The sequence below is a fragment of the Actinoplanes sp. URMC 104 genome (assembly GCF_051386375.1).
GTDB lineage: Bacteria > Actinomycetota > Actinomycetes > Mycobacteriales > Micromonosporaceae > Actinoplanes.
Genome location: NZ_JBPQTO010000002.1, coordinates 1,739,672 through 1,851,887 on the forward strand (window position 1 = coordinate 1,739,672; position 112,216 = coordinate 1,851,887).

Annotated in this window: 108 protein-coding genes, 2 tRNA genes and 1 pseudogene (2 of these 111 cut by a window edge); 37 read left to right on the forward strand and 74 right to left on the reverse strand. The window is 71.9% G+C overall.

The features are described 5' to 3' along the window. On the forward strand, nucleotides 1-736 hold the 3' portion of the coding sequence (locus tag ACSNN8_RS09115) for a glycosyltransferase (RefSeq protein WP_436648205.1). It extends 266 nt beyond the left edge of the window; 736 of the gene's 1,002 nt are visible here — the last part of the coding sequence; the start codon falls outside the window, past its left edge; the stop codon is at nucleotides 734-736. Here ACSNN8_RS09115 and ACSNN8_RS09120 read toward each other — a convergent pair. Both ACSNN8_RS09120 and ACSNN8_RS09125 read right to left on the reverse strand, forming a co-directional pair. Next, on the reverse strand, nucleotides 724-1,368 hold the full coding sequence (locus tag ACSNN8_RS09120) for a 4a-hydroxytetrahydrobiopterin dehydratase (protein ID WP_436648206.1): 645 nt from the start codon (nucleotides 1,366-1,368) through the stop codon (nucleotides 724-726). The genes ACSNN8_RS09115 and ACSNN8_RS09120 overlap by 13 nt on opposite strands. Before the next feature lie 14 nt (nucleotides 1,369-1,382). Continuing rightward, nucleotides 1,383-1,841, reverse strand: a complete 459-nt coding sequence (locus ACSNN8_RS09125; protein WP_436648207.1) for an Lrp/AsnC family transcriptional regulator — start codon at nucleotides 1,839-1,841, stop codon at nucleotides 1,383-1,385. A gap of 106 nt (nucleotides 1,842-1,947) precedes the next feature. Between ACSNN8_RS09125 and ACSNN8_RS09130 the strand changes: the two genes are divergently transcribed. Next, nucleotides 1,948-2,406 (forward strand): DUF2000 domain-containing protein, encoded by a 459-nt coding sequence (locus ACSNN8_RS09130; RefSeq protein WP_436648208.1) that lies wholly within the window; start codon nucleotides 1,948-1,950, stop codon nucleotides 2,404-2,406. On the opposite strand, the gene ACSNN8_RS09135 is transcribed toward ACSNN8_RS09130, so the two are convergent. Further along, entirely contained in the window at nucleotides 2,334-3,368 is a 1,035-nt protein-coding gene (locus tag ACSNN8_RS09135; RefSeq protein WP_436648209.1) for a phosphotransferase family protein, read from the reverse strand. The genes ACSNN8_RS09130 and ACSNN8_RS09135 overlap by 73 nt on opposite strands. Nucleotides 3,369-3,430: 62 nt before the next feature. Here ACSNN8_RS09135 and ACSNN8_RS09140 point away from each other — a divergent pair, with 62 nt between their 5' ends. Continuing rightward, nucleotides 3,431-4,123 carry an HAD family hydrolase gene (locus ACSNN8_RS09140; RefSeq protein ID WP_436648210.1) on the forward strand — a complete coding sequence of 231 codons (693 nt, stop codon included), beginning with the start codon at nucleotides 3,431-3,433 and terminating at the stop codon, nucleotides 4,121-4,123. 78 nt (nucleotides 4,124-4,201) lie between these two features. Here ACSNN8_RS09140 and ACSNN8_RS09145 read toward each other — a convergent pair whose 3' ends face one another. From ACSNN8_RS09145 to ACSNN8_RS09165, 5 genes are all read right to left on the reverse strand, one after another. Continuing rightward, nucleotides 4,202-4,789 (reverse strand): GTP-binding protein, encoded by a 588-nt coding sequence (locus ACSNN8_RS09145; protein WP_436648211.1) that lies wholly within the window; start codon nucleotides 4,787-4,789, stop codon nucleotides 4,202-4,204. A gap of 1 nt (nucleotide 4,790) precedes the next feature. Beyond that, nucleotides 4,791-5,171 (reverse strand): DUF742 domain-containing protein, encoded by a 381-nt coding sequence (locus ACSNN8_RS09150; protein ID WP_436649481.1) that lies wholly within the window; start codon nucleotides 5,169-5,171, stop codon nucleotides 4,791-4,793. A gap of 90 nt (nucleotides 5,172-5,261) precedes the next feature. Then, the gene (locus ACSNN8_RS09155; RefSeq protein ID WP_014447580.1) at nucleotides 5,262-5,666 is read right to left on the reverse strand and encodes a roadblock/LC7 domain-containing protein; all 405 of its coding nucleotides are present in this window, start codon (nucleotides 5,664-5,666) and stop codon (nucleotides 5,262-5,264) included. After that, nucleotides 5,663-9,241 (reverse strand): sensor histidine kinase, encoded by a 3,579-nt coding sequence (locus tag ACSNN8_RS09160; protein WP_436648212.1) that lies wholly within the window; start codon nucleotides 9,239-9,241, stop codon nucleotides 5,663-5,665. Before ACSNN8_RS09160 ends, ACSNN8_RS09155 begins: the two co-directional genes overlap by 4 nt. Nucleotides 9,242-9,664: 423 nt before the next feature. Then, on the reverse strand, nucleotides 9,665-10,750 hold the full coding sequence (locus ACSNN8_RS09165) for an adenosine deaminase (protein WP_436648213.1): 1,086 nt from the start codon (nucleotides 10,748-10,750) through the stop codon (nucleotides 9,665-9,667). 26 nt (nucleotides 10,751-10,776) lie between these two features. On the opposite strand from ACSNN8_RS09165, the gene ACSNN8_RS09170 reads away from it, so the two are divergent. Next, nucleotides 10,777-11,619: a putative RNA methyltransferase gene (locus ACSNN8_RS09170; protein ID WP_436648214.1), complete on the forward strand. Its 843-nt coding sequence runs from the start codon at nucleotides 10,777-10,779 to the stop codon at nucleotides 11,617-11,619. A gap of 58 nt (nucleotides 11,620-11,677) precedes the next feature. Here the strand turns inward: ACSNN8_RS09170 and ACSNN8_RS09175 are convergent, their stop codons facing one another. From ACSNN8_RS09175 to ACSNN8_RS09215, 9 genes are all read right to left on the reverse strand, one after another. Continuing rightward, on the reverse strand, nucleotides 11,678-12,358 hold the full coding sequence (locus ACSNN8_RS09175; protein ID WP_436648215.1) for a DUF4272 domain-containing protein: 681 nt from the start codon (nucleotides 12,356-12,358) through the stop codon (nucleotides 11,678-11,680). 6 nt (nucleotides 12,359-12,364) lie between these two features. Then, nucleotides 12,365-13,642: a thymidine phosphorylase gene (locus ACSNN8_RS09180; protein WP_436648216.1), complete on the reverse strand. Its 1,278-nt coding sequence runs from the start codon at nucleotides 13,640-13,642 to the stop codon at nucleotides 12,365-12,367. Beyond that, complete coding sequence (locus tag ACSNN8_RS09185; RefSeq protein WP_436648217.1) at nucleotides 13,635-14,357, reverse strand: cytidine deaminase; 723 nt, start codon at nucleotides 14,355-14,357, stop codon at nucleotides 13,635-13,637. Before ACSNN8_RS09185 ends, ACSNN8_RS09180 begins: the two co-directional genes overlap by 8 nt. Nucleotides 14,358-14,362: 5 nt before the next feature. Beyond that, nucleotides 14,363-15,631, reverse strand: a complete 1,269-nt coding sequence (locus ACSNN8_RS09190; RefSeq protein ID WP_436648218.1) for an ABC transporter permease — start codon at nucleotides 15,629-15,631, stop codon at nucleotides 14,363-14,365. Between the two features lie 4 nt (nucleotides 15,632-15,635). After that, entirely contained in the window at nucleotides 15,636-16,895 is a 1,260-nt protein-coding gene (locus tag ACSNN8_RS09195) for an ABC transporter permease (RefSeq protein ID WP_436648219.1), read from the reverse strand. Then, on the reverse strand, nucleotides 16,892-18,451 hold the full coding sequence (locus ACSNN8_RS09200; RefSeq protein WP_436648220.1) for an ABC transporter ATP-binding protein: 1,560 nt from the start codon (nucleotides 18,449-18,451) through the stop codon (nucleotides 16,892-16,894). The genes ACSNN8_RS09195 and ACSNN8_RS09200 overlap by 4 nt, the downstream gene beginning before the upstream one ends. 57 nt (nucleotides 18,452-18,508) lie before the next feature. Continuing rightward, nucleotides 18,509-19,609 carry a BMP family lipoprotein gene (locus ACSNN8_RS09205; RefSeq protein ID WP_436648221.1) on the reverse strand — a complete coding sequence of 367 codons (1,101 nt, stop codon included), beginning with the start codon at nucleotides 19,607-19,609 and terminating at the stop codon, nucleotides 18,509-18,511. 201 nt (nucleotides 19,610-19,810) lie between these two features. Next, the gene (locus tag ACSNN8_RS09210; RefSeq protein WP_436648222.1) at nucleotides 19,811-20,035 is read right to left on the reverse strand and encodes an SCO4848 family membrane protein; all 225 of its coding nucleotides are present in this window, start codon (nucleotides 20,033-20,035) and stop codon (nucleotides 19,811-19,813) included. A 23-nt stretch (nucleotides 20,036-20,058) separates the two neighbouring features. Beyond that, entirely contained in the window at nucleotides 20,059-21,039 is a 981-nt protein-coding gene (locus ACSNN8_RS09215) for a hypothetical protein (protein WP_436648223.1), read from the reverse strand. Between the two features lie 103 nt (nucleotides 21,040-21,142). On the opposite strand from ACSNN8_RS09215, the gene ACSNN8_RS09220 reads away from it, so the two are divergent. Next, a complete protein-coding gene (locus tag ACSNN8_RS09220; protein ID WP_436648224.1) occupies nucleotides 21,143-21,727 on the forward strand; it encodes a TetR/AcrR family transcriptional regulator in 585 nt (194 codons plus the stop codon). A gap of 571 nt (nucleotides 21,728-22,298) precedes the next feature. Here ACSNN8_RS09220 and ACSNN8_RS09225 read toward each other — a convergent pair. Genes ACSNN8_RS09225 through trpS form a run of 4 tightly spaced genes read right to left on the reverse strand, consistent with a single transcriptional unit; the run spans nucleotide 22,299 to nucleotide 25,211 of the window. Next, nucleotides 22,299-22,688 carry a hypothetical protein gene (locus tag ACSNN8_RS09225; RefSeq protein WP_436648225.1) on the reverse strand — a complete coding sequence of 130 codons (390 nt, stop codon included), beginning with the start codon at nucleotides 22,686-22,688 and terminating at the stop codon, nucleotides 22,299-22,301. Between the two features lie 7 nt (nucleotides 22,689-22,695). Beyond that, the gene (locus ACSNN8_RS09230; protein WP_436648226.1) at nucleotides 22,696-23,607 is read right to left on the reverse strand and encodes a YihY/virulence factor BrkB family protein; all 912 of its coding nucleotides are present in this window, start codon (nucleotides 23,605-23,607) and stop codon (nucleotides 22,696-22,698) included. 35 nt (nucleotides 23,608-23,642) lie between these two features. Next, nucleotides 23,643-24,182, reverse strand: coding sequence for a 2'-5' RNA ligase family protein (locus ACSNN8_RS09235; protein WP_436648227.1), 540 nt, complete (start codon nucleotides 24,180-24,182; stop codon nucleotides 23,643-23,645). A gap of 6 nt (nucleotides 24,183-24,188) precedes the next feature. Beyond that, on the reverse strand, nucleotides 24,189-25,211 hold the full coding sequence (gene trpS / locus ACSNN8_RS09240) for a tryptophan--tRNA ligase (RefSeq protein ID WP_436648228.1): 1,023 nt from the start codon (nucleotides 25,209-25,211) through the stop codon (nucleotides 24,189-24,191). A gap of 142 nt (nucleotides 25,212-25,353) precedes the next feature. Here trpS and galE point away from each other — a divergent pair, with 142 nt between their 5' ends. Genes galE through ACSNN8_RS09255 form a run of 3 tightly spaced genes read left to right on the forward strand, consistent with a single transcriptional unit; the run spans nucleotide 25,354 to nucleotide 27,687 of the window. Then, entirely contained in the window at nucleotides 25,354-26,328 is a 975-nt protein-coding gene (gene galE, locus ACSNN8_RS09245; protein WP_436648229.1) for a UDP-glucose 4-epimerase GalE, read from the forward strand. Continuing rightward, entirely contained in the window at nucleotides 26,325-27,464 is a 1,140-nt protein-coding gene (gene galK, locus ACSNN8_RS09250; protein WP_436648230.1) for a galactokinase, read from the forward strand. Before galE ends, galK begins: the two co-directional genes overlap by 4 nt. 28 nt (nucleotides 27,465-27,492) lie before the next feature. Beyond that, entirely contained in the window at nucleotides 27,493-27,687 is a 195-nt protein-coding gene (locus ACSNN8_RS09255) for a hypothetical protein (protein WP_436648231.1), read from the forward strand. On the opposite strand, the gene ACSNN8_RS09260 is transcribed toward ACSNN8_RS09255, so the two are convergent. From ACSNN8_RS09260 to ACSNN8_RS09290, 7 genes are all read right to left on the reverse strand, one after another. Beyond that, nucleotides 27,684-28,691 carry a glycoside hydrolase family 43 protein gene (locus ACSNN8_RS09260; protein ID WP_436648232.1) on the reverse strand — a complete coding sequence of 336 codons (1,008 nt, stop codon included), beginning with the start codon at nucleotides 28,689-28,691 and terminating at the stop codon, nucleotides 27,684-27,686. The genes ACSNN8_RS09255 and ACSNN8_RS09260 overlap by 4 nt on opposite strands. Next, entirely contained in the window at nucleotides 28,685-30,376 is a 1,692-nt protein-coding gene (locus ACSNN8_RS09265) for a family 43 glycosylhydrolase (RefSeq protein ID WP_436648233.1), read from the reverse strand. The genes ACSNN8_RS09260 and ACSNN8_RS09265 overlap by 7 nt, the downstream gene beginning before the upstream one ends. Before the next feature lie 3 nt (nucleotides 30,377-30,379). Further along, on the reverse strand, nucleotides 30,380-31,249 hold the full coding sequence (locus ACSNN8_RS09270) for a carbohydrate ABC transporter permease (RefSeq protein WP_436648234.1): 870 nt from the start codon (nucleotides 31,247-31,249) through the stop codon (nucleotides 30,380-30,382). After that, the gene (locus ACSNN8_RS09275) at nucleotides 31,246-32,199 is read right to left on the reverse strand and encodes a carbohydrate ABC transporter permease (RefSeq protein ID WP_436648235.1); all 954 of its coding nucleotides are present in this window, start codon (nucleotides 32,197-32,199) and stop codon (nucleotides 31,246-31,248) included. Before ACSNN8_RS09275 ends, ACSNN8_RS09270 begins: the two co-directional genes overlap by 4 nt. After that, entirely contained in the window at nucleotides 32,189-33,526 is a 1,338-nt protein-coding gene (locus ACSNN8_RS09280; RefSeq protein ID WP_436648236.1) for an ABC transporter substrate-binding protein, read from the reverse strand. Before ACSNN8_RS09280 ends, ACSNN8_RS09275 begins: the two co-directional genes overlap by 11 nt. Further along, nucleotides 33,523-34,989 carry an alpha-N-arabinofuranosidase gene (locus ACSNN8_RS09285; protein WP_436648237.1) on the reverse strand — a complete coding sequence of 489 codons (1,467 nt, stop codon included), beginning with the start codon at nucleotides 34,987-34,989 and terminating at the stop codon, nucleotides 33,523-33,525. The genes ACSNN8_RS09280 and ACSNN8_RS09285 overlap by 4 nt, the downstream gene beginning before the upstream one ends. Nucleotides 34,990-35,075: 86 nt before the next feature. Further along, entirely contained in the window at nucleotides 35,076-36,086 is a 1,011-nt protein-coding gene (locus tag ACSNN8_RS09290) for a LacI family DNA-binding transcriptional regulator (RefSeq protein ID WP_436648238.1), read from the reverse strand. A 141-nt stretch (nucleotides 36,087-36,227) separates the two neighbouring features. Here ACSNN8_RS09290 and ACSNN8_RS09295 point away from each other — a divergent pair, with 141 nt between their 5' ends. After that, nucleotides 36,228-37,049, forward strand: a complete 822-nt coding sequence (locus ACSNN8_RS09295) for an ATP-binding protein (RefSeq protein WP_436648239.1) — start codon at nucleotides 36,228-36,230, stop codon at nucleotides 37,047-37,049. 3 nt (nucleotides 37,050-37,052) lie between these two features. Here the strand turns inward: ACSNN8_RS09295 and cysN are convergent, their stop codons facing one another. From cysN to ACSNN8_RS09345, 10 genes are all read right to left on the reverse strand, one after another. Beyond that, on the reverse strand, nucleotides 37,053-38,351 hold the full coding sequence (cysN, locus tag ACSNN8_RS09300) for a sulfate adenylyltransferase subunit CysN (protein ID WP_436648240.1): 1,299 nt from the start codon (nucleotides 38,349-38,351) through the stop codon (nucleotides 37,053-37,055). Then, on the reverse strand, nucleotides 38,351-39,262 hold the full coding sequence (gene cysD, locus ACSNN8_RS09305) for a sulfate adenylyltransferase subunit CysD (protein ID WP_436648241.1): 912 nt from the start codon (nucleotides 39,260-39,262) through the stop codon (nucleotides 38,351-38,353). The genes cysN and cysD overlap by 1 nt, the downstream gene beginning before the upstream one ends. A gap of 57 nt (nucleotides 39,263-39,319) precedes the next feature. Beyond that, complete coding sequence (locus ACSNN8_RS09310) at nucleotides 39,320-40,207, reverse strand: 3'(2'),5'-bisphosphate nucleotidase CysQ (protein ID WP_436648242.1); 888 nt, start codon at nucleotides 40,205-40,207, stop codon at nucleotides 39,320-39,322. A 19-nt stretch (nucleotides 40,208-40,226) separates the two neighbouring features. Further along, the gene (locus ACSNN8_RS09315) at nucleotides 40,227-42,563 is read right to left on the reverse strand and encodes an exopolysaccharide biosynthesis polyprenyl glycosylphosphotransferase (RefSeq protein ID WP_436648243.1); all 2,337 of its coding nucleotides are present in this window, start codon (nucleotides 42,561-42,563) and stop codon (nucleotides 40,227-40,229) included. A 140-nt stretch (nucleotides 42,564-42,703) separates the two neighbouring features. Continuing rightward, a complete protein-coding gene (gene pth, locus ACSNN8_RS09320; RefSeq protein ID WP_436648244.1) occupies nucleotides 42,704-43,288 on the reverse strand; it encodes an aminoacyl-tRNA hydrolase in 585 nt (194 codons plus the stop codon). Nucleotides 43,289-43,370: 82 nt separating this feature from the next. Beyond that, nucleotides 43,371-44,003 carry a 50S ribosomal protein L25/general stress protein Ctc gene (locus tag ACSNN8_RS09325; RefSeq protein ID WP_436648245.1) on the reverse strand — a complete coding sequence of 211 codons (633 nt, stop codon included), beginning with the start codon at nucleotides 44,001-44,003 and terminating at the stop codon, nucleotides 43,371-43,373. A 333-nt stretch (nucleotides 44,004-44,336) separates the two neighbouring features. Beyond that, entirely contained in the window at nucleotides 44,337-45,317 is a 981-nt protein-coding gene (locus ACSNN8_RS09330; RefSeq protein ID WP_436648246.1) for a ribose-phosphate diphosphokinase, read from the reverse strand. Nucleotides 45,318-45,709: 392 nt separating this feature from the next. Continuing rightward, nucleotides 45,710-47,170 (reverse strand): bifunctional UDP-N-acetylglucosamine diphosphorylase/glucosamine-1-phosphate N-acetyltransferase GlmU, encoded by a 1,461-nt coding sequence (glmU, locus tag ACSNN8_RS09335; protein WP_436648247.1) that lies wholly within the window; start codon nucleotides 47,168-47,170, stop codon nucleotides 45,710-45,712. 91 nt (nucleotides 47,171-47,261) lie between these two features. Continuing rightward, nucleotides 47,262-47,332 (reverse strand) — tRNA-Gln (locus ACSNN8_RS09340). A 48-nt stretch (nucleotides 47,333-47,380) separates the two neighbouring features. After that, entirely contained in the window at nucleotides 47,381-48,214 is an 834-nt protein-coding gene (locus ACSNN8_RS09345; RefSeq protein ID WP_436648248.1) for a helix-turn-helix domain-containing protein, read from the reverse strand. 189 nt (nucleotides 48,215-48,403) lie between these two features. Between ACSNN8_RS09345 and ACSNN8_RS09350 the strand changes: the two genes are divergently transcribed. Further along, entirely contained in the window at nucleotides 48,404-49,006 is a 603-nt protein-coding gene (locus tag ACSNN8_RS09350; RefSeq protein ID WP_436649483.1) for a TetR family transcriptional regulator, read from the forward strand. Here the strand turns inward: ACSNN8_RS09350 and ACSNN8_RS09355 are convergent. From ACSNN8_RS09355 to rsmA, 6 genes are all read right to left on the reverse strand, one after another. Next, nucleotides 49,003-49,422 carry a DUF4383 domain-containing protein gene (locus ACSNN8_RS09355; protein WP_436648249.1) on the reverse strand — a complete coding sequence of 140 codons (420 nt, stop codon included), beginning with the start codon at nucleotides 49,420-49,422 and terminating at the stop codon, nucleotides 49,003-49,005. The genes ACSNN8_RS09350 and ACSNN8_RS09355 overlap by 4 nt on opposite strands. After that, on the reverse strand, nucleotides 49,422-49,898 hold the full coding sequence (locus tag ACSNN8_RS09360) for a DUF4383 domain-containing protein (protein WP_436648250.1): 477 nt from the start codon (nucleotides 49,896-49,898) through the stop codon (nucleotides 49,422-49,424). Before ACSNN8_RS09360 ends, ACSNN8_RS09355 begins: the two co-directional genes overlap by 1 nt. Before the next feature lie 65 nt (nucleotides 49,899-49,963). Further along, nucleotides 49,964-51,757: an ABC-F family ATP-binding cassette domain-containing protein gene (locus ACSNN8_RS09365; protein ID WP_436648251.1), complete on the reverse strand. Its 1,794-nt coding sequence runs from the start codon at nucleotides 51,755-51,757 to the stop codon at nucleotides 49,964-49,966. 7 nt (nucleotides 51,758-51,764) lie between these two features. Further along, a complete protein-coding gene (locus tag ACSNN8_RS09370) occupies nucleotides 51,765-52,712 on the reverse strand; it encodes a 4-(cytidine 5'-diphospho)-2-C-methyl-D-erythritol kinase (RefSeq protein ID WP_436648252.1) in 948 nt (315 codons plus the stop codon). After that, nucleotides 52,709-52,846 carry a hypothetical protein gene (locus ACSNN8_RS09375; RefSeq protein WP_436648253.1) on the reverse strand — a complete coding sequence of 46 codons (138 nt, stop codon included), beginning with the start codon at nucleotides 52,844-52,846 and terminating at the stop codon, nucleotides 52,709-52,711. The genes ACSNN8_RS09370 and ACSNN8_RS09375 overlap by 4 nt, the downstream gene beginning before the upstream one ends. Further along, a complete protein-coding gene (gene rsmA, locus ACSNN8_RS09380; RefSeq protein WP_436648254.1) occupies nucleotides 52,843-53,730 on the reverse strand; it encodes a 16S rRNA (adenine(1518)-N(6)/adenine(1519)-N(6))-dimethyltransferase RsmA in 888 nt (295 codons plus the stop codon). The genes ACSNN8_RS09375 and rsmA overlap by 4 nt, the downstream gene beginning before the upstream one ends. 34 nt (nucleotides 53,731-53,764) lie before the next feature. On the opposite strand from rsmA, the gene ACSNN8_RS09385 reads away from it, so the two are divergent. Beyond that, entirely contained in the window at nucleotides 53,765-54,187 is a 423-nt protein-coding gene (locus ACSNN8_RS09385; protein WP_436648255.1) for a hypothetical protein, read from the forward strand. A 409-nt stretch (nucleotides 54,188-54,596) separates the two neighbouring features. Here the strand turns inward: ACSNN8_RS09385 and ACSNN8_RS09390 are convergent, their stop codons facing one another. Beyond that, a complete protein-coding gene (locus tag ACSNN8_RS09390) occupies nucleotides 54,597-55,478 on the reverse strand; it encodes a TatD family hydrolase (protein WP_436648256.1) in 882 nt (293 codons plus the stop codon). Nucleotides 55,479-55,546: 68 nt separating this feature from the next. On the opposite strand from ACSNN8_RS09390, the gene ACSNN8_RS09395 reads away from it, so the two are divergent. Then, nucleotides 55,547-56,581 carry a hypothetical protein gene (locus tag ACSNN8_RS09395; RefSeq protein WP_436648257.1) on the forward strand — a complete coding sequence of 345 codons (1,035 nt, stop codon included), beginning with the start codon at nucleotides 55,547-55,549 and terminating at the stop codon, nucleotides 56,579-56,581. Nucleotides 56,582-56,584: 3 nt separating this feature from the next. Here ACSNN8_RS09395 and ACSNN8_RS09400 read toward each other — a convergent pair whose 3' ends face one another. Both ACSNN8_RS09400 and ACSNN8_RS09405 read right to left on the reverse strand, forming a co-directional pair. Then, nucleotides 56,585-57,160, reverse strand: coding sequence for a hypothetical protein (locus tag ACSNN8_RS09400; RefSeq protein WP_436648258.1), 576 nt, complete (start codon nucleotides 57,158-57,160; stop codon nucleotides 56,585-56,587). After that, entirely contained in the window at nucleotides 57,160-60,909 is a 3,750-nt protein-coding gene (locus tag ACSNN8_RS09405) for a hypothetical protein (protein WP_436648259.1), read from the reverse strand. Before ACSNN8_RS09405 ends, ACSNN8_RS09400 begins: the two co-directional genes overlap by 1 nt. A 291-nt stretch (nucleotides 60,910-61,200) precedes the next feature. Between ACSNN8_RS09405 and ACSNN8_RS09410 the strand changes: the two genes are divergently transcribed. The 3 genes from ACSNN8_RS09410 to ACSNN8_RS09420 all read left to right on the forward strand — a co-directional run bounded on the left by ACSNN8_RS09410 (nucleotide 61,201) and on the right by ACSNN8_RS09420 (nucleotide 66,994). Beyond that, nucleotides 61,201-62,271, forward strand: coding sequence for a hypothetical protein (locus ACSNN8_RS09410; protein WP_436648260.1), 1,071 nt, complete (start codon nucleotides 61,201-61,203; stop codon nucleotides 62,269-62,271). Between the two features lie 85 nt (nucleotides 62,272-62,356). Beyond that, nucleotides 62,357-64,654 (forward strand): AbfB domain-containing protein, encoded by a 2,298-nt coding sequence (locus ACSNN8_RS09415; RefSeq protein ID WP_436648261.1) that lies wholly within the window; start codon nucleotides 62,357-62,359, stop codon nucleotides 64,652-64,654. Between the two features lie 36 nt (nucleotides 64,655-64,690). After that, entirely contained in the window at nucleotides 64,691-66,994 is a 2,304-nt protein-coding gene (locus tag ACSNN8_RS09420; protein WP_436648262.1) for an AbfB domain-containing protein, read from the forward strand. A gap of 68 nt (nucleotides 66,995-67,062) precedes the next feature. Here ACSNN8_RS09420 and ACSNN8_RS09425 read toward each other — a convergent pair whose 3' ends face one another. Further along, nucleotides 67,063-68,328 (reverse strand): hypothetical protein, encoded by a 1,266-nt coding sequence (locus tag ACSNN8_RS09425; RefSeq protein ID WP_436648263.1) that lies wholly within the window; start codon nucleotides 68,326-68,328, stop codon nucleotides 67,063-67,065. Between the two features lie 205 nt (nucleotides 68,329-68,533). Then, nucleotides 68,534-70,330 (reverse strand): methionine--tRNA ligase, encoded by a 1,797-nt coding sequence (metG, locus tag ACSNN8_RS09430; protein WP_436648264.1) that lies wholly within the window; start codon nucleotides 70,328-70,330, stop codon nucleotides 68,534-68,536. A gap of 132 nt (nucleotides 70,331-70,462) precedes the next feature. Here metG and ACSNN8_RS09435 point away from each other — a divergent pair, with 132 nt between their 5' ends. Then, entirely contained in the window at nucleotides 70,463-71,794 is a 1,332-nt protein-coding gene (locus ACSNN8_RS09435) for a hypothetical protein (protein ID WP_436648265.1), read from the forward strand. A gap of 3 nt (nucleotides 71,795-71,797) precedes the next feature. On the opposite strand, the gene rsmI is transcribed toward ACSNN8_RS09435, so the two are convergent. Beyond that, a complete protein-coding gene (gene rsmI, locus ACSNN8_RS09440) occupies nucleotides 71,798-72,646 on the reverse strand; it encodes a 16S rRNA (cytidine(1402)-2'-O)-methyltransferase (protein WP_436648266.1) in 849 nt (282 codons plus the stop codon). Nucleotides 72,647-72,721: 75 nt separating this feature from the next. On the opposite strand from rsmI, the gene ACSNN8_RS09445 reads away from it, so the two are divergent. The 5 genes from ACSNN8_RS09445 (at nucleotide 72,722) to ACSNN8_RS09465 (ending at nucleotide 79,870) form a co-directional block, all read left to right on the forward strand. Further along, nucleotides 72,722-74,302, forward strand: coding sequence for a dolichyl-phosphate-mannose--protein mannosyltransferase (locus tag ACSNN8_RS09445; RefSeq protein WP_436648267.1), 1,581 nt, complete (start codon nucleotides 72,722-72,724; stop codon nucleotides 74,300-74,302). A 74-nt stretch (nucleotides 74,303-74,376) separates the two neighbouring features. Continuing rightward, on the forward strand, nucleotides 74,377-74,964 hold the full coding sequence (locus tag ACSNN8_RS09450; RefSeq protein WP_436648268.1) for a PadR family transcriptional regulator: 588 nt from the start codon (nucleotides 74,377-74,379) through the stop codon (nucleotides 74,962-74,964). 427 nt (nucleotides 74,965-75,391) lie between these two features. Then, a complete protein-coding gene (locus tag ACSNN8_RS09455) occupies nucleotides 75,392-75,910 on the forward strand; it encodes a hypothetical protein (RefSeq protein ID WP_436648269.1) in 519 nt (172 codons plus the stop codon). A 499-nt stretch (nucleotides 75,911-76,409) separates the two neighbouring features. Further along, a complete protein-coding gene (locus ACSNN8_RS09460) occupies nucleotides 76,410-77,396 on the forward strand; it encodes a hypothetical protein (RefSeq protein ID WP_436648270.1) in 987 nt (328 codons plus the stop codon). A gap of 50 nt (nucleotides 77,397-77,446) precedes the next feature. Further along, complete coding sequence (locus tag ACSNN8_RS09465; protein WP_436649485.1) at nucleotides 77,447-79,870, forward strand: bifunctional polysaccharide deacetylase/glycosyltransferase family 2 protein; 2,424 nt, start codon at nucleotides 77,447-77,449, stop codon at nucleotides 79,868-79,870. 59 nt (nucleotides 79,871-79,929) lie between these two features. Here ACSNN8_RS09465 and ACSNN8_RS09470 read toward each other — a convergent pair whose 3' ends face one another. The 7 genes from ACSNN8_RS09470 to ACSNN8_RS09500 form a co-directional block, all read right to left on the reverse strand. Beyond that, the gene (locus ACSNN8_RS09470) at nucleotides 79,930-81,177 is read right to left on the reverse strand and encodes a GAF domain-containing sensor histidine kinase (protein WP_436648271.1); all 1,248 of its coding nucleotides are present in this window, start codon (nucleotides 81,175-81,177) and stop codon (nucleotides 79,930-79,932) included. Nucleotides 81,178-81,458: 281 nt separating this feature from the next. Continuing rightward, nucleotides 81,459-81,532, reverse strand: a tRNA-Ala gene (locus ACSNN8_RS09475). A 79-nt stretch (nucleotides 81,533-81,611) separates the two neighbouring features. Continuing rightward, nucleotides 81,612-82,349, reverse strand: coding sequence for a divisome protein SepX/GlpR (sepX, locus tag ACSNN8_RS09480; protein ID WP_436648272.1), 738 nt, complete (start codon nucleotides 82,347-82,349; stop codon nucleotides 81,612-81,614). A gap of 146 nt (nucleotides 82,350-82,495) precedes the next feature. Beyond that, the gene (locus ACSNN8_RS09485; protein ID WP_436648273.1) at nucleotides 82,496-83,128 is read right to left on the reverse strand and encodes a GNAT family N-acetyltransferase; all 633 of its coding nucleotides are present in this window, start codon (nucleotides 83,126-83,128) and stop codon (nucleotides 82,496-82,498) included. Then, complete coding sequence (locus ACSNN8_RS09490; RefSeq protein ID WP_436648274.1) at nucleotides 83,129-84,439, reverse strand: molybdopterin molybdotransferase MoeA; 1,311 nt, start codon at nucleotides 84,437-84,439, stop codon at nucleotides 83,129-83,131. It abuts the gene before it with no gap. Continuing rightward, entirely contained in the window at nucleotides 84,436-85,350 is a 915-nt protein-coding gene (locus ACSNN8_RS09495) for a UTP--glucose-1-phosphate uridylyltransferase (RefSeq protein WP_436648275.1), read from the reverse strand. The genes ACSNN8_RS09490 and ACSNN8_RS09495 overlap by 4 nt, the downstream gene beginning before the upstream one ends. A gap of 47 nt (nucleotides 85,351-85,397) precedes the next feature. Beyond that, entirely contained in the window at nucleotides 85,398-87,362 is a 1,965-nt protein-coding gene (locus tag ACSNN8_RS09500; RefSeq protein ID WP_436648276.1) for a diguanylate cyclase, read from the reverse strand. Between the two features lie 81 nt (nucleotides 87,363-87,443). Here ACSNN8_RS09500 and ACSNN8_RS09505 point away from each other — a divergent pair, with 81 nt between their 5' ends. Both ACSNN8_RS09505 and ACSNN8_RS09510 read left to right on the forward strand, forming a co-directional pair. Beyond that, entirely contained in the window at nucleotides 87,444-88,052 is a 609-nt protein-coding gene (locus ACSNN8_RS09505) for a 5-formyltetrahydrofolate cyclo-ligase (protein WP_436648277.1), read from the forward strand. Nucleotides 88,053-88,138: 86 nt separating this feature from the next. Beyond that, nucleotides 88,139-88,303: pseudogene (locus ACSNN8_RS09510) on the forward strand (FmdB family zinc ribbon protein); the annotation flags it as partial. A 62-nt stretch (nucleotides 88,304-88,365) separates the two neighbouring features. Here ACSNN8_RS09510 and ACSNN8_RS09515 read toward each other — a convergent pair. Then, nucleotides 88,366-88,611, reverse strand: coding sequence for a hypothetical protein (locus ACSNN8_RS09515; protein ID WP_436649573.1), 246 nt, complete (start codon nucleotides 88,609-88,611; stop codon nucleotides 88,366-88,368). A gap of 251 nt (nucleotides 88,612-88,862) precedes the next feature. On the opposite strand from ACSNN8_RS09515, the gene ACSNN8_RS09520 reads away from it, so the two are divergent. Then, nucleotides 88,863-89,399 (forward strand): hypothetical protein, encoded by a 537-nt coding sequence (locus ACSNN8_RS09520; protein ID WP_436648278.1) that lies wholly within the window; start codon nucleotides 88,863-88,865, stop codon nucleotides 89,397-89,399. A gap of 302 nt (nucleotides 89,400-89,701) precedes the next feature. Here the strand turns inward: ACSNN8_RS09520 and ACSNN8_RS09525 are convergent, their stop codons facing one another. Beyond that, nucleotides 89,702-89,878 (reverse strand): hypothetical protein, encoded by a 177-nt coding sequence (locus ACSNN8_RS09525; RefSeq protein ID WP_436648279.1) that lies wholly within the window; start codon nucleotides 89,876-89,878, stop codon nucleotides 89,702-89,704. A gap of 64 nt (nucleotides 89,879-89,942) precedes the next feature. Between ACSNN8_RS09525 and ACSNN8_RS09530 the strand changes: the two genes are divergently transcribed. Then, on the forward strand, nucleotides 89,943-90,266 hold the full coding sequence (locus ACSNN8_RS09530; protein WP_436648280.1) for a translation initiation factor 2: 324 nt from the start codon (nucleotides 89,943-89,945) through the stop codon (nucleotides 90,264-90,266). Nucleotides 90,267-90,368: 102 nt separating this feature from the next. Here the strand turns inward: ACSNN8_RS09530 and ACSNN8_RS09535 are convergent, their stop codons facing one another. Then, nucleotides 90,369-90,845, reverse strand: a complete 477-nt coding sequence (locus tag ACSNN8_RS09535; protein ID WP_436648281.1) for a DUF2231 domain-containing protein — start codon at nucleotides 90,843-90,845, stop codon at nucleotides 90,369-90,371. Between the two features lie 172 nt (nucleotides 90,846-91,017). Here ACSNN8_RS09535 and ACSNN8_RS09540 point away from each other — a divergent pair, with 172 nt between their 5' ends. Together ACSNN8_RS09540 and ACSNN8_RS09545 are read left to right on the forward strand one after the other, a co-directional pair. Next, complete coding sequence (locus ACSNN8_RS09540; protein WP_436648282.1) at nucleotides 91,018-91,449, forward strand: Fur family transcriptional regulator; 432 nt, start codon at nucleotides 91,018-91,020, stop codon at nucleotides 91,447-91,449. A gap of 57 nt (nucleotides 91,450-91,506) precedes the next feature. Then, a complete protein-coding gene (locus tag ACSNN8_RS09545; RefSeq protein ID WP_436648283.1) occupies nucleotides 91,507-92,367 on the forward strand; it encodes an oxygenase MpaB family protein in 861 nt (286 codons plus the stop codon). Between the two features lie 8 nt (nucleotides 92,368-92,375). Here ACSNN8_RS09545 and ACSNN8_RS09550 read toward each other — a convergent pair whose 3' ends face one another. The 7 genes from ACSNN8_RS09550 to ACSNN8_RS09580 form a co-directional block, all read right to left on the reverse strand. Beyond that, nucleotides 92,376-93,200, reverse strand: coding sequence for a RecB family exonuclease (locus ACSNN8_RS09550; RefSeq protein WP_436649487.1), 825 nt, complete (start codon nucleotides 93,198-93,200; stop codon nucleotides 92,376-92,378). A gap of 91 nt (nucleotides 93,201-93,291) precedes the next feature. Then, the gene (locus ACSNN8_RS09555) at nucleotides 93,292-93,912 is read right to left on the reverse strand and encodes a MarC family protein (RefSeq protein WP_436648284.1); all 621 of its coding nucleotides are present in this window, start codon (nucleotides 93,910-93,912) and stop codon (nucleotides 93,292-93,294) included. A gap of 52 nt (nucleotides 93,913-93,964) precedes the next feature. Beyond that, nucleotides 93,965-94,819: a PHP domain-containing protein gene (locus ACSNN8_RS09560; RefSeq protein WP_436648285.1), complete on the reverse strand. Its 855-nt coding sequence runs from the start codon at nucleotides 94,817-94,819 to the stop codon at nucleotides 93,965-93,967. An 82-nt stretch (nucleotides 94,820-94,901) separates the two neighbouring features. After that, nucleotides 94,902-95,771, reverse strand: a complete 870-nt coding sequence (locus ACSNN8_RS09565) for a PH domain-containing protein (protein ID WP_436648286.1) — start codon at nucleotides 95,769-95,771, stop codon at nucleotides 94,902-94,904. Nucleotides 95,772-95,780: 9 nt separating this feature from the next. Further along, nucleotides 95,781-95,939 carry a hypothetical protein gene (locus ACSNN8_RS09570; protein WP_166661190.1) on the reverse strand — a complete coding sequence of 53 codons (159 nt, stop codon included), beginning with the start codon at nucleotides 95,937-95,939 and terminating at the stop codon, nucleotides 95,781-95,783. Between the two features lie 132 nt (nucleotides 95,940-96,071). Beyond that, a complete protein-coding gene (locus ACSNN8_RS09575) occupies nucleotides 96,072-96,746 on the reverse strand; it encodes a DUF6758 family protein (RefSeq protein WP_436648287.1) in 675 nt (224 codons plus the stop codon). 60 nt (nucleotides 96,747-96,806) lie between these two features. Next, nucleotides 96,807-97,439 (reverse strand): TrmH family RNA methyltransferase, encoded by a 633-nt coding sequence (locus ACSNN8_RS09580; RefSeq protein ID WP_436648288.1) that lies wholly within the window; start codon nucleotides 97,437-97,439, stop codon nucleotides 96,807-96,809. A 449-nt stretch (nucleotides 97,440-97,888) separates the two neighbouring features. On the opposite strand from ACSNN8_RS09580, the gene trxA reads away from it, so the two are divergent. From trxA to ACSNN8_RS09600, 4 genes are all read left to right on the forward strand, one after another. After that, a complete protein-coding gene (trxA, locus tag ACSNN8_RS09585) occupies nucleotides 97,889-98,251 on the forward strand; it encodes a thioredoxin (RefSeq protein WP_436648289.1) in 363 nt (120 codons plus the stop codon). A gap of 115 nt (nucleotides 98,252-98,366) precedes the next feature. Continuing rightward, nucleotides 98,367-100,319, forward strand: a complete 1,953-nt coding sequence (locus ACSNN8_RS09590; RefSeq protein WP_436648290.1) for an intein-containing Rv2578c family radical SAM protein — start codon at nucleotides 98,367-98,369, stop codon at nucleotides 100,317-100,319. A 14-nt stretch (nucleotides 100,320-100,333) separates the two neighbouring features. Next, on the forward strand, nucleotides 100,334-100,741 hold the full coding sequence (locus ACSNN8_RS09595; RefSeq protein WP_436648291.1) for a CoA-binding protein: 408 nt from the start codon (nucleotides 100,334-100,336) through the stop codon (nucleotides 100,739-100,741). Between the two features lie 87 nt (nucleotides 100,742-100,828). Beyond that, nucleotides 100,829-101,308 (forward strand): DUF4190 domain-containing protein, encoded by a 480-nt coding sequence (locus ACSNN8_RS09600; protein WP_436648292.1) that lies wholly within the window; start codon nucleotides 100,829-100,831, stop codon nucleotides 101,306-101,308. A 54-nt stretch (nucleotides 101,309-101,362) separates the two neighbouring features. On the opposite strand, the gene ACSNN8_RS09605 is transcribed toward ACSNN8_RS09600, so the two are convergent. The 3 genes from ACSNN8_RS09605 to ACSNN8_RS09615 all read right to left on the reverse strand — a co-directional run bounded on the left by ACSNN8_RS09605 (nucleotide 101,363) and on the right by ACSNN8_RS09615 (nucleotide 104,105). Then, nucleotides 101,363-102,154, reverse strand: a complete 792-nt coding sequence (locus tag ACSNN8_RS09605; protein ID WP_436648293.1) for an SDR family NAD(P)-dependent oxidoreductase — start codon at nucleotides 102,152-102,154, stop codon at nucleotides 101,363-101,365. Nucleotides 102,155-102,320: 166 nt separating this feature from the next. Beyond that, nucleotides 102,321-102,956 (reverse strand): hypothetical protein, encoded by a 636-nt coding sequence (locus ACSNN8_RS09610; protein ID WP_436648294.1) that lies wholly within the window; start codon nucleotides 102,954-102,956, stop codon nucleotides 102,321-102,323. A gap of 237 nt (nucleotides 102,957-103,193) precedes the next feature. Continuing rightward, nucleotides 103,194-104,105: a DMT family transporter gene (locus tag ACSNN8_RS09615; RefSeq protein WP_436648295.1), complete on the reverse strand. Its 912-nt coding sequence runs from the start codon at nucleotides 104,103-104,105 to the stop codon at nucleotides 103,194-103,196. Nucleotides 104,106-104,238: 133 nt separating this feature from the next. On the opposite strand from ACSNN8_RS09615, the gene ACSNN8_RS09620 reads away from it, so the two are divergent. Both ACSNN8_RS09620 and ACSNN8_RS09625 read left to right on the forward strand, forming a co-directional pair. Then, nucleotides 104,239-104,946, forward strand: a complete 708-nt coding sequence (locus ACSNN8_RS09620; RefSeq protein ID WP_436648296.1) for an HAD family hydrolase — start codon at nucleotides 104,239-104,241, stop codon at nucleotides 104,944-104,946. A 25-nt stretch (nucleotides 104,947-104,971) separates the two neighbouring features. Continuing rightward, on the forward strand, nucleotides 104,972-105,469 hold the full coding sequence (locus ACSNN8_RS09625) for a hypothetical protein (RefSeq protein ID WP_436648297.1): 498 nt from the start codon (nucleotides 104,972-104,974) through the stop codon (nucleotides 105,467-105,469). A gap of 111 nt (nucleotides 105,470-105,580) precedes the next feature. On the opposite strand, the gene ACSNN8_RS09630 is transcribed toward ACSNN8_RS09625, so the two are convergent. Beyond that, complete coding sequence (locus ACSNN8_RS09630; RefSeq protein ID WP_436648298.1) at nucleotides 105,581-106,462, reverse strand: PhzF family phenazine biosynthesis protein; 882 nt, start codon at nucleotides 106,460-106,462, stop codon at nucleotides 105,581-105,583. A gap of 27 nt (nucleotides 106,463-106,489) precedes the next feature. Between ACSNN8_RS09630 and ACSNN8_RS09635 the strand changes: the two genes are divergently transcribed. From ACSNN8_RS09635 to ACSNN8_RS09645, 3 genes are read left to right on the forward strand one after another with little or no spacing between them, the layout of a single operon-like run. Then, nucleotides 106,490-107,767 (forward strand): magnesium transporter MgtE N-terminal domain-containing protein, encoded by a 1,278-nt coding sequence (locus ACSNN8_RS09635; protein ID WP_436648299.1) that lies wholly within the window; start codon nucleotides 106,490-106,492, stop codon nucleotides 107,765-107,767. Then, nucleotides 107,764-108,315, forward strand: a complete 552-nt coding sequence (locus ACSNN8_RS09640) for a DUF1003 domain-containing protein (protein WP_436648300.1) — start codon at nucleotides 107,764-107,766, stop codon at nucleotides 108,313-108,315. The genes ACSNN8_RS09635 and ACSNN8_RS09640 overlap by 4 nt, the downstream gene beginning before the upstream one ends. 24 nt (nucleotides 108,316-108,339) lie before the next feature. Beyond that, nucleotides 108,340-109,488: an Mrp/NBP35 family ATP-binding protein gene (locus ACSNN8_RS09645; RefSeq protein WP_436648301.1), complete on the forward strand. Its 1,149-nt coding sequence runs from the start codon at nucleotides 108,340-108,342 to the stop codon at nucleotides 109,486-109,488. A 57-nt stretch (nucleotides 109,489-109,545) separates the two neighbouring features. On the opposite strand, the gene ACSNN8_RS09650 is transcribed toward ACSNN8_RS09645, so the two are convergent. Both ACSNN8_RS09650 and ACSNN8_RS09655 read right to left on the reverse strand, forming a co-directional pair. Then, nucleotides 109,546-109,959 carry a preprotein translocase subunit TatB gene (locus ACSNN8_RS09650; protein WP_436648302.1) on the reverse strand — a complete coding sequence of 138 codons (414 nt, stop codon included), beginning with the start codon at nucleotides 109,957-109,959 and terminating at the stop codon, nucleotides 109,546-109,548. 66 nt (nucleotides 109,960-110,025) lie between these two features. Beyond that, complete coding sequence (locus ACSNN8_RS09655; protein ID WP_436648303.1) at nucleotides 110,026-111,291, reverse strand: S1C family serine protease; 1,266 nt, start codon at nucleotides 111,289-111,291, stop codon at nucleotides 110,026-110,028. A gap of 231 nt (nucleotides 111,292-111,522) precedes the next feature. On the opposite strand from ACSNN8_RS09655, the gene ACSNN8_RS09660 reads away from it, so the two are divergent. Continuing rightward, complete coding sequence (locus ACSNN8_RS09660) at nucleotides 111,523-112,131, forward strand: O-methyltransferase (protein WP_436649489.1); 609 nt, start codon at nucleotides 111,523-111,525, stop codon at nucleotides 112,129-112,131. Here ACSNN8_RS09660 and ACSNN8_RS09665 read toward each other — a convergent pair. Then, a protein-coding gene (locus ACSNN8_RS09665) for a leucyl aminopeptidase family protein (protein ID WP_436648304.1) crosses the window boundary here: on the reverse strand, nucleotides 112,108-112,216 show its 3' end. The gene runs 1,310 nt beyond the window's last position; the window shows 109 of its 1,419 coding nt (coding positions 1,311-1,419); its start codon lies off the right edge, out of view; it ends in the stop codon at nucleotides 112,108-112,110. The two genes, ACSNN8_RS09660 and ACSNN8_RS09665, sit on opposite strands and share 24 nt — an antisense overlap.

Here is a 112,216-nt window from a genome sequence, read left to right on the forward strand (position 1 = left end):
CGTGGGGGATCCAACAAGGCTCCGGGCGCTGCTGAAGGGGGCGCAGGCGGACGTTCTGGAGGTGGAGGTCGACAACGCGCACGACGAGCTGCCGTACACGAACACCGCGACCCACCTGCACCGGCCGGGCGTCGTCCGGTGGGAGGGGCGGGTGCACGAGCGGCTCGTGGGGGCGCAAGGCCGTACGCCCGGGGTGGCCCTGGCTCCTCGGGAGGCCATCGTGCTGAAGCACCACGGATACGCCGACGCGGGGACGAGGACGGCCAAGGCGCTGCGCAACGCCGCACTGGCGCGGCGGACGCTCGAGCTTCAGGCGGCGGCGGGGCGAGGGGCCGACCGGGCCGTGATCGCGCGGGCGATGCTCGACCTGGGGCGCAGCTTGGTCGGGGCGGGGCGCAGGCAGGAGGCGGCCGACACGTTCGAGACGTTGCGCGAGCTGTTTCCGGGTACGCCGGAGTGGCTGCACGGCACCGACTTCCTCGCGCGGCTGGTGCTGGCCGCGGGCATGGACGAGGTCTGCCTGACGCTGGTGGAGCAGATGCGCGCGGCGGGCGCGGCACGGCCCTACTGCGACTGGCTCGCCGCGCAGGCCCTGGCACAGCTGGGGGACGTCGCCGCGGCCGCACGCCTGCTCGCCGGCGTCACCGAGGTCGTGGACACCTCCGGACGCCGGCAGGACCCGCGCGCGCTGTCGGAGCTGCGCGGGCTGATGGACCGCCTGGCTCACGTCGCCTGAGCGCGGTCCTGCCAGGTGCACAGGCACACGCGGTTGCCCTCGGGGTCGGCCAGCACCCAGAACGCGGGCGCCTCGGCGTCGCTGACCAGCGTGCCGCCGGCGGCCAGCGCGGCGTCGATGCGCGGCTGCACCTCGGCCGGGTCGATCCACACGTCGGGGTGCCAGTGCTGCCTCGGCTCCTCGCTGCCGGACTGCTGGAACCACACGGTGGGCAGCCGGCCCGCCTCGTCGACGAGCTCGTCGCCGTCCGCCTCGGCCAGCACGGCCGCCCAGAACGGCCGCACCGACTTGGCCTCCGGCGTGTCCAGCGCCCATTCGAGCACGGAGACGAGCCGGGCCTCCAGCTGCAGGCCGAGTGCGGACGCAACCGACGTGATCGCCCGGGCCAGGCGGACGTCGCGCATGGTGACGCCGCCGACGTCGTGGCTGGTGAGCCGGATGTGGACGGCCGGGTAGCGCAGGTCGAGGTCGGGGTGGTGGTCCATCTGCTCGGCCACCTCGCCGATCGCGTCGGCCAGCGCCAGCCCCGTACGGAAGTCGCCGGTCCGGATCCTGGTGTGCAGGCCGCCGGGCAGGTACACCCAGCCGGTCAGGTTCTCCGCCGCGATCTGGTTTCCATCGAGCTTGCTCATCCGCCCATCGTGGCCTACGCGGGCCGGATCCGGTTGTTGCGGATGTGCTCGTAGACGATCGAGGTCCGCACGTCGGCGACCTCGGGCCGCTGGGTGAGCCGGTCGATCACGAACTCGTACAGGCTGTCGTTGTCGGGCACGGCGACGTGCACGATGAAGTCGTCGGTGCCCGTCGTCACGTACAGGCCCAGGGTGTCGGGCAGCGTGCAGACCCATTCGCGGAACGCCTCGATGGTGCGGCGCGACGGCGGCCGGATCCGGATGGCGATGAGCGCCTGCACCGGCCGGCCGATCGAGCGCAGGTCCACGTCGAGAAGCGCCCCGCGGATCACGCCCCGGTTGCGCAGCGCCCGCGTGCGGTCGAGTGCCGTGGTCGGCGACACCCCGACGGCCGCGGCGACCTCACGGTTGGTCTTCCGTGCATCCGACTGGAGTTCCCGCAGGATCGCCGTATCAAGTTCGTCCAGATCCACGGTTCGGGCTCCTTTTCCGATACATGTACGGATTCGTTGCAGCGCAACCTAACACCTGCCTAGCATTTCGCCTGCACGCCGGATACATGCACAGATGGGTTCAGACATGATCGGATTCGCCACCGACGAGATCGACCAGAGCGCGCCCACCCGAGCCGCCCGCCTCAAGTGGGTCGTGGTGGTCGACGGCGACCTGCCCGCCGGACGGGCCGCCAACGCCGCGATCTGCACCGCCGCGGCCACCTCGCGCGCGGTGCCGGGGCTGCTGGGCGACGACGCGGTGGACGCCGACGGCATCGCGCACCCCGGCCTCCCGTGGGCGGGCTGCACCGTGCTCGCCGCCGACGCGGCCACGCTACGCACGATCCGCGCCAAGGCCGCCGCCCGCGCCGACTTCTTCGTCGCCGACATGCCCGCCGCCGCGCAGCACACCCGGGTCTACACCGAGTACCTCGAGGCCGTGGGCAGCACCGCGGCGGACAGCCTCGACTACTACGCGGTCAGCATCGTCGGCCCGCGCAACCCGGTCGACAAGCTCGTCGGCAAGCTGCCGCTGCTGGGCTGACCGATCGCCGCGAGCGCCTTGCGGATGTTCAGCTCAGCCAGGTCGAGCATCCACTGCCGGTCGGGGAAGTCGGTGCCGGCGATCCGCAACGGCCCCTCGATCAGACCGATGACCTGCGCGAACCGATAGAACTCCAGGCGCCGCGGATCGAGGTCGACAGGACCGAGCAAGGCGTACGCCGGACCGAAGCGCAACTGCAGGAAGGCGTGCTCCCACTCCGCGTCGAAGAACGTCACCCCCTCGATGTCGATCAGCACGGGCTCCCCGGCCGGCCCCAGCAGCACGTGGTCGGGCCCCAGTTCCCCGTGTACGAGGGCGAACTCCCGGCGTGCCGCGACACGACCGCGCAGCGCCCGCAGGTGCTCCTCGATCCGCGGGCGGGCCGCCTCGAGCCGCTGGTCGCGCGGAGCCGCCTGGGCGAGGTGGCCGAGCGCGCGGGCCAGGATCATCTCCTCGGGCGTCCGGCGCTGAGGTGTGCTCGTCGCGAGCCGGCCCCATTCCGGCCCGTACGTCGTGTGCATGCGCCGCAGCATGGCTCCGAGCTCGGCCAGCGGCCCGGCCGCCGCCCGCGGATCACGCTCCATCAGCGCCTCGAGCGTTCCGCCGGTCAGGTCCTCGGCGAGCACGAGGTCGGCGTCGAGGTGCCGCCGCCCGCGGTCGACCATCAGCAGTTCCGGTACGCGGGCGCCGGCCCGCGTCAGCGCCGCGGAGTTCACCGTGAACAGCTCCGCCCCGGTGGCGTCCGTGAACGGGTCGTCGGGCACCGTCTCGGACGCCGGCCAGTAGTTCTCCGCAGCCGCCCACACGTACAGGATCGCCGCCTGCCCGTCGTCGAGGCGCAGCCGGTAGACGCCCTTCTTGGTGCCCCCGGCGAGCCGCTCCAGCATCGTCACCCGACGATCGCTGCCGAACTGCTCCGCCACCAGGCCGGTCACGTCGTCGATCGTCAGAAAGGCGCGCACGCCGAGCGATCCTTCCCGCCGCCGTGGGCGGGACACAAGCGAGTTCTTGCCATGATGACGGCGTGCGCGCGATCATCTTCGACTTCTTCGGCACGCTCACCGACCCCGCCGCTGAGGCTCACCGCAGAGCGTCGTTCGCGGGCACCGCCGCGGCGCTCGGCATTCCGCCGGCCGTCTTCTGGGCCGCGATGGCCGGCAGCTTCCCCGAACGCGTCGTCGGCCGGCACGGCGGCACCCGGCAGACGTTGCTCACGATCGCCCGTCGATGCGGCGTCGAGCCGACCCCGGACCAGCTCGACGCCGCCGTCACCGCCCAGCTGTCGGGCGCCGAGCGCGTACGTCCCCCGCGGCCCGGCGCCCTGGACCTGCTCGACCGCCTGCGCGCCGAGGGATGGCGGCTCGGGCTGATCAGTGACTGCTCCAGCGAGCTGGTCGAGGCGTGGCCGACGACGCCGTACGCCTCCCGAATGGACGCGGCGGTCTTCTCGTGGGAGGAGGGCTACCGCAAACCCGACCTGCGGCTCTATGTGACCGCGGCGCAGCGGCTCGGCGTGGCTGCCGGCGACTGCTGGTTCGTGGGCGACGGCGGGAGCCGCGAGCACGACGGCGCCCGGCGGACCGGTATGCGGCCGGTGCTGGTGACGAACGCCGCGTGGCCGGAGGCTGCGACCCTGCGCACCGACCCCGACCCGTACCGTCCCGGCTCGGTCATCGACGACCTGGCCGAGCTGCCCGCGGTCGTCGCACCGGGGTGATCGCCAGCGGTCGCCGGGCCGGGGTGAGGACACGACGAAGCCCCGCTCCGGCTCGCGGAGCGGGGCTTCGACCGTAGGTCAGGCGGGCGCCACCGCGCGTGTCCGACGCATCGTCAGCACATACTCGACCAGCGAGATGAGGACGTTCTTCGTCGACTCGCGGTTGCGCGCGTCGCAGCTCACGACCGGGACGTCACTCGCGATCGCCAGCGCGTCGCGGACGTCCTGGGCATTGTGATACTGCATGCCGTCGAAGCAGTTGATCGCCACCAGGTACGGCAGGCGACGGTGCTCGAAGAAGTCGATCGCGGCGAAGCAGTCGGCGAGACGCCGGGTGTCCACCATGACGACCGCGCCGATCGCGCCACGCACCAGCTCGTCCCACATGAACCAGAACCGCGTCTGCCCGGGCGTGCCGAACAGGTAGAGGATCAGGTCGCGGTCGATGCTGATACGGCCGAAGTCCATGGCGACGGTGGTCGTCATCTTCCCCGGCACTTGGCGGTTGTCGTCGACACCCACACCGGCCGAGGTCATGATGGCCTCGGTGGTCAGCGGGGTGATCTCGGAGACCGAACCGACAAGCGTCGTCTTACCGACGCCGAACCCGCCGGCGATCACAATCTTCGCCGACGTCACGCGCCCCGCAGCGGGACGGTGCGACATGTCAGAGCCTGCGAAGTCCACTCAGCACCCTTTCCAGCAGTTCCGTGCCTACCGCGTCGGTCTCGTCTTCCAGCGAGGTGGGCTCGTACACCGCGACCAGGCCGTCGGAGGCCATGTCGGCGACGATCACTCGAGCCACACCGAGCGGCAGTTGCATGCGTGCTGCGATCTCCGCCAGCGACTGAACCCGGCCGCCGTCGCACATCGCCGCGATGTACTGATGCTCGCTTCCACCCTGCCCGCCGCGGTTCATTCCCGACCGCCCGCGCACGGTTGTCTCGACCAGCGCTTCCAGCGCTATCTCAAGCTTCGGACGGGTCCGACCGCGGGTCACGGCGTACGGCCTGACCAGCGCGCCGGTCGGCTCATCGCGTTCGGGCATCGTCACCGCTCACCCCTTCCTCGAACCCTAGAAGTGTCTCTTGTTGTCAACTTTTTGAACAGCGCCCGAAGACGCCGGCCGGTTGCCCGTTCAGCCGAGGACCCCGGCCGCCGAGCGCGGGGCCGGAGTGAGCGCCTCGCCGACGCGGTCGACCAGCAGGGCCATCTCGTAGCCCACCTGTCCGACGTCGCAGCTGCGAGCCGCGAGCACCGCGAACGACGAGCCGTCGGAGATGGACATCAGGAAGAGGAACCCGTTGTCCATTTCCACCACCGTCTGCAGCACGGCGCCACCCTCGAAGCACCGTGCGGCGCCCTGAGTGAGGCTCACCAAGCCGGAAGCGATGGCTGCCAGCTGATCGGCGCGGTCCCGGGGGAGGTCCCGCGAGGCCGCCAGGAGCAGACCGTCAGCGGAGACCGCGATCGCATGCGCGACTCCGGGAACGCGGTCGGCGAAGTTGGCGAGAAGCCAACCGAGATCCTGCGTAGATGTCATGCCTCATGCTCCTTGCCAGCCTGCGAGGACTGCTGCCCTCCCGGAGTCTCCTCCGGGTTGGTCGATTCTTTGGTACGACCGCGCTGCACACCCCGGTGGTAGGCGGACAGCAGACCGCGGACACCTTCGGGGGTACGGCGCTGGACGGAGTTCCCGCCCCGGTCGACACCACCGGGGACGAGCTGCGCCATCGGCGTGCGCTTGGGCAGGCCCGCCGTGGTGGTCGTGTCGACCGCCACCTCGGCCGCCGCACGAGCCGCCTGCCAGCCCTCGTCGGCAGCGGTGCGCCACGCGTTGCCGGCAGCGCTGCCGTTGGAGCTGGAGCCGTTCGACGCGGCGCCGTTGGCGGCGCCGACACCAACAGTAGCCGGATCCCGGTCGCGCGACTCGGGTGAGACGGCCTGCTGCGGCACGCCGACCGATCGAGCGGGCTCGCCGGTGGGGATCCGCTGCGAGGAGACCGGCTCGTCGAGACCGTTCGGCGCGGGCCGGGCCTCGGCCGGGCGGGCCGTGGTGAACCAGGCCGACTCGAGCTCCCGGAAGATCGGCAGCTCCATCGTCTCGTCGGCGAACTGGCCCTGCTTGCTGTCCCGCTGGCGGGCCGCGGCCTGCGCCGCCGCGATCTGCGCCGCGGCGGTGGCCTGAGCCTCTGCGGCCTGGGCCGTCGCGGCCTCGTGCGCCGCCTTGGCCGCCGCCGCAGCGCGCTGGGCCTCGGGCGACGAGGGGCCGCCCGAGGTGGGCGCCGCGGACACCGGGGCTGCCGGCGGAGCGGACGACGGGATGGGCGCGGTCTGCGGGTTCACCGGAGGCTCGACCTGCGGACGCTGCTCACCGCGCTGCTCCGGACGGTACCGGGGAAGCTCGGCGGTCATGTCGAGCGCCGCGGCCAGGCTCTCGGGCACGTGCGGGGTCTGCGGCTCGCGCTCCGGGGCGACCGGCGGCCAGGCCGGCGGCGCGGACGAGGCGGCCGGCGGCGCGGAGACCGGCGGCTCCTGCCCGGGCGGCGACGACACCGGGCGACCGCTGCCGTACGGCGGGCCGGACGGCACGGGGGGCGCCGAGATCGGCGGCACCGGCGGGGCCGAGACCGGCGGGACGAACGGGGTGCGTCCCTGGTTCTCGGGGTTGGCCGGGAGCTGACGCGGGATGGTCGCGCCGAAGCCGTTGGTCTCGGTCTCGGGCCGGAACTGCTCGCCGTTGCGGCGCTGCGGCAGATCGTCGGGGCCCGCGAAGCCCTGCGGCTGACCGGTGGGCCCGGCCGGCAGCGGCGGGATGGCCTCGTTGCTGCGCGGGCCGTAGAAGCCGTTGCTGCCGTTGGCGCCGCCGTTGAGCCCGTTGGACGAGCCGTTGACGCCGAAGCCGTTGCTCTGCACGCCGGTGAGGTCCGACCACGCCGGCACGGAGCTGCCGTTGGTGCCCAGCATGCCGCCGGAGTTCATCGGCGGGTTGGGGTCGAACGGGCGGCCGGTGGGGAAGCCGCCGCGGCCGCTGCCCTCGAGCGCGAGCGGCTCGGGCGCACCCGGGCGGCCCTGCTGGTCGTAGCCGGCGCCGACCTGCATGCGGCCACCGCCGACGGCGGGCTGGCCCTGGCCGGGGGTGAGAACGGAGATCGGCAGGCCGACCTCGGCCACCGTGCCGCGCTCGGTGTCGGCGGGGCGCAGCTCGACCTTGACGCCGTGCCGGTTCGCCAGCCGGGCGACCACGACCAGGCCCATCATGCGGGAGACCGCCACGTCGACCGTCGGCGGGTTCGCGAGCCGGTCGTTGAGCTCGCGCAGCTGCTCGCGGCTGATGCCGATGCCGCGGTCCTCGACCGAGAGCAACGCGCCGTCGCCCAGCCGCCGGGCCTCGACGATGACCGTCGAGTTGGGCGGGGAGAAGGCGGTCGCGTTGTCGAACAGCTCGGCGACCAGGTGGACCATGTCGTTGACGGCGTGCGCCGCCACCTCGATGTCCCGGTCGATCATGCCGAACTCGATGCGGGTGTAGTGCTCGACCTCGGACTGCGCGGCGCGGAGCACGTCGATCAGGGCGGCGGGCTCGCGCTGCACGCGGGTCGAGTCGGCGCCCGCGAGCACCAGCAGGTTCTCGTCGTTGCGGCGCATCCGGGTGGCGAGGTGGTCGAGCTGGAAGAGCTCGGCCAGCCGGTCCGGGTCCTCCTCGCCGCGCTCCAGGCGGTCGAGGTGGCCGATGAGCCGGTCGACCAGGATCTGCGAGCGGCGGGCGAGGTTGACGAACATCGTCGCGACCGAGGCCCGCAGGGCGGCCTGCTCGGCGGCGGTGCGCACGGCCTCGAGGTGGACCGCGTTGAACGCCTCGGTCACCTGGCCGAACTCGTCGCGGCTGCGCACCGGCAGCGGCTCGGCGATCTGGTCGGCGACCTGCGCGGGGGTGAGCGATGTGGACAGCTGCGGGTCACGCAGCCGGCTCACCGCGTGCGGCAGGCCGAACTGGGCGACCGAGAGGGCGCCCTGGCGCAGCTCACGCAGCGAGCGGGCCATCGACCGGGCGACCAGCCATGCGAACAGGATGGCCAGCAGCAGCATGCCGAGCAGCACGCTGGTCTCGAGGAAGACCCGCCGGTTCACGTCGTTTCGCAGGTCGGTGGCCTGCGCGACGATGTCGCGGTCCATCTTCTGCTCGACTGCCCGGAACTCGTTGCTGTATCCGGTCATCGCCTTCTCCCACTCCGAGGAGGTGAAGGGGATGTTCCGGACGTTCGACCCCTCGAGCTCCTTGAGCGGGCCGGTGTAGTTCTTGGCGCCGCGGCCGGCAGGGAGATTGTCGATGCGGTCGAAGAGCGCGACGTCGGCGCCCGAGCCGACCGAGTGCAGCGTGTCGCCGGCGAGCTTGAAGCCGAGCTCCGCCTCGGTGAAGTCGTTCCGCAGCGGAATCGTGTACTCGCGCGCGGCGAGCACCTCGTGGCCGACGTCACGCTGTCGGGCCACGTACTCCTTCGCGCGGGCGACCGCGGCGACCGACCGCAGGTGGTCGCTCAGCTCGGTGTCGCTGGCCAGCTGGGCGGCGACGTCGCGCACGCCGAGCAGGTCGTTGATGAGCGTGTTGTAGGTCTGATCGACCGCGGCGCCGGGCCGCTTGAGGGCGATCTGGCTGCGCTGGGCCGGCAGGTCCTCGAGGTTGCGGTCGAGGCGCAGGAGGAGCGTGTCAACGTTGTCGGGGACCTCGTCGAGCGCCGCCTTCTGCTGCGCGTAGGGTCCCTTGGCCGCGTCGACCTTGGCGTTCTCGGCGGCGTAGGCCTCGGTCGCGGCCTTGTACTCGGCGCTCTTGGTGTCCTTGATCGTCATGATCATGGTGCCGTAGGCGCGTTCGTTCTGCAGGTGGTCGACGAGACCGCCGGCCGCCTCCGACAGCACCGAAAGGGTGCGGGCGCGCTCCGCGTTGTTGGCGTCCTCGATGTGGTCCACCAGGCCGCTGACGCCGACGATGATCGTCGCCAGGGTGGGCACCAGCATGATCAAGCCAAGCTTCGACCAGATCGGCAGATCTCGCAGCCGATCGGCCGGCCGACGGAGACGCGACATGACGCCGGTCGCCGTCTTGGGGCGCTTGCTCACGTCACCGTCCTCCTGATTCGGGCCCCGGCACTCGGCTCGCCGGGCGCCGCACACGGCCGACTGCCGCGTCGGGCCCCCGAGATTCCATCACGACGAGTGTCAAAGAGAAAGAGCCGTCGGACACGGACCGGTTGTGTGACGCGATGTTGCATTGCGCGTCGTCGGTTCATGTCACGCGATGTATATGTGAACTTTTCTCAGTGTCACTCTGGCGGCCGCAGCGGCGCGGGGGTACGCCGATCCGACCGGCACGATCGTAAAGGATCGCGGCAGGAGGAACGATGTCGCGGTTGCGAACGTTCGGCAAGGTGAGATGCCGGTTTTCGCAGTGTTTGTATCGACCATTCTGGCCGAACGGACGATCAATGCCGCCGAATCGGCAATGTCGCCCGACCGACCGCGAGTTGTAACAGTTCGACCGCCTCAGCCGAGCAGCTTCGCGTACCCCGGCTTGATCAGGTCATTGATGATCGCGAGTCGTTCGTCGTACGGGATGAAGGCGGACTTCATCGCGTTGATCGTCAGCCACTGCAGCTCGGCCCAGCCCCAGCCGAAGGCCTCGGACAGCAGCGCCATCTCGCGCGACATGGACGTGCCGCTCATCAGCCGGTTGTCGGTGTTGACCGTGACGCGGAACCGCAGATCGTGCAGCAGGCCGATGGGGTGATCGGCGATCGAGGCCGCGGCGCCGGTCTGCACGTTCGACGACGGGCACAGCTCCAGCGGGATGCGCTTGTCCCGCACGTACGCCGCCAGCCGGCCCAGCACCACGTCGCCGCCCCCGGGCGTGCCGGTGATGTCGTCGACCAGCCGGACGCCGTGGCCCAGCCGGTCGGCGCCGCACCACTGGATCGCCTGCCAGATCGAGGGCAACCCGAACGCCTCGCCCGCGTGGATGGTGAAGTGGAAATTCTCACGCTGGAGGTATTCGAACGCGTCGAGGTGCCGGGTGGGCGGGAAGCCGGCCTCGGCGCCCGCGATGTCGAAGCCCACGACGCCCGAGTCGCGGAAGCGCACCGACAGCTCCGCGATCTCCTGCGAGCGGGCCGCGTGCCGCATCGCGGTCAGCAGCACGCCGATGCGGATCGGGGTGCCCTGCGCGGCCGCCTCGGCGGCGCCCTCCGTGAAGCCGGCGTTGACCGCCTCGACGACCTCGTCCAGCGTCAGGCCCGCCTCGAGGTGCTGCTCCGGCGCGTACCGCACCTCGGCGTACACCACCCCGTCGGCGGCCAGGTCGAGCGCGCACTCCTTGGCCACCCGGTGCAGGCCCTCCACGGTCTGCATCACGGCCACCGTGTGGGCGAACGTCTCCAGGTAGCGTTCCAGCGAGCCCGAGTCGGCCGCCGCCACGAACCACTCGCCCAGCGCCTCCGGGTCGGTCGTAGGCAGCTCGTGCCCGACCTGGTCGGCCAGCTCGACGATCGTGGCGGGGCGCAGCCCACCGTCGAGGTGGTCGTGGAGCAGCACCTTCGGCGCCGGGACGATGTCGGAGAATGCGATGGCGGCCATCCGATGAGCCTAGAGGCAGGGGACCAATGATCGACGGAGCATTGCCGTACCTGCGATGCCCGGTCTGCCGGCAGGGGCTCAAGCGCGACGGCAACGCGTTGCGATGCCCCGACCGGCACAGCTTCGACATGGCCAGGCAGGGGTACGCCGACCTGACCGCGGGCCGGATGCCGCACGTCGGCGACACGGCCGAGATGGTGGCCGACCGCGAGGCCTTCCTCGCCGCCGGGCACTACGACTTCATCGCGGACGCCCTGGCCGCCGCCACCCGGGAGGCCGGCCTGGTCGTCGACGCGGGCACCGGCACCGGCCACTACCTCGCCCGGGTGCTCGACGCCGCGCCCCGGGCCTTCGGTCTGGGGCTGGACGTCTCCAAGCCGGCGCTGCGCCGGGCGGCACGGGCACACGACCGGGCCGCGGCGGTGCTCACGGACCTGTGGCGCCCGCTGCCGCTCGCCGACGGGGTGGCCGACGTGGTGCTCAACGTCTTCGCACCCCGCAACGGCGCCGAGTTCCACCGGGTGCTGCGCCCGGAAGGGGTGCTGCTGGTGGTCACCCCCGGCCCCGACCATCTGCGCGAGCTGATCGACGAGCACGGGCTGATCCACGTGGACCCCGACAAGGCGGCCCGCGTCGAGGAGGCCCTGGGCGGCCACTTCCGGGCGGGCGAGGCGGTGGCGTTGAACCGGGAGCTGGAGCTCACCGCAGGCGAGGCGCGGACGCTCATCGGCATGACGCCGAGCGCCCGCCACGTGCCCGTGGTGGAGGCCGCGCCGGGCCGGGTCACGGCCTCGGTGGTGCTGACGACGTACCGGCCGCTCGGAAAGGCCCTTGTGGATAACTCCGCCCAGCGCCTTGACACGGCGTAGCGTTCACCCCTCTGCTCCCCGGGTGGGTGGGGGTTAGGGATGGCCCACACCGGAGAAATCAAACAGAAAGGTCTACTTCTTCCCATTCGGCCGGCTTGTCGTGGTACGGCCCGTGGAAGACGACCGCCCACTCCAGCGCCCACCGGCGCTGGCCGATCGCGTTCGCGTCGATCTCGCCGGGCAGCGGCATCCCGGCCGACTCCGCCTCCTGAAAGGCCCAGTCGAGGCAGTAATAGAGGTCGAGCAGCACGGCCGCCTCGATCGGGTCGCGGGGCGACATCAACGACCGCGACCGCCAGCTCACGAAGGTCTCCCCCGCGGGCAGGTCGGGCATCTGCGCCATCAACCGGTCCTCCGGCGGCGTCCTCGGGTCGAGGTGCCGGCTCAGCCCGAGCAGCCACGCCAGCGCGAACACCGCGTCGTGGTGCAGCACGAAGGAGCGGTGGTCGCCCTTCGCGCCGATCACGAACTGCCACTCCGGCGGCGTGACGAGGTCGACCAGGTGCGATCCGAGCAGCCAGCTCATCGCCGCCTCGGTGGGCATGCCGAAGCAGCGCGCCACCACCACGTGCAGCACCGCGGCCCGCGCCTCGATCTCCGTGGTCGGCCGCAGCTCGATGGTGTCGCCGGGCTCCCAGATCAGCGGGAAGCCCGGCGGGGGCAGCGGCAGGCCGAGCCTGGCCACCTCGTCGAGGCTGGCGTCCCGAACGGCGCGCGGGTCCGGTGCGGCCTTCGTCATGGTGCGTCAGGCTATGCGGTCGAGCACCAAAGGAGTAGGTGTGGGTCGCTGCGTGCCGATCACGACCGCTTCGGCCGCGGTGGACAGCGCCACGGGGATGCGGGCGGGGTCGTCGGCGCGCAGTTCGAGCAGCACGTCGCCGGCGCGCACCTCGTCGCCGGGCTTCACCTTGAGCAGGATGCCGGCGCCGAAGCTCACCGGGTCCTCCTTGCGCGCGCGCCCGGCGCCCAGACGCCAGGCGGCCAGACCGATCCCGTACGCGTCGACGCCGCCCACGACGCCGTCGGCGGTCGCGCGCAGCACCTCGGTCTCGCGGGCCACCGGCAGCGGGGCGTCGGGGTCGCCGCCCTGGGCCCGGATCATCGCGCGCCACGCGTCCATCGCGGCGCCGGACTCGAGCGCCTTGGCGGGGTCGGCTTCGATCCCGGCCGCGGTCAGCATCTCGCGGGCCAGCGCCAGCGTCAGCTCGACCACGTCGGCCGGGCCGCCGCCGGCGAGCACCTCGACCGACTCGGTCACCTCGACGGCGTTGCCGACGGCCAGGCCGAGCGGCGTGCTCATGTCGGTGAGCAGCGCGATGGTGTTCACGCCGCTGTCCTTGCCCAGCCGCACCATGGTGCTCGCGAGCTCGCGGGCGCTCGGCAGGTCCTTCATGAAGGCGCCCGAGCCGACCTTGACGTCGAGCACCAGCGCGCCGGTGCCTTCGGCGATCTTCTTACTCATGATCGAGCTGGCGATCAGCGGGATGGCCTCGACCGTGCCGGTGACGTCGCGCAGCGCGTACAGCTTGCGGTCGGCGGGTGCCAGGCCCTCGCCGGCCGCGCAGATGACCGCGCCGACGTCCTGCAGCTGGCGCTTGAACTCGTCGTTGCTCAGCGTGGCCCGCCAGCCGGGGATCGACTCGAGCTTGTCGAGCGTGCCGCCGGTGTGCCCGAGGCCGCGGCCGGAGAGCTGGGGCACGGCCGCGCCGCACGCGGCGACCAGCGGGGTCAGCGGCAGCGTGATCTTGTCGCCGACGCCGCCGGTGGAGTGCTTGTCGGCGGTGGGGCGGGTGACCGCGGACAGGTCGAGGCGTTCCCCGCTGGCGATCATCGCCGCGGTCCAGCGGGCGATCTCGGCCGGGGTCATGCCGCGCAGCAGGATCGCCATGGCGAGCGCCGACATCTGCTCGTCGGCGACCACCCCGCGGGTGTACGCGTCGACGACCCAGTCGATCTGGGCGTCGCTCAGCGCGTGCCCGTCCCGCTTGGCCCGGATGACGTCGACCGCGGCGAACTCACTCATTGTTCTCTCCCTGCCAGGTGACGGGGATGCCCTCGGGCCGGGCTCCCTCGCCGGCCCACGCGAGCCCGCCGGAAGCGTCGACCACCACGATGCGCGGCGTCCGTACGCGGCCCCAGGTCACCGCCTCGGCCGTGGTCGCGAAGTTCGGGCCCTCCTCGAGCACGCCCTTCTCGGCGTCACCCTCGGCCGAGCTGCCGCCCGAGCGCTCCCAGTAGGCGGTCCAGACGGTCTCGCCGCCGGACAGGTCGGGGTGCACGAAGACCGTGCCGCGACCCCGCCACTTGGCCAGCTCACCGGGCACCTCGGGCGCGGCCAGCGCGCCGTTGACCCGTTCGAGGTCCTCGAAGCCGAACGCGTGCGGCAGCAGTTCGGCCATCCGCAGCGGCCCGGTGTGCCACTCGACGAGCAGCTCCGGCCCGCCGTTCTCCCAGAGCAGCTGGCGGCAGCGGCCGCACGGCATCAGCGGGGCGCCGGTGGCGTCCACGCACGAGAACGCCACCAGGCGCCCGCCGCCGGTGATGTGCAGCTGGCTGACCAGCCCGCACTCGGCGCACAGGCCCACGCCGTACGAGGCGTTCTCCACGTTGCAGCCGACGACCACACGGCCGTCGTCCACCAGCGCCGCCGCGCCGACCGGGAAGTCGGAGTACGGCGCGTACGCGTGCCGCATGGCCTCGGTGGCGGCAGCGCGCAGCCCCGCCCAGTCGATTTCCATGCGTTTCAGCTTTTCACGTAGGGCACGCCGTCGGCGGCAGGCGCCCGTACCCGGCCGACGAGACCGGCCACGGCGATGATCGTCGCAATGTACGGCAGCATGTTGAGGAACTGGTTGGGCACCGGGCTGCCGACCGCGCTCAGATAGTTCGCCAGCTTCTGGGCGAAGCCGAAGAACAGGGCCGCACCGAGCGCCCCGAACGGCGTCCACCGCCCGAAGATCAGCGCGGCCAGCGCGATGAAGCCGGCGCCCGCGGTCATGTTCTTGTTGAACGATCCGGTCGAGACGAGCGTGAAGTACGCGCCGCCGGCGCCCGCCACCACGCCGCCGAGCAGCACGTTCGCGTAGCGCAGGCCGCGCACCCGGATGCCCACCGTGTCGGCCGCCGTCGGGTGCTCGCCGACCGCGCGGGTGCGCAGGCCCCACCGCGTACGGGTCAGCGCGAAATGGATCACGAAGACCAGCACGAGCGCGAGCCACACCAGCAGGTTCGTCTCGAACAGCACCGGCCCGACCACGGGGATGTCGGCGAGGCCGGGGATTCGCCACTCGGGCAGCCGGGGCGGCTGGTTGTACTTGAGCGCGTCGGGTTGCATCAGCCGCTCGTACAGGAAGCCGGTGATGCCCAGCGCGAGCAGGTTGAGCACGACGCCGACCACGACCTGATCGACCAGGAACCGGATCGCCAGCACGGCCAGCAGCGCCGCGATGATGACCCCGCCGATGACCGCGCTGACCAGGCCGGCCCAGACGCTGGTGGCCAGCGTGCCGACCAGCGCGGCGCCGAACGCGCCCATCAGGAACTGGCCCTCGATCGCCACGTTGACCACGCCGGAGCGCTCGCAGAGCACGCCGGCGAGCGCGCCGAGGATGAGCGGCAGCGCGAGCTCGAGCGAGCCGCTGACCGTGTCGACCAGCGGCAGGAACTTGCCGGCCACCTGCCAGCAGAGGAACGAGAAGACGAACGTCACGATGCCCAGGCACAGCAGGACGGTCTGCCACCGCTTGGCGACACCGGCCAGCAGCGCGCCGCCGGCCGCCACGGTGACGATGCCGAACAGGATGGCGCCGAACTGCCCGTTGATCGAGAGGGCGGCGCCCTCCGCGTCCTCGCTGAGCGTGAACCGGGCGGTGGCCGACTCGGCGAGCGAGCCGAAGGCCACCGCGGCGATCAGGCCGATGATGATCAGACCGACGCCGAGGCGGCGCTGACGGTTCCAGAACCGGTTCGGAGCGGTCGCCTCGGTCAGGTCTTCCACGGTCGCGGTCGACACGCCGTCACCACCCCTTCGCCATGGACGTGCCCAGCCGGGCGGTCCGGGCATCGCGCAGCTGGAAGATCGCCTTCACCAGCGCGGGGGCGGCGATGAAGATGACGATCAGGGCCTGCAGGACGGTCACCAGCTCGAGCGAGACGCCCACGTCGACCTGCATGAGGTTGCCGCCGGCGCGCAGCGCGCCGTAGAGGATCGCGGCGAACAGCGTGCCCCACGGCTTGTTGCGGCCGAGCAGCGCGACCAGCAGGCCGTCGAAGCCGATGTTGCCGGCCACCTGCCCGGTCAGCTTGTCGGCGGTGCCCAGCACCTGCACCGCGCCGCCGAGGCCGGCCAGCCCGCCGGCGACGACCATGAGCAGGATGTACGTGCGGGCCACGCTCATGCCGGCGGTCCGGGCGGCGGGCGGGTTGACGCCCACGGCGCGCAGTTCGAAGCCGAACGTGGACCGGTTGATCAGCCAGGCGACACCCGCGGTGACCAGCACGGCGAGCACGATGCCCAGGTGCACGCGCAGCGGCGCGGGCATGGCCGGCAGCGCGGCGCTGGGGTCGATCGTCTTGCTGATCGCGTCGGTGCGGTTGGGGTCCTGCACGCCGTTCTGCAGGATCAGCCAGCCGAGGAACAGCGTGGCCGTGTAGTTGAGCATGATCGTGACGATCACCTCGTGCGCGCCGGTGCGGGCCTTGAGCAGGCCGGGCACCAGGCCCCACAGCGCGCCGCCGATCAGGCCCGCGGCCAGCGCGACGATCAGGTGCAGGCCGGCCGGCAGCCCGATGGCGAAGCCGGCCACGCCGGCGGTGACACAGCCGATGACCGCCTGGCCCTGCCCGCCGATGTTGAACAGGCCGCCGCGGAACGCGAGCGCCACCGACAGGCCGGTGAAGACCAGCGGGGCGGCGTAGGTGAGCGTCTCGGAGAGCGGGTTGAGCGCGGTCTTCCAGTCGCCGGTGCCGTTGAACCACGCCTGGACCGCGGCGGGGTCGAAGATCGCGCCCTTGAACAGGTCGGCGTACGCGTGGCTGATCAGGTCCCAGCTGCCGTTGAGCGCGTCGCTGGGCCGGGCGGTGAAGTAGGAGAACGTCGACAGCACTTCGGAGTCGGAGACGACGATCAGCACGGCGCCGATGACCAGCGCCAGCAGGATCGACAGGATCGTCACCGTGACGGTGTTGGCCGACCAGAGGTTGTGCAGGAAGAGACCGAGGAACGACTCTTCCTTCTTCTCCTGCTCCTCTTTCTTGGCCGGGGCTTCCGTAGTCACTCCGTGACCTCTGCTTCTCGAGTAACAACGCCGGCCATCAACAAGCCGATCTCCTCACGCGGCATGTCGGGCGAGACGGTCGCCAGAATCCGGCCGCGGTACATCACCGCGATGCGGTCGGCCAGCCCGACCACCTCGTCGAGCTCGCTCGACACCACCAGCACGGCGGTGCCGACGTCGCGTTCGTGAATGATCTGGTTGTGGATGAACTCGATCGAGCCCACGTCCACGCCGCGGGTGGGCTGCGCGGCGATCAGCAGCTTGAGCGGCCGGGACATCTCGCGGGCGACCACGACCTTCTGCTGGTTGCCGCCGGACAGCGTGCCGACCGTGGACTGCGGTGATGACGTACGGATGTCGAACTGGCTCACGCGCTCGCGGGCGGACTCGTCGATCGCCTTCGGGTTGAGCGCGAGCCCGCTGCCGTACGGCGCCCGGTCGTACAGGTCCAGCACCAGGTTCTCGGCGACGGTGAAGTCCTTGACCACGCCGTCGAGGCTGCGGTCCTCGGGCACGTAGCCGACGCCCGCGCGGAGCACCTGCTTGGTGGTGCGGCCCGCGAGGTCGGCGTCCTCGAGCTGGACCCGGCCGGCGCGCGCCTCGCGCAGCCCCATGATGGCCTCGACCAGCTCGGTCTGGCCGTTGCCCTGCACGCCCGCGATGCCGAGCACCTCGCCCGCGCGCACCACCAGGTCGACGCCGTCCACCGCCCGTACGCCCCGGTCGTCCTCGACCACCAGGCCCGACACCTTGAGCACCTCGCGACCGGGCTCGGCCGGGGTCTTGGTGACCTCGAGGCTGACGTCGCGGCCGACCATGAGCGCGGCCAGCTCGTCCTCGGACGTGTCGGGGCTGGCGGTGCCGACCGTACGGCCGCGGCGGATCACCGTGATCCGGTCGGCGATGGCCTTGACCTCGCGCAGCTTGTGGGTGATGAAGACGATCGACTTGCCGGTCTCGGCGAGCGAGCGCATGACCGCGAGCAGCTCGTCGGTCTCCTGCGGGGTGAGCACGGCGGTCGGCTCGTCGAGGATCAGCAGGTCGACGTCGCGGGTGAGCGCCTTGACGATCTCGACCCGCTGCTGCGCGCCGACCGGCAGGTTCTCCACCAGGGCGTCCGGGTCGACGGGCAGGCCGTACCGCTTCGAGGTCTCGAGCACGTCGCGCTTGTTGCGGCGCCGGTCGAGCCAGCCGAGCGGGCCGCCGCGCACCTCCTCGGCGCCGAGCGCGATGTTCTCCGCGACGGTGAAGACGGGAACGAGCATGAAGTGCTGGTGGACCATGCCGATGCCGGCCGAGATGGCGTCCCGCGGGCTGCGGAACACCTTCTTCTCGCCGTCGACGAGGATCTCGCCCTCGTCGGGCTGGAGCAGGCCGTACAGCTGGTTCATCAGCGTCGACTTGCCGGCGCCGTTCTCGCCCAGCAGGGCGTGCACCTCGCCGGGCTCGACGGTGATGTCGATGTGGTCGTTGGCCACCAGGTCGCCGAAGCGCTTGGTGATGCCGCGCAGTTCGAGTCTCAGCGGAATCTCCTGACCTCGGCGTTCTTGACACAACAAAGGTGAACCGCCGCGGAGCGTGCCCCGCGGCGGCCGATGTTACCTAGCGTTTCCTCAGGCCGGGGCGCTGGCCGACTCGACCTTGACCGTGCCCGCGACGATGTCCGCCTTGAGCTTCTCGACCTCGCTCTTGAGCGTGGCGTCGACCTTGCTGTCGAACTGGTTGTACGGCGCCAGCGAGACACCGTTGTTCTCCAGCGTGCCCAGGTAGCCCGGGGTGGCGTTCAGCGGCTTGCCGGTGGCGCCGTCGACGACCGCGGTCTTCACGGCGTCGGTGATGTTCTTCACCACGGTGGTCAGGAAGACGTCGCAGTCCTGCGGGGTGCTCTTGCAGCCGTCCTGGTCGACCCAGATGATCGAGACCTTGCCGCTGGAGGCCTTGGCCACCTCGGCCGCGCCGAGGCCGGTGCCGCCGGCGACCGGCATGATGACGTCCGCGCCCTGGGCGACGAACGTGTTGGTCAGCGCCTTGCCCTTGGCCGGGCTGGCGAAGTCCTCGGCGAAGCTGCCGTTCTGCTTGGCCTTGTCCCAGCCGAGCACCTGGACGTTCTTGCCCTTGACCTTGTTGTACTGCGCGACACCGTCGGCGAAGCCGTCCATGAAGATGGTCACCGGCGGGATCTTGAGGCCGCCGAACGTCGCGACCTTCTGCGACTTCGAGTAGCCCGCGGCCAGGTAGCCGGCGAGGAACGCCGCCTGGTGGGTGGCGAACTGCATCGGGAAGACGTTCGTGGCGCCCTGGATCGAGCTGTCCACGATGCCGAACTGCTGGGCCGTGTTCTGCGCGGCGACCGCCTTGGTGGCGTCGCCCATGAGGCCGCCGACCGAGAGGATGAAGTTGCACTTCTGGGTCACGAAGCCACGCAGGTTGGGCTCGTAGTCGGCCTCGGCGGTCGACGCCACGTACTTCGGGTCGACGTTGGGGGCATCGGTCTTCGCGGCCTGCAGGCCGGCCCACGCGGACGCGTTGAAGGACTTGTCGTCGATACCGCCGGTGTCGGTCACCATGCAGGCCTTGTATGCAGCAGCAGTCGCGGCGCTCGAGCTGCCACCGGCGGGAGTCTCATCGGGAGCGTCGCTACAGGCCGCGGCGGCGAGCGTCAGCCCACCTGCCGCGAGAATCGCCACGAGCCGGTTCCCACGTACTGGGCGCAAGACGCCCTCCTTCCAACGCACACCGGCATTTGCCGGTGAGTCTTCACCGCGCGAGCGTAGCCGCAGGCCAGAACGTCGTCGGTAGATTGCGCCGGACTGTTGGCGCACCGTTATCCGCCCGCAATCGCGGATCACACAGCGCGTCGGTTCCATCCACTGCTGCACCGAATTCCCGCCGGGCGTGGTAACCACGCCGAAACCTCAGGATCGGCGCCAAGCCCGCACGCCCAGCACGCCGACCGTGGTGCCGATCGCCAGCGAGGCGGCGATCAGCACCGCGTGCACGAGCAGGAAGGACGTCGGCCGCCCGTCGGCGGCGAAGGAGCGGTCGTCCTTCCAGATGGCCAGGCCGAACCGGGGCCAGATGACCCACGTCCAGACCCCGACCGCCGTCAGGAAGACCGCCCATCGCCGCGAGATGACCATGCGTCAACTATTCCAGCGGGTCGTCAGGCCGCCGGGACCAGGCCGGGCCGGTCGGCGGGCCGGTGCGGGGTCGGCGCGCTCCCCGGCGCGAGCCCGCGCCGCCCGATCAAAGTCAACAGCAGACCCCCGAGGGCGTACGTCGTGAGGACCGCAAGGGCCGTGCCGGAGCCCGCGCCGTCGAAGTAGGCCACCGAGCGCAGCAGCGTGGCACCGGCCCCGATCGGCAGGAACTGCCCCACCTCACCCCACGGTTGCGGCAGCAGCTCCGGCGCGGCCGCGATGCCCGCGAGCGCGTTGCCCACCAGGAACATCGTGAGCGCGCCGAGACCCAGGCCGCCCTTGTCGAGCACCGCGGCAAGCCCCGTCATCGCCGCGGCCACGGCCAGCGTGAACAGCCCGAGCGCCCCCGCGACGGCCACGAAGCCACCCGGCAGGATCCCCAGCCAGCCCTGCAGCACCGCGGCCGCCGCCAGTCCGGCGAGCACCCCGTAGCTGAGCAGCGCCAGCAGGCGGGCGGACCGCCTGCGCACCAGCAGGAAGACCAGGACGCCGGCGAGCAGGCTGGTGATGGCCAGCGGCAGGAACCCGCCCGCGAACCCCGTGCCGCGCGGATCGTCGACGTCCAGCGGCACGACGTCGCGTACCGGAACCTGCGCCCCGAGCCCCGCGGCGGCCTGGGTGAGCAGCGCGCTGACCGTCGGCGAGGCGGCCGAGGCCACGTGCACCTCCGCACCGGCGGGCGAGACGAGGATGGCCCCGTACACGTCTCTGTCCTTGATCGCCGCGTCGGCCGCGGCCGCGTCGCCCACCGTGTGCACGTCGAAGGCGCCCGGGTGCTGCTCCTCCAGCTGGGCCGCGACGGATGGTGGACCGGCTATCGCGATCGGCAGGTCGCGGGGCGCGAGGTTGGCCGCCGGGGCCGCGAAGAGCGGGACCAGCAGCGCCTGGACGGCCACCACGACTACTGCGATCAGAACACCGAGGCTGAGGGCGTTGCGTCGCATGACTTCCTCCTTGCTAAAACGAATGCTCGTTCTTTATGTCGTTCAGCGTGCGCCTCGTCTCTCCGTACCGTCAAGAACGAGCGTTCGTTTTATGCTGTGGGGCGTGCCACGCGTCTCCGAAGACCACCTGACCGCCCGCCGCGAGCAGATCCTCGTCGCGGCCCGCGCCTGCTTCCTGCGCAAGGGCCTGCACAACACCTCGATGCAGGACCTCATCAAGGAGGCCGGCCTCTCGGTCGGGGCCGTCTACCGCTACTTCAAGTCCAAGGACGAGATCATCGCCGCGATCGCCGAGGGCGTCGTGGGCGGCATCCGCGAGCGCATAGACGAGGTGGCGAAACGCCGCCTGCCGCTGGTCGAGTCGATGTCGCTGCTGCTCGACGTCATCGACGAGCAGCTCGCCCCCGGCGGCGCCCTGCCGATCGCCTTGCAGGTGTGGGCCGAAGCCACGATCGATCCCGCGATCGGGCGGATCGTGCACGAGCGCTACACCGACCTGCGCACCAGCGTCCGCACCCTGGTCACCCACTCCGTCGAGAGCGGCGAGCTGCCCGCCAGCGCCGACATCGACGACGTGACCGCTGCCTATTACGCACTGATCCCGGGCTACGCCCTCCAGCGGCTGCTCATCGGGACGCCGGACAGGGAGGCTTTCCTCCGGGGGGTGCGGGCGCTCTACAACCGATAGTGCGTTCGCCTCCTCCCTACCGCCTGCTCAGCCGCGGCGGACCTTGGATCGCCCGCGGCCGCCCGGTCGGCACCGGCCTTCCGACGCACGCCCACCGACCCCGCCCCCGCCCTCGCCCTCGCCGCACGCCCGCCGACCCCACCCTCGCCGCACGCCCTCGCCCTCGCCGCACGCCCGCCGACCCCACCCTCGCCGCACGCCCTCGCCTTCGCCGCACGCCCGCCGACCCCGCCCTCGCCGCACGCCCTCGCCGCACGCCCGCCGGCCCCGCCCTCGCCGCACCCCTGCCGACCCCGCCTTTGACGACGCGCGTCCGCCTTCGACAACGCCGCACGCCTGCTCGCCGCAGCGCCGCCCGCCTGTTGACCGCGCCTGCCTGCCTGGCCCCGTCGGCGCACGCTGCCAGGCGCCGGCCCTCACGAGCCCTCCACGGCCAAGCCACCATCCCGCGAGCAATGTCGCTCACGTCACACCGAATGCCCTGTGGACAACGCCGTTTTGCGTTGCCGCGCGACGTACTTTCGGGCCAGCCCCCTGGGTGGGCGGGGTAGGGCTGAGGGGCGAGCGGAAATCAGGCGGTGAGCCGGCTCGCGATGCGGGACCACCCGGCCCGGACCTCGGCCTCGGTGGGTGGGCGGCCCGGCCGTACGCGCCGGGTCTCGTACTCCTCGTCGGACTCCTCGTCGCCGCCCGTGGGGGCCTCGGCGGCGGCGCGGGCCAGGTGGATCTCGTCGCGGATGGCTTCGGCGTCGGGTCGGGGCAGCAGGGGCTCGACGACGGCCATCAGCTGTTCGTCGGCGACGACGGCCTGGGCGAGGGCCAGCGCATGGGCCCGTTCGTAGGGCCCGCAGACGACGGGCTCCCAGTCCTCCTCGTCGCCCAGCGATCCGATCGTGATGACCCAGGGAAGGTCGGCCACCGGCGAATCGGCCGGCAGGTCCAACGTCACGAGTGTGCCCACGGGGACATCATTCCGGGCTGGTGTGCCGAATCCAGGTGTTTTGCCCCACGGGGGCAGTTTTATCGTCAGCCGAGAGGTCGATGACGCGGCCGTGCGGGCTGGTGGCGGCCCACGCGGCGCCGAAGAGCAGGAGCTGGTTGAAGACGTACAGGTAGACCAGCACGCCGACGGCGGAGCCGACCAGGCCGTACGCGGGGTTGCGTTGCACCAGGTCGACGAAGGACTTGCCGACGGTGTTGAGCAGCGTGATGCCGAGGCCGACCTGCAGCACGGGCGGGGCCATCCGGCGCACGGTCATCCTCAGGCGGGGCACGGCGGCCAGCAGCGCGGCCGCGAGCAGCATATTGACGGCGATGGTGAGCAGCCACTCGGCAGTAGACTGGACGACACCGTCGGCCATCCAGTCGAGCAGCAGCTCCAGGCCGTACACGGCGAGCTGGGAGAGGGCGAGCAGCGCGAGCACGCCGAGCAGCACCAGGAGGTCGAGGGCCTGGCGGACGCCGATGTAGCCGGGCTGTTCGCGCAGCCGCCAGATCAACCGCTGCGAGGAGCGGATCGCCTCGACCCAGGCGATGCCGGTGAAGGTCAGGCCGACGATGCCGACGATCCCGACCGTACGGCCGCTGTCGAGAATGGCCTGGACGTCGAGGAAGGGCAGGTTCTGGCGCAGGAAGTCGCGGACGACGTCGAACACCTGCTCGTTGCGGTCGAGCACGATGCCGAAGACCGAGTAGCCGATCAGCAGCAGCGCGAAGACGGCGAAGAAGCCGTAGTACGCGATGGCGGCGGCGAGCCGTCCGCCCTGGGCCTCGTCGTAGCGCACGACGGCCCGGCTCAGGTGATCGAAGTACTTCGAGCGGCGGCGCAGCCGCATGATCTGCGCCTCGGCCGCGTCGTACGCCCGATCGATCACGTTCACGCGCTGACCGTAACCGAAGTCACGGCGGGCGGGGCTCAGACGCCCAGCTGGTAGTCCCGCCGCCGGCGCCAGGGGCCCTCGCCGCCGTGCGAGAACAGCGTGAACGCCGGCACGTCGAACTTGGCCGAGAAGCCCGCGAGGTCCTCGAAGACCGCGTCGAGCGCCTCGGGCCGCACGTCCTGGGCCACCGTCACGTGCGGGTGGTACGGGAAGCGGGAGCCGCGGTGCACGTCGCCGGAGCTGACGATCGCCTCGGCCAGCAGCTCGCACTCGCTGATGCCGGCCGCGAGCGACACGAAGACGACCTCGGTGACCGGCCGGAACGTTCCCGTGCCGCGCAGGTGGATGACGAACGGCGCCTGCGCGGCGGCCACAGCCTCGAGGTGTTTCTCGATGCGCGGCAGGGCCACGGTCGCCACCTCGGTGGGGCCGAGCAGCGTGACGTGCGCCGGGGTGTACGCCGCCTGCGGATCGCCGGCGGCCGCGCGGCGCTCGGTGAGCTGCCTGCCCCAGGGCTCGGGGATGTCGATCGCGACGCCGATGCGCGTGCGCGATGCGGGAAGGGGGTTGGACACCGAGGGTCAGGCTCCGCGTTCCGGGCTGAGGAAACCGATGTTGCGGTACGCGTCGGCGAGCGTCACGGACGCCACGGACCGCGCCTTCTCGGCGCCGATCGCGAGCACCTTGTCGAGGTGGCCCGGGTCCTCCAGGTAGGCGCGGGTGCGCTCCTGGATCGGCCGGACGAACTCGACCACCACCTCGGCGAGGTCCTTCTTGAGGTCGCCGTAGCCGCGGCCCTCGTACTGCTCGAGCAGTTCGTCTATGGTCCGCCTGGTCAGCGCGGCGTAGATGGTGAGCAGGTTGCTGACGCCCGGCTTGTTCTCCTCGTCGTAGAGGATCTCGCGGCCGGTGTCGGTGACCGCCGACTTGATCTTCTTGGCCGAGCGGGCCGGGTCCTCGAGCAGCTCGATGATGCCGTTCGGCGAGGAGGCCGACTTTGACATCTTGGCCGTCGGGTCCTGCAGGTCGGTGATCTTGGCGGTGTCGCGGACGATGTACGGCGAGGGGACCGTGAACGTGCGCCCGAAGCGGGTGTTGAACCGCTGCGCCAGGTCGCGGGTGAGCTCGAGGTGCTGCCGCTGGTCCTCGCCGACCGGCACCTGGTCGGCCTGGTAGAGCAGGATGTCGGCGGCCTGCAGGATCGGGTAGGTGAACAGCCCGACGGTGGTCGTGTCGGCGGCCTTGGCCGACTTGTCCTTGAACTGCACCATGCGGCCGGCCTCGCCGAAGCCCGTGATGCAGCTCAGCACCCAGCCGAGCTGCGCGTGCTCGGGCACGTGCGACTGGACGAACAGCGTGCACCGCTCGGGGTCGAGCCCGACGGCCAGCAGCTGGGCGGCCGAGATGCGGGTGCGGTTGCGCAGGGCCACCGGGTCGTGCCCCATGGTGATCGCGTGCAGGTCGACGACGCAGTAGTACGCGTCGTGGGTCTCCTGCATCGCCACCCAGTTGCGCACGGCGCCGAGATAGTTGCCGAGGTGGAACGAATCGGCGGTCGGCTGGATGCCGGAAAGCACGCGTGGGCGACGGGCGACATCGGACATGCGACCCATTGTGTCAGCCCCTCCGCCCCACCCGCGCACCCCCCGGACCGCGGGTTCGGATGTTCGAAGTTGTTGACTTTTGATCGAGATTGGTGGAACGTAGGCTTGTCGGAAGAACCTGGAGCGAAGGGGTAAACGCGCCGTGAAACTGCTCGTCACCGGGGGCGCCGGCTACGTCGGCAGCGTCACCAGCAGGCTGCTGCTGGACGCGGGCCACGAGGTCACCGTCCTCGACAGCCTCGTCACCGGCTTCCGTGAGGCGGTGGCGCCCGAGGCGACCTTCGTCCAGGCCGACATCGCCGACGCCGCGCAGGTGCTCACCCCTGGCTCCGGCTTCGACGCGGTGCTGCACTTCGCCGGGCTCATCCAGGCCGGCGAGTCGATGCTCAAGCCCGAGAAATACTGGCACGACAACGTGGTGAAGTCGCTGGCCTTCCTCGACGCGGTGCGCGCCGCCGGGGTGCCGCGGTTCATCTTCTCCTCCACGGCCGCCGTCTACGGCAACCCGGAGGAGCTGCCGATCACCGAGTCCGCGGTCAAGGCGCCCACCAACACCTACGGGGCCACCAAGCTGACCTTCGACCACGCGCTCACCTCCGAGGCGTTCGCGCACAACCTGGCCGCGGTCTCACTGCGCTACTTCAACGTCGCGGGAGCTTACATCGCCGACGGCCACGAGATCGGCGAGCGGCACGACCCCGAGACGCACCTCATCCCGATCACCCTGCAGGCCGCCGCGGGCAAGCGCGAGAAACTGCAGATCTTCGGCGACGACTACCCCACCGCCGACGGCACCTGCGTGCGCGACTACATCCACGTGCACGACCTGGCCAGGGCCCACCTGCTCGCGCTCGAGGCGACCACCGCGGGTGAGCACCGCATCTACAACCTGGGCAACGGCAACGGCTTCTCCAACAAGCAGGTCGTCGAGGCGGCCCGCGAGGTCACCGGCGCCGAGTTGCCGGTCGAGTTCGCCCCGCGCCGCGACGGCGACCCGGCCACGCTTGTCGCCTCCTCGGCCCTCGCCCGCGAGGAGCTGGGCTGGGTGCCCGAGAAGAACACGCTCCAGGCCATGATCGGCGACGCCTGGACCTTCTACCGCGCGCACGTCGCATGATCGCCGACGCCGCCGCGGAGGCCTTCCGCAAGGAGTACGGCGCCGAGCCCGCCGGGCTGTGGGCCGCGCCGGGCCGGGTCAACCTCATCGGCGAGCACACCGACTACAACGAGGGCTTCGTGCTGCCGTTCGCGCTGCCGCAGCGCACGGTCGCCGCGGTCGGCCCCGCGCCGGCCGGCGAGTGGACCGTGTGCTCGACGTTCGAGGACGGGGCGGTCAGTTTCGGACGCACCGAGCCCGGCGGGGTGACGGGCTGGGCCGCGTACGTGGCCGGGGTCGTCTGGGCGCTGCACGACGCGGGCCACGAGGTGCCCGGCGCGCGGATCGCGATCGCGTCCGAGGTGCCGCTCGGCTCGGGCCTGTCCTCCTCGGCCGCGCTCGAGTCGTCGGTGCTCACCGCGCTGGTCGACCTCGGCGGCCTCGACCTGCCCGTCGAGCGCCGCCCGGCGGTGGCCCAGCGCGCCGAGAACGTGTACGTCGGCGCCCCCACCGGCATCCTCGACCAGTCCGCGTCGATCCGGTGCCAGGAGGGCCGCGCGCTGTTCCTGGACTGCCGGTCCTACGAGGTCGAGCAGGTCCCGTTCGACCTCGCCGCCGAGGGCCTGGCCATCCTCGTGATCAACAGCAACGCGCCGCACCAGCACGTCGACGGCGAGTACGGCGCCCGCCGCAAGTCGTGCGAGGAGGGCGCCCGCCTGCTCGGCGTGCCCGCGCTGCGCGACATCTCCGGCGACGGGCTCGACGACGCGCTGGCCCGCATCGACGACGAGGTCGTACGCCGCCGCGTGCGGCACATCGTCACCGAGGACGACCGGGTGCTCGAGACGGTCGAGCTGCTGCGGGCCGGCCGGACCCGCGACATCGGCCCGCTGCTGACCGCGTCGCACGTCTCGATGCGCGACGACTTCGAGATCACCGTCGAGCAGGTCGACCTGGCCGTCGACACCGCGCTGGCCGAGGGCGCGTACGGCGCCCGGATGACCGGCGGCGGCTTCGGCGGCTGCGTGCTCGCGCTGATCGACGCCGACCGCGCGGAGGCGGTCACGGCTGCGGTCGAGCAGGCGTACGCGCAAGCGGGTTTCACCGCCCCGACCGCCTGGACCGTCACCGCCGGCCCGGGCGCGACCAGGCTTTAGCCGCGGCGCAGGCGGGTAACCGGTGGTCATGACCGATTCGCAGCACCAGGACCACGACGAGCCCAACGAGTTCGGCTTCGCCGGCGGCGCCACCGCGCCCGAGCCCGAGCGCGGCAGCGAGGAGAGCTACGGCGAGAGCATCGCGGTGCCCGCCGGGGACATCACCGGCGCGGTGAGCGCGGCGATCGACGACGCGACCACGCGCGACGACGACAAGTCCTAGTTCGGCGCCGCCTGAGCCTGCACGGTCGGCCCCTTCACCACGGGCCGGCCGTCCACCCACTCGACCCGGTCGAGCCACAGCTGCCGGCCGGGTGCGACGCTGCCGATCGCGCTGGGCGGCCACGCGTGGTAGAGCATCCACGACTCGCCGCCCGGCGTGGTGACCAGGAATCCGTGCCCGGGCCCGGCAGCGGCCGGTGAGGTCTTGAGGATCGGGTTCTCGGCGGCCTTGACGCACGGGCCGAGCGGGCCCTCACAGGTGGCATACCCGAGGGCGTACGCCTCCTTGTCGAACGCGTTCGCCGAATAGAACAGGTACAGCTTGCCGTCGTGGCGCACCATCTGCGGCGCCTCGATGACGTGCGCCTCCCAGTCGGCGTCGTTGCGCAGCAGCCGCTTCGGCTCGCCGGCCAGTGAGAGGCCGTCCGCGCTCAGCCGGGCGCCGTACAGGTACGTCGGCTGCCCGATCGCGTTGCCGTCGTTCTTCCAGTACAGCCACCGCTCGCCCGACTCGTCGGTGAACGGGCTCGCGTCGATCGACCCGCCCTCGCCGGCCTGGCAGACCAGCGGCTCGGCGGCGTCGTCGACGTACGGGCCACCGGGTTCGTCGGCGACGGCGACCCCGACGCACTGGCGGTCGGTCGCCGTCGAGCGGGCCGTGTAATAAAGCAGGTACGTGCCGCCGGGCCCGGCGCTGACCTCGGGCGCCCACGTGTTGCCGGGCGACGCCCACTTGCCCACCTGCGGCAGCGCGTCCGCCGCTGACGCCCACGTCACCAGGTCGGGCGAGGTCAGCACCGGCACGTTGCCGGCCGGGCCGTTGGTGCCGTACGCGTACCAGGTCCCGTCGACCAGCAGCGCCCCCGGATCCGGGAAGTTGTCGGAGAAGACCGGGTTGGTGAACGAAGCCACCGCTTGCACCTCCGGGGTCGACGTCTGTTCCGCCGCCGAGCAGCCGCCGGCCCCGGCCACCAGGGCCAGGGCCAGCAACGCTCGTTTCACCACTTGTAGAACCGCAGGTAGTCGAACGACGCCGTCACCGCGGGCGTGGCGCCGCCGTGGGCGACCAGCCCGATCCGCGGGTTGCTGTCCGCGGGCAGCGTCCACACCCCGCCCCACGTCCAGTGCCTGCCGTCGCGGCTGACGCCCGCCCGGTACTCGTGCTCGCCGTTGACCGGGTCGACCCTGTGCGCGAGCCGCAGCCAGGTCGTGGTCAGCCCGGGCGTCCCGGCGATGGTGCCGCCGTAGGACAGCGCGTCCGCGTACGGCATCTCCTTGCCGAACTCCACCTGCCGCGTGTTCCAGATCGCCACCGCGCTGAGCCGCGCGAACAGGTCGTCGTTCGCGTACGCGATGAGCCCCGCCTGCTGGAAGTTGCGCACGGTGTCCTCGCCCAGCGGCAGCGTCAGCTTGGTCTCGGCGATCCACGACCCGGCCGGCGGCGTGCGCAGCAGCACGCCCGCGCTGTTGCTGGTGCCGGTGAGGTCGGCGCCCTGCACCGGCCAGCGCAGCTCTCCCCCGCTCACCGTGGCCGCGGGGTCCTGCCGCACCCAGCTCCAGCCCGCCGGCTCGCCGCTGAACTCGTCGGCGGCCAGCAGCCTGCCCGGCGCCGGCGTCCGGGCGGGTCGCGCCTGGCCGCTGCCGCCGTCGGAGGCCCACGCGCCGCCGTTGACCGTCGGCCAGCCGCCGATCCAGTCGAGCCGGTCGATCAGCATCGGGCGCTCGTTGATGCCGAACGGCTCGTCGAGGTAGGGGTCGTTGCGGTCGATCGCGTGGTAGACGAACCAGTCCTGCCCGCGCCTGTCGGTGATCAGTCCGTTGTGGCCGGTGCCGACCCAGCGGTTGCCGTTGGGCGCGATCACCGGGGTGCCGCCGGCCCGGGACACGTCGAGCCGCAGGCCGTCGCGGTCGGTGAACGGCCCGAGCGGGCTGCGCGAACGGCCGACCGACACCGAGTACCCGGTGGTGGGGCCGGCGCAGCAGTTGGCCGAGGAGGCGAACAGGTAGTAGTAGCCGTTGCGGCGCACGACGTACGCGCCCTCGAACTTGTTGTCGATCGCGACGCGGGTCGGCGTGCCGGTGATCCGCAGGCCGTCGGCGCTGAGCTCGCTGACCCAGATGCCGCCGAAGTAGCTGCCGTAGTACAGGTACTTGCGGCCGTCCGGCGTGGTCAGCTGGGACGGGTCGAAGGTCCACCACCAGCCGCCGTCGGGCGCGGCCCGCGGCGGAACGGCCGGTTGCGCCGCCCAGGTCCACGGGCCGGTCGGCTTCGGCGCGGTCGCCACGCCGATCGCCGAGGCGCCGGGCTGGGCGGCCATCTCGGTGACGGTCGCGTACAGGACCCAGCGGTTGCCGATCTTGCGGACGTCGGGCGCCCAGAGCGAGGCGTTCGCGGCCGCGTACGGCGGCAGGGCGCCGAACGCGTCACCGACGTACTTCCAGCTCCTGAGGTCCTTCGACTGGGCCATCGGGATGCGGTGCGGCGTGCGCTCGCCCTCCCGCAGCGGGTCCGTGGTGCCGTACGCGTAGTAGAGCCCGTCGTCGCCGCGGACGATCACCGGGTCGGCGAACGTGTCGGCGAAGGCCGCCGACGCGGGGTTGCGGGGGCCGTCGGCGGCGGCCTGGGCGGCCGAGGCCGTGAGACCGATGAGGGTGATCGCCGCGGCGAGCGCGGCCGTCAGACGTCGCATGAGCTATCCCTTCAGGCCGGAACGGGAGACACCCTCGATCACGTAGCGCTGCGCCACCATGAACAGCAGCAGCACCGGAATGCTGGCCACCAGCGCGCCCGCCATGATCACCGGGTAGTTGATCGTGTAGGCGCCCTGGAGGATCGCCAGGCCCGGCGGCAGCGTGAACTGATCCGGGCTGAACAGCACGTAGATCGGCCAGATGAAGTCGTTCCAGTTGGTCAGGAAGCTGATCAGCGCCAGCGTGGCCAGGGCCGGCTTGGACAGCGGCAGCACCACCTTGGTGAAGATGTGCCACTGGTTGGCGCCCTCGAGCACCGCGGCCTCCTCGAGCTCCTTGGGCAGGCTCAGGAAGAACTGCCGCAGGAAGAAGACGCCGAACGCGCCGGCCGCGCCGGGCAGGATCAGCGCCCAGAGCGTGTCGAGCATGCCGAACCGGTCGACGATCAGGAAGTTCGGGATGATCAGCACGAAGCTCGGGATGAACAGCGTCGCGATGATCAGGCCGAAGATCAGCCGCTTGCCCTTGAACTCGAGGCGGGCCAGGGCGTACGCGGCCATCGACGCGACGACCAGCACGAGCACGGCCTGGCCGGTGGCGGCGAGGAAGCTGTTGAGGAACCAGCGCAGCACCGGCGTCTGCGAGTTGCCCAGCAGCGTGTCGAAGGCGCCCGCGGTGGGTTCCTGCGGCAGCACCGTGGGCGGCACCCGGGTGGCCTCGCCGGGCGTCTTGAACGCGGTGAGCAGCATCCAGACCAGCGGCGCGATGAAGACCAGGCTGAGTCCGATCAGGACGGTGTACCAGGCGATCGGCTTGACCCGCCGCAGACCCGCGCCGACCGGGCCCGATGGTGAGGTCGCGAGCTGGCTCATGAGTCCTTCTCCCGGAACATGCGGAACACGATCAGGCTGACGACCAGCAGGCACGCGGTCAGCAGGTAGGACATCGCCGCGGCGCTGCCCATCTTGTAGTCGCTCAGGCCGACCTGGGCGATGTACATGATCGCCGTACGGGTCTCGGTGCCCGGCGCGCCCTGCGTGATCAGGTAGGACTGGCCGAACATGTTGGCCGACACGAGGATCGTGTTCACGGTGACGAACAGCAGCACCGGGCGCAGGCCGGGCAGCGTCACGTGGCGGAACTCGGCCCACTTGCCGCCGCCGTCGATGCGCGCCGCCTCGTACAGCTCCCGCGGGATGTCCTGCAGCCCGGCCAGGTAGATCACCGCGTTGAAGCCGAGCGTCCACCAGACGGTCACGCCGACCAGCGTCACCCAGCCCCACGGCAGCGCCGTCGTCCACGGCGTGTCACCCGGCAGCCCGATCGCGCCGAGCACCGCGTTGACCACACCCAGGTTCGGGTCTAGCAGGAACCGCCAGAGCACACCGATCACGGCGACCCCGAGCACGTACGGCGCGAAGTAGACCGCCCGGAAGAACGTGCGGCCGCGGAAGCTGCGGTTGAGCAGCAGCGCCAGCAGCAGCGGGACGGTCAGCAGCAGCGGCACGCTGAACAGCGTGAAGATGCCGGTCGCCGTCAGGCTCTCCCACCAGAAGCTGTACACCGCCGAGTTCGAGTCGAACAGCGCCTTGTAGTTGTCCAGCCCCACGAACGGCTTGCCGGGCAGCAGGTAGTCCCAGTCGTGCAGGCTGATCCACAGGCCGTACACCGCCGGCGCCACCACGAAGGTGCCGAAGACGACGGCGTACGGCAACAGGAACAGGTACGGCGTGAGTGCCCCGGTACGCCGCACCCGGCCGCCGGCGCCGGCCTCCCCAGCCTGCGCCGGCGGCGTACGGGTGAGTGCGGTCTCAGCTGCCATACTTCTTGGCGTTCTGCTCCAGGAGCTGGTTGGCCTTGGCGGCGCCGTCGGACAGCGCCTTGGCCGGCTCCTTGCGTCCGAGGACCGCCTCGTTGATCGAGGTGACCACGGTGGCCATCACGTCGGCGATGCCGGGCTTGGGCGGCAGGAAGTGCAGGTAGTCGATCTGCGTGCCGATCGCGGACTGCTCCGGCAGCGCCTTGAAGTCGGCGCCGTTGCGGATCTCGGCGCGGGCGGGCACCTGGCCGCCGCGGGCCCACTCGATCGAGTGCTGGCTGATCCAGTTGATGAACACCTTGCCGGCGGTCAGCTTGTTGTCGTCCTTGGCCTTCTGCTTGAACTGCACGAACTGGTGCGAGCCGGCCCATGCGGCCTTCTGCGTGCCGATCTGCGGCAGCGGCGCCACGCCCCACTCGAGGTTCTTGTCCTCCTTGAGCGTGTTGATCGTCCAGATGCCGTTCCAGTTGAAGGCGTTCTTGCCGTTGCGCAGCGCCACGAGGTCGGCGTCCTGGGCGACGTTCTTGGGGCTGTAGCCGTTCTTGACGTGGTCGGTCATCCAGGTCAGCGCCTTGACGCCGGGGTCCTCGGCGAACAGCGCCTTGGTGCCGCCGGAGTCGAACAGGTTGCCGCCGAACTGCCAGAGCAGCGACTGGAACTGCATGCTGCCGGTGAACTCGAACGGGGTGACCCAGTCGCCCTGAATGCCCTTGGCCTTCATCGCCTCGAGGGCCGCCTGGTACTCGTCGTTGTTGGTCGGCGGCTTCGCCGGGTCGAGCCCGGCCTTCTCCATCACCGACTTGTTGTAGAAGAAGCCCAGCGGGTGCACGTCGAGCGGGATCGAGTAGCGGGTGTTGTTGTAGACGCCCGCGTTCCACACCGGCGGCGAGAAGTCCTCGGCCTTGAAGTTGAGCGCCTTGGCCAGGTCCTCCAGCGGCAGGATGACGCCGCGCGCGGCGTTCGTCGACACGTGGTCGACGTGCATGATGCCGACGTCCGGGCCGTTGCCGGTGGCCACCGCGGCCGGCGTCTTCTGGTAGTAGTCGGCCCACTGGTAGGTGTTCATCGACACCTTGATGTTGGGGTGCTCGGTGTTGAACTGGTCGACCAGCTTCTTCATGAACGGGCCGTCACCGCCGGTGAAGCCGTTCCAGAACGCCAGCGCGACGTTGGGTCCGTTGTAGGCGGTCGCGGCGGGCGCGGCGTTCTGGCCGCCGCCGGTGACCTTCTCGTTGGGGCCGCCGCCGCCACAGGCGCTCAGCAGCGCGGCGCTGCCGGCGCCGATGCCTAGGCCCAGGAGGCCTCTACGGGACAGATTGCTATCGATCATTGGGGCTCCTCGGGGGTGAGGCACAGCGCGTGCCAGGAAACGGGCGGGAGGAGGATCTCGCCGGCCTCGCCCTGCGGGGCGAGCTCGGTGAGTTCGGGCTGTTCGGCGCTGAGCGTGAGGTGCTGCCGGACCCGGTGGCGCGGGAACGCGCGCAGGTCGGCGGCGAGCGGCACCGGCTCGGTGCTGCGGTTGACCACGAAGACGGTGAGCGCGCCGGTCTCCTCGTCGTGGGTGGCGACGGCGTCGACGGCGGGCGCCTGCCCGTAGCGGCCGGCGTCCATGGACGGTGCGGTGACCGCGGCGCGCAGCACGGTGCCGCGGGCCAGGCGGGCGGTGTGCGCGAACGGGTGGAAGATCGTCTGCCGCCAGGCGCGGCCGCCGGCCTCGGTGCGGATCGGCGCGATCACGTTGACCAGCTGCGCCTGGCAGCCGACGGTCAGCCGGTCGGCGTGCCGCAGCATGCTGATCAGCAGGTTGCCCACCACGACCGCGTCGGTGCCGTCGTAGTCGTCCTCGATCAGCGCCGGCAGCTCCTCGATGCCGCGGTCCTCCGGCTCGGTGAACCGGGACTGGTACCAGACGTTCCACTCGTCGAGCGACAGCTTGATCCGCTTGCTGCGGCGCAGCTTGGCACGCACGTGGTCGGCCGTGGCGACCACGTTGTCGATGAAGCCGTCGAGGTCGACCGCGGACGCCCGGAAGCTGGCCTCGTCGTGCTTCTCGGGGTCGTAGTAGGTGTGCAGCGAGATGTAGTCGACCTGGTCGTACGCCTGCTCGAGGACCGTGGCCTCCCACGCGGCGAAGGTCGGCATGTCCGAGTTGGAGCTGCCGCAGGCCACCAGCTCGATGCCGGGGTCGACGCGCCGCATGGCGTGCCCGGCGCGGGCCGCGAGCCGCCCGTACTCCAGCGCGGTGAGGTTGCCGATCTGCCAGGGCCCGTCCATCTCGTTGCCGAGACACCACAGCCGTACGTCGTGGGGCTGCGCGACGCCGTGCTTGCGGCGCAGGTCGGCGGCCGCGGTGCCCTCGGCGAGGTTGCAGTACTCGACCAGCTCGGCGGCGGCCTCCACGCCGCGCGTGCCCAGGTTGACGGCCATCATCGGCTCGACGCCGGCCAGCGAGGCCCAGCGCATGAACTCGTTCAGCCCGAAGGCGTTGGTCTCGATCGCGCGCCAGGCCAGGTCGAGTCGCTGCGGCCGGTCGCCGCGCGGCCCGACGCCGTCCTCCCAGCGGTAGCCCGAGACGAAGTTGCCGCCGGGATAGCGCACGGTGGAGACGCCCAGCTCGCGCACCAGCTCCAGGACGTCGCCGCGCAGGCCGTCGGCGTCGGCGGACGGGTGGCCCGGCTCGAAGATTCCGGTGTAGACACACCGGCCCATGTGCTCGACGAACGAGCCGAAGAGCCGGCGGTCGACGGGGGCAACCGCGAAGGCGGGATCGATAGTGAGGTGCGCCACTGCCATGCCATGGTTTTACAACGTTGGATTCAACGTTGTAAAGAGACCGCTGTAAAGATCCTGTAACGCGGCCGAAACATGGCCTCGGCGGGTCAGCCGGCGGTGCTCTCGCGGACCACCAGGCGGTGATCCACCCGCAGCTCACGCGGGGCACCCGACGCGGCCGGCCCGTCGCCCAGCCGCTCGGCGAGCAGGTCGACGGCGAGCTGGGCGATGCGGGGCGTGTCGGGTGCGATCGTGCTCAGCGTGGGGGTCGAGAAGTGCCCGTCCTCGATGTCGTCGAAACCCACGACCGCGACCTGTTCCGGAACGGCCACGCCCCGCGACAGCAGGGTGCGGATCGCCCCGAGCGCGAGCAGGTCGTTGAAGCAGAACACCGCGTCCGGCGGCTGCCCGGCGTCCAGCAGCCGCGCCATCGCGGCGGCCCCGTCGGCCCGGTGGAACCCGTCCACCGGCATCTCGAGCGCGGGATCGACCGGCAGCCCGGCCTCGGCCAGCGCCGCCCGGTAACCCGCCAGGCGCTGGTGGGCGGTGACCCCCGAGGGCCGGTCCTGCACGCCGATCGCGGCGATCCGGCGCCGCCCCAGCGACGCCAGGTGCCGGGTGGCGTCCGCCGCCGCGGCGGTGTTGTCGATCGCGACGTGGTCGGCCGGCCCGTGCCAGACCCGCTCGCCGAGCAGCACCATCGGGGTGCCGTCGCGCACCGCGAGCTCCTCGCCGGCGAGCGCGAGCGGGCTGAAGATCAGCCCGTCGATGGCGTGCCGCCGCAGGCCCTCCATCAGGTCGCGCTCGCGCTCGGCGTGCCCGTCGGTCTGGTCGATCAGCACGGTCCACGAGCGGCGCTCGGCGGCCTGCACGATCAGACCGGCGACCTCGGCGAAATAGGGCAACTGCAGCTCGGGCACGGCCAGCGCGATCACCCCCGAACGACCGCTGCGCAATTGACGGGCGGCAATGTTCGGCACGTATCCCAGGGCATCGATCGCGGCCTGCACGCGGGCGCGGGTCGCCGGGGCCACGTGCACATATCCGTTCACGACGTTGGAGACCGTCTTGATCGAAACACCGGCCCGCGCGGCGACATCCTTGAGCCCTGGCGGCACGAATGTGGACTATACAACGTTGCAGTACTTAAGTCCGATCACCCGGCGGAGCTAAGGGTGCCCGAAACGATCAATTTTCGCGATTACCGTGGCCGACATGTCCCTGCGCACAGCGGGTCCACCCAGGAAGAGGAGGCCGCCGTGCATCTCGAATGCGATGTCGACGCGTCGGTCGTGCTGCTCAGCGTGCGCGGCCGCTGGGACCGCGACCTGTGGAAGAGCACGACCGAGCGGCTGCACAAATGTCTCACCGAGCATCCGGAGGCGCTCATCGTCGACCTCACCGGGCTCGACGACCCGACCGGCGCCAGCGCGCCGACCTGGATGACCGCGCAGCAGACCGCCGCGGCGATGATGCCGCCCGTGCAGCTCGCGCTCTGCATCCCGCCGGAGCAGCCGCTGGCCGACCGGATGCAGCGCCTCGGCGCCCGCCGCTACCTGCCCGTCTATGCCAGGGTGCGGCAGGCCCGGGTGGCGATCGCCAGCCGCCTGCCGCTCACCGAACGGGTCTCGCTCACCCTCGACCCGGAGCCCGAGGCGCCCAGCGCGGCCCGCAACCTGATCGGCGACGCCTGCCTGGCGTGGGACCGGGCCGAGCTGCTGCACCCCGGCCGGGCCGTGATGTCCGAGCTGGTCAGCAACGCGATCGAGCACGCCGGGACCCCGATGACCGTGGTGGTGAGCCTGCGCGGCGCCGGCATCCACCTCAGCGTGGCCGACGGCGTCGCCGAGCCGCCCCGGCTGATCCGGCCGAGCCGGGAGCGCCCCGGCCGGCCGCTCGACGACCGCGGCCACGGGCTGCGGCTGGTCGGCACGCTCGCGGTGGCCTGGGGCTCGCTGCCCACCCGCACCGGCAAGGTGGTGTGGGCGACCCTGCAGCCGCCCGCCGGGCCGGCCGCGCAGCAGGGCCGCAACGACCGGACGTCGCGGCTGCCCGCCACGCGGCGCAACGAACGCTACTGACCGCTACTGCGCCTCGATGATCATGCCGGCGCCGACCGTGCGGTTGGTGCTCTCGTCGATCAGGATGAAGCCGCCGGTGGTGCGGTTGCGCCGGTACTCGTCGGCGAGCAGCGGCACCGTGGTGCGCAGCCGCACCCGGCCGATCTCGTTGAGCTGCAGCGCGTCCGCCTGCTCGTCGCGGTGCAGCGTGTTCACGTCCAGCCGGTACTGCAGGCCGCGGACCACCGTGCGGGCCGTGCGCGTGGTGTGCTTGATGGCGTACTTGCCGCCGACCCGCAGCGGGGCGGTCTCGTCCATCCAGCAGACCATCGCCTCGATGTCCTGCGCGACCGCGGGGGCGTTGTGCGGCCGGCAGATCAGGTCGCCGCGCGAGATGTCGATCTCGTCGTTGAGCCGCACCGTGACCGACATGGGCGGGAACGCCTCGTCGACCGGCCCGTCCGCGGTGTCGATGGCGGCGATCGTGCTGGTCATGCCCGAGGGCAGCACCATCACCTCGTCGCCGGGCTTGAGCACGCCCGAGGCGACCTGGCCCGCGTAGCCGCGGTAGTCGGTCACGGTCGTCGACTGGGGACGGATCACGTACTGCACCGGGAACCGCACGTCGACCAGGTTGCGGTCGCTGGCGATGTGCACGTGCTCGAGGTGGTGCAGCAGCGACGGGCCGTCGTACCACGGGCTCTTCTCGGAGCGCGAGGCGATGTTGTCGCCGTTGAGCGCCGACACCGGGATGATCGTCAGGTCGCCGATCTCGAGCTTGGCCGCGAACGAGGTGAACTCGTCCGCGATCTTGTCGTAGACCGCCTTGTCCCAGTCGACCAGGTCCATCTTGTTGATGCACAGCACCAGGTGCGGCACCCGCAGCAGGCTGGTCAGGAACGCGTGCCGGCGGCTCTGCTCGACCAGGCCCTTGCGCGCGTCGACGAGGATCAGCGCGAGGTCGGCCGTCGAGGCGCCGGTGACCATGTTCCGGGTGTACTGGATGTGCCCCGGGGTGTCGGCGATGATGAACTTGCGCTTCGGCGTCGCGAAGTAGCGGTACGCCACGTCGATCGTGATGCCCTGCTCGCGCTCGGCGCGCAGGCCGTCGGTGAGCAGCGCCAGGTTCGTGTACTCGTCGCCGCGCGACGCGCTGGCCGCCTCCACCGCCTCGAGCTGGTCGGCGAAGATGGTCTTGGTGTCGTACAGCAGCCGGCCGATGAGCGTCGACTTGCCGTCGTCCACGCTGCCCGCGGTGGCGAACCGCAGCAGATCCATGCGCGCCGCGGGGGCCGCCTCGGTCTCCAGGACGCCCTGGCTCATCAGAAGTAACCCTCTCGCTTGCGGTCTTCCATCGCGGCCTCGCTGACCTTGTCGTCGCCGCGGGTCGCGCCGCGCTCGGTGATGCGGGTGGCGGCGACCTCGTCGATCACCTTCTCCACCGTGTCGGCCTCGGACAGCACGGCGGCGGTCTGCGAGGCGTCGCCCACCGTGCGGTAGCGCACCCGGCGCACCTGCGAGGTCTCGCCGTCGCGCAGCCGGATGAACTCGTTGACCGCGTAGAACATCCCGTCGCGCTCGACGACCTCACGGTCGTGGGCGTAGTAGATGCTCGGCAGCGGGATGCGCTCCTTGGCGATGTAGTGCCAGACGTCCAGCTCGGTCCAGTTCGACAGCGGGAACACCCGGATCGACTCGCCGGGGTGGTGCTTGCCGTTGTAGAGCGACCACAGCTCGGGCCGCTGGTTCTTGGGGTCCCACTGACCGAACTCGTCGCGGAAGCTGAACATGCGCTCCTTGGCGCGCGCCTTCTCCTCGTCGCGGCGGGCGCCGCCGAACAGCGCGTCGAAGCGGTACTTCTCGACGGCGGCCAGCAGCACCGGGGTCTGGATGCGGTTGCGGGTGCCGTCGGGCAGCTCGCGCACCAGCCCGGTCTCGATCGCCTCCTGCACGCTGGCGACCACCAGGTTGAGCCCGAGGCCGGCGACCCGCGAGTCGCGGTACTCCAGCACCTCGGGGAAGTTGTGGCCGGTGTCGACGTGCATGACCGGGAACGGGATGCGGGCGGGGGCGAACGCCTTCTCCGCCAGCCGCAGCATCACGATCGAGTCCTTGCCGCCCGAGAACAGCAGCACGGGACGCTCGAACTCCGCCATGACCTCGCGCATCACGAAGATGCTCTCGGCTTCCAGCGCGTCCAGATGCGAGACGCGGTAGGGCTTCGTCTGGCTCATCGGTGGGGGCTCCAGACCTTTCGGGGGGATCGCGGCTGTGTTGCTGGGTTCAAACCGTCATTTTGACGGAAGGTGACGCTGCAACGCTGCAAGCAACCGAGGAGCGAGATCCTTACGGCACACCACCAGGTCCGGCAACTTAGGGTCGGCCTCGTTGTATTTCAACGCAGATCCGTCGATTCGGCTAGCGTGCAGGCCGGTGGCCAACGCCACAGCGACCGGGGCGGCCGAGTCCCACTCGTACTGACCCCCGGCGTGCACGTACGCGTCGGCCTCGCCGCTGATCACCGCGGCGATCTTCACGCCCGCCGACCCCATCGGCACGAGCTCGGCGCCGATCTCCTCGGCCAGCGCGGTCACGAAGGCCGGCGGCCGGGTGCGGCTGGCGGCGATGCGGATGGGCCCGGCGGTCGCGTCCAACGGCATCGGCGGGTACGCCGGGGCGTGGTCGGTGGCGATCGTCCGGTGCTGCGCGGGCATCGCGACCGCGCCCGCGGCCAGGCAGGACGGGCTCGAGCAGTCCGCCGTCCAGAGGGCGACGTGCACGGCCCAGTCGGTGCGGCCCTGCTCGGAGAACTCGCGGGTGCCGTCGAGCGGGTCGATGATCCACACCCGGGAGGCGCCGAGCCGCTCCGGGCGTACGGTGCTGTGCTCGCCGTCACGCCACGCCTCGCGCGCGTGGTCGTCCTCCTCCGAGAGCACCGCGTCGGCCGGGCGCCAGCGGGCCAGCTCGGCGCGCATCAGGTGGTGCGACGCCTTGTCGCCGGCCGCCTTGAGCGCGGCGCCGTCGGCAAAGCCCTGCTCCTCGCGCACCTGCAGCAGCGCCTGCCCGGCCCGGTCGGCCAGCCAGCGGGCGAAGGCCGCGTCGTTCACCGGCGGGATGCCGCCGTCCGCGCTCTCTCGCTGCGGGTTCACGCGCGCCGACGTCTCTGTCTGCTCGCCCATTCTCTGCCGCTCCCTAAGGTCAGTACGCTCCGGACGACCGCACCACTGCCGTCATGGTGCGCAACAGGATGACCAGATCCAAGCTGAAGGTCCAGTTCTCCACATAGCGCAGGTCCAGCCGGACCGCTTCCTCCCACGGCAGATCCGAGCGTCCGGACACCTGCCACAGCCCCGTCATGCCCGGCTTGACCGCCAGCCGGCGCCGCACGTCGTCGGCGTACGCCGCCACCTCGCTCGGCAGCGGCGGCCGCGGCCCGACCAGCGACATCTGCCCCAGCAGCACGTTCAGCAGCTGCGGCAGCTCGTCCAGCGAGAAGCGGCGCAGGTAACGACCCACCGGCGTCACCCGGGGATCGTCACGGATCTTGAACAGCACGCCGTCGTGCTCGTTGAGATGCCGCAGCTCGGCGAGCCGGGCCTCGGCATCCACATACATGCTCCGGAACTTGAAGATGCGGAACTGCCGGCCGTCGCGGCCGACCCGGACCTGGCGAAAGAGTACCGGGCCGCGTGAGGTGCACCGCACACACAGGGCGACCGCCAGCAGCAGCGGGCCGAAGACCAGCAGCAGCGCGAGCGCCCCGAGCCGGTCGAACGCCTCCTTGACCAGGCGCGAGCCGCCGTGCAGCCGGGGGTGCTCCACGTGCAGCATCGGCAGCCCGTCGAACGGCCGGATCGTCGTGCGCGCCCCGGCCACGTCGACCAGCGCGCTCGCCACCACCAGGTCGACCTCGTCGCGCTCGAGCCGCCAGGCCAGCCGCCGCAGGGCCGCGCCGTCCAGCTCGGGGCAGCTGAGCACCACCACGGTGTCCGCGTCGGCCTGCTCCACGGCGCCCGCCACGTCGTCGAACGTGCCGTAGACGGCCAGCCCGTGCGGCCCGTCCGAGACGCCCACGCCGTCGTGGCCCGGCGGCAGGCACGCGCCCACCACCTCGAGCCCGTGATAGCGCTCCCGCCGCAGCTGGCGGTTCATGCCGATGACCGACAGCTCGTGCCCGACCAGGATCACCCGGCGCAGGCTCTCGCCGCGGGCGCGGGCCCGGTGCAGCCGCTTGCGCAGCGCGAACCGCAGCACCACCGACGAGGCGATCGCGGTCGGCAGCGCGGCCAGCACATAGCCCCGGGCAAGATCCAGATCGAGGGCGTACGAGACCACGGCCGCCCCGGCGATCAGGCCGACCCCGCCGCGGAACACCCGCTGGTACTCGTCGGTGCCGACGAACAGGTAGCGCCGCTCGTACGCCCGCGAGACCGCCAGCACGGCCAGCAACAGCACCGGCAGCAGCGCGGACAGCACGATGTACGCGAGGTTGTAGGTGGTCACGACGTCGCCGAAGCGCAGCCCGAACGTCACCGCCCCGGCCGCCGTGCCCGCCACCAGGTCACAGAGCACCAGCGACCACACGTAGCGGCGCTCCCACAGCTGCCGCCGCGACATGGCAGCGTGCCGGCCGCGCATCCGCACGAACGGCCGCGCCGCCGGGCGGGCCGCCGCCGACTTGCTGGGCCGCTGCGACCAGTGCCGGTCCATCGCCTTGTTGCGCGCCGGATCCACCTTGCCGCGCGCCGCCAGCGGAGCCCCGTTGTCATGCTTGCCCGGCGCGGCCTCCGGCCCGGCCTTCGTGCCCCCCGGCCCGGCGTTGAGGCCGCTCAGCCCCCCGCCCGGCCGCTCCTCCGTCTTGGTGCGGGCCGCCGCGCCGTACAAGCCGCCGCCCAGCCCCTCCTCGGCAACGACGGCCTCGGCGGCACCCGGCTTTGTCGAGCCGCTGCCATCCCGGTCCGGCGCGGACGCACCCCCGTCCGGGCGTGTCGGAGCCGCGATCCCGGCGCTCATCGTGGCCGCGGTCGGCGTGCCCACGCCCGGCGGCGGCGGACTGAGCGGCGCGACCGGTGCCGGGATCTTGGACCGCCGCGGCCCGTGGTTCGCCGGCGGGTGGTTCGCCCAGCCGTAGCCCTCGGGCGGCTCCACCGGCCCGCCGCTCCAGCCGTACCCGTTGCCGTCGGCCCAGCCCTGCCCGCTGCCGTCGGCCCAGCCCTGCCCGCTGCCGTCGGCCCAGCCCTGCCCGCTGCCGTCGGCCCAGCCCTGCCCGCTGCCGTCGGCCCAGCCCTGCTCGTCGCGCGGGACACCGCCCCACGCGTCGTCCTCGCGCGACTCGGACGGCGTCCGGTCGTCCCAGCCGAAGTCCTCGCCCTCGCCCAGCGACGGGTCGCCGGTCCAGCGCGACTCCCCGCCCTCGTCGACCGGCGGCCGGTGACCCCGCGCGTACCCCTTCGGCGGACGCACCGGGCGGATCGCCGGCAACAGCACGGTCGGCTGCGACAGCACCGCCTCACAGGCGGACAGGTCCCGCCGCATCCCGAACCTCCCCCAACCGCCGGTCATAGCGCACCGAATCGGTGCATACGTGTGACCAACGGTCGGACACTCAAGAGCGTCACGGGGCCGAGAGACGGACAAAACCGCCCAATCGATCTATCCGTTCGGCCCTCGCGGGATCAACCGCCGTGGTATTTGTTCTGCGCCCACTCCACGCCCTCGAGCACGATGGCCTCCACCACGTCGGCCGCGCGGTCGACGAGGAAGTCCAATTCCTTGCGCTCGGCGCCGGAGAAGTCGGAGAGCACGTAGTCGGCCGGGTCCTGCCGGCCGGGCGGGCGGCCGATGCCGAACCGCACCCGCGCGTACTCCTTGGTCGACAGCGACTTCGACATGGATCGCAGTCCGTTGTGGCCACCCTCACCACCGCCACGCTTGGCTCGTACCTGTCCGAACGGCACATCAAGCTCATCGTGCACGGCAATCACGTTCGCCACGGGCACTTTGAAGAACTGGCCCAGCGAGGCCACCGGCGCGCCGGACAGGTTCATGTAGGTCAGCGGCTTCACCAGCACCAGCTTCGGGCCGCCGAAGCCCAGCCGGCCCTCCGCCACCTCGGCGTGCGCGCGCTTCGACCGGCCGAACTTCGCGTCCACGCGCGACGCCAGCAGATCGGCCACCATGAAGCCCACGTTGTGCCGGTTGCCGGCGTACTCCCGGCCCGGGTTGCCCAGCCCGACCACCAGCCACGGCTCGTCGCTCACTGCCCTGCCCCCTCATACGAGAAGGGGAAAGTGCCACCCGGCACTTTCCCCAACACTGCTCGTCTCGCCGGCTCCGGCGGAATTACTCCTCGGTCGCGGCCTCGGCGGTCTCGCCCTCGGCGGCCGGCTCGCCACCCTCGCCGGTGTCGCCCTCCATCTGCTCGGCGGTCTGCGCCTGCGACACGATCGCCAGCACGAAGTCGGGCTCGACGGCCAGCTCGGTGCCGGCCGGCAGCTGCACGTCGGCGGCGGTCACCTGGGCGCCGGCCTCGAGGCCCTCGATGGACACCTCGAAGCTGGACGGCAGGTGCATGGCCTCGGCGACCACGGCCAGGGTGTTCGACTCGTTGACCACGAGCGTGTTGCGGGCGGCCTCACCGGTCAGCGTGACGGGAACGTCCACCTGGACCTTCTCGCCGCGCTTCACGATGATCAGGTCGACGTGCTCGTAGGTGTCCTTGATCGGGTCACGCTGGATGGCCTTGGGCAGGGCCAGCGTGGCGCCGGACGCGCCGGCGATGTCGATCGTGAACACCGTGTTGAGTCCACCGTGCCGGATCGCGGCCGCGAACTCACGGGCCGGCAGCGCGATGTGCTGCGGCTTCTCGCCGTGGCCGTAAAGCACGGCGGGCACCAAACCGGCCCGGCGCGTGCGACGGGCACCACCCTTGCCGAACTCGGTGCGGGGCTCGGCGCTGATCTTTACCTCGGACACGGGGAAACTCCTGAAACTCTTCGATCGGGCTGCGACTAAGTCGGCGGGCTGCGGCAGTGTGTGGGTCAACGGACACCGACGGTGCTGGTGGCCGTGGCCGGCGCTGCCGGGCAAGGGGGCGCGCTGGGCACAGGCCCGGAGCACCGCGTCGATCACGGTGCCTCCGAGCGGCTGCGAAGCTCAGCAGACCGCGGGGCACCCTCGCCGTGGCAACCGCACTAGCTTACCTGCTACGTACGCGCACGACTCATCGGGTCCGCCCCGCTCAAGCACTCCTTGAAAAGTTCACCCACTCGAATGCAACTTGCAGAGCGTGATCGGCCGCCGAGGGGCCTAGCTCAGCCCGCCGAACAGCGTGGTGACCGAGCCGTCGTCGAAGACCTCGCGGATCGCGCGCGCCAGCAGCGGCGCGATCGACAGCACGGTGATCTTGTCGAGACGCTTCTCGGGCGGCAGCGGCAGCGTGTTGGTCACCACCAGCTCGCTGATGCGGCTGTTCTTGAGCCGCTCGGTCGCCGGGTCGGAGAGCAGCGCGTGCGTCGAGGCCACGATCACGTCGGCCGCGCCCTCGTCCCAGAGGATGTCGGCCGCCTTGGTGATCGTCCCGCCGGTGTCGATCATGTCGTCGACGATCAGGCAGACCCGGCCCTCCACCTCGCCCACCACGCGGTTCGCCACCACCTGGTTGGGCTTGAGCGGGTCGCGGGTCTTGTGGATGAACGCCAGCGGGCAGCCGCCCAGCCGGTCGGTCCAGCGCTCGGCCACCCGCACCCGGCCCGAGTCGGGCGCCACCACGGTCATCGGCCGGCCGGCGTACTTCTGCTGCACGTGCTCGGCGAGGATGTCCATCGCGAACAGGTGGTCGACCGGGCCGTCGAAGAAGCCCTGGATCTGCGCCGTGTGCAGGTCGACCGTGAGGATCCGGTTGGCGCCCGCGGTCTTGAGCAGGTCGGCGACCAGGCGCGCGGAGATCGGCTCGCGGCCGCGGTGCTTCTTGTCCTGCCGCGAGTACGGGTAGAACGGGAGCACCACGGTGATCCGCTTGGCCGAGCCCCGCTTCAGAGCGTCGATCATGATGAGGGTCTCCATGACCCAGCGGTTCACGCCCTCGGTGACCGACTGCACGACGAACGCGTCCGAGCCGCGGACGGAGTCCTTGAAGCGGACGAAGATCTCACCGTTGGCGAACTCGTACGAGTCGGCGGGGGTCGGCGCGACGCCGAGCACCTGGCCGATCTCGTCGGCCAGCTCCGGGAAACCCCGCCCGGAGAAGAGCATCAGAGACTTACGGTTCTCCGCGACGATGCTGCCCATCGGCTCGCTACTCCCGTTTTGGTTCGAGGGGGTGGGGATGACATTCGGAGTGAAGTATCCCCCGCGGCCACTTCGGCGCCACCATCCGCGGCCACCGCGTGGGATGCCTCACCCCCACCGGATCATTCCAGCTCAGAGGCGGTCGGCCCGGCCCGTTCAGCACCGGGCGTACCCGCCGCGTCACGATCGGGAACGTTCCGGAGCCCGCTGTCGGATATTCGCCAGTGACCTTGCCCGGCCGGCCCGGACGGCCAGGCCACCACTCCAGCTAACCGCACCCGCCCGCATTCCGCCCGCCGACCAGCCACCACCGCGTCACTCCAGCGCCACTTCCCCGCTCCCCAGGGCCGCCGCGGCGGCGCTTTCCTGCCGCTTGCCCGGCCTCGGCCGCGTCACTCCGCGGTGCTGACCTCGCCGCCCGCGTCCTTCTCGGCCAGCGCGCGCTCGGCGGCCGCCGCCGACACCGTGCCGGCCCGCTTGCGAGCCACCCAGCCCTCGACGTTGCGCTGCGGCGCCCGCGTCACCCCCAGGCTGCCCGCCGGCACACCCTTCTGGATGGCGCTGCCCGCCGCCACGTACGCCCCCGGCTCGATCTCCACCGGCGCGATGAGCACGGTGTCGGAGCCCACGAACGCGGCCTCGCCCACCGTGGTGTGGCTCTTGTTGACCCCGTCGTAGTTCGCGAAGATCGTGCCCGCGCCGATGTTCGCCTTCGGGCCGATCGTGGCGTCTCCCACGTACGACAGATGCGGCACCTTCGCGCCCTCGCCCAGCTCGGCGTTCTTCGTCTCGACGAAACCGCCCACCTTGGCCTTGCGGCCCAGCCGCGTGCCCGGCCGCAGGAACGAGAACGGCCCCACGGTCGCCTCCGGCCCGATCTCCGCACCGATCGAGTGCGTCCGCAGCACCACCGCGCCCGCCCCCACCGTGCTGTCGATCAGCGTCGTGTCCGGCCCCACGATCGCGCCCGCCGCGACGGTCGTCGCGCCCAGCAGCTGCGAGTTCTGGTCGATCTCCACGTCGGGCTCGAGCTGCACCGTCACGTCGATCCAGGTGGTCGCCGGGTCCAGGATCGACACGCCCGCGCGCATCCACGCCTCGTTCACCCGGTCGCGCAACAGCGCCCGCAGACGCGCCAGCTCGGCCCGGTCGTTGCAGCCCAGCGTCTCGTCCGCGTCCGGCGCCACGAACACCCCGACCGGCCGGCCCACCGAGGCCATGATCCCGAAAACGTCGGTCAGGTACTCCTCGCCCTGGTCGTTGTCGGTGGACAGCTTCGACAGCGCCTCCCGCAGCGACGCCACGTCGAACGCGTAGATGCCGGCGTTGATCTCGCGCACGGCACGCACCTCGGCCGAGGCGTCCCGCTCCTCCACGATCCGCTCGAGGTTGCCCGCCGCGTCCCGCACGATCCGGCCCAGCCCCGTCGGGTCCGCCACCTCGGCCGCCAGCACGGTGGCCCCGCGCGCGCCCGACTCGTGCGCCTCGATCAAGCTCGCCACCGTCTCGGCCCGCAGCAGCGGCACGTCGCCGTTGAGCACCACCACCGTCCCCGAGGCGTCGGGCGCCGCTTCCAGCGCGATCCGCACCGCGTGCCCCGTGCCGTTCTGCTGCGCCTGCAGCACCGGCGTGACCCCCGGCGCCACCTCCGCAAGGTGCGCCTCGACCTGGTCGGACTTGTGCCCCACCACCACGATCGTCCGCTCCGCCCCCGCGGACGCCGACGCGGTCAGCACGTGCCCGACCAGCGTGCGCCCGAGCAGGGGGTGCAGCACCTTGGGGGTGGCGGACTTCATCCGCTTGCCCTCACCGGCAGCAAGGACGACGACAGTACGACGAGGGGCCTGACTCACGCGGTACTCCAGTGTTCGCAGTAGGCATCAACGCGGACGGCGGCAACTCAGCCGCGGGGCCGGTGCACCCGGACCCCTTCCACAGGACATGCTCGGCCGCCAGGACTCGAACCCGGAACACTAGGACCAAAACCTAGGGTGATGCCATTTCACCACGGCCGACTGGTTCGGTCGCCACACTAGCGCCTGGCTCCCGCTGAGCAGAATCTACTATCCCAGCGCATCGAGCGCTTCCATCACGCCCTCGACCCTCCAATAGAGCTCCCGTGACTTCGGTACCGAGATGACCAGGCAGCCGTGATAGTCGGCACCCACGTTGGCCCTCCTCGTCGCCGGGTTGTGCCGCTTGATCGTCGCCCGTTGGAACAGTTCACGCGGCACGCCGAGCCGCTCGGCCCACCAGTCGGCAGCAGCCTCGGCGTCCGCGCTCTCATGGATGTGAACGCGATACCGCAGAGAGGCGGCATCACGACCCTGCGCTCGCAGGAAGCACAGGAAGAGGCGGTGCAGACGAGGATCGTTGTTGATGAAAATCAACCGATCGTGCCGCCGCCACGGCTTCGACTTCGCACCCTCACACATGTAGGCCAGCGCCCCTCCCAGGAGCACATCCCTCTGGGTGATCGGGCCGAGCTCGTCCACCACGCCGGCTCGGACCTCGACCTGCCGGCGGTCCCGTTCGGCGCGACGCTCGTCCCAGCGGGCGGCGAGCATGAGATCGGAGTGCGCCTTCTTCTCACGGGCGCGCTCGGCGTCCGGATCGAGCGGCAGATGCTTCACCCAGCTATAGGCGGTGGACTTGGCGACGCCCAGCTTCAGTGCCAGGTCGTTGACCGACCAGCCGAGCTTCCGCAGCTCGACGGCCTGGCGGCGAAGGTCGTCCTTGGCATTCGGCCGCTTGGTCCACTCGGGCGGGGTGATGCCGCGCAGCCACTCGGTCAGCGTGCCGCTGCCGACGCCGAAATGCTTCCTCAGCTCTGAGATCGACAGCCCAGGGTCGACGCGGAGCCGCCGGGCCTCTTCCCTCACATCGCTTGTCATCATGTACTTACATTAGAATGTGGCTACGGCTGATTGTAAGGGCACAGATGTGCCAATCGGTTCCGGGCTGCCGTCGGCACTGCGCGCCGGCGGCAAACCGGGCGTCCGGGGCCGGTGGCGACGCCGTGCACCTGGCAGGATGGCTGGGTGACCGATCCGGACAATCGCCCCCAGACGAGCCCCAGGGTGCGCATGTCGGCCGCCCAGCGGCGGGAGCAGCTGATCGCCATCGGGCGCCAGTTGTTCGCGGAGCGGGGCTTCGACGGGACCAGCGTGGAGGAGGTGGCCGCGCGGGCCAAGGTCTCCAAGCCGGTGGTCTACGAGCACTTCGGGGGCAAGGAGGGCCTCTACGCGGTGGTCGTCGACCGGGAGGTGCGGGCGCTGCTCGATCGGATCGCGGCGGGGCTGACGGCGGGGCACCCGCGGGAGTTGCTGGAGCAGGCGGCGCTGGCGTTGCTGGACTACATCGAGGAGGAGCCGCACGGGTTCCGGGTGCTGGCGCGCGAGTCGCCCGTCCTGGCGCCGGCGGGCACCTTCTCGAGCGTGATGAACGACGTGGCGCACCAGGTCGAGCACATCCTGGGCGCGGAGTTCCGCACCCGCGGGCTGGACCCGAAGTTCGCGGAGCTGTATTCGCAGGCGCTGGTCGGGATGGTGGCGCTGGTGGGGCAGTGGTGGCGGGAGGCCCGCGAGCCGAACAAGGAGAGGGTGGCCGCCCACCTGGTGAACCTGGCGTGGAACGGCCTGTCCCACCTCGAGGCGGAGCCGACGCTGCTGACGCGGAGGATGCGCTAGCCGCGGGCGCCGATCTTGCCGTAGAGGCCGGCGGTCAGCACGATCAGCCCTAGCACGGTCAGCACGATCACGTTGATCATGGAGACGTTGAAGACGTTCGCGTCGGTCTGAATGACCATCATCATGATCATGGCGTAGCCCGCCAGGCCCCAGCCGAGCACGACCGTGACGTGGTGATAGAGGTTGCGGCCGAGCAGCACCGCGGCGAGCAGCACGAGGCCGAGGATCAGGCTCAGCCAGGCCGTGGCGGGGTTCGTGCGCAGGCCGAGCACCCAGTCGGAGCCGCGGTGGAAGAACGGCTCCCCCGCCGTCACGCCGAGGCCGATGGCGCCGAAGAGCGTCAGGTAGGCCGCGGCGAGGAGGGCGAGGAAGCGGTAGAGCGGGCGCAGCGGATGGTTGAGGGGGTAGTGCGGCATCAGGCCGTGCGGCCCTCGCGAACCTGGCGGGGCGCCCCGGCCTGCGACTGCGGGGCGATCTTGCCGTAGAGGCTGGCGAGGATGAGCGCGAGGCCGACCAGGTAGGTGACCACGACCGTCGACATCGTGAAGCCGAAGAAGTTGGCGTCGGTGCGGTTGGTGGCCAGCTCGTAGCTGCCGAACACCAGCAGCGCCCAGCCGAGGTACTTGTTCGCCTCGACGTCGAGGTTGCGGCCGAGCGCGGCGGCGGCGATCACGATGGCGCCGACGATCAGGGCGATGATCGACCACAGCAGGTTGCTGCCCTGGCCGAGGACGCGCTCACCGCTGGGCCCGGTGAAGCTCTCGCCGGACGTCTGGATCAGGCCGAGGACGCCGAACACGACCAGGTAGGCGCCGACGAGGAAGGCAAGCCCGCGGTAGAGCGGCCGCAGCGGGTGATTGACCGGGGTGTGCGCCATGGTGTCCGTCTCCAAGGTCAGGTGTTGTACCAGCCGATTCTCGCGTATCCCGGTCAAGCGGCGCAGGCACACCCCCCGGATCAGTTTCCGGGCACCTGCTCGGCCAGCTCGAGCCAGGCCTCCTCGACCTCGGCGCGTTCCTGCTGGACGGCCTTGAGCTGCGCGTCCAGTTCCATGATCTTGTCGTAGTCGCTGCCGTGCTCTGCCAGTTTCTCATTGATCTTGGCTTCGCGCTCCTCGAGCTTGCCGAGTTGGCGCTCGAGGCGGGTCAGGTCCTTGCGCGCCTGGCGGAGGTCGCCCGCGGACAGGCCGGGAGTTTCCGGGCGTACGGCCGGAGCCTGCGCCACCGTGCCGCCGGAACGCGAGGTCGCGCGCGCGAGATATTCGTCGACGCCGCCGGGCAGGTGCACGAGCCGGCCGTCGCCGAACATCCCGTACGCCGTGTCGGTGACCCGCTCGACCAGGTACCGGTCGTGGCTGGCGACGATCATCGTGCCCGGCCAGGAGTCGAGCAGGTCCTCCAGCGCGGCGAGGGTGTCGGTGTCGAGGTCGTTGGTGGGCTCGTCGAGCAGCAGCACGTTGGGCTCGGCGGCCAGCAGGCGAAGCAGCTGCAGCCGGCGCCGCTCGCCACCGGACAGGTCGCTGACCGGGGTCCAGATGCGCTTGTCGGTGAATCCGAACACCTCGGCGAGCTGACCGGCGGACAGCTCGCGGTCGCCCAGTTTCACCCGTTTCGCGACCTCTTCGACGGCCTCGAGCAGCCGCAGGTCGCCGGGCAGCTCCTTGAGCTCCTGCGACAGGAACGCGGCGCGCACGGTCGAGCCGGTGACCAGGCGCCCGCCGTCGGGCCGGGTGATGCCGGCGAGCAGGCGCAGCAGGGTGGTCTTGCCGGCCCCGTTGGCGCCGAGGATCGCGAACCGGTCGCCGGGGCCGACCTGCCAGGTGAGGCCCTCGAGGATCGTCTCGTCGCCGGCGTGCAGCGTCACGTCGTCGAGCTCGTAGACCTGCTTGCCCAGCCGCGAGGTGGCCAGCCGCTGGAGGCTGACCTTGTCGCGGACCGGCGGCACGTCGGCGATCAGCGCGTTCGCGGCGTCGATGCGGAACTGCGGTTTCGACGTACGGGCCGGTGGGCCGCGGCGCAGCCAGGCGATCTCCTTGCGCAGCAGGTTCTGCCGGCGGGCCTCGACGACCGCGGCCACCCGCTGCCGCTCGGCCCGGGAGAGGATCCAGGCCGCGTAGCCGCCCTCGTACGCGTGCACCTCCTCGTCGACGACCTCCCAGGTCGCGGTGCACACCGCGTCGAGGAACCAGCGGTCGTGGGTGACGACGACCAGGGCGCCGCGGCGGGTGAGCAGGTGGTGGGCCAGCCAGTCGACACCGGCCACGTCGAGGTGGTTGGTGGGCTCGTCGAGGATCAGCAGGTCGCTCTCGCGCACCAGCAGCGCGGCGAGCGCGACGCGGCGCCGCTCGCCACCGGACATCGGCCCGACCGGCGTCTCGAGGCCCAGGTAGCCCATGCCGAGCCCGTCGAGGATGGCGCGCACCCCGGCGTCGCCGGCCCACTCGTGCTCGGCACCCATGCCCTGCGCCAGCCACGCGGTGCCGAGCACGACGTCCCGTACGGTGGCCTCGGCGGCCAGGTCGAGCGTCTGCGGCAGCGTGGCGACGCGCAGGTCGCGACGGTGGGTGACGCGGCCGGAGTCGGGCTCCTCGCTCTTGGCGAGCAGCCGCAGAAGGGTCGACTTGCCGGCGCCGTTGAGGCCGACGATGCCGATGCGGGCGTCGTCGTCGAGCCCGAGAGAGACGTCGGTGAGCAGCTGACCGGCGGCGCCGTAGCCCTTGCTGACCCGGTCCAGGTTGATGATGTTCGCCACGATGCTTCTAGGTTACCCGCGCTCCCGGCATCGGCCCCCGGGCGGTGACCGCCTCCCGGCACACCCCCGCCGCGTTGAGCCCGGCCGCGACGCGCCCGGCGTGCGCGGCGTCGGTGGCCAGGAACACACAGGTGGGCCCCGATCCGGAGACCAGCCCCGCGACGGCGCCCGCCTCGCTGCCCGCCTTGAGCACGTCGGCCAGCTCGGGCCGCAGCGCGAGCGCCGCGGGCTGCAGGTCGTTGCCGAGCGCCGCGCCGAGCACCTCGGGGTCGCGCTGGCGCAGCGCGGCCATCAGCTCGTCGGGCTCGCCGAGCGCCTTGGGCGGCCACCCGCTGTCGCGCAGCTCGTCGAGCTTGCGGTAGACGTGCGGGGTCGACAGGCCGCCGTCGGCCAGCGCGACCACCCAGTGCCAGGTGGTGGGGCGGGCCAGTATGGGGCTGACCGCCTCGCCGTGCCCGGTGCCCAGCGCGGTGCCGCCGTGCAGCAGGAACGGCACGTCGGAGCCGAGCGTGGCGCCCACCTCGGCGAGCTCCTCGCGGGACAGGCCGGTGCCCCACAGCAGGTCGCAGGCGATCAGCGTGGCCGCCGCGTCGGCGCTGCCGCCCGCCAGCCCGCCGGCGAGCGGGATCGTCTTGCGCAGGTGCAGCCGGGCGTACGCCGGCACCCGCGTGCGCGCCGCCAGAGCCCGCGCCGCCCGGATGATCAGGTTGGTCTCGTCGAGCGCGAGCGTGCCCGCCCCCTCGCCCTCCATGGTCAGCGTCAGCGTGTCGCCGGCGCGGGCGGTCAGCTCGTCGAACAGGCTGATCGCGTGGTAGACCGTGTTCAGCTCGTGGAACCCGTCCGCCCGCAGCGGCCCGACCCCGAGGTGAAGGTTGATCTTGGCGGGCACCCGCACCCGGACCGGCCCGTGATGCCGGCGCGGCTCGTCGTCGTCCGGTCCCCAGGCCTCGGTCACGGAGTGCTGTCCCCGATCTGCAGCTCGATGCCGGACGGCCCGCCGCGCCGCGACACCTCGTCGGAATCGCCCGCGGGCCCCTGTCGCTCCGGGCCGGGCGTCCCCATGACCAGGGCCTGCGCCTCGGCAGTCATGAGTCCACCTCCTCGTGCTCGCCTTCGATCGCGCTGAGCTTACCGCCGGAAGGCGACACTTTCGCCGCTGCCGCGATCGCCGCGAACTGCTCCACGGTGAGCGACTCCCCCCGGGCCTGCGGGCTGACCCCGGCGGCCACCAGCAGCTTCTCCGCCCGGCCGGCGCCACCGGCCCAGCCCGCCAGCGCCGCGCGCAGCGTCTTGCGGCGCTGGGCGAAGGCCGCGTCGACCACGGCGAAGACGTCCCGGCGGTCCACGCCCGCGGGCGGGGTGCGGCGGGCGAACGCGACCAGCCCGGAGTCCACATTGGGCACCGGCCAGAACACGGCGGGTGGCACCTTGCCGGCCGGGCGGGCGTCGGCGTACCAGGCCAGCTTCACGGACGGAACCCCGTACACCTTGGAACCCGGACCCGCCACCAGCCGGTCGGCGACCTCCTTCTGCACCATCACCAAGCCTCCGCGCAGCGAGGGCAGCTCGGCGAGCAGGTGCAGCACCACGGGCACGGCCACGTTGTAGGGCAGGTTCGCCACCAGCATCGTCGGCGCCGGGTCGAAGTCGGCGCCGCGGACCTGCATCGCGTCGGCGTTGTGCACCCTCAGGTGGGCGGCCGGGACCGTCCCGGGCAGCGCCGCCGCCAGCCGCGGGTCGATCTCGACGGCGTGCACGTGCCGCACCGCGCCGACCAGCCCCAGCGTCAGCGAGCCCAGCCCCGGACCCACCTCGAGCGCCACGTCGCCCGCGACCAGCCCCGCCGCCGCGACGATGCGCCTGATCGTGTTGGGGTCGTGCAGGAAGTTCTGGCCGAGCTTCTTCGTGGGGGCCACGCCGAGCCGGGCCGCCAGCTCCCGGATCTCCGCCGGGCCGAGGAGTGCTTCAGCCATGGGTTCAAAGCCTAGACGGGGTAGAAACGAGCGCATGACCGAGTTGCTGGTGTTGCGGGCCGTGGTGGAGGCGCCGCCCGACGAGGTGGCCGGTCTGCTGCTCGACGTACGGCCCGGAGGCCGCTCGCCGATCGCGGCCCGGGGCACGGTCGAGGAGACCGACATCGGCGACGAGTTCGTGGTGGTGCTCGACGGCAGCCGGCTGGCGGTGACCGTCGACCGCGCCGCCCGCACCGTCACCCAGCAGGGCGAGTGGTGGTATCGCGGAGAGCACTCCGTGGAGCCCGACCAGCGCGGCTGCGTGGTGATCCACCGCATCCTCAACGTGGCGGCGACCGCGGGATGGGCGGTCCGGTTCGTCTCGCGCGCCGTCGTGCGGAACGCACCCGCCAGGTTCGCCGCCGACGTGCACCACCTCGCCCGCACCCTCGGCGTCACGTTTTGGCTAGCCGAATAAGCCCTCCCCGCCCACCCAGGGGGCTGGCCCGAAAATACGCCGCCGCAAGTCGCGATCTTGCGTTGTCCACAGGGTGACGTTTGTGATTCGGCAGACAGCAGCCTGGGATCCGGCCAGGCGCAAGGCGCGGTCGGGGCGGCGGCGGCCGGCGTCGTCGGCAGAGGGGCTCGACGCGGGGTTGCGGCTGGCGCCGTGGGGCAAAGGCCGAACGCGAGATGCGCCCGGCCGCCGTGGGGCAAAGGCCGAACGCGGGATGCACCCGGCCGCCGCGGGCTAAGGCCGAACGCGGGATGCACCCGGCCGCCCTGGAGCCAGCGCGCGCAGCGGAGCCCGACGCCGGATCGCGCCCGGCCACCGCGGGGCCGGCGCCCGGAGAAGGGCCCAACGCGGGATCCGGCCCCCGCGAGGGCTAGCGCCAGGGGCCGAAGACCCGCTCGCCGTTGGCGGAGATCGCGGCGCACAGCTCGTCCACGTCATCACCGCGGGTGGTGGCCAGCGCGCGCACGGTCAGCGGGATCAGGTACGACGCGTTGGGCCGGCCACGGTGCGGCACGGGGGTCAGGTAGGGCGCGTCGGTCTCGACCATGATCTGCGCGGCGGGGGTGAGCGCCGCCGCCTCGCGAAGGTTGCCGGCGCTGGCGAAGGTCACCGTGCCGGCGAAGCTGAGGTGGAAGCCCCGGCGTACGCACTCGGTTGCGAACGCCGCGTCGCCGGAGAAACAGTGCATGACGACCGTGTCGGGGGCGCCCTCGTCGTCGAGCACGCGCAGGACGTCCTGGTGGGCGTCGCGGTCGTGGATGATCAGCGCCTTGCCGTGCCGCTTGGCGATGGCGATGTGCGCGCGGAAGCTCTCCTCCTGCGCAGCGCGCCCTTCCTCACCCGTACGGAAGGTGTCCAGGCCCGTCTCGCCGATGCCGCGCACCCGGGGCTGCGCGGCGAGCGCCTCGATGGCCCGCAGCGACTCGTCCAGATCGGACAGGAGTGGGGCCTCGTTGGGGTGCAGAGCCACGGTGGCCAGCACGGACGGGTGCCGGGCGGCCAGCTCCGCGCCCCAGCGTGAGGACGGCTCGTCGACCCCCACCTGCACGATCCGGTCGACGCCCGCCTTCGCCGCGGCGGCGATCAGCGCCTCGACGTCGTAGCCGCTGCCCTCCTGGACGGTCAGGTCGAGGTGGGTGTGGCTGTCGAAGACTTCGACGGCCAGCGGGTCGGGCGGTGCGGGGAACTCGCCGGCCCGCCGGGCGGCCTTCTCGCGGCGGGACTGCGAAGGTGACGTTGCCATGTGAGACATTCTGCACTTCGACCCCGTGGACACCGTTCGTTCATCCGAAGTCCACCGCTGTTGTCTACCTTGCGACCGTGACCGTGACCGGCGAGGACAGCGTGATCGACGTCGATCCGCTGGAGCCACCGCTCTGCGCTCCGCTGCGGCGCGACCTCGGCTGGGCGCAGGTGCAGCGGATGAGCCAGTCCGCCGGTCACCGCGACGATCCGGTCCTGCGGCAGATCCGGGCGACGGCGGCCGTACGCCGGGGGACGCGCATGACGAAGGTACTCTCCGCGGCGCAGGTCTCCGGGCACCTGGGCGGCTGGCTCCCGTACGGCTTCTGTTACCGCGCGTGCGACATCGCGCACCTGCACGACCCGCAGGAGCTGGCGCTGCTCGGCACCGACGGCGCGGTCTCCGCCGAGGTGGCGTACGCGTTGCGCTGGCGCGCGGTCGACCCGCTCGACTACGAGGTGCCCGGCGGGCCGGCCCAGCCGGGGCTGGCGACGCTGCAGGCGCACAACCGGGTCGGCGCGATGATCCTGGGCACCGGCTTCACGCCCAGCACCGACGACCTCGTCCCGGAGTTCGTCACCGCCGGTTTCGCCGACCTGCCGATGCCCGCGAACGCGCAGCTCATCGCGTACGTGCCGGGCGGCGAGGAGGTCATCCTCTACACCTACCAGCCGGAGCAGCACGGCTGGCTGCGGCTGGCCGGCCCGCGGTGGCGCGGCCTGCTCGACACCCTGCCCGGGGTCACTCCCGACCGCGAGTACGTGCCCTGCACGACGCCCGGCTCGGCGAAACTGGTCGGGCAGATCAGGGACAGGGAGTACGAGGCCGTCGCAGACCCGCCGGAGGAGTTCCGCGTACGGGCGCTGACCCGCGCGGCGCGCTACCCGGTGTCCACGCTGAGCCGCCGGGCCGAGCAGGCGCTGTGGCGCGGCGTCCCGTGCTGGGTGCTGCAGCGCGACGACGCCTGGGCGCGGCTACGGCTCGTCCGGCCCGACAACGACGCGCTCGCGGCCACGGGCGCGCGCTGCTACGAGCGCGGCGTCTACGAGAGCTGGGCCCCGGTCGGCGAGCTGGCGGACCACCACATCGCCGACATCCCGTACGTGCTCTGACCGCTAGCGGCGACGGTCGAGGACGTACATCCCGTCCTCGCCGCGGCGGAAGTCCTCGCGCCAGTCGTCCGGGACGCTCTGCTCGAACAGCGGCGCCGACAGCACCAGCAGGTCGGGCACCGGGCCGAGCGCGACCGGGCCGTACCGCATGAACCGCTCCCAGTCGTAGTCGACCGAGTTGCCTGCATGGTCGAGGATCAAGCCGATCGTATCGTCCGGCTGCTTGGCGACCCGGCGCAGGAGGACTTCGGCGAGCCGGTCCCGCAGATCCAGCGGTTGCCCGTCGAGAAAGTACGTCTGCGTCTCACCCTCGACGGGATTCGGCTCGAACAACGAGACCAGGGCTCCCCCGCCCTCCCACCATTTGACGTTGAGCGGCGCCAGTGCCAGCCCGATCAGCCGGGCGGTCTCGTCGACCGGCATCGGAACATTGTCGCCCTCGATGTTGAGCAGGATCGCCGTGCCGAGCGTCTCGTTGACGATCGACAGGCCGGCCGCCCGCAGGTCCTCGGCCAGCGCGAAGAACTCCTCCGCGCTGGTGCGGGACGACCGGAACCAGGACAGGAACGCGTCGGACATCAGTCGCAGTCCTTGTCGGGAATCTCGACGTCCACGTCGAACGAGAACACGTTCCCTTCACCGAACCACTTCTTGGCCAGCTTGATAGCCGCCTCCGGCGTGTCTTTGTCGAAATAATAGATCGCCCGTACGCCGTCACGATCTGCCGCGGCCTTGGCGACCTTCAACTTGTCACCCAGACGCGAAGGGCTGGCCGCCTTACCGGGTCCGCCGACGAAGACGTACTCCCCGTTCGGCCCACGAACGTCGAGGCCCGTGCTCCCGATCTGATCCACGACAAGGGGGATGTCGTTGCCCTTGTCGTCCTTGGCGATCGAGCCGCCGAGCAGCTTGGCGATGTACTCCTCACGCCGGTCGCCGATCGAGTTCCCGCTGTTGCCGCCGGGACTCGCCGCCGCCGCGCGCGCCGACGCGACCCGCACCTTCGGGGCGCCCGGGATCGGGCACGACTTCGCCCGCTGCCGCTGCTTCGCCTTCTCCAGCAGGTCGTCGGCCTTCTTGCCGGCCCCACGGGTGCGTGTGAAGAACTTGAGGATCTTGGCGCCGAACTTGCCCAGGTCCCACAGGAACCCGCTGAGCCGCTTCGCCGGGATGAAGTCGGACGCGGCGTACAGACAGGTCAGAACGTCACCGGTACGGATGCAGTCCTCGATGCCCTGGATGCCGCTCAGGTCCTTGAGCAGCTGCGGCGCCTCGGCCCGCAGGAAGTCCCAGAAGCTCTCGGCCGCCTCGCTGCGCGCCTTGAGCAGCTCCTCGCGCTCCTGCGGCGTCAACTCGTCGAGCAGGTCCTCGTCGACCGGCCCGGGGTTCTCGACGGCGTCCGCGTACGCGTCGGCGGCCGCGTCGCGGTCCCGCTGACGTTCCGCGGCCTCGGCACGCTCCGCGGCCTGCTGGGCGGCCACCGCATGCTCCAAGGCCTTGCTCGCCGCGGTCGCCGCGCTGTCCGCGTACCGCTGCGCGCTGGCCGCCGAGTCCGCCGCGGCAGCCGCGTCGGCTTCCGCGCCGTCCGCGGCTCCCCGGGCGGCGGCAGCGTCCGCCTCGGCCGCGGAGGCCGCCGCACCGGCGGCGTCGGCGTCCCGCTGCGCCTCGGCGGCGCTGCGGCCGGCGATCGCCGCATCGTTCGCGGCCTCGTTGGCCGCCTGCCGGGCCGCGACGGCGTCCGCGCGGGCCTGGGCGTCGGCCCGCGCCGCGCTCGCCGCGGCCTCCCGGGCGGCGGCGCCGTCGGCTGCGGCGCGAGCGGCCGCCGCCTTGGCCTCGGCCGCGGACCGCGCGGCGTCGGCTGCCGACCGGGCGGCCTGGGCGGCTGCCTCGAAGGCGGGCTTGACCTCGGCGTTGGCGCGGTTGGCCGCGGCCTCGGCGAGCGCCGCGGCGGCGATCGCCTCGTCGGCGCGGCGCTGCGCGGCCGCGGCCTGCTCGGCGCCGATGACCTTGGCCTCGGCCACCACGTCGGCGACGAAGTCGGCGTCCAGGTCCGCGCCGGCGAACGGGCTCACCATGGCGAGCGCGGTGTTGTGCGGCTCGGCGATGCCGGCCGACGACTGGGCCGCGGCGGTCGCCGCCGCCACCGCGATCTCCGCCTGCGCCGCTGCCGCCACCGCCTCAGTGGTGGCGGCCTCCGCCTCGGCCTGCGTACGGTTCGCCGCCCACAGCGCCTGCACCGCCTCGTCGGCGGCCCGGCCGGCCAGGTCCACCGCCTTGCTCGCGGCCTCGGCCGCACGCACCTCCTGCACGGTGGCCTCGGCGGCCTTCGCGTCCGCCCGCACCCGGGCGGCGTGGGTGGCCTTGGCCGACGCCTCGGCACGGTCCGCGGCGGCATCCGCGGCTACCGCCGCGGCGCGTGCCTGCTCGGCCGCGGCCCAGGCGCGCTCGGCCGCCTGCTCCGCCCGCCCGGCCGCGCCGCGGGCGTTAGCGGCGGCGCCGGTGGCGGTGTTGGCCGCCGCCCGCGACGAGCGCGCGGCGGTGCTCGCCACGCCCGCCTGGCTCTCGGCCTCGTCGGCCTGCGCCTGCGCCTCCGCCCGCGCGGCGTCGCTGTCGGCCGCAGCGACCGCGGCCCGCGTCGCCTGCGCGCGGGCCTTCGCGGCCCGCTCGTCCTGCTCGGCCTGCGCGGCCGCGTCCCGCGCCCGGCGGGCGTTGCCCTCCTCGACCCACGCCTTGCTCGAGGCCGCGCCCGCGGCGGTGTCGGCGTCCTCGGCACGCTGCCGGGCGCCGGCCGCGACCCCGGCGTGGAACTCGGCGTTCGACCGGGCCGCCCGGGCCGCGGCCGCCTGCCGCTCGGCCTCCGCCCGGTGCGTGGCGGCGTTGGCGCGTTCCCGCTCCGCGACCTGCCGGGCGGCCTTGGCTTCCGCCGCCTTGGTCTCCGCGACCTGGCGATGCTGACGGGTCTTCTCGGCCTCGGCCCACGCCTTGGCCTCGGCGGCCTCTGCCTGCTGACGGGCGGCGGCGGTCCGGGCCGCGGCGGTCTTGGCCGCGTCCGCCTGCTTCTTCGCCGCCGTCGCCAGCTTCGCCGCGGCCGCCGCGTGCTCCTGGGCGTGCTTGCGCCACTGCGCGGCCTGCTTAGCGTGCGCCTCGGCCTGCGCCTGCGCGCCCTGGGCGTTGTTCGTCGCGATGGTCGCGTCGATCGCGTGCTGCGCGGTGGTGGCCGCACCGACCGCCGCGGTCGACGCCTCGCTCATGCCCTGCGCGATCAGGGACCACTCGGCGCCGTACGTCAGCCCCGTCTCGATCAGGACGTCGGCTTGCGTGGCCGCAATCGTCGCGGCGACGCGGGCCTGTTCCGAGGCGCGGCCGGCGTTCTCGACGAACGACGCCGTCTGCGATTTCGCCGCGTTCAGCTCGGCCGACTTCGACGCCGCGGTGCCGGGGCGGGCCAGGACCCGTTCGGCGTGGCGCGCCGCGTTCGCCGCGCCGGCCATGTCCTTGGCCGTGCGCTGCAGGGCCCGTACGCCGTCGCCGTGCGCGCGCAGCAGCAAGGTCCGCGCCTCGGACGCCCGCTTGGCGCGCTTGGCCAGGTCGGACAGCTCCTCGGCGGCCTTGTTGCGCGCCTCGAGGTCCTTGAGGTACTGCTCCCGGGCGGCCGCGTCGGCCCGCGCCGCGGCGAGGTAGCCGGTCGCCCAGAAAGCGGCCACCGCCGCGTCGTCACCGGCCAGCGCGGCCTGCGCGGCGGCCCGCACCTGCGACTCCGTCGGAGCCGCGGCGACCAGCATGGTCAGCCGTGCCCGCAGCTGCTCACGGCGGGCCTGCTCGTTCTTGGCCACCTGCTCGTCGCGCGCTCGCGCGATGTCCGCCCCGTAGGCCAGGAAGGCGTCCCGGTCGCTGTCGGTCCCCTTGAGAACCCGCTCGACCTCGACGTTGAAATATCCGCCCGGCACGCCCGTGCCCGCCATCGCCTTGATCTTCGCGAGGTTGGCCGCGGCGGTCTCCTTGCGCCGCTGGGCGGCCTCGGCCTTGAGCTTCGGCTGGGTGACCGTGAGGAAGGTCCGGATGGACTGGTCGTCGCCGGTCAGGGCGACGACCGCGGCCGCCCGCACGGTCGGCTCCTCGTGCAGCGCGGCGATGTCCTCGACCAGCTTCCACAGCCGCGGGTCGAGCGGCTTCACACCGGTCTTGCCGTCCCACTCCTCGGTGATCAACGGCGGGATCGTGAGGTCGGCGCCGACCGGCTCGGCGCGCGACGGCGGCGCCGCCGGAGCCGCGACGGCCGGCGGCACGGACAGTCCCGTACCGATCAGCATCGCGGCTAACGACGCCATCGCGAGCGTCCGCATTCGACTCTGCATCGTCACCGGCGACATCCGTTCAGCACGAGGCAGGGCGCCGCCGCGACAACGGGGCCCTGCAGGGGTTCGGGAAGAGGGGACTTCGATCACGATCAACGTAGGCCGCGATCTAAACACGATGGCCACCGACGCGTCTGCCCCGTCCGCCGGGCACGGATGTGGCTTCGATCACCCGCTGCGCCCCCTGGGACACCGGCGTGTGATCTACGCTGTGCCCGCGACCCCGGATCCGCGGTCGTGAATGTCATGCATCACGGGGGATCAATGTCCATACGCATGGGCGCGGCGTCAGCCGCGCTCCTCGCCGGCGTGCTCGCGGTGAGCGCCGCCGTGCCCGCCACTCTCGCAATGCCACAACCGGCGGCCGCGGCGGCCCTCTACTCCGCCGAGGACGACCTGTTCTTCGTCCGCTGGCTGTCCACCGACGACCCGCGCCAGGTCGTGCGGGTCGCCGCCCGCCTCGCGCTCACCAGTTCCGCCCAGGAGCGTGCCGTCGCGCAGTTCCTGACGTCCGGTTACGACTCGGCGGTCGCTCGCGCCGCCGCCACCCGGGCCCGCAACCTCGACTTCGCCCAGCGGGTCCTGGCCGCCACCGTGCAGCGGGTCTCGCCCGAGGTGTACGCGGCCGCCCTGCACGCGGTGAACGGCACCGACGCCGACCGCGCGAGCTTCGTGCGCACCGGATATGCCGGCGCCAAGGAGCGGGACCGTGCCGCCCGGGCGGCCGATGGCGCCCAGGCCCGGGCGCTGCTGCAGGCCGACCGCGACTTCGTCACCGCGCTGCGCGACACCGATCCGGGTGAGCAGGTGCGCGCCGCCGCGGCCTGGGCGACCCGACCCGGCGCCACGGACGACGACATCGTGGACTTCTTCGCGTACGGCTGGATCGACGGCGCCTCGCTCGACCTCGAGGTCCACCGGATGCGGCTGGCCGACAACGAGGTCCGGTGGCGCCGGACGGTGAGCCGGCTGCTGACCGAGGCGCAGGCGGCCGAGCTCGCCGCGAACGGCACCGCCGGGGAAGCCGCCGAGCAGGCTCGCGCCGCGGCGGCCCGCGCCTGGCAGGCCGTCGGGGAACAGACGTCCCCCGGCCGTACGGCATGGGCCGGCGCCGAGGCCGTGGCCCGCGAACAGGCCGAGAACTGGCGTCTGGTCGCCGCCGCGGCCGCCGCCGCGGAGAGCCCCAACTGGACCCCGGTCGTCGCGCCGGCGGAGGGCAACAGCCAGGCGTGGGCCGCCCAGGCCACGGCCGCGACCGAGCAGGCGCGCTTCTGGCAGGCGCTGCTCCAGCAGGCCCGCGACGGCGAGCTCCGGATGACGACCACCACCGCCTGACACATCTCCCAGCTCGAACCAACCGGCGGCCGTCAACGGCCGTCCGGTCGATGCTGCCCACCCTCAGAAAAGGACGAGACACCCGATGAGAACTCCCAGACGTGCGGCGCGCGGCCTGCTGGCCGCGGCGGCCGCGGTGACCGTGACGGTCGGGCTGCTGCCCGGCCAAGCGGTCGCCACACCGATCACCACCGGCCTGCTGGCCGCCGACGACGACCCGCTGCCCGAAGCCACCGCCGACGAGAAGTACGACGCCGCGGTGCTCGTGGGGGCGGGCGACGACCTGGCGATGATCGAGCTGAAGGACTGCGACTTCGTCCACGAGATCGCCATCCGGCCGGGGGCCGGCGCTGAGATCGTGCGGACCGCGAACAAGGCTTTCACCGACGCGAACGCGAGCGGCGGCTCGCCGTCGATCTGCACGCTCTACATCAGACAGGGCATCCTCGAGGCGAACAAGCAGGACCAGGAGAACGAGAAGAACGAGGTAGCCGCGCGCAAGGCCCGCGAAGCGGCCGCGGCCGCGATCGGCCTCGAGGCCACGCCGGCCGTGCTCGGCATGAGCAACTTCGAGTTCGTGGCGCAGGTCGCCGTCCGCTCGGAACCGGGTCACGTCAAGACCCAGGCCCAGGACGCCGTCAAGGCCAACGACCCGGACGGGCTGCACGAGTTCATCACCAAGGGCATCTTCGAGGCGCGTCAGCAGGACGTCACCGACAAGGTGCTCGCGGACGAGACGACGACCCAAGCGCAGAAGCAGGCGGCGATCTGGCGCGGCGTCAAGGCCAACGCGATCGCTCAGGTCGGCGTCGTCGCCACCGACGAACTGCTCGTCCTCGACGACTTCCAGTTCACCTTCAAGCTCATGAACCGCGCTGAGCCTGGCTCCGAGGTCGCCGCCGCGGCGAACGCTGCGCTGGACTCCGACGACCCCGCGAAGGTCAAGGCGTTCCTCCAGACCGGCGTCTACACGGCGAGCGCGCTGGACCGCGCGAAGGCGATGGCGAAGCAGGCCGAGGCGAACCGGGACACGGTCCGGCTCATCAAAGCCAAGGCGGAGGCCAGCCTGGTGCAGCCGACGCTGGTGGCCGCGGCCACCGCCGCGCTGGACGGCAGCGACGAGGCAGTCGGCAAGTTCCTGCGCGACGGTCAGTACGCGGCGACGATCCAGACGCTGCGCACCACCGTCACCGGCCGGACCGGCTGGTACGTGCGCGCCTCGCCGGCGAACACCTCCGTCGCGTTCGAGGGCACCGGCGACAACAAGTCGCTCACCGACGCCCAGTGGGACGTCGTCGCCGGGCTCGACGACGCGGCCTGCACCTCGTTCGAGTCGATCGCCCACCCCGGTTACTACCTGCGGGAGTCGGGCAACGGCGTGAAGCTGTCGGCCAACGACGGCAGCGCGGCCCTCAAGACCTCGGCCACCTGGTGCGCGACGGCCGGCAAGTCCGGGTCCAATGTGTCGCTGGAGTCCAAGAGCAAGCCGGGCCGGTTCCTGCGGCACTTCGGCACCCAGCTCGTGGCGGCGCAGATCGGCGTGCTCGGCGACTACGACCACCCGTGCAACTACGAGGCCGACTCCACGTGGAAGTTCGCCGGACCCGACGCGCCGGCGCTGACCGACAAGGGCGCCGGCGAGAAGTGCGGCGACCTCGGGGCGGTCTCCTCCGCCACCTCTCGTGACCTGCTCATGCAGGCCGGTGACGACGCCATGGTCTACAGCCAGCTGTCCGGCACGAAGCTCACCCCGGCCACCGGGCCCTCGCTGGCCCCGTGGACCAACATGGGCGAATTTGCCGTGGGCTCGATGGCCCTGGTCAGGAGCGCGGTGGCCGTCGAGCGCACCACGGGCAAGCTGTGGCAGTACGACCGCAGCGGCGCGACTCCGCCGGCGCCCCGGAAGGCGATCGGGGCCGGCACCAACTGGAACCAGATGCGCGAGCTGACGATCGGCAACTACTGCACTCCCAGCGGGCGGACCATCCGTGGCGACCTGGTGGCCGTGGAGCGCTCCACCGGCAAGCTGTGGTGCTACAACAGCCTGACTTCCGCCACGCCGACGCGCCAGCAGATCGGCACCGGCTGGAACACCATCCGCGCCATCGCCGGCGGCGAGTTCAGCAGCGCGAACACCGACAACAGCGACCTGATCGCGCTGCACCAGAACGGCAACGCCTTCCTCTACCCCGCCAACGGAACCGGCGGCTTCGACCAGCGCATCCAGATCATCAACGACTGGTCGAACTACGTGAACCTCGTCGGCGGACAGTTCGACGGCTCGGGCGGCGACGACGTCATCGCGATCGACCGAGCCGGCCGGAAGTGGCTGCACGCCAACGTGAACGGCAACTTCAGCGCCCGGGTCGAGCTCACCAACTGACGCACCGGCGACTTCTGAAAGGACGAATTCCCCTCCATGAACAGTTCACGACGTGCGACGCGCGGCCTGGTGGCCGCCGCGGCCGCGGTGACCGTGACAGCCGGGCTGCTGCCCGGCCAGGCGGCCGCCACACCGGTCATCAGCAGCCTGCAAGCCGCCGACAACGACCCACTACCGGAAGCGACCGCCGACGAGAAATACGACGCCGCCGTGCTCGTGGGCGCCGGCGACGACCTCGCCCTGATCGAACTCAAGGACTGCGACTTCGTCCACGAGATCTCGATCCGGCCGACCGCCGGCGCGGAAATCGTCCGCACCGCGAACAAGGCCTTCACCGACGCGAACGCCAGCGGCGGCACGCCGTCGATCTGCGCCCTCTACATCAGACAAGGGATCCTCGACGCCAACAAGCAGGACCAGGAGAACGAGACGAACGAGGCAGCCGCGCGCAAGGCCCGCGGCTCGGCCGCGGCCGCGATCGGCCTCGAAGCCACGCCGGTCGTCCTGGGCATGACGAACTTCGAGTTCGTGGCGCAGGTCGCCGTCCGCTCCGAGCCGGGTCACGTCAAGACCCAGGCCCAGGACGCCGTCAAGGCCAACGACCCAGACGGGCTGCACGAGTTCATCACCAAGGGCATCTTCGAGGCGCACCAGCAGGACGTCACCGACAAGATGCTCGCGGACGAGACGAAGAGCGAGGCCGAGAAGCAGGCGGGGATCTGGCGCGGCGTCAAGACCAACGCGATGGCTCAGGTCGGCGTGATCGCCACCGACGAGATGCTCGCCGGCAACGACAGAGGCTTCATCTACGAGCTGCTGAGCCACGCCGATCCCGGTTCGGAGGTCGCCGCCGCGGCGAGTGCCGCGGCGGCCTCCAACGACGCCGCGAAGTACAAGGAGTTTCTCCAGACCGGCGTCCACACGGCGCGTGATCTCGACATCACCAAGGGGCTGGCCAAGCAGGCCGAGGACAACCGGGCCGCGGTTCGGATGATCAAAGCCAAGGCGGAGAACAGCTTGGTGCACCCGGCGCTGGCCGCGGGGGCCACCGCCGCGCTGGCCGGCAACGACGAGGTCGTCAGCAAGTTCCTGCGGGACGACCAGTACAAGCTGAACGTCCAGACGCTGCGCACCACCGTCACCGGCCGCACCGGCTGGTACGTGCGCGCCTCGACGGCGAACTCGTCCGTCGCCTTCGAGGGAACCGGCGAGAACAAGTCGCTCACCGATGCCAAGTGGCGGATCGTCACCGGGCTCAGCGACGCGGCCTGCCACTCGCTGGAGTCGGTCACCCACCCCGGCTACTACCTGCGGGAGTCCGGCAACGCCGTCAAGCTGTCGGCCAACGACGGCAGTGCGGCCCTCAAGACCTCGGCCACCTGGTGCGCGACGGCCGGCAAGTCCGGGTCCAACGTGTCGCTGGAGTCCAAGAGCAAGCCGGGCCGGTTCCTGCGGCACTTCGGCACCCAGCTCGTGGCGGCGCAGATCGGCGTGCTCGGCGACTACGACCACCCGTGCAACTACGAGGCCGACTCCACGTGGAAGTTCGACGCCCCGAACACGCCGGCCCTGACCGACAAGGGCGCCGGCGAGAAATGCGGCGACCTCGCGAGCCAGCTCGTCGGCTCCCGGGACAACCTCCTGCAGGCCCGCGAGACCAGCATGTCGTACAGCCAGGTGTCCGGCACGAAGCTCACCCCGGTCACAGGAACCGCGCTGACGCCGTGGAACAACATGGGCGAGTTCGCCGTCGGGCGGATGGGATCCACCGACCTCGCGCTGGCGAGCGCGGTGGCCATCGAGCGCGGCACCGGAAAGCTCTGGGACTACGGCAGGCTCAAGGGCGCGCCCGCACCGCGCGAGGAGATCGGCGCCGGCACCAACTGGAACCAGATGCGCGAGCTGAACCTGGGCATCTACTGCAGCAATGGTTGGGTGTTCGGACGCGACGACCTGGTCGCTGTGGAGCGCTCGACCGGCAAGCTGTGGTGCTACGAGGGCCTCACCACGGGCACGCCGACAAGGCAGCAGATCGGCACGGGCTGGAACTCGATCCGGTCCATCGCCGGAGGCCAGTTCGGCGGTTCGAACCTCATCCAGGGCGACCTGATCGCGCTCCACACGAACGGCAACGCCTTCGTGTATCCGTCCAACGGGCAGGGCGGCTTCGACCAGCGCATCCAGATCATCAATGACTGGTCGAACTACGTGAACCTCGTCGGCGGGCAGTTCAACGGCTCGGGCGGCGACGACATCATCGCCATCGACAAGGCCGGCCGGAAGTGGCTGCATGCCAACGTGGACGGCAACTTCGGCAACCGGGTCGAGCTGACCAACTGACGGTCCGGACGACAGAAGCCGGCGTCACCCTGCGGGGTGACGCCGGCTTCGCCGTACTGCTGGTGGACTCAGCTGATGCGCTGCTCGTACGGGACGAAGTTGTCAGGGTTGCCGGCCCAATCACCCGCCGCGAGGCCGATGACGAGGTAGCCCTTCGGCGTGCTCTTCAGGGGCACCGAGAACGAGAACTTGCCCTTCGACACCTTCACCGGACGGTCGCAGGCGACGGCGTTCGCGGCGTCGATCGAGACCCACTTCTTGCCGTTGTAGCAGACGATCGAGTTGTTGCTCTTGACCACGATGGCGGCCGCCCACATCTGCTTGATGCCCGCGCCCTTGTCGGAGGCCGTGCCCTTGATCGCCTTCCACGACGAGGCCTTGCCCGGCTTCGACGGCTTGGTGAGCTTGAGGACCGGACGCCAGCTGTCCTTCTTGAGCGTGACCTTGCCCACGGTCAGCGTGGCGGCCGCACCGTACTTGTTGTAGACGACCGCCCGCAGGGTCTTGGCGCCCGGAGTGACGAACTCCTTGGTCGGGGTGGTGAAGTAGTACCGCGTGACCTTCTGCTTCTTGATCGGCAGCACGGACGAACGCCCGTCACCCCAGTTGACCGTGATCTTCTTGGCGCCGGCCGGCACCTGGGTGATCTCCCAGACGAACTTCTCGCCGTGCCAGACCGACGACTTGTTCAGCTTGTACTTGAGCGCCGGCACCGAGACCTTCGGGCCGACCGACTTGACGACGCGCTTGTTGCCCGCAGCGTCGGTAAGCGTCAGCGTGATCGGCTTCTTGCCGGACGACTTGTACGTGTGGGTGATGTTCTTCGCGGTGTGGTGCAGGGTCTGGCTGGTGCCGTCACCCCACGTGAGCACCCGCTTGATCTCCGCGGGCCCGCTGACGTTGTCGTTGATCGTGCCGAGCGACACCGTGACGGTCTGGCCGGTCCAGATCGACCACCGGTTCAGGGTGAAGTTGCCGGTCGGCGCGGTCTTGTCGGCCGCGGGCGGCGGCGTGGTCACCGGCGGCGTCGTCGGCGGGACCGGCGACGTCGTGGTGGTGGGGCCGGACGACGTCGGCGAGGAGGTCGGCGACGAGGCCGGCGGCTTGGTGGGCGTCGTCGGCGGCGTGTCGGTCGGCGACGTGGTGGCGGGCGGCTCCGTCGGAAGCGTCGGAGACGGCGTGGTGCTGGTCGGCGCGCTCGTCGGCTCGGGCGAACCGGGCGCGCCGGGCGGCACCGGGTCGGCGAACGCAGGCCCGGCGAACGCGCCGCCGCCGGCCAGGAACGCGCCGCTGATGACGGCCGCGAGAAGCGGACGCGAGAGGCGAGACTTCAAGACAAATGCTCCTTCGAGGGGATTGAACCGCACGAAGGGGACGCGATCGACCCGGCGACACGTCAGGACGGAGCCGTTTCGATGCAACGCTGGTGTTCCCCCGTGGAGCGCGAACGCTACCCGATCATCCTTATGTGAATCAATCCCATAAATGAATGAGGCCCGCCCGTCCCCTGTCGGGACGGACGGGCCTGGCGGTAGGAGGTCAGCCTGCCAGTCGAGCCAGCTCCTCGTCGACGACCGACGGCTCGAGCTTGCGGAAGACCGGCTTGGGCGCGGACAGCGGCGTGCCCGCGACCAGCGGAACCGACTCCCAGCGGGCGCCGGTCGTGTAGTCGCCGGTGAGCACCGGGTAGGACGGGCCGCCGTCCAGGTCGTCGACCTCCTCGATGCGCGGCATCGGCGCGTGCACGCCCTGGCCGCCGAGCAGCTCGAACACCTTCTGCGCGGAGTGCGGCAGGAACGGCGTGAGCAGCGTGTTGGCGTCGCTGACCACCTGCAGCGCGACCGCGAGGATCGTGCCCTGGCGGGGCTTGTCCTCCTCGGCCTTGAGCTTCCACGGCGCCTGCTCGGAGAGGTACTTGTTCGCCTCGGCGACCACCTTCATGGCCTCGCTGATCGCCGCCTTCTGCCGGTGCTTGCCGATCAGCTCGCCGACCGTGGCGAAGCCCGCCCTGGCGACGGCGAGCAGCGCCTCGTCCTCCGGGGTGAGCTCGCCGAGCGCGGGGATGGCGCCGAAGTTCTTGGCGGCCATCGAGATCGACCGGTTGACCAGGTTGCCCCAGCCGGCGACCAGCTCGTCGTTGTTACGCCGGACGAACTCGGCCCAGGTGAAGTCGGTGTCGTTGGACTCGGGACCGGCCACCGCGATGAAGTAGCGCAGCGCGTCGGCGTCGTAGCGCTCCAGGAAGTCGCGCACGTAGATGACCACGCGCCGCGACGAGGAGAACTTGCGGCCCTCCATCGTGAGGAACTCGCTGGAGACCACCTCGGTGGGCAGGTTGAGCCGGCCCAGCTCGCCCGGCTCGCCGCCCTTGTCGCCCTCGCCCGAGTAGCCGAGCAGCAGCGCCGGCCAGATCACCGAGTGGAAGACGATGTTGTCCTTGCCCATGAAGTAGTAGCCGACCGCGTCCTTGCCCTGCGCGTCGGCCGCCCACCACTGCCGCCACGCCTCGGGGTCGCCGGAGCGGCGCGCCCACTCGATCGAGGCGGACAGGTAGCCGATCACGGCGTCGAACCACACGTAGATGCGCTTGTCGGTGCGGTCGCGCCAGCCGTCGAGCGGGATCGGCACCCCCCACTCGAGGTCGCGGGTGATCGCCCGCGGCTGCAGGTCGTCGAGCAGGTTGCGGGAGAACTTGAGCACGTTGGGGCGCCAGTTCTCACGCTGGTCGAGCCAGTTGCCGATCGCCTCGGCGAAGGCGGGCAGGTCGAGGAAGAAGTGCTCGGTCTCGACGAACTCCGGGGTCTCGCCGTTGATCTTGGAGCGCGGGTTGATGAGCTGCTCGGGGTCGAGCTGGTTGCCGCAGTTGTCGCACTGGTCGCCGCGGGCGCTGTCGTAGCCGCAGATCGGGCAGGTGCCCTCGATGTAGCGGTCGGGCAGCGTGCGGCCGGTCGACGGCGAGATCGCGCCCAGCGTCGTGCGCTTGACGATGTAGCCGTTGCGCTCGAGCGCGGTGAACAGCTCCTGCACCACCGCGTAGTGGTTGCGCGTGGTGGTGCGGGTGAACAGGTCGTAGGACAGGCCGAGGCCGTGCAGGTCCTCGACGATCACCCGGTTGTAGCGGTCGGCGAGCTCGCGCGGCGTCACGCCCTCGGCGTCGGCCTGCACCTGGATCGGCGTGCCGTGCTCGTCGGTGCCCGAGACCATGAGCACGTCGTGGCCGGCCATGCGCATGTACCGGCTGAAAACGTCGGAGGGCACCCCGAAGCCGGAGACATGACCGATGTGGCGCGGGCCGTTGGCATAGGGCCAGGCAACCGCGGCGAGAACGTGACTCATGAGGTACAAGCGTAGTGAGCGGCGTGGGCGGCTCGCGAACGGATTCGCTACGCCCACGGCGAGATCTGGTTTTGTCACGACACGCCCCATTCGGAACGTGATGACGGCTCGGCGGCGTAGTCCAATGGAACCGTGCCCGCAGACACGCCACAACCTGGGGAAACGCCGCGCAGCGAGGGCGAGTCCCGGTCGATCGCCGACCCCGACGCGGCCTGGTGGCGCGGCGGGACCGACCGTACGGCCGCAGACCCGGCGCCCGCCGCCGGCTCCAGCCACCCGGCCCGGGGCCCCGCGGCCGCCCTCGACCAGCCCGCCGGCGGGACCGGAGTGCTGCTGCCGCCCGCCGCCGCGCCCCGCACCGCCGAGGCGGCCGAGGCGCACGCGGCCGGCGCCCAGGACGCCGCCGCGCACCTCAAGCCCGCGATCAGCGGACCGCCCGTCCTGCTGCCGGCCATCAAGCCCGCCCCGGCCGGACCCGCAGTCGCGCCAGCCGTCGTCGGACCTGCCGCAGGCGGCCCCCCGGCCGGCAGGCCCCCAGCCACAGGGTCTCCGGCCGGGAAGCCCGCGGCGGCAGCGTCGCCGGCCGTCGACCGCGACCAGGCCGACCCGCACCGGTACGACCCGCTGCGGCCCGCGGCCGGGCACACCGCCCGCATCGCGGCGGAGACGGCCGCCGCGGACGACGTGATGGTGCTGCCCGAGCCGAGCCTGCAGCACCGGCCCACGGTGCCGCTCGACCGTCCGATGCCCGCCCGCCCCCGCCAGGCGGGCCCTGCGCGGATCACCCCGAGCGAGCCGCTGCCCCCGCCGACCGGCGCGCCGGCCACCGACGCCCGCCTCGAACGGCTGGAGAACTCCCCGTTCTGGCGCGACCCGGTCGACGACACGATCGAGGTGCCGCCCGGCGAGGAGCCTGCCCCGGCGGTCCCGCGGGCCCGCCACCGCGGCAGTGGGCGGGCACGCAAGCGGTCCGGCCTGCCGCTGCCGGGTCAGGTGTCGCTGGTCGCGCTGAGCCTGCTGACGGCGTTCTTCGCGTGGGTCAGCAGCGAGCCGTTCTGGCTGGCGGTGGGGCACGGCGACCACGGGTACGCCACCACGACCCGCTGCGTCGGCGACGGGGTCACGCAGCGCTGCGCCGGCCGGTTCACCGCGGCCGACGGCCGGTACACGATCACGCAGGTGCGGCTTCTCGGCGTCGAGGGCGCCGCCCGGCTGCCCGGCGCCGTCGCCCCGGCCCGGATGGTCAGCCCCGACAGCCTCCAGGCGTACGTGGGAGGGACCGGGCCGCTGCTGCATCTGCGCTGGATGCTGGGGTTCGCGCTCGTGCTGTTCTGCGGCTACGCCATCTCGGGCGTGACCGGGGCGCGTCGGCTCGAGACGCCCCGGGCCCGGCGCGGCGCCGTGCTGCTCAGCCTGGCCGCCCCGCTGGCGCTGCTGGCGGGCTTCCTCGCGGCGGCGTACTGACCCCTACTTCTCGTGCACGAGCGTGTAGACCTCGCGCTTGCGCAGGCCGTACTCGTCGGCGACCGCCTGGATCGCGTCGCGGCGTGACGAGCCGGCGGCCTCCCGGGCGGCGACCGCGGCGCGCAGGTCGTCGTCCGCCGGGCGCTCGGCCGGGCGCTGCGGCGCGCCGCCCACCACGACGGTGATCTCGCCGCGCGGTTCCTGCTCGGCCGCCCACGCGGCGAGCCCGGCCAGCGTGTCGCGCCGGATCTCCTCGTACGTCTTGGTCAGCTCGCGGCAGACCGCGGCGGGCCGCTCGTCACCGAACGTGGCCGCGAGGTCGGTGAGCATGCCCGCGATGCGGTGCGGCGCCTCGAAGAAGACCAGCGTGCGCGGCTCGGCCGCGAGCTCCCGCAGGCGGGACCGGCGGTGGGAGCCCGTACGCGGAAGGAACCCCTCAAAGACGAAGCGGTCGCTGGGCAGGCCGGACAGCGCCAGAGCGGTCGTCACGGCGCTCGGGCCGGGCGCGGCGGTCACCGGGTAACCGGCGTCCAGTGCGGCCCGGACCAGGCGATATCCCGGATCCGAGACGCTCGGCATGCCCCCGTCGGTCACCACCGCGACGACGGCCCCGGCGGCCAGCGCCTCGACCAGCTCGGGCGTACGCCTTTCGTCGTTTCCTTCGAAGTATGAAACGACGCGGCCGCCGACCGTCACGTCCAGGTCGCGGGCGAGCCGGGCCAGCCTGCGGGTGTCCTCGGCGGCGACGACGTCCGCGGTGGACAGGACCTCCCGCAGCCGGGCCGAGGCGTCACCGATGTTTCCCAGCGGGGCGCCGACGAGCACGACCCGGCCCCCATTCGTCTCCACCACGACGAAAGTCCATCACACGCCGCGACGAGGTGACGGCGGGCACCGGCCCCCGGGCACAGGTCCTACGATCGCGGGGTGACTACGGCGCCGACAGCGGAGACAGAGCTCACCCCGGAACCGCCCCCCGCGGCGGCCGAGCCCGGGGGCGTGCGCGCCGTCCCCGACATCGTCCGGCGCCGGCTCGGGACGCTCGAGAACTGGCTCAACCCGCACTCCTGGCTGGTCACCGCCGTCGTCGTGACGATCGCGGCGATCCTGCGGCTCAAGGACCTCGACCAGCCCAAGGGCTACATCTTCGACGAGGTCTACTACCCGACCGACGCGTGGGACATGTTGCAGCACGGCGTCGAGTGGGACGAGAAGAACAACGGCCCCGCGTACGTGGTGCATCCCCCGCTGGGCAAGTGGCTGATCGCGCTCGGCGAGATGGTGTTCGGCAACCGCGAGCTGGGCTGGCGCATCTCCGCCGCGGTCGCCGGCATCGTGATGATCCTGATCCTGATCCGGGTCACCTACCGGCTGTTCCACTCGGTGCTGCTCGCGGGGCTGGCGGGCCTGCTGATGACGCTCGACGGCTTCCAGCTGGTCCTGTCGCGGACGTCGCTGCTCGACATCTTCCTGGGCACGTTCATCCTCGCCACGTTCGCCGCGCTCGTGCTCGACCGCGACCACTACCGGCGCCGCTGGCTGCGGGCGCTGGAGAACGGGTACGACCCGGGGCGGAACCCGGCCGTGCCACGGATCGTGCCGTGGTGGCTGCTGGTCGCGGGCGTCACGTTCGGCATGGCCTGCGGGGTGAAGTGGAGCGCGCTGTTCTTCGCGCCGTTCCTCGCCGCGCTGGTGATCGCATGGAGGGTGCAGGCACGCCGCTCCGCGGGGGTGCAGGGGCCGTTCCTGGCCGGCATCCTCGGCGACCTCGGCTGGCTGCTGCTCAGCTTCGTGCTCACCTTCGTGACGTACCTGGCCACGTGGACCGGCTGGTTCGTCACCGACACGGGTTACTTCCGGCACTACCGCGAGGCCAACGGGCTCAGCGAGCCACCGGTGATCGGCGCGCTGCTCAACCTCTGGCACTACCACTCCGAGGCGTACAGCTTCCACAGTGGGCTGACCGAGCGGCACGTCTACCAGTCATGGCCGTGGCAGTGGCTGCTGCTGGGCCGCCCGGTCGCGTTCTTCTGGAACAACAGCGGCAACTGCGGCGCCCCCAGCTGCGCCCGCGAGATCCTGCTGCTCGGCACGCCGATCCTGTGGTGGTCGTTCCTGCCCGCGCTGGCCGCGCTGATCTGGTTCGGCATCGCCCGGCGCGACTGGCGGGCGTGGGCGATCCTGGTGCCCGCGGTGGCCGGGCTGCTGCCGTGGTTCTACTACGCGGTCAAGGACGGCCGCACGATGTTCTCGTTCTACGTGCTGCCCGCCCTGCCGTTCCTGATCCTCGCCGTCGTCTACGCGCTCGGCGCGATCATGACCCCGCCCTCCGGCATCGCGCAGGGCTCGGCCCGGACCGACCGCCAGCTGATAGGCACGGTCGTGGTCGGCGCGTACGTGGTGCTGATCGCCATCTGCTTCGCCTACTTCTATCCGATCTTCGTGGCCCAGCTCATCCCGTACGAGAGCTGGTCCGGCCGCATGTGGCTGGGCGGCCGCTGGATCTAGCCAGGCGCCCGTCCCCCCTTCCGCGATCCCGGTCGGCCCTTCAAATAGTCGATTTCGACTGTTAGAGTTCGACCATGCCACGGCGCGCGCTCGACAATCCGCTGGTGCTGTCGATCCTCGGGCTGCTGCTCGAGCGGCCGATGCATCCCTACGACGTGCTCGGCGAGCTCCGCCGGCGCAGCGAGAGCCAGGCGGCAGCCATCACCCGCGGGTCGGTCTACGACGTCGTCGCCGCACTGAGCACCGCGGGCTGGATCACCGAAACGGCACGGCTCCGGCAGGGAAACCGGCCGGAGCGGACCGTCTATGCGCTGACCCCGTCCGGCCGCGAGGAGCTCGTCCGCCGGCTCGACGACCGGATCCGGCACCCGGAGCGTGACTTCACGCCGTTCCTGGGCGCCATCGCCTATCTCGGTGCGCTCGGGCCGGCCGGCGCCGCCGACGCGCTGAGCGAACGGGCCCGGCGGCTCGGCGAACGAACGATCGCCGACGAGCAACGCCTGGCCGAGGTGCTCGGCCAGGATCTGCCCCGGCTGTACGTCATCGAAGCCGAGTACGCGATCCACCAGGCCCGCGCCGAGCTGGCCTGGATCGGCTCGGTGCTCGAGGAGATCCGCACCGGCCGGCTGACGTGGCCCACCACCGGCACGGCCGACGGCTGAGGCACGAAAGGAGTCGCCGTGAGATTCGGCATCTACCCCGGCGGACGGGCAGGGGCGACCTGCTCGCACCCGTCCGACCCCGTCGCCGTCGGAAAGCTCGTCGACGAGCTCGCCGGCGGCCGCCCCCTGGCCATCCGCGAATACGTGCACTTCCTCGGCGCCCACCCGGACCCCGCGACCGTCACTGCGCTCGGCGCCGAGCGCGAGCTCGACCGGCTGACGATGCCGGACGAGTGGTACGTCGAGGACGGCCGCGAACTCGACCTCGTGGTCAGCTATCTGCCGCCGACGGCCGACACCGCCGGGTGGCTCGCGTTCCTCGACGCGGTCATCGATCGCTACGGGCGCCTCACCCGGCGTCCTCGACGCGCTGACGCTGGGCGTACCGCACGCGCGGTCCACGCTGGACCGCAACGGGCTGAGCTCCGTGAGGGTCGGCTTCTCGGTGGCCGAGCCGCCGGAGTGGCTCGGCGGGGACGACGCCTTCTGGCAGCACCTGGCCGCGACACCGGCGCCGGACTTCGCCGCGCACGTCGACTACGTCGGCCTCGCCCTGTATCCGGACGCCTTCTCGCCGGTGGCGCCGAAGGGCCGGCCCGGTGACGTCGCCTCACTCACCGCTCATGCCGTGCAGCACCTGCGCGAGCGGTGCCTGCCGCGCGCCCACATCCAGGCGGGCGTCCCGATCCACATCGTCGAGAACGGCTCGCCCAGCGCGGCGCCCCGCAGCGAACGGGCGCAGGCCGAGTCGCTGTCCGAGATGATCCGCACGATCCTGGACCTGCGGTCGTCGGCCAACATCACCCAGTACGAGTTGTTCGGGCTGCGCGACGCCGACAGCGGCTCGCAGTCACCGCTCGCAAGCCTGGGGCTGGTGAGCGACACCTACCGCCGCAAGGAGGCCTTCGAGACCTATCGCGAGATCATCGCCGGCACGGACTCGTAGACCTGCTGCCGGCGGTTGCTGATCGGCGGGCGCGGAAGGACACGCGCAGTCGAGGCCGAGAAGTAAGAGCGCGCCCCGATCGCCTGCCACGGGGGAAGCGGGCGATAGGAGCGCGCACCAAGAAGCTTAACGACCTCCGATGCCCGGCACAACGCCTGGCCTGGCGAAGTTTCAAATTTCGACCAGGGCATTTCCGCAACCCGGACATAGCGGTATATTGTCACTTACCGGCTATAACGGATCACGAAAGTGATTCGCCCTTTCGCCTCTTTCACTGTCAGGAATGCGACAGGAAAACATTCGGCGAAACCACGTAACCTCAGTCCGTTCGCCATTGCATCGCAGCTCAGCGCTGCGCGCGTTCCGGTGGCACATACTGCCTGCCATCTGGTCAAACGCTAACGCTCATCATTTCGGCTGATTTAGCCATGACGATCATCCGTCACTCGGCAGGGTGAGCAGTCCCAAGATCGGCATTTATGTTTTTAAGCTTCGCCGCGTGACTTCGCAGGAGCCAGAAAACCCGCAATTCGTCTCGGCCGACGCGCCCGACACCGAGGTGCTCTCGATCCAGGCGCCCGCACCGGTGTTCGTGGACAGCACCGGTCGCCGCAGCCGATTCTTGCGGCGGCTTGCGTACGCGTTCGGCGCGCTGGTCATGCTGTACGGCGGCCTGATCAGCGTCAGCCTGGCCGGCGGACCCGTCCGCTCGAGCGCCGTGCTGCCGCTGCCCGGACTCGAACCCGAGAAGAAGCAGGAGACGGCGCCCAAGCCCCCGACTCCCACGCCGACGCCGACCCCGACGCAGGCCTCGCAGGCCCTGTACGTCGCCGACCCGGCGTTGCGCCGCACCCGGCAACCGGCGCCGCAGCTGGAGTCCACCCGCACCCCGTCGGCGACCAGGAAGCCGAGCCCGTCCGCGTCGGCGACGACGAAGAAGCCGGCGACGAAGCCGCAGCCCGAGTCGACCAGCGTGAAGCCGGACGTGTCCGACCCGCCGCCGCCCGTCGTCGAGAACCCCCCGCCGAGCGGCACCACGGACGACCCGAGCACCCCGCCGTCGGCGCCCATCCCGGTTCCGCCGGCGCCCGCGGGCAACGGCGGGTCGGGCGGTGGATCCGGCGGCGGCACCGTCGTGGACACCCCGGCGAGCGACGGCGCGTCCGGCGGCTCCGGCGGCTCCGGCGGCGGAACCGGCACCACTGCCGGCGACACGTCCAGCACCGGAGGCAGCGCCGGCGACTCCGTAGGCAGCACGGGCAGCGGCAGCGGCTCCAGCGACAGCGGGTCCAGCGGCGGCAGCAGCGCCAGCGGCTCTGACAGCGCCAGCGGCTCCAGCAGCACCGGCAGCGGCAGCACCGGCAACAGCGGCCGCAGCACCAGCGGCTCCGACAGCACGGGCACCAGCGCCACCACCGGCGCAGCCGCCGCCACCGCCACCGCCACCGCCGACGCGACCTCCGACGGAGGCGAGGCGCTCCCGTGACCTCCCACACCCCCGCCCACAAGGCTCCCGCCCCCAACACCCCGCCGCGCATGCCGCCCACCAGCGTGCGCACCCGCGGCCGCGGCCCCGTACGTCGCCGTCTCCTCCCCCGCCCAAGGGTGCTGCTCGGCAGCCTGCTCGTCCTCGTGTTCGTCGGCGTCCTGATCGTGCAGGCGTACATCAACGCCGAGTTCAAGAGCGACCACCAGGACTCCGAGGTCGGCGACCAGGCCGGCGTCCCGCAGGACGTGCTCAACGGCGGACCGGTCATCAACACCACCGGCGGCCAGGAGAGCACCAGCCGCATGCCGCCCAAGACGATCGCGCTGACCTTCGACGACGGTCCCGATCCGATCTGGACGCCCAAGGTCCTCGACGTTCTCGAGCAGTACGACGCCCACGGCACGTTCTTCGTGGTCGGCTCGGAGGTGTCCCGGCACCCCGAGCTCGCCAAGCGCATCACCGACGAGGGCAACGAGCTGGGCCTGCACACCTTCACCCACCCGAACATGCAGCGGCTGGCCCCGTGGCGGCGCAACCTGGAGCTGTCGCAGACGCAGGTCGCCATCGCCCGGGCCACCGGCGTGCACACGAACCTGGCCCGGTTCCCGTACTCGTCGAAGAACGCCGCGATCGACGAGACCAACTGGCGGATCGTCAAGGACGCGGGCCGGCAGGGCTACCTGGTCGTGGTCAACGACCTCGACAGCGAGGACTGGCGTCGCCCCGGCGTCGACCAGATCGTCAAGAACGCCACCCCGACCGGCACCGACTCGGCGGTCATCCTGTTCCACGACGCGGGCGGCGATCGGAGGCAGACCGTCGAGGCTCTCCGGCGGTTCGTTCCGGCGATGCAGGCGCGCGGTTACCGGTTCACGACGGTGACCGAGGGCCTCAACCGCACGATCGAGCAGAGCAACGCCGCCGCGAAGGACACCCCGCCCGTACCGAGGCTTGAGGAGAACCCGGACGCCGCGGGCAGCGACGTGTGGCGCGGGACCGCGGTGATCTGGACCGTACGGGTCGCGGACGGGCTGGTCTGGTTCATCGCGATCCTGTTCCTGGTCGTCGGCGCGCTCACCATCGGGCGTACGGCCCTGCTGCTGTTGCTGGCCACCCGGCACGCCCGGCAGCGCCGCAAGCCCGGCTGGACGTGGGGCCCGCCGGTGGTCGAGCCGGTGTCGGTGATCGTGCCCGCCTACAACGAGAAGGAGGGCATCGAGGCCGCGGTGCGCTCGCTGGCCGGCGGCGACTACCCGGCGATCGAGGTGGTGGTCGTCGACGACGGCTCCACCGACGGGACGGCCGCGCTCGTGGAGCAGATGAGGCTTCCCAACGTACGGGTGGTCAGGGTGCCCAACGGCGGCAAGTCGAACGCGCTCAACACCGGCATCGCGCTCGCCCGGCACGACCTGATCGTCACCGTGGACGGTGACACGATCTTCGAGCCCGACTCGATCCGCAAGCTGGTGCAGCCGTTCGCCGACCCGGCCGTCGGCGCGATCGCCGGCAACGTCAAGGTCGGCAACCGCGAGCGGATGGTCGCCGCCTGGCAGCACATCGAGTACGTGATCGGGTTCAACCTGGACCGCCGCCTGTACGAGGTGCTCGGCATCATGCCGACCGTGCCGGGCGCGATCGGCGCGTTCCGCCGCGAGGCCCTGGCCCAGGTGGGCGGGATCAGCGACGAGACGCTCGCCGAGGACACCGACGTCACGATGGCGATGCTGCGGGCGGGCTGGCGGGTCGTGTACGCCGAGGGCGCGAAGGCCTGGACCGAGGCGCCCGCCACGCTGGAGCAGCTGTACCGGCAGCGGTACCGGTGGAGCTACGGCACCATGCAGGCGATGTGGAAGCACCGCCGGGCGCTGTTCGACAAGGGCCCGTCGGGCCGTTTCGGACGGGTCGGGCTGCCGTTCCTCGCGCTGTTCGGGGTGGCGCTGCCGATGCTCGCCCCAGTGGTCGACATCATGCTGCTCTACGGCCTGGTCTTCTGGGAGCTCGAGGAGACCGTGGTCGCGTGGCTGGGCATGCTCGCCCTCCAGCTGTTCACCGCGGCGGTGGCGTTCCGCTTCGACAAGGAGTCGCTCAAGCCGCTGTGGCGGCTGCCGCTGCAGCAGTTCGCGTACCGCCAGCTCATGTATCTGGTGCTGATGCAGTCGGCGACCACCGCGCTGACCGGCGGCCGGTTGCGCTGGCACAAGCTGCACCGGGCGGGGCTGGTCGCCCGGACCGAGCACGCGCCTCCGCCCCCGCTGCCGGCCGGGAACGTCGCGCCGGTCGTCGACACGTGGCCGTCCACGCTGGAGCAGACCCGCGTCGACCACCATCCGGCGGCGGGCCGGGCCTTCGCCCGTCCGGTCGTGCCGTCGCAGCCGGTGCGTGGCCAGCAGGCCGACGAGTACGACCCCGAGGACCTTCCGTCAGCCGGCTCGCCCCCGGGTGGCGGCACCGGCCCGGTCTACACCGGGTGACGCGTCGGCCCGTGCCCCGCTCGAACTGCAGCCGAGCGGGGCGCGGGCCGATGTGCTTCTCAGGCGACGGGGACGAGCTCGTCGAGCAGGTCGGCCACGCTCCGCTCGGCGGCGGGGAACACGACGTGCAGCGAGGTGCCGTCGCCGGGCCGGTCCGACAGCGCCACCGTCGCGTGGTGCGCGTCCAGGATCTTCTTCGCCACGGCGAGCCCGCGGTCGGGCCCCGGCACGGTCGCCGGGTTCGCGATCGCGCCGTAGTACAGGTGCGGGAACAGTTCGGGCCGCATGCCGTCGGGCAGGTCCATGTCGTCCAGACGTACGGCCGGGCCGGCCTCGCTCTCGGTGCCGACCCGCACCCGTCCGCCCGACGGCGTGTACTTGACCGCCGCGAACAGCAGATGGGTGAGCACCTGCTCCAGCCGTACGGGATCGGCGATGATCGGCAGTGACGGGCCGCCCGCCTGGTTGAGGATCCAGATCTGCTTGGTCGCCGCGATGGGGCGTACGGCCTCGACCGCCCGCTGCGTGATCCGGGTCAGGTCGATCTGGCGCATGTGCAGGCTCTCGCTGCCGAACCCCGCCTCGGCCATCGAGCTCAGGTGGTGCATCAGGTCGAGGAAGCCGCGGATGTGCCCGGCGGTCGCGCGGGCCACCAGGTCGCCCATCTCGGCGTCGTGGGTGCCGGTCTTGCCGAGCTTCTCCAGGTACGCCGAGATGAGGCGCAGCGGCGCGCGGAGATCACCCCCGACGAGCCCCGCCAGGTCGTCCTTGCGCCGCTCCAGCTCCTGCAGCCGGGCGGTGGTGTTGGCCAGCGCGATCGCGTGCCGGCGCAGCTCCATCTGCGAGATCACCTGCCGGGCCAGCGCCCGCAGCGCCTGCATCTGCTCGACGTCGAGCCGGCGCGGCTCGTCGTCCACCACGCACAGCGTGCCCAGTGCGTACCCGTCGGTGGTGACCAGCGGCGCGCCGGCGTAGAAGCGGATGCCGTCGGCGCAGTCCACCAGCGGGTTGTCGGCGAACCGGGCGTCCTTGGTCGCGTCCGGCACCACCATCAGGTCGCGACCCATGATCGCGTGGGCGCAGAACGAGACCTCGCGGTCGGTGCCGGACAGATCGGTGCCGATCCGCGCCTTGAACCATTGACGTTCGGCGTCGACGAGGCTGACCAGCGACATCGGCGTGCCGCACACGCTCGAGGCCAGCGCGACGATGTCGTCGAAGTCCTGTTCCGGGGCGCTGTCGAGGATGTCGAGCGAGTACAGCGCGGCGAGCCGCTCGGTCTCGTTGTCGGGCAGGGGCGCTTTCATGGGTCACCTCCGAGGCTTGCCTCCAGAGGTACCACACAAAAGGAGCAGTTCTCACGTTTCGGACGCGCAGCGGTCCGGCCAGACCGCCATTACCCGCCGGGGGACCCACCACTCACCGCAACCGGACACGCCGTGGCGTTCCGTCGGGGTTCTGCTTCCGGGGCGACCCACCACCGACCGCAACCGAATACACCGTGGGGTTCCCGGGGGCTCGGCCCCCGGGGCAGATATGACGAGCGCCCCGGTCCACGCTTTCCGTGGACACGAGGCGCCAAAGCTTGTGGAGCTGAGGGGATTTGAACCCCTGACCCCCTCGATGCGAACGAGGTGCGCTACCAGTCTGCGCCACAGCCCCTTACCGCTCCGCGGACATCGTCCGTGGAACGAGCAAAAGGCTAGCACGGTGTACGGATGATCCGGACACCGGCCCCCTCTCATGCCGTGTGGTGCCGCCCGCCGGCCTCGTACGCCCGCCCCCGCAGGCCGCCCGCGCGCCGGTAGTAGACCGACGGCGTGACCGTGGGCGGCTCGTCGCGGTCGAGGCCCATCGCCGTACGGCGGGCCGCCTCCCGCTGCGCGGCGAGCTGCTTCTGCTTCTCGCGCCGCTGCGCCGCCCGCCGGGCCTGCTCGCGCCGCACCTCGGCCTGCCGGGCGGCCAGCCATGCCGCCTCCTGCGCCTCGATGCGGCGCCGGCGGCGGTCGGCCAGCGCCCGGTTGCGCAGGTGCACCAGGTCGATCGCGAGCAGCGTGGCGGTGACCGCGAAGCCGATCCAGAAGCCGGGGCCGACCGCGAGCACGCCCACCAGCTCGATGACGTTGAGCAGCAGCAGCGCGGCGAAGACCCGGCGACGGCGGACCACCGCGGGGGTGTGCCGCCGCGGTGGTGGGCGGCGCGCCGGACGGCGGCCGGGCGTGACCAGCCGGAGCCGGCGTTGCGGCGGAGGCGATTCACCCGTTGGGGCGAGAACCGTAACCGTGACCAGCCGACCCGGGTTGATCGGTCTGCGTCCGGGCACAGTACGGCGACGGCGGTGGCGCTGCAGCACCCGCGCCGTCGACGACGCCCGCTCCGCGGCCAGCCGCTCGGTGGCGTCGTACCGGCGTACCAGCGCCGGTGCGAGGGCGAGCAGTCCGGCCGCGGCGAGGACGGCGAGGAGCACCGAGGTCGGCACCCTCACCCCTCCCGTCAGCTACGGGCGGCCCGCCTTACACGTCAACGGTGGCGGACCGCAAGACCCAATCTCCCCGAGGCTACGGGCGCGAGCTGCGGAAACACGCTCGACGCGCCGGGCGTGTCGAGCAGGTCCGAAACATTCGGTCAGGCCCGCACGCGCCGCCAGCGCGCCATGAGCCCGCCCTCGGCGGCGATCTCCTCGCTGGTCAGCGCGTATCCGAGGTGGTCGCGCCAGCCGCCGTCGATGTGCATGTAGCGCTGGTGGTAGGCCTCCTCGCGGAAGCCCAGCTTCTCGACGACACGCCGCGACGGCTTGTTCTCGGGGCGGATGTTGACCTCGATGCGGTGCAGGCCGCCGGGGCCGAACGCGTGGTCGACGGCGAGCGCCAGCGCGGTGGGGATCACGCCGCGGCCGGCCACCCGGTGGTCGACCCAGTAGCCCGCGTACGCCGAGCTGAACGCCCGCCGCACGATGTTGCCGAGGTTGAGGTGGCCGACGAGCCGTTCGCTGCCGTCGGACTCGCGCAGGCAGACCGCGAACGGCATGCTCTCGCCGCGCCGCGCCGCCCGGCGCATGTCCTGATAGACGTAGCCGTACGCGCGGGGGGAGTTCATCTCGGCCCACGGGCCCGGCGGGGCCGACTCCCACGGGGCGAGCCACTTCTGGTTGGCGATGCGCACCTCGGACCAGGCCCGGCCGTCGCCCCGCTTGTAGGGCCGCAACAGCACCGGACCGTCCGCCAGCGTGGCGGGCCATCCGGGTGTGGACCCCAGCATTCAACGCCTCCGGTCGAGAAGCAGCACGTCCACGGTCGAGCCGGCGGCCGCCGTGGTGACCCGCTCGCCGAGCACCAGCAGTCCGTTGGCCTCGGCCAGGCCGGAGAGAGTGTACGGCCCTCCGGCCAGCGGCTGCACCGTGTGCCCGCCGCCGCGCCGCTCGGCCACATGCGCGGGACGGAACTCGCGCAGCCCGCCGGGCGAGGACACCGTCTCGAGCAGGTGAGCCTTCACGCTGTGCCGGAACACCGGCTCCGCGCCGGCCAGCAGCTGGATCACCGGGCGGGCGAGCACCTCGAAGCCGATCAGCGCGGCGCCCGGCTCACCGGGCAGGCACACCACCGGCACCTCCTCGCCGCCGACCGTGCCGAAGCCGAGGGTGGCGCCGGGGCAGAGCGCCACGTCGGTGAACTCCACAGCGCCGCGGCCGGGTACGGGCCGGGACAGCACCCGCCGCAGCATGTCGCCCGGCCCGGTGCCCGTACCGCCGGTCGTGATCACCAGGTCGGCGCGCAGCGTCTGGTCCTCGAGCAGCCCGCGCAGGCCCTCGGGGTCGTCGTCGCAGATGCCGATCCGGTACGCCAGCGCGCCCGCCTCGACCGCGGCGGCCGTCAGCGCGTGCGAGTTGGCGTCCACCACCTGCCCGGGCTGGCTGGGCCGGCCCACGTCGACGAGCTCGTCGCCGGTGGCCACCACCACCACGCGCGGGCTGGGCCGCACCACGACGTGCCCGATGCCGGACGCGGCGAAGGTGGCCACCATCGCGGGGGTCACGTCCGCGCCGGCCCGCGCCAGCACCTGCCCCGCCGCGATCGTGTCGCCGGCCCGGCGTACGCCCGATCCGCGTTTCGGCGCGTGCAGGATCTCCACCGCCGCCATGCCCTCGTCGGTCCAGTGCACCGGGACGACGACGTCGGCGCCGATCGGCAGCGGCGCCCCGGCCGCGACCGAGAAGCACGTGCCCGGGTTGAGCCGCACCGGCCGCCAGCTGGCCGCGCCGAGGTCGCCCACGACGTCGAGCCGTACCGGCCGGGGCCCGCCCTCGACGCGCCCGAAGGCCGGGTGGGTGCCCGTGCGCCCGGCGCCGGAGAGGTCCTCCCAGCGCGCCGCGTACCCGTCGATCGCGGCCTGGTCGAACGCCGGATAGGGGTGCGGCGCGAGCACGTCGGTGGCGAGCACGTTGCCGTGCGCCTGGGTGAGGTCGAGGTCGAGCGGGGGCAGCACTCGCAGCCTGCGCAGCACGCTGCCCAGGTAGTCGGCGAGAGGCATCAGCTCGTTGGCGGCCGCCTCGGCATCGGCCGTGGCCGTCATCCCTTCGCACCGCCGGCGACGAACTCCGCCAGCCAGCTCCGGAACTCACTTCCGAGGTCGTCGCGCTTGGCCGCGAGCATCACGACGGTCTGCAGGTAGCCCAGCGGCATGCCGGTGTCGTAGCGGTGGCCGCGGTAGATGATGCCGTGCACCGGTACGCCGTCGGCCAGCAGCTGCGCCATCGCGTCGGTCAGCTGGATCTCGCCGCCGCTGCCCGGCTTGGTGTTCTCGATCGCCTCGAAGATGCTCGCCGGCAGGATGTAGCGGCCCAGCACGGCGAGGTTGCTCGGCGCCTCCTCGGGCGACGGCTTCTCGACCAGGCCGGTCACCTCGACGGTGTCCTCGCCCTCGTTCGACTCGCGCACGGAGGCGATGCCGTACCGCGACGTCTCCTCGGGCTTGACCTCGCCCAGCGCGAGCACGATGCCGCCCGTGCGGGCCTGCAGGTCGAGCATGGCCGGCAGCAGCGGCTTGTCCTCCTCGACGAACTCGTCGCCGAGCAGCACGGCGAACGCGTTGTCGCCGACGTGCGAGGCTGCGGTGCCCACCGCGTGGCCCAGCCCCAGCGGCTCGCCCTGGCGGCAGGTGTAGATGTCGGCGAGTTCGCTCGTCCGGCGTACGGCGGCCAGGCGCTCGGTGTCGCCCTTCTCCTCCAGCCGCGCCTCCACGTCGGGCCGCCGGTCGAAGTGGTCGACCATCGAGGTCTTGCCCCGCCCGGTGATCAGCAGCACGTCGGTGATGCCGGCGGCGGCGGCCTCCTCCACGATGTACTGCAGCACGGGCCGGTCGACCACGGGCAGCAGCTCCTTGGGCACGGCCTTGGTGGCCGGCAGGAACCGGGTCGCCAGTCCGGCCGCGGGGATCACGGCCTTCACCGCCCGGCGGCCGGTCGCATGCGCGTTCGTGGTCATCGAGTCACCGCACCTTCGCTCAGTCGTGCCCGTGGTATGCCGCGAGACTATCGGCCACGCCGGTGCTGCGGCGGTCGTGGCCCGCCCGGCACTGCCGACGCCTGATCCAAGTTTCCTTCATGAACACCAGCGGAAACCCCCGACTTCGTCACATCGGGGGAATCGGCGAGCCGGAACGTGTCACGGCCCGCGTTCTTGGCGGCGTACAGCGCCCGGTCAGCGGCCGCCAGCACCTGCTGCGAGTCCTCCCCGTGTTCCGGATAGACCGCCACGCCGATCGACACGCTGATCGGGATGCGCAGGCCGTCCACGATCACCGGACGGTCCCGGACGGCGGCGCCGAGCCGCTCGGCGACGATCGCCCCGCCGTACGCGTCGGTCTCGGGCAGCAGCACCACGAACTCCTCGCCGCCCTGACGGAACGCCACGTCCACCTCGCGCAGGCCGACCCGGATGCGCCGGGCGAACTCACCCAGCACGGCGTCCCCGGCGGCGTGGCCGTGCGTGTCGTTCACGCCCTTGAAGTGGTCGAGGTCCAGCGCCAGCACCGCCAGCATGCGCCCGAAGCGGCTCGCCCGCTCGACTTCGCGGCGCAGCGACTCGCGCAGGTAGCGGTAGTTCCAGAGCCCGGTCAGCGGATCGGTCAGCGACAGCCGTTGCGCCTCCTCGTGCAGACGTACGTTGTGCACGGCCACGCCGGCCTGCCCCGCGAACGTCCGCAGGGTCTGCAGGTCGGCGTCGTCGAAGCCGTCCCCGCCCACCCGGTCGTAGAGCGCCAGCACCCCCAGCGTCTCGGTGGCCGGCGGCTCACCCGGCTCCTCCGGCACGGCCGGCGCGCAGATCGGCACCGCCACATAGGTGAGGCACGGCGGCTCCGCCGAGGAGGGCTCACCGTGCCCGCGCCGCGGCTCGCCGGTCGCCGCCACCGCGCCGAGCACGCCCTCGCCCACCGGCAGGCGCTGCTGCGGCAGGTCGGCGTCGGGCACGTCCCACGGCCCGGCCAGCCCCACCCCGCACTGCGCCACGAGCTGCCCCTCGGCCGGGTCGATCAGCAGCACGAGCCCCGCCCGGGCGCCGGTCGCGGCCAGCGCCGTCCGCAGGATCACCTGCAGTATGCGGTGCAGGTCGTGGGTGCTGGACAGCGTCTCGCCGAGGATCGCGAGGTGGCCGCGCAACTGGTCGCGGCTGGCGGTCAGCGCCTGCACGTACGCCTGCAGCTCACGCGTCATCCGGTTGAAGGTGGCGGCCAGCCGGCCCAGCTCCTCCGGGCGCGGAATCGGCACCCGGGTGTCCAGCTCGCCGCCGGCGACGCGGTCCGCGGCCCACGCCAGCTCGCCGAGCGGACGGGTGGTGGAGTGCGCCAGCCGGCGCGCGACGAGCACGGCGGCGCCGGCCGCGGCGAGCACCACGATCGGCAGCACCGCGTACAGGAGGGTCGGCCGGTTGGAGGGCACGGTCAGCGTCAGCGCGAGCGGCTGCCCCGGCTCGGCGACCAGGCGGCGACCACCCTCTTGCTCGCTGGTCGGGCTCACTGTGGCGCCGGCGGCCGCGGAGAGCCGATCGAGAAAGGCGCCGTCGACGGTCAGCGCCGCGGTGACCGTGTCGCCCTCCCCGGCGACCGCCCGGGCGGCGATCGCGGCGGACCGGCCCGCCGCCGGCTGTGCGCAGTCCTGCCACCCGTCGTTTCCGGTCGTGGGCGCCGTCACGCCGAGCTGGGAGGGGCCGTTCGCGACGATCCTGATGTCGGAAGCGAGACCGCGGCTGATCAGCTGGGCGGCCACCGCGGACCGGTTCTGGGCGGGCACCACCGCCACGGCGTCGGCCGCGGCCTGCAGCTGCCGGCACACGGCGGCGATCGACGTGCGTACCGTCGCCGTGGCATTGTCGAGCCGCTCCGCGGACCGATCCCGGCTCACCGTGGTGACAGTGAGGGCGACGAAGATGGACCCGAGCAGCACCGGACCGAGCACGACCACCAGGAAGGCCGTGGTCAGCCGGCCGCGTAACGTCACGCATCCTCCCGGGGCCGGCCCTCTTTGGAGCGATGCTGACATAGTGTGCACCGTTTGCCGGTTTTCAAAAGGGGGTGTTGCATGCCCGATTTGACCCGTGACGCGGAACGATCTCGTACGGCCAAGCTTGCCCTGCGCGATCGTCTGCTCGCCGCCCGCCGGGGCCTGACGCCCTCGGCCCTGGCTTCCGCTGCCGCCTCCATCCAAGATCAAACCCTTTCCCTCGTACGCCGTGAGCACCGTCCGGTGGTGGCGGCGTACGCGCCCGTGGGCCGTGAGCCCGGCGGTCCCGACCTGGTCCCGCAGCTGCTCGCGGCGGAGGCCCGCGTCCTGCTGCCCGTCCTTCTGAAGGACAACGACCTCGACTGGGCTCGCGGCGCACATCCCCTGCTGCCCGGCCCGCGCGGGCTCCTCGAACCGGGCGGCCCCCGGCTGGGTGTCACCGCCGTCACCGGGGCGGACCTCGTGCTGGTGCCCGCGCTGGCCGTCGACCGCCGGGGCATGCGGCTCGGCCGCGGCGGGGGCTCGTACGACCGGGTGCTCGCCCGGCTCCCCCGCACCGGCGGCCCCCTCGTGGTGGCGCTGCTCCACGACGGCGAGCTGCTCGAGGCCGTACCGGCCGAGCCGCACGACCGCCCGGTCCACGGCGCCATCACCCCGACCGGCGGCCTCACCATCTTCGACGCGTGACCGCTGCCGCCCCCGCCGTCTCGGGCGTGACCGATTTCGTCCGTCGACCCCCGGCCGAGGCTCAGTCGCCAGGTCGAGTGGACGAAATGACCTCCGATGGCGCAACATTGGCACTCGGAGTTGGCGAGTGCCAGCAGCCGACCAGATCCGGAGGAGCCGTGCCTACCTACCAGTACGCCTGCACCGAGTGCGGACACCAGCTCGAAGCCGTGCAGTCGTTCTCCGACCCGGCGCTGACCGAGTGCCCGAACTGCCAGGGCAAACTCCGCAAGGTCTTCAACTCGGTCGGCATCGTCTTCAAGGGTTCGGGCTTCTACCGCAACGACTCCCGCTCCGGCAACGTGAGCGCCGAGAAGTCCGGCAACGCCGACACCAAGAAGTCCGACGCCGTCACGACCACGTCGTCGTCCTCGTCGAGCGACTCCTCGAGCTCGTCCTCGTCGACCACCTCGTCGTCGCCCTCGACCCCGGCGAGCACCAGCAGCACAAAGGCCGCAGCCGCCTCCTGACCCGCTCCCCCGACCGCGCCGGCGCCCTCCGCCCCGGCGCGGTTCGCCATGCTCGCCCTCCGCCTTGGTGCGCTTTGCCGTGTCAGCACCCTCCGCACTGGCGCGCTTCGCCATGCCTGCGCCCTCAGCCCCGGCGCGGTTCGCCATGCCCGTGGCCCGTAGCACCACCCGCCGGCCAACCACGGTTATCCACATTTCCCGGCCGTCCACAGGCCCCCAGCGGGCGATCTCCCCTCCGGCCTAACGTTCGATCCGGCGCCGCAAGACCGCGACGCCAGAGCGAGCGGAAGGGGACAGGCCCATGGGCAGATCCAGTGCATCCCGGCTGGGCGCTGCCCTCCCCGCGGCGCAGGGATCGCCGAGCCGCGACGGCGGCGACGGACGCCTCGATCCCGTGCGCTGGCACCGGCCGGCCCGCGGCATGCTGTTACGCCTCACAGTCGTCGCGATCCTACTGGGCACCGCCGCTCTGGTGTCGTGGTCGCCCCCTCGCAGCTGCGCACCCGCCAGCTACACGGTGCCCGCAGCCGCCTCCCCCACTCCGTCGTCGTCCGCGGACGGCCAGGCCGTTCCGGCGGGCAGCGTAGGAGTTCCGGTGCGGCTGGCCGACCCCGCCGCGCTGGCCCTCGTACGGACCGGCAACCGCGTGGACCTCCTCCGCCTCGACAACGCCGACGGCAGCACCACCCCGGTCGCCGAGTCCGCGCTGGTCCTCCAGGTGACCGGCTCCGACGACCCCGCCACCGGCGGCCTGCTGCTGGCCCTCAAGCCCGCCGAGGCCGACGACGCCGTAGCCACACCCGGCCAGAGCTTCGCCGTCCACATACGCCCCGACTGACCCCGCCGCCCGAGTCCCGGTGACCAGCCCACGGCAGAGCCATCAGCGAGAGCAGCCCACGGCGGCCCGGTCAGCGGAAGGCAGCCCACGGCGGCGCAGTCAGCGGCGAGCAACTTCGGCGGCCCGACTAGCGGCGGGCAGCTCGGGTGGCCCGATCAGCGGCGGCAACCCGCGACGGCGCGGCAAGCGGCAGGCAGTCCCGGCGGGGGGCGAGCACCCCCGCAGCAGGGCGGTCAGCGGCGAGTGGCCCACGGCGGCGCAGTCAGCGGCGAGCGACCGGCGGCGGCTCGATCAGCGGCGAGTCACCAGTGCGGGGGGCGGTCCTCGAGCAGGCGGTCGTCGTTGTCGTACGAGCGCTCACCCCAGCCACGCTCGGTGTCGTCGCGGGTCTGGTCGGGGAGGACGGCTGCCTCCTCGGACTCGAAGTCGACCTCGCGTTCGGCGTCGTTGTCGCGTTCGGGCTCGTCCAGGATGTCCACGCCTCCGAGGGTAGGCCCGCGCCGCTGCGGAAGTCTTCCCCCTCCGGCTGTACCGTCGGTGAACGTGAGCTCCCCCACCGGCGTCCCGGACGACGCGTACTGGCAGCGGCCGGATCCCGACTATCCCGCGCCCGCTTCCGAGCCGCAGCCCGCTCCGCCGCCCGGCAGCGACTACGCGGGGCCGCCGCCGTCCGCGCCGCCGCCGGCGAACTGGCGGCCGCCCACGATAAACCAGCCGCCGCCGCCGCGGAGCATGCCGCCGCAGGACATGGACGCCCTGGACGACGCCGAGGGGTCGGCGCGCACGGTCACCTACGGCGTCGGCCTGGTCGCCGGCGCGATCGCCCTGATCCTGCTCTGCCTGCTCTGCGCCCGCGTCATCTTCTGACGCCGGGAGCCGGGCGCCGAAAGAGGGCGCGCCAAGCGGACCCAGAAGCCGAGCGCCCGAAGCCGGCGCCGGGAGACAGCGCCGGAAGCCGCGGCTAGCAGCTCAGTACGTTCCCCACACGGCCGTCGCGCCCGAGTCGCCGGTCTGGTAGACGTAGTAGCCCGACAGCGCGGCCAGCACGATCAGCACGACCGCGCCGCCGACCTCGCCCGCGAGCGGCAGCCGGCCGCTGCCCCGGCGCCAGGTGAGGACCACCATCACGAGGCTCACCACGCCGAGCGCGAGCGTGAACCAGAACGTCCGGCCCCCGTACCCCATGTGGTCGTCGAGGATCTCCTTGCCCGGCCCGCTCATCCCCTGCCCGAGCAGGCGGTCGTAGAGCTTCTCCCCGGACTCCATCGCCACGAACGTCGCCACCGGCGCGGCGATCGCCAGGATCCCGAGCGCCCAGCCCATCCGGGGACGCCAGCGGGGCACGAGCGCATAGACCACCGCCCCCAGCGCGAGCAACGGGACGAACACGACCGCCGCGTGCAGCACGAGCACGTGCACCGGCAGGCCGTTGATCTGGTCGAACACGACGCCTCCTTTTGATCTCTCGCCGCCAGCTTAGAAGTATCTGACGACGCAAGCATTCCCGTATGCGCTTACACCCCCGGGCGTGCGCCGGTTCACCGGTTCACGGATCTTGTCCGGTCGGTCGGATGATCGGGTGGTTGGACGTTCAAGGAAATCGTGCTGTCATTGACCGATGTCCACCGGCGAGCAACTGCTGCGCGAGCACGGCCTTCGGGTCACGAAGCCGCGGCTCGCCGTCCTCGAGGTCCTCGCCGGGGGCGGCCACCTCGAGGTCGACGACATCGCCCGCCGCGCGCGCACCAAGCTCGACTCGGTGTCGACCCAGGCCGTGTACGACGTGCTCGGCGCGCTCTCCCGCGCGGGCCTGGCCCGGCGTCTCGAGCCGGCCGGCAGCCCGGCGCGCTACGAGGCCCGGGTGGGCGACAACCACCACCACATCGTCTGCCGCGGCTGCGGGGAGATCGCGGACGTCGACTGCGTCGTGGGCGAGCGGCCCTGCCTGATCCCGGGCGCCGCGCACGGGTTCGAGGTCGACGAGGCCGAGGTGACGTTCTGGGGTCTGTGCCCGGCGTGCCAGGCCCGCCGCGTCGCCGATTCCGCGTGACGAACTAAATTCTGAACGAGTTCAACTTTCCGCGCCACCCGTGGCACTGTTGAGAGCATGAGCGTCGACGTCGGGCTGTTCGGGCCGGATTCGGTCACCTGGAAACTCCACGAGGAACCGATCCTCCTGCTGGGCGGGCTCCGCAGCCTCTACCTGCAGGCCCTGCACCCCCGGGCCGTGGCCGGCGTGGCGCAGAACTCCGGCTATCGCGCCGACCCCTGGGGCCGTCTCAACCGCACCTCCGAGTACGTCGGCACGGTGATCTACGGCTCCACCGAGGAGGTGGAACGGGCCGCCTCCCGCATCCGCCGCCTGCACTCGCGCATGACCGCGACTGACCCGCGCACCGGCGAGACGTTCCGCATCGACGACCCCGACCTGCTGCGCTGGGTGCACGTCGCCGAGGTCGAGTCGTTCCTGACGACCGCGACCCGCGCCGGCCTCAAGCTGACACCCGACGAGGTCGACCGCTACTACACCGAGCAGCTCAAGTCGGCCGAACTGGTCGGGCTCGACCCGGCCACCGTCCCCGCCACGGCCGCCGAGGTCGACGCCTACTACGAGGCCATGCAGCCCGAGCTGTCGCTCACCAAGGAGAGCGCCGAGACCGCGTTCTTCCTGACCGTCCCGCCCGCGCCGGACTTCTTCGGCAACCGGGCCCTGCGCCTGGGGCTGACGCTCGGCCCGGCCCGCTGGGCGTACTTCGGCATCGCCGGCACCGCGATCGCGCTGCTGCCGCCGTGGGCGCGCCGCCTGTACGGCGGGCTCGGCTGGCGCACCACCGACGTGACGGCCGACCTTTCCGTACGAGGAATGCGACTGCTCCTCGCGACGGCCCTCAACACCCTGCCGCGCAAGTACCGCACCGCGCCCATGCGCCAGGCCGCCCTGACCCGAGCCGGCCTCACCGACGCCTGAGCCGTGACTCACGCCGTCAGGTGGTCGACCGCCGCCCAGGGTTCCTTGGCGGCCACGGTCTGGCCGGCGGGGCACGACTTGCGGAAGTCGCACCACGAGCACAGCGCCCCCGGGTTGGTGGGGAACTCGGCGTCGGCGTCGGCGCCGGCGGCCACCGCGCGCTCGGCGGCCATGATGTCGCGGGCCGTGTCCTCGGCGCGGCGCACCTGGCGGGCCAGCGACTCCTCGGTGTGCTCGTGGGAGGCGACCGTGCCGGTCGGCAGGTGGTGCAGCTCGACCCGGTAGCTGGGCCGGCGGAAGACGCGCTGGGCCGCGTAGGCATAGAGGGCCAGCGCCTGCGAGCCGCGCGCGTCGTCGGCGTCGAGGCCGGAGCGGCCGGTCTTGTAGTCGACGATCACCGCCTCGGGGCCGTCGGGGCCCTGCCGCGAGTCGATGCGGTCGGCGCGGCCGTTGAAGGCGAGCACGGCCGTCTTGGTGGCCACCACCCGTTCGACCCCGAGCGGCTCGTCGACGGGGTCGAGGCCGTTCACGTAGGTCTCGAGCCAGCGCAGCGCGACCCGGTAGGTGACCCGTTCCTGATCGACGTCGCGGTAACCCTCGCGTACCCAAGTGGCCTTGAGAAGCCGGGGAAGCACGCCGGGCTCGCGGCTGTCGGCGGCCAACCCGTACCAGTTCTTGAGCGCGGTGTGCACGCTCGCGCCCAGCGAGTTGTGCGCCCACGGCGGCCCCTTGGGCGGGCTGGGGCGATCGACGTAGGTGTAGCGGTAGCGGCGGGGACAGTCCGCGAACGAGCCGAGCTTGCTGGGCGTGCACACGAAGAGCCGCTCGGGCATGCCGTCGAAGCCGAGCTGCTCGGGGACCACGCCGGGGGTCTTGGTGGAGGGCACGAAGCAATGGTGCCAGCCGGGTACGACAAAACCGCGATCAGGACGAAGCGACGTACAGCTGCACGAAGGCGTCGATGGCGTCCGCGATCAGCTGCACGGCGATCGCCGCCAGCAGCAGACCGGCGATCCTGGTCAGCACCTCGATGCCGGCCGGCCGCAGCAGCTTGACGATCCCCCCGGAGAACCGCAGCACCAGCCAGACCGTGAGCATGACCAGCAGGATCCCGATGCCGATCACCAGGTACTCGTCGGCGCCGTCGGCCCGCTGCACGAACAGCATGGTGGCCACGATCGCGCCCGGCCCGGCGAGCAGCGGGGTCCCGATCGGCACCAGCGCGACGTTGCTCGTGCCGCCCTGGTCCCCCGACGACTCGTCCGTCTTGCCGGTGAGCAGCTGCAACGCGACCAGCACGAGCAGCAGACCACCGGCGCCCTGCAGCGCGGGCAGCTCGACGTGCAGATAGTCGAGCAGCGTCTGCCCGGCCACCGCGAACCCGACGATCACGCCTAGCGCGAGCAGGACGGCCTGCGTGCCGGCCTTCATCCGGGCGCGGCCGTCCATCGTGCCGGTGAGCGCGAGGAAGACCGGGACCATGCCGGGCGGGTCGACGATCACCAGCAAGGTCACGAAGACCTCGCCGAGCAGCTTGAGATTCACCCGATCAAGGTAGGGGCGCGGACCGCTCGATCGCAGTCCGGTGCGTCCGACGTCACCCGAGCACGGGAACGCCGGTCGCCGCCGAGACGATCTTCTCGTACGCCTCGAGGTCGGTCGTGTGGTCGCCGAGCTGCACGGTCTTGTGCGTGCCGTGGAAATCGGACGACCCGGTCACGACGAGGCCGAGGTCGCCGGCGAGCGCGCGCACGTGGGCGCTCTCCGCCTCGGAGTGGTCCTCGTGGTCGGCTTCCAGCCCGAACAGCCCCGCCTCGGCCAGCTCGACGATCAGCCGGTCGGGCACGACGCGTCCGCGCACCGTGGCGCGCGGATGGGCGAACACGGTCACACCCCCCGCCGCACGCACGGCCCGTACGGCCTCGAAGACGTCCAGATCCGCCTTCGGTACGAAGTAGCGCGCGCCCAGCCAGCGGGAGGCGAACGCCTCGCTCGTCGTGCGCACCAGCCCCGCCCGGATCAGCGCCTGCGCGATGTGCGGCCGCCCGACCGACCCGCCCCGGGCGTAGCCGTACACCTCGTCCCACGTGATCGGCACGCCGTCGGCGCTCAGCTTCGCGACGATCTTCTCGGCGCGCTGCTCGCGGTCGGTGCGCAGGCGGGCCAGGTCGGCGGCCAGACGCGGCTCGGCCGGGTCGAACAGGTACGCCAGCAGGTGCAGCGCGATCGGCCACTCGTCGGCGCCGTGCCAGCGGCAGGACAGCTCGGCCCCGCGGACCAGCCGCAGCCCCTCGGGACGCGCCTCGGCGGCCGCCCGCCAGCCACCGGTGGTGTCGTGGTCGGTGATCGCCATGACGTCGAGCCCGGCCGCGGCGCCCGCCCGCACCAGCTCGGCCGGGGTCAGCGTGCCGTCACTGGCGGTCGAGTGGCAGTGCAGGTCGATACGGGTCACCGGGAAACGCTATCGGTCGCCTGCGGCCGGACGCCGGTCCCCTCCACGATTGCTTCGTCACAGGACCTTTCCCGTACGGGCATCAGGCGTCGTCGTCGCTGTCCTTGCCCAGCCGCGCCTCGACCGCCTGCGGCTCGTACATCTCCTCGACCACGCGCAGGTAGAGCTCGTTCGGGTTCGGCAGGTGCTTGACCTCGCGCAGCGCCTGGTCCTGGCCGGCCGACTCGAGCACGAACGTGCCGTAGCTCAGCATGCGGCCGAGCGCGGTCTGCGTGTATTTCATGTCGGTGACCCGCAGCAGCGGCATCATGGCCACGCGGCGGGTGACGATGCCGTTGACCACCATCACCCGTTTGTTGGTCAGGATGAAGCGGTCGAAGTACCAGTCGAAGACCTTCCAGGCCACCCAGCAGATCACGCCGAGCCAGATCAGCACGGCGACGGTCACCAGGCCGTCGATGTTCTGCCGGGTCAGGAAGCCGGCCAGGTAGCCCAGGGCGAGCGTGGCGGCAGCCCCGATCCCGAGCGGGCCGGTGAGGTGGATCCAATGTCTCTTCCACTCGCCGCGGTAGCGCTCGGTCGGGAAGAGATAGCGAGCGACCAGAGTGGTCGGTTCGTCCTCGAGCGGCAGCACCCGGCGGGGGCCGCTGCCGCCCTCGGGGCCGAGGCCGACCAGTTCCTCCTCGGTGAACACCGGCGGCTCGTACTCGTCGCCGGCGTCGGCGTAGCCCACGCCGCGCGAGTAGGCGGCGTCCTCGGAATAGCCCGCGTCGGGCGAGTAACCGGCATCGGGCGAGTAACCCGGACCGTCCGCATAGCTGTGACTGCGGCGCACGTAATCGGGGTCGTCCTCGAACGCCGGGTCGTTGTAGCGGAAATCGTCGTCGTCGTCGTCGCGAGGACGCCCGGCGCCCTCGCCTCTCCGATCGTGCGGCTCAGCTGGACCACCCATGTGGTGATGCTATGCGACGAGGTTCGTGAAGAACGTGCCGAAGCCTCGGGCAATATCGGCGATCGTGCCTCCGAGTGACTCGAAGACCGATGCCGCCGAGTTCGGGTTGAAGGCGATAAAGAAGATCAAGAACGCGATACCAAGCCAGGTCAGAACCTTCTTGATCATGGCGGGCCTTCTCCTGTGGGTGCGGGTGACGGTCAGCGCCTCGGCAGTACTGACGGTATCAGTTTCGTCGCTCGGTGTGAACAATGTGGGCGAATCGCCGAATCCATATCCGCAGGTCAGGCCCCGACTTGACTAGGCCTTGCCCTGCAGGTGCGGAGACGGCGCTCCGTACACGAGCTCGGGCGGCACCCCCTCGGAGAGGTCGTGCAGGACGACGTGCTCCGCGAGGAAGTAGCCCGCGCTTGCGGGCCACGCTACCGCATAGAGCCACATTCCCTTCGCCTCACTCACGTACGCGCTTCGATCTTCCGGGGACTTGACGCACCACAGTGGAGTGGGGTGCCCCGCGGCCTTGATCTTCGCGTGCGGTCCAGGGTGGCCGTTGCCCGCGGTGAGCGCCTCGGCGATCAGGTGACCAGGGTCGATGCCGGGGATTCCGGCGAACCGCGTGCCCAGTCCGACGCCCGGTTGCTCGGCGATCAGCACGACGTCGGCCGGGCCGCCGGCGAGCGGTTCCGGCCCGCTGCAGGCGAGCGCGGTGGCGCGTACGCCCCGGCGGTCGTCGCCCGCCCAGCCGGCCCCGGTGACCATCCAGCCCGCGGGCAGCGGCCACGGGCACCAGAACGGGGTCTTCTCGGCCGAGGAGCCGAGATGCCGCAGGATGCTCTCGACGATGTCGGCGTTGATGTGCTCCGTCACATGGAACGGCGGCACGTCGCCGCAGTCGTCACAGCGCCAGGCGGAGTGCATCAGGTCCGGCTTGCGCACCTGTCCGCCGCATCTGGGGCAACTCACCGTGACACCCACGCCTCTAACCGTGCGGCCCCGGGCAGGCGACGTCAAGCGGATCCGCAGAACCCGGACTTTTCACTCAGGCGGGGGTCCCGCGTGCGCGCGGATCCAGGCGTGCATCGCGATGCCGCTGGCGACGCCCGCGTTGATCGAACGGGTGGATCCGTACTGCGCGATCGAGAACAGCTGCGCGCACGCGGCGCGGGCGGGCTCGGACAGGCCGGGCCCCTCCTGCCCGAAGAGCAGCACGCAGCGCCGGGGCAGCGTGACGGTCTCCATCGGCTGCGAGCCCGGCAGGTTGTCGATCCCGATCACCGGGAGGTCCTGCCCGGCCGCCCACGCCACGAACTCCTCGATCGTGGGGTGGTGCCGCACGTGCTGGTAGCGGTCGGTGACCATGGCGCCGCGGCGGTTCCACCGCCGCAGCCCGACGATGTGCACCTCGGCCGCGAGGAACGCGTTGGCGTTGCGCACGACCGTGCCGATGTTGAAGTCGTGCTGCCAGTTCTCGATGGCGACGTGGAAGTCGTGCCGGCGGGTGTCGAGGTCGGCGACGACTGCCTCACGGCGCCAGTACCGGTAGCGGTCCACCACGTTGCGGCGATCGCCCGCGGCCAGCAGCTCCGGGTCGTACCGCGGGTCGGTCGGCGGCTCGCCGGTCCACGGGCCGACACCGACCTCGGCGGACTCGTCCTCAGCGGCAATCATGGGCCGATACGCTACTGGAGCGGCAGCCGGGGGCCGTGCGGGTGGAGACGCAATGAGCGGCGGGGCCCTCCCCGGCACCCGCCGCCCACGCTTGTTGGGACAGAGTCTGCCTCACGCTACGTATCGATGTGAAGGTTGCTCGCATGTGACCCAGCTCACATTAAAGAATGTTTCCTATTACCGTGAGCAAAGCTAACGACCCACGTCAGCGGGGGTACGGCCGGTCACGGCGACCATGTCCGGAGAAGCGCCCGCAAAACGGACGTTACAACTTGTTCCGTAATCGAGAGCGCTCTCCTTACGGATCGTTACGATGAGTTGCCCGAACCGCACACCGAGTCCCGATCCGGTGGTCCAGACCACGTGTCGACCGGCGAAGAACCGGGAATGGCTGGTGTGAACGATGGGTTTCACCGCACGAAAGCCAATTTCCCGTGGACGGAGACATCATGGCGACGGTTGCGCTGACCGCTGAGAACTTCGACGAGGTCACCGGCAAGGACGGGATCGTCCTGGTCGACTTCTGGGCAAGCTGGTGCGGGCCGTGCGTCCGCTTCGCTCCGACCTACGAGCGGTCCTCCGAGAAGCACCCCGACATCACCTTCGGCAAGGTCGACACCGAGGCCCAGCAGGCGCTGGCCGCCAAGTTCGACATCCGCTCGATCCCGACGATCATGGCCGTCCGCGACGGCGTCATCGTCTTCTCGCAGCCGGGCGCTCTTCCCGAGTCGGCCCTCGAGAACCTCATCGAGCAGGTCGAGAAGCTCGACATGGACGAGGTGCGCCAGCAGCTCGCGGCTCACAGCCACTGAGTTTCAGCAGGTCAGGCCCGCGGACCGGTTCGGTTCGCGGGCCTTTTGCATGGCCGGCCACGACACGCCGGACCTGACTGGACAAGTCGATCGAACATGTGTTCGAATTCCTGCCATGCGATGGTCCAACCTGTCGGCCTCCCCCGACGGCGGCTCGCTCCTCGACAGGGCAGCGCCGACGGCCCCACCCCTGCCGTTGGCGCTGCCCGGCGCCACAGTCCGCACGTTCGACACCCCCGGCTTCGCCGGCATGACGTTCTACGAGGTCCGGGCGAAAAGCCTGATCAACCGGGTTCCGGGCGCGTCGCGGGTGCCGTTCGAGTGGACCATCAACCCCTATCGCGGCTGTTCGCACGCCTGCGCCTACTGCCTGTCGGGCGACACGCCGATCCTGATGGCCGACGGCGCCACCCGCCGGCTGGCCGACCTGCGCCCCGGTGACGCCGTCATGGGCACGATGGGCGCGGGCTCCAGCCGGCGTTACGTCCCCACCACGGTGCTCGACCACTGGTCGACCACCAAGGCCGCCTTCCGCGTCACGCTGGCCGACGGCACCCGGCTGGTCGCCAGCGGCGACCACCGGTTCCTCACCGACCGCGGCTGGCGGCACGTGAGCCCGGCCGAGGCCCACCAGCCCGCGCTGGCCGTGGGCGACCTGATGTTCGGCGTGGGCCACTTCGCCGAGCCGCCCAAGGAGTCGCCGGACTACCGGGCGGGCTTCCTCTGCGGCCTCGTCCGCGGTGACGCCGGGCGCGGCGACACCGGCGTCGCGGCGCGCGAGGGCGACGCCTGGGTGCGGGCCGACGGCTATCTCGACGACGTGCCCCTGCACGAGGCCCTGCGCTGGCCCGAGATGCCCACCCAGGGCTGGCACCGGGGGTTCCTGGCGGGCGCGTTCGGCGCCGTGGGCCGCGCCGACCGCCTGGCGATCAGCTTCACCAGCGCCGACCGTCTCTTCCTCGCGCGGGTGACCGAGGCGCTGACCTCGCTCGGCCTGCCCAGCCGCACGCCGGTGCGCGTGCGCGGCGGCGCGACCGGCACGGTCGAGATCGACCGCGACCTGTGGGCGGCGCTGCGTTTCCGGCACCTCACCGGCGTCGACGGCGCGCCGCTCGACGCCTCCGGGGTCGGGGTGCGCGCCGGGCGGCAGCTGGCCGTGGCCGACATCGAGGATCTCGGCCTCACGCTGCCGCTGTTCGACATCTCCACCGGCACGGGCGACTTCATCGCCGACGGCGTGGTCAGCCACAACTGCTTCGCCCGCCACACCCACAGCTATCTCGACCTCGACACCGGGCACGACTTCGACAGCAAGATCGTGGTCAAGGTCAACGCGGGCGAGCTGATCCGCCGCGAGCTCGCCGCCCCGCGGTGGACCGGCGCGCACCTCGCCATGGGCACTAACGTCGACGTCTACCAGCGCGCCGAGGGCCGATACCGGCTGATGCCCGAGATCCTGGCGGCGCTGCGCGACCACGCCAACCCGTTCTCGATCCTCACCAAGGGCACGCTGATCCTGCGCGACCTCGAGCTGCTCACCCAGGCGGCGCAGGTGACCCGGGTGGGCCTGTCGTTCTCCGTCGGCTTCGTCGACGAGCAGGTCTGGCGCGCGGTCGAGTCGGGCACGCCCAGCCCGCGCCGCCGGCTCGACGCGGTGCGCCGGCTCACCGACGCGGGCTTCGACGTCGGCGTGCTGATGGCGCCGATCCTGCCCGGCCTCACCGACACCGACGAGTCGATCGACGAGACCGTCGCCGCGATCGCGGCCGCCGGCGCCACCAGCGTCTCGCCGCTGGCGCTGCACCTGCGCCCCGGCGCCCGGGAGTGGTATGCGGCCTGGCTGACCCGCACCCACCCCGAGCTGGCGTCGCGCTATCGCGACCTCTACGGCAACGGCTCCTACGCACCCGAGACCTATCAGCGCGAGATCGTCGCCCGGGTGCGCATCGCGGCCCGGCGGCACGGCCTGCATCGCGCCACGCCGGGCGAGGCCCGCACGGTGACGCCGGTGCACGTGCCCGGGGAGACGCCCAAGTCCGGGGAGGCGAAGCAATTGACGCTGCTGTGACTAGCATCGATCACATGAGGGACGCACAGCAGATTCTGGCGGAGGCGAACGTGATCGCCGTGGTCGGCGCGTCGCGCGACCCGTTCAAGCCGGCGCACACGGTGCCGTTGCAGATGCTGCGGCACGGCTGGCGGATCATTCCGGTGAACCCGTTCGTCGACGAGGTCTTCGGCGTCCGGACGGTGCCGTCGCTGGCCGACATCGACGAGCCGATCGACCTGGTCGACGTGTTCCGGCCGGCCCGCGACGCGGTCGAGGTGGTGCGGCAGGCGGTCGCCATCAAGGCGCCGGCGGTGTGGCTGCAGAGCGGCATCGTCTCGGCCGAGGCGCGCGCGATCGCGGAGGAGGCGGGCATCGACTACGTCGAGGACCGCTGCCTGGCCGTCGAGCGCGCCGTGGGCAATCTGACCAAGCTGAGCTGAGCGGGGTCGCAGGCTGCGGACACGTACGCCTATCGTGTCTTCTTCTGTGCCCCGGCTAGTACGGTGCCGGGGAACGAGGAGGACTTGATGACTTATCCGCCGGGTGGAGCACCCGACCCATATCAGCAGCCACAGCCCTACGGGCAGCAGCCGTACGACCCGGCCACGCCGTCCAGCGGCCAGCCCTACGGGCAGCCGTCCAGCGGCCAGCCGTACGGGCAGCCGTACGGGGCGCAGCCGTCGAGCGGCCAGCCCTACGGGCAGTACGGGCAGGACGCCTACAAGGGGCAGCCGTACGGGCAGCAGCAGGCGTACGGCCAGCCGTACGTGCCGACGACGAACACCATGGCCATTCTGGCGCTCGTGTTCGCGTTCATCTTCGCCCCCGCCGCGATCGTGCTGGGCCACATCGCGCGCAAGCAGATCCGCCAGACCGGCGAGCAGGGTCAGGGCCTGGCCACGGCCGGTCTCTGGCTGGGCTACATCATCACCGGCTTCTACGTGCTTGCCTGCGCCGCCTGGCTCATCGCGGTCGTCGCGCTCGGCAACACCACCACGAGCCCGTAACCCGCACGGCCTCGCGCCGGTCGGCCGGTCACCCCGGCCGACCGCGCGTGGGGCTCAGCGGAACTCGGCCTCCCGCACGCTGTTGCCGCCGTCGACGACCAGCATCTGACCGGTGATGTACGAGGCGGCCGGCGAGCACAGGAACGCGATCGCCGCGGCGACCTCGTCCGGGGTACCCGGGCGGCCGATCGGCGTGCCGAGACCCTGCTTGATCTCGCTGACCGTGGACGCCGCCGTATAGATCGTGCCCGGCGCCACGCAGTTGACGTTCACGCCGTCGGCGACCAGCTCCATCGCGAGCGCCCTGGTCAGGCCCACCACGCCCGCCTTCGCCGCCGCGTACGCCGCCTCGGTCGGAAGGGCGTTGACCGCGCCGGCGGTGGCGGCCAGGTTCACAATCCGGCCCCAGCCACGCTCGGCCATGCCGCCCTGGAACGCGCGGCTGCACAGGAACGCCGTGCTCAGGTTGCGGTCGATCTCGGACTTCCACTCGTCGTACGTGAGCTGGGCGACCGGCCGCAGCACCTCGGGGCTGGCCCGGCTCGTCAGCCCGGCGTTGTTGACCAGCACCTCGACGTCGCCCAGCTGGTCGGCGATCGCGTCGGCGAGCGCACCCACCTCGGCCTCGTCGGTGAGGTCGGCGACGAATCCGGTGACGCTGAGCTCCGCGGCCCGCTCGTGGATGCGGCGCGTGGTCGACACGATCGCGACCCGCGCTCCGAGGTCACGCAGCCGGCGCGCCGTCGCGTACCCGATCCCGTCGGGGCTGCCCGCCCCGGTCACCAGCGCGACCTTGCCGTCCAGCCGCAACGTGACCGGCGCTTCCTGCGACTCCGCAGCCTCCACCTAGACCTCCACCTCGGCTCTTCGAACGCGGCGGGCAGGCTTCCGCCGGCCCGGGCGCCGCGGCGGCGCTCCGGAGCGGACCGCAGCCTCGTCGCGCATCCCGGCACATCTTCTCAACCCGGATCCACCCGGGCACGCCCAGGGACGCCCTCGGCGGCGGGCCGGGTCAGCGCGGGGTGGCGGTGGGGTTGGCGAGAGGGCTCACCGGGGCTTCCTCGACGAACAGCAGCGGGGCCTCGGGGCCGTAGCGGACCGGGAGCTCGGCCCGGGCGCGGGCGAGGTCCTGGGTGCCGATCTCGACGCCGGCGCCGTCGTGGCGGGCCCCCACCGAGACGATGCGGACGCCGTTGTGCGACCAGTAGTCGAGGTCGGCCAGCACCCGGTCGTGCCAGACCGCGAGGTCGGCGGCGGTGTGCGCGGCGTCGCGGACGACGATGCAGGTGTTCTCGGCGGCGCGGCGGATGAAGTCGTCGAACGCCGCGGACGGGACGCGGTGCACGACGGCGTGCGCGTTCTCCTGGTCGACCTCGAGGCCGGCGTAGCTGTCGGGGAACTCGGTGCGGCCGCCCTGCTCGATGCGGTTCATCGCGGCCTCGAGGTCGGCCGGGGTGACCGGCATCTCGACGCCGGAGATCGCCATCCGCTCGGGCACGCGCGGGAACTCGCAGCCGGCCGTGCTCCAGCCGCCGGTCAGGCCGGGACCGTCGGCGGGCGGGTCGTCCTCCGCGTCGGCACAGCCACCGATCACGAGGATCGCTCCGAGCACCAGCAGCAGGCCCACCCGGAATCGAGCACCGTACATCTCATTCCCCCTCTCTACCCCGCTCCGGCGGGACCCGCCAGGTGAGCGCGCGACAGGCTCAACGAACCAAAGCCGCGAACAGCCCAATTCGGGCGAGGGCAAGGAGGGGCGGCCGGCGAGGGCGGGCACGGGGAGCGGGCGGCCGGCGCGGGGAGGCGCGGGGACGGCCGGCAAGGGCGGCGGGACAGCCGGTGGAGGCGGGTGCGGGACGACAAAGGCGAGCGGGCGCGGGGACAGTCAGTCGGTGAGGGTGGGGTCGACCGCGGGGCGGTTGGCGCGGGTGGCGCCGAGGATGACGACGGCCACGCCCGCGACGAGCAGCACCAAGCCGGGCAGGGCCGCGGCGCGCGGCGCCTGACCGAGCCAGAGCCAGGCGAGCAGGCCGGCGCCGGGCACCTCCAGCAGGATCAGCACGCTGACAGTGGTCGCCGAGGTGTGCTGCAAGGCGTAGTTGAACATCGAGTGACCCAGCAGCTGGGCGCCCGCGACCAGGGCGAGGATCGCGGCCCAGGTGCGGTGGTCGTACCCGCCGAGCCGCACGCCGCCCACGAGGCAGACCACCAGCAGGAGGACCGCGCAGGTGCCGTAGCAAATCCACGTGTACGTGGTGGTGCTCAGCTCCGCTCGCGCGCGCTCGCCCAGAGCGGTGTAGAACGCGGCGAACAGGGCCCCGAGCAGGGCCAGAACATCGGCGAGCACGGCCTGGCCCGAGACGCCGACGTCGGCGCCGGTCGCCCAGGCGGTGCCCACCACCGCCAGCGTGATCCCGATCCACCCGGCAACCGAAGGACGGCGGCCCTGCACGGCGGCGATCACGCCCTGCCACACCGGCTGGGTGGCGACCAGCGCGGTGGCGGTCGCCACGGTGCCGAGCTGGACGCTGGGCATCCAGGTCGCGAAGTGGGCGGCGAGCGCCACGCCGGCGACCACGCCGAACAGCACCGCCCGGCGGGAGGCGCCGAGGATCTCCGAGCGGCGGGGGCCGTACGTGATGGGGGTCAGCACGACGGCCGCGAGCGCGTTGCGCCAGAACGCGATGGCCAGCGCCGGAGCGGCCGCGAACGCGATCAGCGGCGCCGACGACGACACGGCGAGCACGGCGACGACGAGGGCCAGAACGGTCAGTTGGCGCGATGAGCGCTCATTCATCCCCGGCCGTCGCTTCTTACGGTGTGCACCACAGTTTACGAACCTCTATTGAACGGAAAGTAATGGTGTCGCTACAGTCACCGAGGTTTCTCGACCCTTTTGAACCCCTCGATGCCTCAGGAGGCGTTTCGCCATGCCCGCATACCGTGCGGTCGTGTTTGACTTCTTCGGCACCTTGACCCGTTCTGTCCAGCGGGGACCCCAGCACGCCGAGATCGCCCGGGCACTCGGCGCCGACCCCGAGGCGGTGCGCGGGGTGCTGGACCGTACGTTCCGGGCCCGCGCCCGTGGACGTTACGGGTCCGCCGAGGCCACCCTACGTTTCGTGATCGAACAGGCCGGTGGCCGCCCCCGCACCGACCAGCTGCGCGCCGGCGTGCCGGCCCGGGTGAACGCGCTCAAGGCCGACACCCGGCTGCGCGACGACGCCGTCAGCGCGCTCACCGCCATCAAACGCCGCGGCCTGGCCACCGCGGTGGTCAGCGACTGCACGCACGAGCTGCCCGCCTTCCTGCCCAGCCTGCCGGTCGCCCCGCTGCTCGACGCCACGGTCTATTCCGTACGCCTCGGGGTCTGCAAGCCCGACCCGCAGATCTACCTCGCCGCGTGCTCGCAGCTCGGCGTCCTGCCCGGCGAGTGCCTGTACGTGGGCGACGGCGGCAGCCACGAGCTGACCGGCGCGGCGGCCGTGGGCATGACCCCCGTACGCCTGGCCGCCCCCGACCTGAGCAACCATCTGGTCTTCGACGCCGACACCAACTTCGCCGGGCGTACGGTCCGCTCGCTCACCGAGGTGGTCGGGCTCGTCGACCAGGCCCGCATCGCCGAGCCGGTCGCCTGACGGCGGGTCGTGCGAGGATGGCGCGGTGACTTCCGCGGTGCTCGACGAGGCGCTCAAGAAGGCCGCCCTGGCCTGGATCTCGGTCGCCGACGGCCCGGCGCTGGCCCTGTGGGTCATGCCGCTCGACGGCACGCTGGTCGTGGTCAGCGGCCCCGGCGAGCAGCACGCGCCCGGCCTGGCCGAGGCGGCCCGCGCCACCGTGCGGCTGCGCGGCGACACCGGCGGCCTGATCGTGGTGACCGAGGCCGCCGTGGCGCGGCTGACGCCGGGCTCCGAGGAGTGGGCCGAGGTGGCCCCGCAGCTCGCGGCCAAGCGGCTCAACGCGTCCGGCACGGCCGAGGAGGTCGTGCAGCGGTGGGCTTCGACGGGGTGCACGGTGGTGCGTCTGACGCCGGTCGACGAGCAGCCACCGGTGGAACGCCCGGATCTGCCGGCCGATTCGGGCGCTGCCGAGCCCCGCGAGACCCCGGCGCGCGTGGAGACTCCACGTCCGTTCCGTCTCCACAGGGTCAAGCGGCGCTAGCAAGGCCACCGCGCCTGTGGACAAGTGCTTCCGCCGCCTTGACAAGGCGTAGCGTCACCCCTGACCCCGGGTGGGTGGGGGTTAGGGATGGCGCTACACAAGATCGAAAAGTCAGCCGATGAAAGGCGGGATGGTGATCTCGCCTTTGGCGATGGGGACCACGTGCCCGGCGACGGTCGCGAGCGTGGCCACGCCGTCGGAGGCGGTGACGGTGCACTCGAGCAGCGACGGCCGCCGGATCTCGATGCCCTGGTGCACGCGGTAGGAGGACGTGCCGGAGGCAGGCAGCCGGCCCGAGGCCACGAGCCACAACCCCAACCCGAGAGCGGCCGAGCCGGTCGCGGGGTCCTCCTGGACGGCGGTTCCCGGCGAGAAGACGCGGGAGTGCGCCTCGGCGGCCGGCGCGGACCAGGAGAAGACGACCAGTTCGGTGATGCCGGCCCGTTCGGCGGCGGGCACGTCGATGCGGACGCCGGCGAGCGCCTCACGGCGTACGGGAAGGAAGACCCAGTCGAGGCCGCACCCGGCGGACCTCGGCACGGCGGTCTCGTCACCGGCGTAGTCGTCGGGGGTCAGGCCCGCGAGCGAGAGCAGGGGCTCGTGGTCGAGCGGCGGGCCGAGCTCGGGCTTTCCGCCGGTGACCGTGGCTGTGCCTGCCTCGGTGACGGTGATCGGCAGCAGGCCCGCGCCGCACTCCTGAACGATCTCGCCGGGCGGGAACAGCCCGCGGCGCATCGAGGTGACCGCGGCGCCGACGCTGGGGTGGCCGGCGAACGGCAGCTCCACCTCGGGGGTGAAGATGCGGGCGCGGTACGTGGCCGCAGGGTCCGTGGGCGGCAGCACGAACACGGTCTCGGCGAGGTTGAACTCGCGCGCCAGGGTATGCATCTGGTCGGCGGCCAGGTCGGTGGCGCCGTAGACGACGGCGAGCGGATTGCCCGCGAACGGCCGGTCGGTGAACACGTCGACGATCTCGTACGCCACTCCTGACATGTCCGGACCCTAACCTAGGCTGGAGCCGTGACCATGGGGACGAGGGTTTATCTGGCCAGGCTCGCCGGGCTGCCCGTGTTCGACCCCAACGGCGACCGGGTGGGACGGGTGCGCGACGCCGTCGTGCGGCTGCGCACCACGAACCGGCCGCCGCAGGTGGTGGGGCTGGTCGCCGAGATGGCGTTGCGGCGGCGCATCTTCCTGCCGATCGGGCGGGTGACGTCGATGGACGCCGAGGGGGTCGTGCTCGCCAGCGGGGTGCTCAACCTGCGCCGCTTCGAGAAGCGGGCCAACGAGCTGCTGCTGGTCGAGGACCTGCTGGACCGCCGGGTGACGGTGATCCCCGAGGACGGTGACGGGCCGGGCACACCGGGCGCCGTGGTGGACATCGGCATGGACCTCAACCGCAACAACGAGTGGCTGGTCACCCGGGTGGCCGTCCGCGGGCACACCGGCCGGCTGACCCGCCGCGGGCACATCTTCCAGGCCGACTACGAACGGGTGCGTGGGCTGATCGGCCCGACCGACACGCAGGGCACCTCGAACCTGCTGGCGCTGCTCGAGCAGATGAAGCCCGCGGACATGGCCAACGCCCTGCAGGACCTGCCGGACGCGCGCCGCAACGAGGTCGCCGTGGCGCTCAGCGACCGCACGCTCGCCGACGTGCTCGAGGAGCTGCCCGAGCACGACCAGGTCGAGATCCTCGTACGCCTCGACCGGGAGCGCGCCGCCGACGTGCTCGAGCGCATGGACCCGGACGACGCCGCCGACCTGCTCGCCGAGCTGCCCAAGGCGGAGCAGACCGTGCTGCTCGACCTGATGGAGCCCGAGGAGGCCGCCCCGGTCCGCCAGCTCATGAGCTACCGCCCGGGCACGGCGGGCAGCGTGATGACCTCGGAGCCGGTGATCCTGACGCCGGACACGACGGTCGCCGAGGCGCTGGCCCGCATCCGGGAGCCCGAGCTCTCCCCCGTCGTCGCCGCGCAGGTGTTCGTGGCGCGCGCCCCCTCGGCCACGCCCAGCGGGAAGTATCTGGGCATGGTGCATTTCCAGCGGCTGCTGCGCGAACCGCCCTCGTCGATCCTCGGCGGCATCGTCGACAACGACCTGGAGCCGCTGCGCCCGGAGAACCCGCTGGGCGAGATCATCAAGCGGATGGCGACGTACGACCTGGTCGCGATGCCGGTGGTCGACACCTCACACCGGCTGGTGGGTGCGGTGACCGTCGACGACGTGCTCGACCACTCGCTGCCGCGCGACTGGCGCGAGCGCGACAACGCCGAGGACGACGAGGTCACGCTGTGACCGACTCCCGCCGCGAGCGCCCCGACCGTCTCGACCAGCCCGTCGAGCCCGGCCGGGTGCGGCTGCCGCGCTTCGACCCCGAGTCGTTCGGCCGCTGGTCCGAGGCCATCGCGCGCTACATGGGCACGGCCCAGTTCATCGTGTGGATGACGCTGGTGATCGGCGCGTGGTTCGCCTGGAACACGCTCGCACCGGCCAACCTGCGCTTCGACCCGTACACGTTCACGTTCCTGACGCTGATCCTGTCGCTGCAGGCCTCGTACGCGGCCCCGCTGATCCTGCTCGCGCAGAACCGGCAGACCGACCGCGACCGCCTCGCGATGGAGGAGGACCGCCGGCGCGCCGCGATGCAGAAGGCGGACACCGAATACCTGGCCCGCGAGATCGCCTCGCTGCGGATCGCGATGGGCGAGGTCGCCACCCGCGACTTCCTGCGATCCGAGCTGTCCCGCCTTGCCGACGAGCTGGACGAGGCGGCTCATCGGCGCGAGAAAAGGGCGCGCTCCGAGTGGGAGGAAGATCGTAAGGACTGGGAAGAGGATCACTGACCGTCCCGACGTAGCATGGGCACCATGTCCGCTCCCGCCCCCACCCTCGAGGACGCGATCCAGGCCGCGCTGGCCACCGTCGACGACCCCGAGATCCGCCGCCCGATCACCGACCTCGGCATGGTCCAGGGCTTCACCGTCGCCGACGGCACGGTCCGGGTCGAGCTGCTGCTGACCGTGGCGGGCTGCCCGCTGCGCGACAAGCTCAACAACGACATCACCGCCGCCCTCACCCGGATCCCGGGCATCACGTCGGTGAGCATCGACTTCGGCGTGATGAGCGAGGAACAGCGCAAGGCGCTGCAGGCCACGCTGCGCGGCGGTGGCGCCGCGGCGGAACCGGTGATCCCGTTCGCCCAGCCCGGCTCCCGCACCAGGGTCTACGCGGTGGCCAGCGGCAAGGGCGGCGTCGGCAAGTCCAGCGTGACGGTCAACCTGGCCGCGGCGCTCGCCAAGCGAGGCCTGTCGGTCGGCGTGATCGACGCGGACATCTACGGCCACTCGGTGCCCCGCATGCTCGGCGTCGACGGCCGGCCCACCCGGGTCGAAGACATGATCATGCCGCCGCAGTCGCACGGCGTGAAGGTGATCTCGATCGGCATGTTCACGGCCGGCAACGCCGCGGTCGTGTGGCGCGGCCCGATGCTGCACCGCGCGCTGCAGCAGTTCCTCGCCGACGTCTACTGGGGCGACCTCGACGTGCTGCTGCTCGACCTGCCGCCCGGCACCGGCGACGTGGCGATCTCGCTGGCGCAGCTGCTGCCCAACGCCGAGATCCTGGTCGTCACCACGCCGCAGACCGCCGCCGCCGAGGTGGCCGAGCGGGCCGGCGCGATCGCCATGCAGACCCACCAGCGCCTGGTCGGCGTGGTGGAGAACATGTCGTGGCTGGAGCTGCCGGACGGCTCGCGCATGGAGGTCTTCGGCGCGGGCGGCGGGCAGAAGGTCGCCGACTCGCTGACCACCACGGTGGGCGCCTCGGTGCCGCTGCTCGGGCAGATCCCGCTCGACACCCGGGTGCGCGAGGCGGGCGACGCCGGCGACCCGATCGTGCTGGCCGCTCCGGAGGCCCCGGCGGCGCAGGCGCTCGACGCCGTGGCCGGCAAGCTGGCCGTCCGCCGCGAGTCGCTGGTCGGCAAGCCGCTGAGCCTGATGGTCAACGCCCGCCGATAAGGACAACAGACGCCAACGGCTCCGCCCTGAGGGCGGAGCCGTTCGTGTCGGAGGACGTCAGGTGGCGTCGAGGTCCAGAGCCGGACGCCGGGGAGCCGCCGCGGACGGCGGCGCGGTGTCGGCGTGGTTCTTGATGTCGGCGGCCGCGGCCACCTCGGTGAGGTCGGAACGCACGCCGTTCAGGTCCTGCTTCACATCGTCGAGCAGGCCCTGCAGCGGCTTGCGGATCGCCGCCTCGTCCTCCTCGCTCAGCAGATGCTTGCGGATGAACGCCTTGGGGTGCAGATCCTGCAGCTGCAGGTCGGTGCCGAGCTCGCGGTTGAGGTCGGTGGTCGCGTTCTGCGCCATCGCCCGCAGGCCGCGCAGCATCCGCAGGCCGTCACCGATCACCTTGGGCAGCCGCTCACCGAAGATCAGCAGCGCCAGCATGAGCAGCGCGCCGATCTCCCACCAGTTCAGGTTCTCGAACATCTGGCCTCCCCCATTCCGCCGCCCAGCCTACGCACGCGAGGTGGCGAACGGCAGGCCGTGAGGCGATCAGTTGGCGTCCGCGGCCAACCTCACGGATGCGGACTGCGTCTTGGTGCCGCGACGGTACTCCACCGGGACCGTGGCGCCCGGGGCGTACTTGCGCACCAGCGCGATCAGGTCGGTGCCGTCCTCGACCACGTGGCCGCCCAGCTTGGTGACCACGTCGCCGCCCTTGAGCCCCGCGGCGGCGGCCGGGCCGGACGGCTCCACCGAACGCAGCCGGGCGCCGCTGGTGCCGTTGCCGCCGGTCATGACGTCGGCGCCGATGACGGTCTGCCGTGCCTTGCCGTGGTCGACGATCTCGCCGGCGACGCGCTTGGCCTGGTTGATCGGGATGGCGAACGCCAGGCCGATGTTGCCGGCCTCGGTCTCGTTGCCGCCCACCGAGCGGATCACCGAGTTGACCCCGATGACCTCGCCGGCGGCGTTGACCAGCGGGCCGCCGGAGTTGCCCTGGTTGACCGCGGCGTCGGTCTGGATCGCGGCGTAGTAGCGGGTGGTGCCCGAGTCGCCGGCCTCGATGGTGCGGTCGAGCGCGCTGACGATGCCGGCGGTGACCGTGTTGGACAGCGCCAGCGGCGACCCGAACGCGAGCACCGGGTCGCCCACCGCGATCGAGTCGGAGTTGCCGAAGGCCACCGGAGTGAGCCCGCCCTTGGCGATCTTGATCACAGCGATGTCGGACTTCGGGTCGCGGCCGACCAGCTCGGCGCGGGCGGTGCTGCCGTCGCTGAACGACACCGACATCGCGTCGTCGCCGCCCTCCACGACGTGGTCGTTGGTGATCGCGTATCCGCTGTCGGAGACCACGAAGCCGGACCCGATCGCGCCGGTGACCCGCACGGTCACCACGCTGGGCAGCACCTTGCCGGCCACGCCCGCGAGCGAGTCCGGGGCGCGGTTGGCGGCGGCGGGCGGGTCCTCCGGGGCGGCGCCGAGCTGGGCGCCACCACCGGTCGCGACGCCGCCGCGGACCGCGAAGACATAGCCGAGCGTGCCGCCCAGGCCGCCCGCGAGCAGGGCCGTGACCAGGCAGATCAGCAGGACCGGGGTGTACGAGCGGCGGGGCGCGTCGGGGTCGGTGACCGGCTCGGGCGGCGGGCCGCTGCTCGGTGCGGCGTTCTGCACCACGACCGCGGTCGGGGCGTAGGGGTCGCGCCACGGGTCGGCAAGCGCGTCCGACCACCACGGTGACGCCGGATGTCCCGGTGGCGGGACGGGCTGACCGTTGGCAGGCGGCTGAGAGTGAGGCGTGTTCCAGCCGTCGGTCACGTCGGTGCCTCCACTCGATTCCTCCCGGGCTCCCCCACCAGAATGACACGGATCCCGGGCGACGCCCTGCCCCAGCCTGTTTATGCATCGACGGCCCGGTGCGTCCTTCGGCACCACCGCTCTACTCTTCTATCCGATGTGCGCGGCAAGCATCCACGCGCGTCCGCTCACGCCCCGGAGGTCGTCATCGTTCCGCCTGCCCGCCCGCTCGGCCCCACGACGAGCCAGGCCCTGCAGTTCGCCGAGGCCTACGCGGACGAGGACGTCGTCCTGCAGACCGCCCGCAGCCTCGCCCACGAGCTCGGCCTCGACAGCGTCACGCCGGCCGCGGGCTCGGTGCTGCGGCTGCTCGCGGCCGCCGGCAGCGCCAAGGGGGTCGTCGAGATCGGCACGGGAACCGGGGTCAGCGGGGTCTGGCTGCTGCGCGGCATGCGCGCCGACGGGGTGCTGACCACCATCGACGTCGAGAACGAGCACCAGCGGATCGCCCGGCGGATCTTCCTGGAGGCCGGGTTCGCCTCGTCGCGCACCCGCATCATCACCGGCCGCGCGCTGGACGTGCTGCCCCGGCTCGCCGACGGGGCGTACGACCTGGTCTTCGTCGACGCCGACGTGACCGAGTTCGGGGCGTGCGCCGACGCCGCCCTGCGGCTGCTGCGCCCGGGCGGGGTGCTGCTGGTCAACGGCGCGCTGGCCGGCGGGCGCATCACCGATCCGGCCGCTCGCGACATCGAGACGCTGACCGTGCGCGAGACCGTGCGCGCGGTGCGCGAGTCGGAGGAGTGGATCCCGGCCGTGGTGCCCTCCGGAGCCGGGCTACTGGCCGCGATCAAGCGCTGACAGGTACCGCACCAGCGTCCGTACGCCCCACCCGGTCGCGCCCCGGGTGAGCTCGAGCTCGGTGGTCTCGGTCCAGCAGGTCGCC

Coding starts and splice junctions, on each gene's coding strand:
- ACSNN8_RS09180 (WP_436648216.1), bottom strand. CDS start 13,642: ATGAGTGAGTTCGCCGCGGTCGACGTCATCCGGGCCAAGCGGGACGGG.
- trxA (WP_436648289.1), top strand. CDS start 97,889: ATGGCGACGGTTGCGCTGACCGCTGAGAACTTCGACGAGGTCACCGGC.
- ACSNN8_RS09255 (WP_436648231.1), top strand. CDS start 27,493: ATGACCGATTCGCAGCACCAGGACCACGACGAGCCCAACGAGTTCGGC.
- ACSNN8_RS09600 (WP_436648292.1), top strand. CDS start 100,829: ATGACTTATCCGCCGGGTGGAGCACCCGACCCATATCAGCAGCCACAG.
- ACSNN8_RS09120 (WP_436648206.1), bottom strand. CDS start 1,368: ATGAGCAAGCTCGATGGAAACCAGATCGCGGCGGAGAACCTGACCGGC.
- ACSNN8_RS09185 (WP_436648217.1), bottom strand. CDS start 14,357: ATGGAAATCGACTGGGCGGGGCTGCGCGCTGCCGCCACCGAGGCCATG.
- ACSNN8_RS09265 (WP_436648233.1), bottom strand. CDS start 30,376: ATGCGACGTCTGACGGCCGCGCTCGCCGCGGCGATCACCCTCATCGGT.
- ACSNN8_RS09330 (WP_436648246.1), bottom strand. CDS start 45,317: ATGGGCAGCATCGTCGCGGAGAACCGTAAGTCTCTGATGCTCTTCTCC.
- ACSNN8_RS09175 (WP_436648215.1), bottom strand. CDS start 12,358: ATGACGAAGGCCGCACCGGACCCGCGCGCCGTTCGGGACGCCAGCCTC.
- ACSNN8_RS09415 (WP_436648261.1), top strand. CDS start 62,357: ATGAGAACTCCCAGACGTGCGGCGCGCGGCCTGCTGGCCGCGGCGGCC.
- ACSNN8_RS09505 (WP_436648277.1), top strand. CDS start 87,444: ATGCCCGATTTGACCCGTGACGCGGAACGATCTCGTACGGCCAAGCTT.
- ACSNN8_RS09495 (WP_436648275.1), bottom strand. CDS start 85,350: ATGACCACGAACGCGCATGCGACCGGCCGCCGGGCGGTGAAGGCCGTG.
- trpS (WP_436648228.1), bottom strand. CDS start 25,211: ATGTCCGATGTCGCCCGTCGCCCACGCGTGCTTTCCGGCATCCAGCCG.
- ACSNN8_RS09610 (WP_436648294.1), bottom strand. CDS start 102,956: ATGTACGGTGCTCGATTCCGGGTGGGCCTGCTGCTGGTGCTCGGAGCG.
- ACSNN8_RS09490 (WP_436648274.1), bottom strand. CDS start 84,439: ATGACGGCCACGGCCGATGCCGAGGCGGCCGCCAACGAGCTGATGCCT.
- ACSNN8_RS09545 (WP_436648283.1), top strand. CDS start 91,507: ATGAGCGTCGACGTCGGGCTGTTCGGGCCGGATTCGGTCACCTGGAAA.
- rsmA (WP_436648254.1), bottom strand. CDS start 53,730: ATGGCTGAAGCACTCCTCGGCCCGGCGGAGATCCGGGAGCTGGCGGCC.
- ACSNN8_RS09595 (WP_436648291.1), top strand. CDS start 100,334: ATGAGGGACGCACAGCAGATTCTGGCGGAGGCGAACGTGATCGCCGTG.
- ACSNN8_RS09165 (WP_436648213.1), bottom strand. CDS start 10,750: ATGGCCGCCATCGCATTCTCCGACATCGTCCCGGCGCCGAAGGTGCTG.
- ACSNN8_RS09515 (WP_436649573.1), bottom strand. CDS start 88,611: ATGGCGAACCGCGCCGGGGCGGAGGGCGCCGGCGCGGTCGGGGGAGCG.
- ACSNN8_RS09580 (WP_436648288.1), bottom strand. CDS start 97,439: ATGATTGCCGCTGAGGACGAGTCCGCCGAGGTCGGTGTCGGCCCGTGG.
- cysN (WP_436648240.1), bottom strand. CDS start 38,351: ATGAGCCAGGGCGTCCTGGAGACCGAGGCGGCCCCCGCGGCGCGCATG.
- ACSNN8_RS09355 (WP_436648249.1), bottom strand. CDS start 49,422: ATGCCGCACTACCCCCTCAACCATCCGCTGCGCCCGCTCTACCGCTTC.
- ACSNN8_RS09375 (WP_436648253.1), bottom strand. CDS start 52,846: ATGACTGCCGAGGCGCAGGCCCTGGTCATGGGGACGCCCGGCCCGGAG.
- ACSNN8_RS09450 (WP_436648268.1), top strand. CDS start 74,377: ATGCCACGGCGCGCGCTCGACAATCCGCTGGTGCTGTCGATCCTCGGG.
- ACSNN8_RS09285 (WP_436648237.1), bottom strand. CDS start 34,989: ATGGCAGTGGCGCACCTCACTATCGATCCCGCCTTCGCGGTTGCCCCC.
- ACSNN8_RS09570 (WP_166661190.1), bottom strand. CDS start 95,939: ATGATCAAGAAGGTTCTGACCTGGCTTGGTATCGCGTTCTTGATCTTC.
- ACSNN8_RS09645 (WP_436648301.1), top strand. CDS start 108,340: ATGTCCGCTCCCGCCCCCACCCTCGAGGACGCGATCCAGGCCGCGCTG.
- ACSNN8_RS09315 (WP_436648243.1), bottom strand. CDS start 42,563: ATGCGGCGGGACCTGTCCGCCTGTGAGGCGGTGCTGTCGCAGCCGACC.
- ACSNN8_RS09270 (WP_436648234.1), bottom strand. CDS start 31,249: ATGAGCCAGCTCGCGACCTCACCATCGGGCCCGGTCGGCGCGGGTCTG.
- ACSNN8_RS09145 (WP_436648211.1), bottom strand. CDS start 4,789: ATGTCGCACCGTCCCGCTGCGGGGCGCGTGACGTCGGCGAAGATTGTG.
- galK (WP_436648230.1), top strand. CDS start 26,325: ATGATCGCCGACGCCGCCGCGGAGGCCTTCCGCAAGGAGTACGGCGCC.
- ACSNN8_RS09275 (WP_436648235.1), bottom strand. CDS start 32,199: ATGGCAGCTGAGACCGCACTCACCCGTACGCCGCCGGCGCAGGCTGGG.
- ACSNN8_RS09150 (WP_436649481.1), bottom strand. CDS start 5,171: ATGCCCGAACGCGATGAGCCGACCGGCGCGCTGGTCAGGCCGTACGCC.
- ACSNN8_RS09350 (WP_436649483.1), top strand. CDS start 48,404: ATGTCGGCCGCCCAGCGGCGGGAGCAGCTGATCGCCATCGGGCGCCAG.
- ACSNN8_RS09630 (WP_436648298.1), bottom strand. CDS start 106,462: ATGTCAGGAGTGGCGTACGAGATCGTCGACGTGTTCACCGACCGGCCG.
- ACSNN8_RS09345 (WP_436648248.1), bottom strand. CDS start 48,214: ATGATGACAAGCGATGTGAGGGAAGAGGCCCGGCGGCTCCGCGTCGAC.
- ACSNN8_RS09550 (WP_436649487.1), bottom strand. CDS start 93,200: ATGCCCGAGCGGCTCTTCGTGTGCACGCCCAGCAAGCTCGGCTCGTTC.
- ACSNN8_RS09590 (WP_436648290.1), top strand. CDS start 98,367: ATGCGATGGTCCAACCTGTCGGCCTCCCCCGACGGCGGCTCGCTCCTC.
- cysD (WP_436648241.1), bottom strand. CDS start 39,262: ATGAGCCAGACGAAGCCCTACCGCGTCTCGCATCTGGACGCGCTGGAA.
- ACSNN8_RS09390 (WP_436648256.1), bottom strand. CDS start 55,478: ATGTCTCACATGGCAACGTCACCTTCGCAGTCCCGCCGCGAGAAGGCC.
- ACSNN8_RS09155 (WP_014447580.1), bottom strand. CDS start 5,666: ATGACATCTACGCAGGATCTCGGTTGGCTTCTCGCCAACTTCGCCGAC.
- ACSNN8_RS09310 (WP_436648242.1), bottom strand. CDS start 40,207: ATGGGCGAGCAGACAGAGACGTCGGCGCGCGTGAACCCGCAGCGAGAG.
- ACSNN8_RS09470 (WP_436648271.1), bottom strand. CDS start 81,177: ATGAAAGCGCCCCTGCCCGACAACGAGACCGAGCGGCTCGCCGCGCTG.
- ACSNN8_RS09615 (WP_436648295.1), bottom strand. CDS start 104,105: ATGAATGAGCGCTCATCGCGCCAACTGACCGTTCTGGCCCTCGTCGTC.
- ACSNN8_RS09565 (WP_436648286.1), bottom strand. CDS start 95,771: ATGGGTGGTCCAGCTGAGCCGCACGATCGGAGAGGCGAGGGCGCCGGG.
- ACSNN8_RS09210 (WP_436648222.1), bottom strand. CDS start 20,035: ATGGTCATCTCGCGGCGATGGGCGGTCTTCCTGACGGCGGTCGGGGTC.
- ACSNN8_RS09540 (WP_436648282.1), top strand. CDS start 91,018: ATGTCCACCGGCGAGCAACTGCTGCGCGAGCACGGCCTTCGGGTCACG.
- ACSNN8_RS09420 (WP_436648262.1), top strand. CDS start 64,691: ATGAACAGTTCACGACGTGCGACGCGCGGCCTGGTGGCCGCCGCGGCC.
- ACSNN8_RS09385 (WP_436648255.1), top strand. CDS start 53,765: ATGACCGAGTTGCTGGTGTTGCGGGCCGTGGTGGAGGCGCCGCCCGAC.
- ACSNN8_RS09280 (WP_436648236.1), bottom strand. CDS start 33,526: ATGATCGATAGCAATCTGTCCCGTAGAGGCCTCCTGGGCCTAGGCATC.
- ACSNN8_RS09465 (WP_436649485.1), top strand. CDS start 77,447: ATGCCGCCCACCAGCGTGCGCACCCGCGGCCGCGGCCCCGTACGTCGC.
- ACSNN8_RS09520 (WP_436648278.1), top strand. CDS start 88,863: ATGGGCAGATCCAGTGCATCCCGGCTGGGCGCTGCCCTCCCCGCGGCG.
- ACSNN8_RS09400 (WP_436648258.1), bottom strand. CDS start 57,160: ATGTCCGACGCGTTCCTGTCCTGGTTCCGGTCGTCCCGCACCAGCGCG.
- ACSNN8_RS09410 (WP_436648260.1), top strand. CDS start 61,201: ATGTCCATACGCATGGGCGCGGCGTCAGCCGCGCTCCTCGCCGGCGTG.
- ACSNN8_RS09405 (WP_436648259.1), bottom strand. CDS start 60,909: ATGGCGTCGTTAGCCGCGATGCTGATCGGTACGGGACTGTCCGTGCCG.
- ACSNN8_RS09620 (WP_436648296.1), top strand. CDS start 104,239: ATGCCCGCATACCGTGCGGTCGTGTTTGACTTCTTCGGCACCTTGACC.
- ACSNN8_RS09485 (WP_436648273.1), bottom strand. CDS start 83,128: ATGCTGGGGTCCACACCCGGATGGCCCGCCACGCTGGCGGACGGTCCG.
- ACSNN8_RS09215 (WP_436648223.1), bottom strand. CDS start 21,039: ATGCGACGCAACGCCCTCAGCCTCGGTGTTCTGATCGCAGTAGTCGTG.
- ACSNN8_RS09130 (WP_436648208.1), top strand. CDS start 1,948: ATGATCGGATTCGCCACCGACGAGATCGACCAGAGCGCGCCCACCCGA.
- metG (WP_436648264.1), bottom strand. CDS start 70,330: ATGAGTCACGTTCTCGCCGCGGTTGCCTGGCCCTATGCCAACGGCCCG.
- ACSNN8_RS09170 (WP_436648214.1), top strand. CDS start 10,777: ATGATCGACGGAGCATTGCCGTACCTGCGATGCCCGGTCTGCCGGCAG.
- ACSNN8_RS09650 (WP_436648302.1), bottom strand. CDS start 109,959: ATGTTCGAGAACCTGAACTGGTGGGAGATCGGCGCGCTGCTCATGCTG.